Below are 111,578 nucleotides of genomic sequence, written 5' to 3'. Positions count from 1 at the left end.
GTGCGGTGCACGTCTTCGACTGCTTCGCCTGCGCCATCCACCGCATGGCGCCCATCTGCGAGCACTGTCGGGTGCAGGTGATCGGGCAGGGCGTCGAGGTGGACGGCCACTGGTACTGCGGCGGGCACTGCGCCCGCGCGGAGGGGAGGACGGGCATCGTGGACAAAGTGTGACGGGCCACCCGGACCCGCGGGGCCGACCCCACCGTGACGCACCCCATGACCCCGGTTGTACCGTCATGGGGTGTACCGCTTCCTGTTGACCCGGCAGTGGGTGATCCTGGCCCTCCTCGCCCTGGTCCTGATCCCGACCATGGTCGAGCTGGGCTTCTGGCAATTGCACCGCCACCAGCACAAGGTCGCGCAGAACGCGCTGATCTCGCGGAACCTGGACGCCGCCCCGGTCCCGGTGGACCGCCTGACCTCCCCCGGCCACACGGTGCCGCGCGAGGACTACTGGCGCACGGTCACCGCGACCGGCACCTTCGACACCGCCCACGAGGTGGTGGTGCGCCGGCGCACCTCGGACGACGACCGGATCGGCGTCCACGTGCTGACCCCGCTGAGGCTGACCGGCGGCGGGACGGTCCTGGTCAACCGGGGCTGGGTCCCGGCCGCGGCCTCGCAGAGCGCCTTCCCCGACGTCCCGGCCGCCCCGGCGGGCCGCGTCACGGTCACCGGGCGGCTGAAGGCCGACGAGACGAGCGGCAGCAGCGGCATCAAGGACCTCAAGGGGCTGCCGGACCGCCAGGTCATGCTGATCAACAGCGCCCAGCAGTCCGCCCTCCTGGGCCGCCCGGTGTTCGGCGGGTACATCGAGCAGACCGCCCCGGTGCCGTCCGACGGCTCCCCCGAACAGATCGCCGCCCCCGACGACGGCTCGATCGGTCCCCACATGGCGTACGCGGTCCAGTGGTGGCTGTTCGCCGCCGCGGTGCCGGTCGGCTACGTGGTCCTGGCCCGGCGCGAGAAGCGCGACCGGGCGGAGGCCGCCGCGAAGGAGGCCGCGGGCGCGGCCGGGGAGCCGGTCGGCGCACCCGCGTAGTCGTATCGAGGCTGCTTAACATCCCTCCCGTTCGGGAACACGCCCCTGGTGACTCCACGTATCGAGGACTACGCCCTCATCGGCGATCTCCAGACTGCCGCGCTGGTCGGCAGGAACGGTTCTGTCGACTGGCTCTGCCTGCCCCGCTTCGACTCGGGCGCCTGTTTCGCGGCCCTGCTCGGCGACGAGGACAACGGCCACTGGCGCATCGCACCGGAGGGCGCCGGCAGCACCGAGAACTGCACCCGGCGCGGCTACGCGGGCGATTCGCTGGTGCTGGAGACCTTCTGGGAGACCCGTACCGGCACGGTCAAGGTCACCGACTTCATGCCGCAGCGCGACAAGTCGCCCGACCTGATGCGGATCGTGGAGGGGGTCAGCGGCACCGTCGACATGAGCTCGGTGCTGCGGCTGCGGTTCGACTTCGGCTCGGTGGTGCCGTGGATGCGCCGCTCGGACGGGCACCGGGTGGCGGTGGCCGGCCCGGACTCGGTGTGGCTGCGCAGCGATCCGCCGGTGAAGACCTGGGGCCAGCAGTTCAGCACCTGCTCCTCCTTCACCGTCACCGAGGGCGAGAAGGTGGCCTTCGTGCTCACCTGGCACCCCTCGCACTCGCACCGCCCCAAACTGATCGACCCCTACAAGGCGCTCAAGCACACCCTGCACGACTGGGCGAAGTGGTCGGCGGCCTGCACCTACACCGGCAAGCACCGGGAAGCGGTGCTGCGCTCCCTGATCACCCTGAAGGCGCTCACCTACGGGCCGACCGGCGGCATCGTGGCGGCCCCCACCACCTCGCTGCCCGAGGAACTCGGCGGCGTACGGAACTGGGACTACCGCTTCTGCTGGCTGCGGGACGCGACCCTGACCCTCGGCGCCCTGCTGTCGGCCGGCTATCTGGAGGAGGCCGGGGCCTGGCGGGACTGGCTGCTGCGGGCCGTCGCGGGCGACCCCGCCGACCTCCAGATCATGTACGGCCTGGCGGGCGAACGGCGGCTGCCGGAGATGGAGCTGCCGTGGCTCGCGGGGTACGAGGGCTCCCGGCCGGTCCGCATCGGCAACGCGGCGGTGCGCCAGCGCCAGCTCGACGTGTACGGCGAGGTGATCGACGCGCTCCGGCTGGCCCGCGACGCCGGGCTGGACGACAAGCCGCACGCGTGGAACCTCCAGCTCAGCCTGCTCGGCTTCCTGGAGTCGAGCTGGCGCGAACCGGACGAGGGGATCTGGGAGATCCGCGGCCCGCGCCGCCACTTCGTGCACTCCAAGGTGATGGCCTGGGTGGCCGCCGACCGCGCGGTGCGCTCCCTGGAGGACGACCCGTCGCTGCCCGGCGACCCGGACCGCTGGCGCGCGATGCGGGACGCGGTGCACGCGGAGGTCTGCGACAAGGGGTACGACCCGGTCCGCAACACCTTCACCCAGTCCTACGGGTCGAAGGAGCTGGACGCCTCGACGCTGCTCATCGTCCGCACCGGCTTCCTGCCGCCGGACGATCCCCGCGTGATCGGCACCGTCGACGCGGTCCGCGACGAACTGGGCCAGGGTCCGCTGGTACGCCGGTACAGCACCGAGGGCCGGTCGGTGGACGGACTGCCGGGCGACGAGGGCGCGTTCGTGGTCTGTTCGTTCTGGCTGGCGGACGCGCTGCTGCGCACCGGCCGGGCCGAGGACGCCGAGGAGCTGTTCGCCCGGCTGCTGGAGCTGCGCAACGACGTGGGGCTGCTCGCGGAGGAGTACGACATGGCGCTGGGGCGCCAGCTCGGCAACTACCCGCAGGCGTTCAGCCACATCGGCCTGGTGAACACCGCGGTCGCCCTGTCGGGCGGGGACGCGGCAGGATAGGGCCATGGATCTTGGACTGAAGGACCGCGTCTACATCGTCACCGGGGCCAGCCGCGGGCTGGGCAACGCCACCGCGCGGGCGCTGGCGGACGACGGCGCGAAGGTGATCATCACCGGGCGGGACGAGAAGCGCGTGACCGCCGCCGCCGCCGAGCTGGGGCCGGACACGGTCGGGCTGGTGGCCGACAACGCCGACCCCGCCTCGGCCCGGTCGCTGGTGGACGCCGCCAAGGAGCGTTTCGGCCGGCTCGACGGCATCCTCATCAGCGTGGGCGGCCCGGCGCCCGGCCTCGTCGCGGACAACACCGACGAGCAGTGGCAGACCGCCTTCGAGTCGGTCTTCCTCGGCGCGGTCCGGCTCGCCCGGACGGCCGCCGGGACGCTCGGCGAGGGCGGCGTCATCGGTTTCGTGCTCTCCGGCTCCGTGCACGAGCCCATCGCCGGACTGACCATCTCCAACGGCCTGCGCCCCGGACTCGCGGGCTTCGCCAAGTCGCTCGCGGACGAACTCGGCCCGCGCGGCATCCGGGTCGTCGGGGTGCTGCCCGCCCGCATCGACACCGACCGGGTCCGCGAGCTGGACGCGCTCTCCGGCGACGCCGCGGCGGCCCGGGCGGCGAACGAGGCGCGCATCCCGCTGCGCCGCTACGGGACCCCGGAGGAGTTCGGCCGGACCGCCGCCTTCCTGCTCTCCCCCGCCGCCTCGTACCTGACCGGGATCATGGTGCCGGTCGACGGCGGCAGTCGGCACGGTTTCTGAGGAGTCTGAGCCTCCGGGCACGCACGAGGGGTCCGCGCCGTCACCGGCGCGGGCCCCTCGGACCGTGGTGCGGCGGTCAGCTGACCCGTTCCGCGCGGTGCTTGACGGCTTTCAGCCGGACCTCGGCGGGCAGCGCGTCGAGCCCCGCGGAGTTCCTCGCGTGCGCCAGCGCCTCGTCGGCGAAGCCGCGCAGGGCGGACCCCGGGGCGGCGTGCGGCTCCAGCATCATCCGGGCCCGGACCCGCGGCGCCTCCCGGCGGCCGGTCAGCACCGCCTGGGCCCGGTCCACGCCGTCGATCCGGCCGGCCTCCTCGGTGAGCGCGTCCTCGACGGCCCGGCCGCGCAGCACGGCGCCCTCGCCGTCGCCGCTGTCGACCAGCACCTCGGAGAGGCGCCTGCGGCGCAGCTGCGTGAACAGCCACCACAGGGCCACGACCACGAGGACCGCCAGGGCGGCGATGACCACCGGCCACCACCAGCCCTCGTCGCGCCACCGGTTGCGGTCGGCGTCGCTGAGCAGCACGTCCCGGGGGCCGTACCACGGCCACCAGGAGGGCACCGCGGCGCCGAATCCGGCGGCCAGCACCGCGCCCCCGACCACGGCCAGCACCAGCCCGACGAGGCCGAGCAGCAAGCGGTTGACTGTCCTGAGCACCTGGTTCACCCCTTCGCCGTCGATCGGCGGACGTGCACCGAGAGGCCCGGCGGTTTCGCCAGGCCCAGTTCCTCGATGCCCGTGCCGACCGACGCGTCCAGATCGGACCGTACGTCGTCGAGTTCGCGGAAGTGCGAGACCGCCCGCACCGCCACCTTGCGGCGCTTGAGGCGGACCCGGACCGACTGCACGCCGGGCACCTCGACGGCCCGGTCGCGCAGCGCGAGCGCCGCGGCGTCGCGGTCGAGACCGGCCCGGACGTCACGGTGCTGACGGCGCATCGGCAGCAGGTCGCGCAGTCCGGGGGTGAGGGCGAGCAGAAGCAGCCAGAGGCCGATGAGCACGGCCAGTGAGGCGCCCGCCAGCATCCAGACGTCGTCCAGCCGCCGCTCGGCGAGGTCGTCGGCGACCGAGCGGCGCCAGGACATGGCCCGGTGGCCGGCCCGCACGGCCGCGATGTCGTAGAGCAGCAGGCCGCAGGCGCCCAGGCCGACGAGGGCGAGCAGGGCGGCGGGGATACGGCGGGTGGACCAGAAGCGGCCCGCCCGGCCGCCGGGCCGGGCGGGCTGCTCCGTGTCACCGGCGGTGTCACCGGGCGCGGCCTCCGGGCCGTCGGAAGATCCGGCGGCCGGATCGGCCGACGGGGCGCCGGCGTCGTCGTGTGCAACCGCCGGGAGCCGCCGGGTGGAGCCGTGGACGCCGTCCGCTCCGGCGGCGGGTCCGGCGTGCGGTCCGGTGTTCTCTCCGTGCGCGGGCTCGGTCATCTGGTCCTTCCCTGTCCGGCGGAGCCCGGCGCGGCGGGGTGCAGCTTCTCGACCCGCACCGCGACCTCGGGCACGTCCATGCCCGCCCATGCTCGTACCCGGTCGGCGACGCGGCTGCGCACCGCGCCGCAACTCCGCCCGATGTCGCAGGGGTAGCCGAGTTCCAGGGTGACCCGCACGCGGGCCGCGTCCCGGTGCACGGTGACGGTCGCGCTCGGGGGCGCGGCGTTCCGCGCGGGTTCCTCGACCGCCTCCCGCGCCGCCTGGGCGGCGATCTTGGCCACCACCCGGTCGGCGATCCGTGTCTCGCCGCGTTCCGCCGCGGCGACCCGGCCGGTCACGGCGTTCACCGCCGCCGGAAGCCGCGCTCGTCGCGACTCCGGAAGAAGTCGCCGGGCTCCAGGTCACCGTCGAGGAAGCGCCCGACGACGAAGCCGACCGCACCCAGGGCGGCGACCAGGAGGAAAGCTCCGAAGCCGCCGAAGTACCCGGCGAATCCGAGCGCCATGCCGGCCACCAGGCCGACCACAGCCATGCTCATGCTGACTCCTCAACTGCCGTGCGGCGCGGGATCACTGGACGCGGGACTGCGAGCCGTCCTCGTCGTCGTCCTCTTCGTCGGGCAGGTGGACGTCGCTGACGGCGATGTTGACCTCGACCACTTCGAGTCCGGTCATCCGTTCGACGGCGGCCACCACGTTCTCGCGCACGTCGCGGGCGACGTCGGTGATGGACACCCCGTACTCGACGACGATCTCCAGGTCGAGGGCTGCCTGCGACTCGCCGACCTCCGCCTTGACGCCGCGGGTGACGGACTTGCCGCCGCCGGGGACCCGGTCGCGCACCGCGCCGAACGTGCGGGACATGCCGCTGCCCATGGCGTGCACGCCGGAGACGTCGCGGGCCGCCATGCCGGAGATCTTCTCGACGACGCCGTCGGCGATGGTGGTACGGCCCCGGGAAGCGGGGTCTCCCCCGCCCGCGCGCTTGCCCAGACCGCCGCCCTGAGAGCCTTCGGTGCGCTGCGTGGTCTCACTCATGACCGCTCTTCCCTCCGTGGGACAGGTGTGTACTTCTTGCCCACATTAGGTGCGCTTGTCCCGTTTCGCGCCACGGGTACGGCAGGGTAGCGGTCATGACGACGGCTGACAGCCCGCAGAGGGCCGACGGATGGGCCGCGGCGGTACGCGAGCGGCTGGGACTCGGCCGGTTGCTCCCTCTGGGGGCGCCGGCGGACGGCACATGGATCGCGGAGGGGGCCGCGGCCTCGGTGCTGCGCGACGCCGCGCACACGCCCGGCACCGTACTGGGGACGCTGCGGATCGGAGCGGCGGAACCCGAGGAGGGGCACGGGGCGGCCCGGACGCCCACCGGACCGGTGCCACCGGCCCCGCCGAGCGCGGTGCCGGCCGGGCCGCTGCGGATCGAGGCGGGCTTCTCGGCGAGCGCCGAACGCCCGCTGCCGGCGGCCGCGGCACTGCTGCGCCGGTCGCTGCTGGACGCGGCGGCGCGGCGGCTGGGCCTGGAGGTGTCCGAGGTCGACCTGCGGGTCACGGACCTGCTGGACTCCCCGCCCTCGTCGCGCGCGAGCGCCCCGGCCCCCGCGGTGCGGGCGGCGAGGGCCACCGGCCCGGTGGGGGCCGCCGCCGAGGCGGTCCCCGGCGTGGCCCACCTGACCGGGGTGCTGGGCCGGCCGGTGCACGAGGCGGCGGACCACGTGCGGGTCGAGGTCGCCACCGAGGGCGGCCACCGGGCGCTCGACGTGGCCCGCGCGGTCCGTTCCGCGGTGAGCGGGACGGTGGACGACCGGACTCCGGTCTCCGTCCTGGTCACGGCCGTGGTGGAGGCCGGCGGCGGGGAGCCCGCGCGGGAAGCGCCGGCCCCCCGCCCCTGAGCCGGTCAGTCGGTGAGACCGGCCAGGTCGCGCAGACGGCGGCCCTGGGCGGCGCGTTCGGCGGTGCGCTGCTCCTCGTATCCGCGGGAGACGGCGCCGGCCAGCAGGGCCTTGGTCTCGACGACGGCGTCGCGGGGCGCGGCGAGCAGCGCGGCGGCCAGGTCGAGGGCGGCGGCGTCGAGCTGGTCGGCCGGGACCACGAGGTTGGCGAGGCCGGTGCGCTCGGCCTCGGGCGCGTGGACGAAGCGGCCGGTGGCGCAGATTTCGAGCGCGCGCGCGTACCCCAGGAGGTGGACCAGAGGATGGGTGCCCGTGAGGTCGGGGACGAGACCGAGACTGGTCTCGCGCATGGCGAACTGCACGTCCTCGGCGACGATCCGCAGGTCGCAGGCGAGGGCGAGCTGGAAGCCGGCGCCGATGGCGTGGCCCTGGACCGCCGCGACCGACACGATGTCGTTGCGGCGCCACCAGGTGAACGCCTCCTGGTACGCGGCGATGGTCGCGTCGAGTTCGGCCTCGGGGCCGCGCGCCATGTCGAGGAACGACGGCTCGCCGTCGAAGCCCTCGGGCGCGAACGCCTGGCGGTCGAGGCCCGCGGAGAAGGACTTGCCCTCACCGCGGAGCACCACGACCCGCACGTCGCCCGGCACGACCCGTCCGGCCTCCGTCAACGCCCGCCACAGAGCGGGAGACTGAGCGTTGCGCTTGGCCGGATTGGTCAGGGTCACCGTGGCGACGGCGTCCTCGACGGTGAGTCGTACGCCGTCCTTGTCAAGCAGCGGTGCGAGCGAGGTCATGGAACGCCTCCGAAGTGGGGTGCTGTCAGCACGTCTCGATGGATCTCGAGCTAAGTGACTGAACAGTAACCACCTGGACGGCCGAACGGCCGACCGGGTGGCCACCTCTCATCGGCGGCGCGTGCCCCGCTCATGTCGAACAGGTGCCGCGCGCGACCGTCAGGCCGACGCGGCCTTCTTGCCCCGCGTGGCCCCGCCACGACCCCGGAGGGTCACGCCGGACTCGCTGAGCATCCGGTGGACGAATCCGTAGGAGCGGCCCGTTTCCTCGGCCAGCGCCCGGATGCTCGCACCGGAGTCGTACTTCTTCTTCAGGTCTGCCGCGAGCTTGTCGCGCGCGACGCCGGTAACCCGGCTGCCCTTCTTCAGAGTCTCGGCCACCCGTGCCTCCTCAAGGAAGTGCGCTCTGGTTTCTCATGATCACCCCTCCCAGCCGTCCTGGCCACCCATTCGGCAAGGTACGTACAACCGGATTCCCCGCCGGGGAAGGGCGTTCCGAGAGCGGAAGGAAGCACTCCGACTTTTCTCCGAAGATGCCGACGGTGGGCTCGGCGGGGAAGCGCCAGGTCAGGGGTGGTGCGACCGGGATGGCCGGAAATGAGTGCACCCGGCAGAGATCTGCCGGGTGCCGCGCCGGAGTACGAGACGTCCTCACGCAGATGGGGGATCTCCCCTAGGCCGAATGATCCATCAGGGGTGGATCACTCCGCAGGAGACCGGTGCCGGAGCGACCGCGCGCCGCCCCGGGGGCGGGTCAGGCCAGGGCGACGAGGTCGCGGTAGTCGGCGCCCCAGAGGTCCTCGACGCCGTCCGGGAGCAGGATGATCCGCTCCGGCTGGAGCGCCTCGACCGCGCCCTCGTCGTGGGTGACGAGGACGACGGCGCCCTTGTACGTGCGCAGCGCGCCGAGGATCTCCTCGCGGCTCGCGGGGTCGAGGTTGTTGGTGGGCTCGTCGAGCAGCAGGACGTTGGCGGAGGAGACGACCAGGGTGGCGAGCGCCAGCCGGGTCTTCTCACCGCCGGAGAGCACCCCGGCGGGCTTGTCGACGTCGTCGCCGGAGAAAAGGAACGAGCCCAGCGTCTTGCGGACCTCGACCAGGTCCAGGTCCGGGGCGGCGGAGCGCATGTTCTCCAGCACGGTCCGCTCGGGGTCCAGGGTCTCGTGCTCCTGCGCGTAGTAGCCGAGCTTCAGGCCGTGGCCCTCGATGACCTCGCCGGTGTCCGGCTTCTCGGTGCCGCCGAGCAGCCGCAGCAGCGTGGTCTTACCGGCGCCGTTGAGGCCGAGAATGACGACGCGGGAGCCCTTGTCGATGGCCAGGTCGACGTCGGTGAAGATCTCCAGGGAGCCGTAGGACTTGGAGAGCCCTTCGGCCATCAGCGGGGTCTTGCCGCACGGGGCGGGCTCGGGGAAGCGCAGCTTGGCGACCTTGTCGGAGACGCGCACGGCCTCCAGGCCGGAGAGCAGCCGGTCGGCGCGCTTGGCCATGTTCTGCGCGGCGACGGTCTTGGTGGCCTTGGCCCGCATCTTGTCGGCCTGCGAGTTGAGGGCGGCGGCCTTCTTCTCGGCGTTCTGGCGCTCGCGCTTGCGGCGCTTCTCGTCGGCCTCGCGCTGCTGCTGGTAGAGCTTCCAGCCCATGTTGTAGACGTCGATCTGCGAGCGGTTGGCGTCCAGGTAGAAGACCTTGTTGACCACGGTCTCCACGAGGTCGACGTCGTGGGAGATCACGATGAAGCCGCCGCGGTAGCTCTTGAGGTAGTCGCGCAGCCAGACGATCGAGTCCGCGTCGAGGTGGTTGGTGGGCTCGTCCAGGAGCAGGGTGTCGGCGTCCGAGAAGAGGATGCGGGCGAGCTCGACACGGCGGCGCTGACCGCCGGAGAGGGTGTGCAGCGGCTGGCCGAGCACCCGGTCGGGGAGGTTCAGCGCGGCGGCGATGGTGGCGGCCTCGGCCTCGGCGGCGTATCCGCCCTTGGTGAGGAACTCCGTCTCCAGGCGCTCGTACTTCTTCATCGCCTTGTCGCGGGTGGCGCCCTTGCCGTTCGCCATCCGCTCCTCGTTCTCGTGCATCTTGCGCAGGATCTCGTCGAGACCGCGGGCGGAGAGGATGCGGTCCCGGGCCAGGACGTCCAGGTCGCCGGTGCGCGGGTCCTGCGGGAGGTAGCCGACCTCGCCGGAGGAGGTGATGGTGCCCGCGGCGGGGGTGCCCTCGCCCGCGAGGCACTTGGTGAGGGTGGTCTTGCCGGCGCCGTTGCGGCCGACCAGGCCGATGCGGTCGCCCTTGGCGATGCGGAACGAGGCGGACTCGATGAGGATGCGGGCGCCGGCACGCAGTTCGATGCCGGTTGCGGTGATCACGCGAAAACTCCAGGGCGGTAGGACGGCGGAGGGACGAGGGGCGGAGGGGTCTCTCGACGCCGCTAATGCACAAGGAGGAAAGCCATACGGCCCATTCTACTGGCGGCGCGCACCGGGTGGTCCGCGTGCCTCCGGGTACACGGCGTTCGATACTCGGCGGAGGGCGGTGCCACCGTCCCCGGATCGGAAGGTGGTCCCCATGCAGTTCGACGACGACGCCGGGCTGGACACGTCCGACGTGCAGGACGTGCGTGGCAGCCGGATCCCGGGCGGACGGGCGACGGTGGGCGGCGGCGTCGCCGGGATCATCGCCCTGCTCCTGGGCCTGTTCTTCGGGGTGGGCCCCGATCAGCTCGGGCTCTCCTCGGACGGCTCCGGCCCCTCGGCGGCCGCGTCCTCGGCCGCCGAGGTCCAACAGGAGTGCCGGACCGGCGCGGACGCGAACACCAAGGACGACTGCCGGACGGTGGCGGTGGTCAACAGCGTCCAGGACTTCTGGGACCAGGAGTTCAACCGCCGCGCCGGCGCCTATGCCGAGGCCCCCACCGTGCTCTTCAGCGACCGGATCGGCACCGCGTGCGGATCGGCCACCTCCGCGGTAGGGCCGTTCTACTGTCCGGGCGACCGGAAGGTCTATCTGGACCTGGGCTTCTTCGACGAACTGCGCACCACCTACGGAGCGACCGGCGGCCCGTTCGCGGAGGCGTACGTGGTGGCGCACGAGTACGGACACCACGTGCAGAACCAGATGGGCACCCTCAGCAAGTCGCAGGACGGGCGGCAGGGCGCCGACAGCAACGCGGTCAAGGTCGAGCTCCAGGCCGACTGCTACGCGGGGGTCTGGGCGAACCACGCGACGACCACGCCGGACGACGAGACGGGCCGGCCGCTGATCACCGAGCTGACGCAGGCGGACATCGACGACGGGCTGAACGCCGCGGCGGCGGTGGGCGACGACCGCATCCAGGAGGAGTTCCAGGGCCGGGTGACGCCGGAGTCCTGGACCCACGGCTCGGCGGCGCAGCGCCAGCAGTGGTTCTCCACCGGCTACCGCACCGGCGACATGGCCAGGTGCAACACCTTCGCCTGACCGGCCCCTCCCGGCCCGTAACGCCGCCCCGACCGCCCTCCGAGGGCGGTCGGGGCGGCGTTGTCGCTGGGGGGTGCCAGACTGAGACACGGATCACAGTGGCCCGTGAGGTGCGGGCCCCGACGGCCCGCCCCGCACGAGTGCCGCGGGGCGGCACGAGAGGGTGAGCGCGATGACGGAGACGGCGGGCGGGGTGCCCACGGTCTTTCCGACGGTCCTCTACGACGACGCGCAGGCGGCGATCAGGACCCTGACGGAAGGGCTCGGCTTCACCGAGGAGGCGGTCTACCGGGGCGAGGACGGCACCGTGCTGCACGCGGAGCTGTCCCGGGGCAACGGCAGGGTGATGCTCGGCTCGCGCGGGCGCGCGGGCGTCTTCGCCGAGGCGATGGCGGGCTCCGGCCCGGCCGGGGTGTACGTCGTGGTGGACGAGGTGGACGAGCACCACGCGCGGGCGGTGGCCCACGGCGTGGAGATCCTGATGCCGCCCACCGACCAGGACTACGGCTCGCGCGACTACATGGCGCGGGACGCCGAGGGCAACGTCTGGAGCTTCGGGACGTACGCCCCGGGGTCGGGGGGCTGAGCCGGGCGGCGGGGGCCGCCCGGCGGCTTCGGTGCGGGACAGCCCTTTCAGGCGGACGGGTCGCCGGTGTGGACCTGGAAGGCGGCGCGGCGCATGGCCTTGGCGAGCGCCGGGTCCGGGTGGGCCGCGGCGAGCGCCACCAGGACCTGGACGGTCCGGGGATGTCCGACGGCGCGCACCTCGTCCAGCAGCGCCGGCACCGTGCCCTGCACCGCCGAGTCCAGGTGCCGCACCAGGAGTCCGGTCTCGCCGTGGTCCGCGACCGCGGCGGCGGTGTCCACCCAGAGCCAGGTGGCCTCGGCGCGGCTGAGGATCTCCTGTGCGTCGTCGGGGTCCATGCCGTCGTACTCGGCGAGCCAGAGCAGGGCGTACGGGCGCAGCGAGGGGTGCTGGAGCTGGGCGCGGACCTCGGGCTCGGCGGGGGCGCCGACCACGCGGAGCGCCTCGAAGGCCAGCCCGCGCAGCAGGGCGTCCTCGCCGCGGGCGACGGTGAGCAGTTCGGTGACGGCGCTGCCGACGGTGCGGGCGGCGATCCAGGCGCGGTATTCGTCACGGGCCGGTCCCGGCGTGAGGCGGGCGCAGCCCAGGAGCATGTCGGCGGCGGACTGCTCGATGTTGCCCGCGGGGCTCTGGGCGGCGACGCAGATCTGTTCCAGCTTGACCCAGACCGCCCAGTTGCCGAGCGGGGTGAGCGTGGCGTGGCCGGGCTCCAGGGTGAGCGCGCCGACGGCGGCGAGGCCTTCCAGGGCCCAGTCGAGCAGCAGCGCGTTCAGGTCCTCGGGCCGTCCGGGGGCGGCCGCGTCGTCGGGGCGGCCCGCGCCGGGCCGTTCCCCGTCGGCGTACGGCACCTCGCAGCGCTCCTCGTGGAGTTCGGCGACGCGCTGGGCGAGCAGGTCCAGCAGGACGGGCACGGCGACCGGTCCGGCCGAGAGCTGGAGCAGGGACAGGACCTGCGGCACGGCCTCGATCGCCTCGGCGACGGCGGTGGGCTCGACGCCCTCGGGGGCGACGTGCACCAGCGACCAGGCGTCGAAGAGGGCGACCCAGCCGCGCAGCACCGCGGAGTCGTCGCGGTCCCAGGCGCGGAGCCGCCAGCCGGGGCGCACGGTGTCGCCGTGCAGCTCCACGAGGCCGGCGAGCCTGGCCCGGTCCCAGCCGGCCAGGATCTGCCCCGGCGGCAGGGCGAGCGTCTCGGAGGCCCGCTCCAGCACCTGTGCGGCGAGGGCGGCCGAGCCCGGCTGGGTGCCGTCGGCGGCCCAGCGGGCGATCCGCACGGCGTCGGCGAGCACCGTCCTGGCCTGGCGGGCCAGTTCCGTCCGTGGCGGAGTGCCCTCGGGCGGGCGCGGGGCCGGCCGGGTGCGGCGGGCGGTCACAGCCTTGCGCGCGGTGGCGAGGGGGCGTGGGCGGACAAGTCGCAGCCTGGAGTCGCGCGGGGTACGGGACGTCACGGGGAGCAGTCTTGCCCCTGACGGGCCGAAAGCCCAAACGGAAGCCGCCGAGGGCCCTTTCGGAGCCTCGGCGGCGACGTCATCAACCGGGCGGATACCGCCCAAGCCCGCGCATCGGGGGCGGCGGAGGCGACCTCGGGTCCCGTCTCGATGCGCACAAGCGGAAGCCGGGCGCGGTGATCACCCGGCGCTGTCACAGGAGGGGCGTGAGGAAGCGGCGCAGGGTCTCCTCGTAGGCGGCCGGGTCCGCGTTGTACATGGCGCCGTGCGGGGCGTCGGGGACCTCGTGCAGGGTGACCAGGTCGGGGCGGCGCACCGCGAGCTCGCGGGACGGGCCCCACGGGGCGAGGGTGTCGCCGGGCCCGTGGTGGATCAGGGTCGGCACGTGCAGCGACATCGGCAGCGAGGTGTCCAGCAGGGGGGCGCCCCGGAGCCCGGTCTGGCCCTGTGCGGCGCGCACGGCGAGCGGGAGCACGGCGCCGGGGACGCCTCGGGCGGCGGCGAGCGCGCGGAGGGTGACCTTCCAGTCCATCACCGGCGAGTCCAGCACCAGGCCCCGGACGCGGTCGCGGAGCGCGGAGTTGACGCAGGCGTGCAGGGCCATCGCGCCACCGGTGGACCAGCCGAACACGATCACGTTCTCGGCGCCGTGACGCACGGCGTAGCGGAGGGCCGCGTCGAGGTCGCGCCACTCGGAGGCGCCGAGGTGGCCGAGCCCTTCGGGCGGGCGCGGGGCGCCGGCGTCGCCCCGGTAGGCGAGGTCGAGGACGGGGAGTTGCTGCGCGTGCAGGAACTCCATCACGTTCAGCGGGTGCGCGCGGGTGGTGCCGAGGCCGTGCACGGCGATCACCCAGGTGTCGCGCGCGGCGGGCACGTACCAGGCGGGGAGGGCGCCGAGTTCTCCGGGGATCTCGACCTCGATGTGGTGCAGGCCGAGGGCGGTGCCCGGGTCGCCGCGGTGCAGTTCCGGGGTCAGCCGGACCTTGTCGCCGGGCTCCAGGGCGCCGACGGTGACGCGCTCCAGCCGGCGGACGACGGTGTCGGGGGACGACGCCTGCTCGATCACCGGTCCGACGACGGCGTGCACGTCCGGGCCGTCGAGGCCCCAGGTGCCGGGCCGGAGCGCGGAGAAGGAGCGGGTCAGGGTCACCTCCCCGGCCGCGGTCGCGTGGACGGTGAGTCTGCGGTCGGCCGGCAGGGGGCGGCCCGCCGGGACCGTGAGGGCGGTGTCGCCGGCGTACCGGCCGGCGGCGACCGCCGCCGCGCCGACGCCGATGATCGTGGATACGGCCGCTGCCGTCGCTGTAGCCAGGCGCACCGCTCCAGTGTCCTGGGGGTACGTGCCCGATGCCAGTGGGCGGGGCCGTACGGGGCGGCGCGCGGTCATAGGTCAGGGGCGCTGTCCGTACCCCTTCAGGGCGTCGGTGACGTCGGCGAGCTCGTCCGGGGTGAGCAGGGTGGGGGTGCGGCCGGGGACGGACGCGGCGGCGAGCCAGACGCGGCAGAGCCATTCCAGCTGGGCGGTGCGCTCGTACGCCTCGTCCAGGCCCGCGCCGTAGGTGACGGTGCCGTGGTTGCGGAGCAGGCAGCCGGTGCGGTCGCGGAGGGCTTCGAGCATGTGCGCGGCCAGTTCCGGGGTGCCGTAGCGGGCGTAGGCGGCGGTGCGGACCGGGCCGCCGAGGAGCGCGGTGGCGTAGTGGACGGCCGGGACCTCGGAGACGAGCGTGGAGACCGCGGTGGCGTGCACGGCGTGGGTGTGGACGACGGCGGCGGCGTCGGTGGTGCGGTAGACGGCCAGGTGGAGGGGGACCTCGCTGGTCGGGGCGAGGGAGCCGAGGACCTGGCGGCCGTCGAGGTCCACGCCGACGGCGTCGTCGGGGCCGAGCCGGTCGTAGGGCACCCCGCTCGGGGTGACCAGGACGGTGTCGCCGATCCGGGCGGAGACGTTGCCCGAGGTGCCGACGACGAGCCCTTCGGCGGCCGTCCTGCGGGCGGTGGCGACGAGGTCGCGCCAGGCCCGTCCGATGGCCGCCGGGTCCTCGGGGTGCCGCCCTTCGTCGCTCATGGGGCGATCGTAGGGGCGGTCGGGGGCCGTGACGGGAAGCGGAACCTGGTCCGCCGCTGTGAATGTCTTGGCAGCCGAGGCGCGCCGAACGTGACTGGAATCTCTTCCGAGGGCCCGGGACGCTCCGGACGATCACCCCGTATGTGCGCCAAAGGGCGGTAAAGGCAGTCCCCCCAACGCCTCGGCCTCGAACGGCCGTACGGGGCACACACAAGCGGAAGCGACTTGCCCTGATTGACGGCACCGCAACGCCCTGCCGAGTTCATCTTCCGTTCACTCAGGTTGCCTACGTTCCACGTGCCAATGACGTCGAACGATTGCCTGGGTAAATGGAACACATCACGCTGCTGCTCGCGATCGTGATCGTGACGGCTCTAGTGTTCGATTTCACGAACGGATTCCACGACACCGCCAACGCGATGGCGACCACCATCTCGACCGGCGCCCTGAAGCCAAAGACGGCGGTGGCCATGTCCGCCGTCCTCAACCTGATCGGCGCGTTCCTGTCGGTGGAGGTCGCCAAGACGATCTCCGGCGGGATCGTCAACGAGGACGGCCTCAAAACCGAGGTGATCTTCGCGGCGCTCGTCGGCGCCATCCTGTGGAACCTGCTGACCTGGCTGGTCGGCCTCCCGTCCAGTTCCTCCCACGCCCTGTTCGGCGGACTCATCGGCGCCGCGGTCATGTCCGCGGGCTGGTCCTCCATCAACGGCGGCACCGTCGTCACCAAGGTCCTGCTGCCCGCGCTCGCCGCCCCGATCGTGGCCGGCCTCGCGGCGTACCTCGCCACCCGGCTGACGTACCGGATCAACCGGAACGTCACCGACGAGAACCAGCTGAAGTCGACCGCCAAGGGCTACCGCGCCGGACAGATCGCCTCCGCCGGACTCGTCTCGCTGGCCCACGGCACCAACGACGCGCAGAAGACGATGGGCATCATCACGCTGGCCCTGGTCACCGGCGGCGTCCTCGCCCCCGGCTCCAACCCGCCGCTCTGGGTCATCTGCTCGGCGGGCGTCGCCATCGCCCTCGGCACCTACCTCGGCGGCTGGCGCATCATCAAGACCATGGGCACCGGCCTGACCGACCTCCGCCCGGCGCAGGGCTTCGCCGCCCAGACCAGCGCGGCGACGGTCATCCTGGCCTCCTCGCACCTCGGCTTCTCCCTCTCCACCACCCAGTCGTGCTCCGGCGCGGTCATGGGCGCGGGCCTCGGGCGGGCCGGCGGCGTGGTCCGCTGGTCCACCGCCACCCGGATGTTCGTGGCCTGGGGTCTGACCCTCCCGGCGGCCGGGCTGGTCGGCGCGGGCGCCGAGTTCCTCACCAAGCAGGGCCCCTGGGGCGTCTCCGTCACCGCCGTCCTGCTGGTCGCGGGCTCCGCCGCCATCTGGCTGCTGTCGCGCCGCAAGCCGGTCGACCACCACAGCATCGACGTCAACGACGGTTCGGCCGAGCCCGCGGGCGTCGTCACCACCGCCATGGCCGCCGTGACCCCGCCGCCCACCGGCTCCGCGGCCACCGGCCTCACCACGGCCGACCTCCAGACCACCATTCCCGCCCCCGCCACCACGACCGCCGACCCGGCGCGTCCGGCCACGGTCTAAGGACACCCGCATGCACATCGACTGGGCGGCACTCGCCTCCGTGTTCGGCGTCAGCCTCGTGGTCACCGTCGCGATGGTCGGCCTCTTCACCCTCGGCATCGTGGGCCTGTCCAAGGGGTCGGCGACCTCCGCCGGCGGCTCCTCGGCGCTCACCAGGACAGGGGCGTACGCCTGCTTCGCGCTGTGCGCGGCCGCGGTCGCGTACGGCATCTACCTGATCGTCGCCTGACGCCCCTGACCCGCACGATCTCCGGGCCGGACACCTGAGGTGTCCGGCCCGCAGCCGTCCCGTGTGGGGCTGCGCACACTGCGGGCCCGCAGGTCAACGGCAAGTTGACTGGCGTTCGCGGAGCGTGGTGGACTGCCGGAGCCATTCACGGCGACAGCAGAGGAAGCCGGTGCGAATCCGGCGCGGTCCCGCCACTGTCACCGGGCAGCCGCTTCCCCCTCCGTCCCCCCACGGTCCGCGTCCGCGCGGCCCACGGGAACGGGCCGGGGCGCGGCGGTCCCGGAAGCCAGGAGACTCTCGTCGCCGTCTCGTCGAACCAGGGCGCGGACCCTGAGTGAGGACATACGCCATGCCTGGCCGCCGTGCGCCCGATCCCCTGTCACCCGTTGCCGGAACGATCCGCACGCCGGCCGGCTGAGCCGTGCGTGCCGACCGCATCTTCGCGTACGGCGCCACCGCCGGTCTGATCGGCGACCTGCTCCTCGGCGATCCCCGCCGGGGCCACCCGGTCGCCGGGTTCGGCCGGGCCGCCGCCGCCGTGGAGCGCCGCCTGTGGCGCGACGACCGGGGTCGGGGCGCCCTGCACACCCTCGTCTGCGCGGGCGGTGCCGTGGCCGCCGCCGCGCTCGCCTCCCGCGCCGTGCGGAACCGTCCGCTCGCCTCCACCGCCCTGACGGCCGCCGTCACCTGGTCGGTCGTCGGCGGTACGTCGCTGGGACGCGAGGCCCGCACGATCGGTGCGGCGCTGGCCGCCGGGGACCTCACGGCCGCCCGGGAGCGGCTGCCGCACTTGTGCGGCCGCGACCCGCAGGCGCTGGACGGCCCCGAAATCGCGCGCGCGGTGGTCGAGTCCGTCGCCGAGAACACCTCGGACGCCGTGGTCGGCGCCCTGGTGTGGGGCGCGCTCGGCGGGGTGCCCGGACTGGTCGGCTTCCGCGCCGTCAACACCCTCGACGCCATGGTCGGCCACCGGTCCCCGCGCCATCTGCACTACGGCTGGGCCTCGGCGCGGCTGGACGACGTCGCGGGGTGGCCGGGCGCCCGGCTCACCGCGGCCCTCGCGGTCGCGGCCGGCGGGCGGCCCGGCGCGGCGGTGCGCGCCTGGCGCGCCGACGCGGGCAGGCACCCGAGCCCCAACGCCGGTCCGGTGGAGGCCGCTTTCGCCGGCGCGCTCGGCGTACGGCTCGGCGGGACCCTCGCGTACGGCGGGCGGGTCGAGCACCGGCCGGTGCTGAACGGCGCGGAGGGCCGCGCCGTGGCCCACGGAGACATCGAACGTGCGGTGCGGCTGTCGCGCCGGGTGAGTGTGCTGGCCCTCGGCGTGTGCGCGGCGGGCCGGCTGATCGCGGGAGCGAGGCGGACATCATGACGGTCGGCGGTACGCGGACACGGGGCGGCGGGCTGCTGGTCGCCGGGACCACCTCGGACGCGGGCAAGAGCGTCGTCACCGCGGGCATCTGCCGGTGGCTGGTGCGCCAGGGGGTGAAGGTCGCCCCGTTCAAGGCGCAGAACATGTCGCTGAACTCGTTCGTGACGCGCGGGGGCGCGGAGATCGGGCGGGCCCAGGCGATGCAGGCGCAGGCGGCCCGGGTGGAGCCGACGGCGCAGATGAACCCGGTCCTGCTGAAGCCGGGCGGCGACCGCTCCAGCCAGGTCGTGCTGATGGGCCGGCCGGTCGGCGAGATGAGCGCCCGCGGCTACCACGGCGGCCGGCAGGAGGCGCTGTTCGGAACGGTCGTGGAGTGCCTGGACGCACTGCGCTCCGCCTACGACGCGGTGATCTGCGAGGGCGCGGGCAGCCCGGCGGAGATCAACCTGCGGCGCACCGACATCGTGAACATGGGGGTCGCGCGGGCCGCGCGCTTCCCGGTGCTGGTCGTCGGCGACATCGATCGGGGCGGGGTGTTCGCCTCGTTCTTCGGCACGACGGCGCTGCTGTCGGCCGAGGACCAGGAACTGGTGGCCGGCTACCTGGTGAACAAGTTCCGCGGCGACGTGTCGCTGCTGCGGCCGGGGCTCGACATGCTGCACGGGCTGACGGGCCGCCGGACGTACGGGGTGCTGCCGTTCGCGCACGGGCTCGGCATCGACGAGGAGGACGGCCTGCGGGTCTCGCTGCGCGGGACGGTCCGCGAGTCGGTGGTGGCGCCGCCGCACGGCGAGGACGTGCTGCGGGTCGCGGTCTGCGCGGTCCCGCTGATGTCGAACTTCACCGACGTGGACGCGCTGGCCGCCGAACCGGGCGTGATCGTGCGGTTCGTGGACCGGCCCGAGGAACTGGCCGACGCGGACCTGGTGGTCGTGCCGGGCACCCGCGGCACCGTCAAGGCGCTGGCCTGGCTGCGCGAGCGGGGCCTGGCCGACGCGCTGGTGCGGCGGGCGGCACAGGGGCGGCCGGTGCTCGGCGTCTGCGGCGGCTTCCAGGTGCTGGGCGAACGCATCGAGGACGAGGTCGAGTCGCGGGCGGGCGTGGTGGACGGCCTCGGGCTGCTGCCGGTGCGCATCCGCTTCGACCGGGAGAAGACGCTGGCGCGGCCGGTCGGCGAGGCGCTGGGCGAGACCGTCGAGGGGTACGAGATCCACCACGGCGTCGCGGACGTACGGGGCGGCGAACCGTTCCTGGACGGGTGCCGGGTCGGTGCGGTGTGGGGGACGCACTGGCACGGGTCGCTGGAGAGCGACGGGTTCCGGCGGGCGTTCCTGGAGCGGGTGGCGCGGGCGTCGGGGCGGCGGTTCACGCCCGCGCCCGACACGAGTTTCGCGGCGCTGCGGGAGGAGCAGTTGGACCGGCTCGGCGATCTGATCGAGGAGCACGCGGACACGGATGCGCTGTGGCGGCTGATCGAGGAGGGGGCGCCGGGGGGACTGCCGTTCGTTCCGCCGGGGGCGCCGGCGGGTGCGGGTGCTCCGGGTGCGGGTGGCCGGGGCTCCGCCCCGGGCCCCGGTCCTCAAGCGCCGGACGGGCTGGATTTTCGGGCCGACGCGGGAGCGGGGGCCGGCATCGCGGGGTCGCGCGGGCCGGAATTTCGGGCCGGCGCGGAATCGGGCGGGGTAGTGGTGAGCGTGGACAACGAGGAGGCACTGTGAGTACGCCGTATCCCTTCACCGCGATCGTCGGGCAGGACGATCTGCGGCTCGGACTTCTGCTGAACGCCGTCAGTCCCGCGGTCGGCGGTGTGCTCGTGCGGGGTGAGAAGGGGACCGCGAAGTCCACCGCCGTGCGGGCGCTCGCGGCGTTGATGCCGGAGGTGGCGGTGGTGCCCGGCTGCCGGTTCTCGTGCGATCCGGCGGCGCCCGATCCGGCGTGCCCGGACGGGCCGCACGAGGGCGCGACGGGGGTCGGACGGCCCGCGCGTACCGTCGAACTGCCGGTCGGGGCCTCGGAGGACCGGCTGGTCGGGGCGCTGGACATCGAGCGGGCGCTCGCCGAGGGCGTGAAGGCGTTCGAGCCCGGTCTGCTGGCCGACGCGCACCGCGGCATCCTCTACGTGGACGAGGTCAACCTGCTCCACGACCACCTGGTGGACCTGCTGCTGGACGCCGCGGCGATGGGCGCCTCGTACGTGGAGCGCGAGGGCGTCTCCGTGCGGCACGCGGCGCGGTTCCTGCTGGTCGGCACGATGAACCCCGAAGAGGGCGAGCTGCGGCCGCAGTTGCTGGACCGGTTCGGGCTGACGGTCGAGGTGGCCGCGTCCCGCGACACCGACCTGCGGGTCGAGGTGGTGCGGCGGCGGCTGGCGTACGACGACGATCCGGAGGCGTTCGCGGCGGCCTGGGCCGACGAGGAGAACGCGCTGCGCCTGCGCATCGCCGAGGCCCGCGCGCTGCTCCCCCGCGTCGTGCTCGGCGACGGCGTGCTGCGGCAGATCGCCGCGACCTGCGCCGCGTTCGAGGTCGACGGGATGCGCGCCGACATCGTGATGGCGCGTACCGCGACCGCGCTGGCCGCCTGGGCCGGGCGGGACGAGGTCACCGCGGACGACGTGCGGCAGGCGGCCCTGCTGGCGCTCCCGCACCGGCGTCGGCGCAATCCGTTCGACGCGCCGGGGCTCGACGAGGACAAGCTGGACGACACGCTGCGGGAGTCGGCGCCGGACGAGCGGCCTCCGGGCGACGGCTCCGAGGAGCCCGACCCGGACAGCCCCGACGGCGGCCCCGACGGCGGCCCCGGGGGCGGGGGCGGCGGGGTGCCGCCGCAGGGCGGCGCCGGCGACGACGGGCAGGCCGCGCCTTCCGACCGCGCGGAGGGCACGGACGAGGGGGCCGGGCCGGAGAGCGGCGCGGACGCGCCCGGTTCCGGCGGGCGGGGCGGCGGCGAGCAGCAGCCGGTGGCCGCCGCGGAACCGTTCCGGACCAGGATGCTCAGCGTGCCGGGGCTCGGCGAGGGCGCGGCGGGCCGGCGTTCCCGGGCCCGTACGGAGCACGGACGGACGACCGGCGCGCGGCTGCCGCAGGGGGCGCTGACCCGTCTGCACCTGGCCGCGACCGTGCAGGCGGCCGCCCCGCACCAGCGGGCGCGCGGCCGGTCCGGGCCGGGGCTGGTGGTGCGCCGGGACGATCTGCGGCAGGCCACCCGTGAGGGACGCGAGGGGAACCTGGTGCTCTTCGTGGTGGACGCCTCCGGGTCGATGGCGGCGCGGCAGCGGATGGGCGCGGTGAAGGGCGCCGTGCTGTCGCTGCTGCTCGACGCGTACCAGCGGCGGGACAAGGTCGGCCTGGTGACGTTCCGCGGCCGGGACGCCGAGGTGGCGCTGCCGCCGACGTCCTCGGTGGACGCCGCCGCGGCCCGGCTCGGGACGCTGCCGACCGGCGGGCGCACCCCGCTGGCCGCCGGGCTGCTCAAGGCGCACGACGTGCTGCGGGTGGAGCGGCTGCGGGACCCCTCGCGCCGGCCGCTGCTGGTCGTGGTGACCGACGGCCGGGCCACCGGCGGGCCGGACCCGGTGGCGCTGGCCGGCAAGGCGGCCCGGTTGCACGGTGCGCAGGGCACCGCGTCGGTCGTCGTGGACTGCGAGTCGGGGATCGTACGCCTCGGGCTCGCCGCACAGCTCGCCCGCGATCTGGGAGGGACCGCCGTCACGCTCGACGAGCTGCGGGCCGACTCGATCGCCGGGCTCGTCAAGGACGTCACCGCAGCCGGGAGGGCCGCTTAATGCCACAGGGACAGCCGACATCGGTGCCGGACGACGGGCTGACCACCCGTCAGCGGCGCAACCGCCCGCTGCTGTTCGTCCACACGGGCATCGGCAAGGGCAAGTCGACGGCCGCCTTCGGTCTGGCGCTGCGCGCCTGGAACCAGGGCTGGCCGATCGGGGTGTTCCAGTTCGTGAAGTCCGCCAAGTGGAAGGTCGGCGAGGAGAACGCGCTGAAGGTCCTCGGGGCCAGCGGTGAGGGCGGCACCGTCGCCTGGCACAAGATGGGCGAGGGCTGGTCGTGGGTCCAGCGGGGCCTGCACGGCGACAACTCCGACAACGAGGCGAAGGCGCGCGAGGGCTGGGAGCAGGTCAAGCGCGACCTCGCGGCCGAGACGTACAAGCTCTACGTCCTCGACGAGTTCGCCTACCCGATGCACTGGGGCTGGATCGACACCGACGAGGTGGTCGAGGTGATGCGCGGCCGTCCCGGCACGCAGCACGTGGTGATCACCGGCCGCAACGCCCCGGACAAGCTGATCGGGGCCGCCGACCTGGTGACCGACATGTCCAAGGTCAAGCATCCGATGGACGCGGGCCAGAAGGGCCAGAGAGGCATCGAGTGGTGAGCGTTCCCCGACTGGTCATCGCCGCTCCGGCGTCCGGCAGCGGCAAGACCACCGTGGCCACCGGCCTGATGGCGGCCTTCGCGGAGCGGGGCCTCGCCGTCTCGCCGCACAAGGTGGGCCCGGACTACATCGATCCGGGCTACCACGCGCTGGCGACCGGCCGTCCGGGCCGCAACCTCGACGCCTACATGTGCGGGACGGACCTGATCGAGCCGCTGTTCGCGCACGGCTCCGAGGGCTGCGACCTGGCGGTCGTCGAGGGCGTCATGGGGCTGTTCGACGGGGCCTCCGGTCAGGGCGAGCTGGCGTCGACGGCGCAGGTGGCGACCTTGCTGCGGGCACCGGTGGTACTGGTGGTGGACGCGTCCTCGCAGTCGCGCTCGGTCGCCGCCCTCGTGCACGGCTTCGCCTCCTGGGACCCCGGGGTGCGGATCGGCGGGGTCATCCTGAACAAGGTGGCCTCCGACCGGCACGAGGCGCTGCTGCGCGACGCCCTGGAGGGTTCCGGGCTGCCGGTGCTCGGGGTGCTGCGGCGGGCGGCGCAGGTGGAGACGCCGTCCCGCCACCTCGGCCTGGTGCCGGCCGCCGAGCGCCACACGGACGCCGTCGAGGCGGTGCGGGCGATGGGCGAACGGGTGCGGGCGGGCTGCGACCTGGACGCGCTGATGGCGCTCGCCCGCACCGCTCCCCCGTCGGCCGCCGGGCCCTGGCGCCCGCCGGCCCCGGAGCCGGCCGCGGCCCGTCCGGTGGTGGCGGTGGCCGGCGGTCCCGCCTTCACCTTCGCCTACGCCGAACACGCCGAACTGCTGACGGCGGCCGGTGCCGACGTGGTGGTGTTCGACCCGCTGCACGACGAGAAGCTGCCGGACGGCACCGCCGGCCTGGTGGTCGGCGGCGGCTTCCCGGAGGTGTACGCCCCGGAGCTGTCGGCCAACGAGCCGCTGCGGGCGGCCGTGACCGCGCTGGCGGAGCGGGGCGCTCCGGTGGCCGCGGAGTGCGCCGGGCTGCTGTATCTCGCGCGGGAGCTGGACGGGCTGCCGATGTGCGGGGTGCTGGACGCCGAGGCGCGGATGACGAAGCGGCTGACCCTCGGTTACCGGGAGGCGGTGGCGGTGTCCGACAGTCCGCTGGCGGTGACCGGGACGCGGGTGCGGGGCCACGAGTTCCACCGGACGGTGCTGGAGCCCGGTGCGGGCGCGGTGCCGGCCTGGGGGATGCATCTGCCGGAGCGGCGGGTCGAGGGCTTCGTGGAGTGGGGCGTCCACGCGAGCTATCTGCACACCCACTGGGCGGCCTCGCCCGGCATGGCGCGGCGGTTCGTCGAGCGGTGCGGGGCGCGGTGAGGCACGGGCACCCGGTGGCGGCCGGGGGGCGGAACAGCTACTCGGCGATGCCGACGACCAGCCAGATGAAACCCACTCCGCCGACGGTGCACAGCAGCGTGGAACGGGCCGGGTGGTCGTGGTGCGCCTCGGGCAGGATCTCGGCCGCGGCCAGGTAGAGCAACGCCCCTCCGAAGAAGCCGAGATAGCAGCCGAGCAGTTCCTCCGGAAGGGTGAACACGAGCGTGCTCGCCGCGCCCACGATCGGGGCGAGCGCGTCGGCGAAGAGCATGCCGAGCGCCTTGCGGCGGTCGTTCCCGTAGAGGCTGGTGAGGGTGTACGTGTTGAATCCGTCGGCGAAGTCGTGGGTGACGACGGCCAGCGCGACGGTGAGCCCCATGCCGGTGCCGACCTGGAACGCGGCGCCGAGGGCCACCCCGTCCATCAGGCTGTGCACGACCATGGCGGCGGCCGCCGTCAGCCCGACCTGCGGTACGCGCTCCCCGGCAGCGCCGTGCGCCGCCTGGCGCACCGCCAGCAGCCGCTCCACCAGGTGGGCCGCCAGGAAGCCGCCGACGAAGAGCAGCAGGGCGGCGGGCACCCCGAAGACGGGGGCGCCGGCCGCCTCGACGGCCTCCGGCAGCAGGTCGAGCCCGACCACGCCGAGCATCAGCCCGCCGGCCAGCCCCAGCACCAGGTGGCGGCGGTCGGTGACGCGCCGGGCGACCCAGCCGCCCACCAGGGTCATCAGGAACGCGCCGAGCGCGACGAACACCGCCATGCGCCCTTGCTAGCCGATGAGGGCACCCGCCCGCATCTCGGTCCCCCTGCCGCCCGCGGGGCCCGTACCACCCCCGTAGGAGAGGAACACCGACATGACCACGCCCGCCGCATCCGGAACCGGGACGTCCGGCGGGAGGGCCGGGGGATCGCCCGGCGGTCTCGTGGTGGGGGTCGGATCGCGCCGGGGGGTGGCGTGCGAGGAAGTGCTCGGTCTGATCGGGCAGGCGCTGGAGGCGGCCGGACTGCGGGCGGCGGACGTGGTGGAACTGGCCACGGTGGACGCGAAGACGACCGAACCGGGCATCGTGGCGGCGGCGGCCCGGCTGGGGGTGCCGCTGCGCGGCCGGACCGTGGCCGCGCTGGCGGGCGTACGGGTGCCGGGCCCTTCGGGGCAGGTGGCGGAGGTGACCGGAACGCCGTCGGTGGCGGAGGCGGCGGCCCTGTACGCGGCCGACGAGCTGCTGGTGCCGAAGATCCGTTCGGCGCGGGCCACCTGCGCGGTGGCCCGGCGGCGGCCGGGGCGTACGGCGGATGCGGCGGATACCGGGGTTGCCGCACCGACGACTGTTTTCAGCCACCCAACGGCAAGCGATCCGGCCGCACCCGTGACGGACGGGGCCGCACCGTCCACCATGGCTGCCATGACTCCCCCCACGCAGTACGCCGAGAGCGCCGGTCCCGATCTGCGTCACCACGGTGACGCCGAGGTGCGCGGCGGTGGCCTGACGGACCTCGCGGTCAACGTCCGCACCGGCACGCCCCCGCACTGGCTGCGGGAGCGCATCGCCTGCTCACTGGGCTCGCTGGCCGCCTATCCGGACGGCGGACCGGCCCGTGCGGCGGTGGCCGCCCGGCACGGGCTGCCGGTGGAGCGGGTGCTGCTGACGGCGGGCGCGGCGGAGGCGTTCGTGCTGATCGCACGGGCGATACCGGCGAGACGGCCGGTGGTGGTGCACCCGCAGTTCACCGAGCCCGAGGCGGCGCTGCGGGCGGCGGGGCACACGGTGGACCGGGTGGTGCTGCGCGCGGAGGACGGCTTCCGGCTGGTTCCGGCCATGGTGCCGGAGGAGGCCGACCTCGTGGTGATCGGCAATCCGACCAATCCGACCTCGGTGCTCCACCCGGCCGCCGTGCTGGAGAAGCTGGCGCGGCCCGGCCGGACGCTGGTGGTGGACGAGGCGTTCATGGACGCGGTGCCCGGCGAGCGGGAGGCGCTGTGCGGGCGCACCGACCTTCCGGGGCTGGTGGTGCTGCGGAGCCTGACCAAGACCTGGGGGCTGGCGGGGCTGCGGATCGGCTACGTGCTGGCCGGACCGGAGACCGTGGCGCTGCTGGCGGAGGCACAGCCGCTGTGGCCGGTGTCGACCCCGGCGCTGGCCGCGGCCGAGGCGTGCGTGGAGCCGTTCGCGCTCGCCGAGGCGGCCTGCGCGGCGGAACGCATCGCGGTGGACCGGGCCCATCTGCTGGCCGGGGTCGCCGAGTTCGACGAGATCGAGGTGGCGGGTCCCGCCGAGGGCCCGTTCGTGCTGATCCGGCTGGAACGCGCCGCGGAGGTCCGGGGCACCCTGCGCGCGCTCGGCTTCGCCGCCCGGCGCGGCGACACCTTCCCCGGCCTCGGACCGCAGTGGCTGCGCCTGGCGGTCCGCGACCGCGTCACGACGAACCGTTTCCTCCAGGCGCTGGACCTGGCGTTGCAGGCGCACCCGGCATAGGGCGGGGCGTGCGTCCGGCTTCCCTCGCTATCCGGTCGCCCGTGCGCCGGTGCCGTCGTCCCGACCGGGCCGGAACAGCCGGTGCCGGGCGACGAGTTCGATGGTGAGGGCGACGGCGACGGCCTGCACCGCCAGCAGGGCGATCAGCACGAAGAGCTGCACCGCGCCCGCCATCAGCGGGCTCGCGCCGCCCAGCAGCATGCCGACGAAGGCACCGGGAAGCGTGACGAGGCCGACCGTACGGGTCTGGTCGAGGCCGGGCAGCAGTGCGTCGGAGGCGGGGGCGCGGGCGATCTCCGTACGGGCGTCCCGGTCGGAGAAACCGAGGGCCATCGCCGCCTCCACCTCGCCGCGCCGCTGCTCCAGTTCGTCGAGGGCGCGGCGGCCTGCCTGCACGGTGACGGTGAGTGCCCCGCCGATCAGAATGCCGGTGACGGGGATCAGCGCGACCCCCTTCACCGGCACCAGTCCGGTGAGCAGCAGCGCCCCGACGACCGGCGCCACCCCCGCCGCGAGGGGCACGGCCGCCAGCCACCAGGTGCCGTTGGCGGTGATCCTGCGCCCCGTGGTGCGCACCGCCACCGCGAACATGACGGCCAGGAAGGCCAGCGTGCCGAGCACGTCCGTGACGGCCCACTTGATGATCAGGGAGACCGCCGCCAGTTGGGCCGCCGCGCGTACCCCGGCGACCAGGATCTCGCGCGGGCGGTTCGCCCCGTCGGCCGGGGACAGGTGACAGCGGTACGCCACCCCCGCCGCCACCAGGAGCAGCACGGCCAGCAGGATGCCGAGCGTCAGGTTGACGGGGAGGAGGGGTGCCGCGCTCAGGGTCACCGGCCCAGCCTACGAGCCGCCCGGTGCGGGCCGGCCCGTGCGGGGACGCCATCCGACAAGACTCGCCCGGTTCCCGACCGGCTTGACGCATGCCTATATCGGAATATGATGCTCCCATGACATGAGCAGCGACGACGTACGACGTCTTCAACGCGATCGCCGAGCCGCAGCGCCGGGACATCCTGGCGCTGCTGCGGGCGGGCGAGCGGCCGGTGACCGACCTGGCCCAGGAGCTGGGGATGAGTCAGCCGGGGGCGTCCGAGCACCTGCGGGTGCTCCGGGAGGTGGGGCTGGTGCGGGTCCGCGGAGCGGGCAAGCAGCGCCTCTACGGCTTGGACGCCGGCGGGCTGCGGCCGGTTTACGAGTGGGCCGGCGGATTCGAGCGGTTCTGGAACCAGAGTTTCGACCGGCTGGACACCTACGTGCAGGACCTCAAGCAGACACCACAGGAGGAATGACCGATGGCAGGGGCAAGGCAAGAAGCGCGGGCGGAGCCGGCGACGGCCGACCGGGAGATCGTGATCTCCCGGATCATCGACGCCCCGCGGGAGCTGGTGTTCGAGGCGTTCACCGAGGTCCGGCACCTGTCGCGGTGGTGGGGGCCGGAGGGGTTCACCACCACCACGCAGTCGTTCGAGTTCCGCGTCGGCGCGGAGTGGGACTTCGTGATGCACGGACCGGACGGGACCGACTACAGCGAGTGGATCACCTGGACCGAGATCGTCGCGCCGGAGCGGATCGAGTTTCTCCATGGTGAGTCCCGCGGCGACCCGAACGCCTTCGAGTCGGTCCTGACGTTCGAGCCCGACGGCGCGGCGACCCGGATCGAGATGCGCACGGTGTTCCCCACCGGGGAACTGCGCGACGAGGCGGTCGAGAAGTACCACGCGATCGAGGGCGGCCGGCAGACCCTGAGCAACCTGGCCGCCTACGTCACCGACCTCGCGCGGAAGGGAGCGGAGGGCTGATGGCCGGGAAGGTGTTCTTCAGCGTGTCGATGTCGCTGGACGGGTTCATCGCGCCCGAGTCCTCCGAGGACTTGATGGGGCAGCAGTGGATGGAACTGCAGCAGTGGATCTTCCCGCTGCGGTTCTTCCGGGAGAACCTGAAGCTCGGCGAGGGCGGCAAGGAAGGGCGCGACAACGACATCGCGCGGGAAACGTTCGAGCGCACCGGCGCGAGCGTCATGGGCAAGCGCATGTTCGACGCCGGCGAGCAGATGTGGCCGGAGGAGGCGCCCTTCCACACGCCGGTGTTCGTCGTGACGCACGAGAAGCGTGACCCCTGGGAGCGGCCCGGCGGCACCACGTTCCACTTCGTCGACGACGGCATCGAGACCGCGCTCGACCAGGCCCGCGAGGCCGCCGGCGACCGTGACGTCCGCATCGCGGGTGGCGGCGCGACGATCCTGGAGTACGTGAACGCGGGCCTGGTCGACGAGTTCTCGATCGCGCTGTCACCGGTGCTGTTCGGCGCCGGCATCCGCCTGTTCGACGGCGTGGACGCGTCCAGGGTCGCTCTGGAGCCGGTCCGTTCCGAGCCGTCGTCGCGCGTGACGCACCTGACCTACGCCGTGCGCCCACGGTAGCCGCGCCACCACCCCACCCCGGCGAGTCGAGCACCCACGGCGCACCCGCTTGAATCGGCGGGCCACCACGGCCAACTGCGCATAGCCTCGTAACTTGCGGGTCTCAGCGGCAGTTGACTTTGGTGACGGCTCGGCGATCCGGCGGGATACCGGTGGGTGGGGATGTGGGTGGGCCGGGATGTCAGTGGGCCGCTTGCCCGGCCTCGTACCCGCCGGCCGGCTGACGGGTGATGATGTTCAGCCGGTTCACCGTGTTCATGAAGGAGACCAGCATCACCAGGACGGTGAGCTGCCCCTCGTCGTAGTGCTGGGCGGCGCGTGCCCAGACCTCGTCGTCGACGCCCTCGCCCGCGTCCGCGACCCGGGTGCCCTGCTCGGCCAGTTCCAGCGCGGCGCGTTCGGCCCCGGTGAAGACGGTGGCCTCCCGCCACGCGGCCACCAGGTTCAGCCGCACCGCCGTCTCGCCCGCGGCGGCCGCCTCCTTGGTGTGCATGTCGATGCAGGCGGCACAGCCGTTGATCTGGCTGACCCGCAACGCCACCAGCTCCTGCGTGGCGGCCGGCAGGGCCGATGCCTTGAGGATCTGGCCGATCGCCATGAAGTGCTTGAACGCCTTGCTCGCGTTCGGATCGGCGAAGTAGTCGAGTCGCGCGTCCATGGTGTGCTCCCTCGGGTGCTCGTGGGTGAGTGCACCTCTGGGACGAGACGGGCCGCCGGGTTGTGACACGGGGACGGGGGACGCCGCCCCACCCACCGGCGCCGGGCGTGGGAGTGCCCCGGACCGGTTCTCCCCGGTCCGGGGCACTCCCTCCGGTCCGGAGGCCCGCGCTCGGGGCCTCCGGGCGGGTCAGCCCTGGTTGCCGCCGCTGCGGCGGCGGGCCAGCACGGTCGCGCCCGCGCCGACGGCCAGCAGCAGGGCCGCGCCGCCCGCGAGGTACGGGGTGCTGGACGAGGAACCGGTCTCGGCGAGGTTGCCGGTGGAGCCGGACGACGAGTCGGCGCCGGTCCGGGTCTTCACGTCCGTGTCCGTGCCGCCGTCGCCGGAGCCGCCGGTGGAGTCCTTGCCGCCGGTACCGCTGGTACCCGAGCCGTCGCCGTCGCCGGAGCCGCCGGCGTCCGAGCCGCCGGTGCCGGTCGTGCTGCCGCTGCTCGCGCCGTCGCTGCTGCCCGCGCCGCCCGTGGAGGCGCCGCCGTTGTCGGTCCCGCCGTCGCCCGCACCGCCGTCGCTGGTGCCACCGTCGTCCGAGCCGCCGTTGTCCGAGCCGCCGTTGTCCGAGCCGCCGTTGTCCGAGCCGCCTTCGCTCGAACCGCCGTTGTGGCCACCACCGTTGCCGGAACCGCCGTTGTGGCCGCCGCTGTTGCCGCCGCCGTGGCGGCCTGGCGTGGTGCAGGTGGCTCCGGCGAGGGTGACCTCCCCCTCGACGTTCGCCACGTTCAACCTGAGCGGGTTGACGGAGACGCGGAGTTGGAGGGCCGCCGCGGCGGCGGTCCGGGAGGTGGTGGAAGTCTTCGACAGGTCCAGGGTCACCTTGCCGACACCGGGCACGTCCACCTCCGTCGTGCCGCCCGAAGTGAGCGTGATCCGCTTGCCCAGCACGGAGACGTGGCCGAGCACGTCGGACTCCGCGACGGGCTTCCTGCCGACCTCGCACACCGCTTTGGACGTGACCTTCTCGACCTCGACGAGCGACAGCCGCGGCAGACCGGGCACGTGCACCCGCGCCTTCACCAGGTTGCTCCGCCCCTCCGCCTTCTTCCTGGTCACCGTCGCCTCGGAGGTCGCCACGTCGGCCCGCAGCACGCTGACCGGCCTCCCCCCGTCGGCGCCCTCCACCCGCACGCTCAGCGCGGTCTGCTCCGCGCTGCGCGGCGCCGTCACCTCGTTGAGCGTGACCTCCAGGGGCATGTCCACCGCCTTGTCGAGGAGCGAGACGTCGAGTCCGGTGCGGAGCACGACCGCACTCGCCCTGCCCTCGTCCGAGGAGGTCGCGGTGGCCGCCTGCGCGGGAACGCCGGCGAGCAGCGCGACGGGAGCGGCGACGGCCGTCAGGGCAGCGAGACGGAAGGTGTTGCTGTTCAAGATGGTGGAACCCCCACAGGAGACATGGAGCCAACGGCGCCGTCCCATGGGGGACATCGCGTGCGCCGGTGGCCTCGACTCCGTGAATCTTTACGCACTCCGAGTGAACTGACTTATACCTGGAGTGAGTTCACCCCAAAGAGGGGTTTTAGCCTACGTATTCGAATCTTTCGGCACGTCCGTTCCCCCACGCCACCCGTTTCGCACGTTTGAGGCGGTGCGGGGGCCGGAGCGCTGCGAATCGGTGCCGGGTGGACGGAGAACAACGAGGGCGGCCCGCCCAAGACACTGGCTGTCAACCGCACGACTCGGGAGGGATCGCCCGCCCGCCACCACCCAGCCGGTCACGTGCCGATCACGCGCCCGTTCAGCACCACGTGCCGGGGCGCCGCCAGGACGCGTACGTCGGCGCGCGGGTCCTCGTCGTAGACGACCAGGTCCGCGGGGGCGCCCTCGTCCAGGCCGGAACGGCCGAGCCAGCGGCGGGCCTGCCAGGTCGTCGCGGCGAGCGCGTCCAGGGGCGGGATGCCGGCCTTGACCAGCTCGGCCACCTCCCCCGCGACCAGGCCGTGGGGGAGCGACCCGCCCGCGTCGGTGCCGACGTACACCGGGATGCCGGCGTCGTACGCCGCGCGCACGGTGTCGTAGCGGCGTGCGTGCAGCCGGCGCATGTGGGCGGACCAGCGGGGGAACTTCGCCTCGCCGCCGGCCGCCATCTCCGGGAAGGTCGCGATGTTGACCAGCGTCGGCACGATGGCGACGCCGCGCTCCGCGAAGAGCGGAATGGTCTCCTCGGTGAGTCCGGTGGCGTGCTCGACGCAGTCGATGCCCGCCTCCACCAGGTCGCGCAGCGACTCCTCGGCGAAGCAGTGGGCCGTGACGCGGGCGCCCAGCCGGTGGGCCTGCGCGATGGCCGCCTCGACCTCGCCGCGCGGCCAGCAGGCCGCCAGGTCCCCCGCCTCCCGGTCGATCCAGTCGCCGACCAGCTTCACCCAGCCGTCGCCGCGACGGGCCTCCCGCGCCACGTACGCGACGAGGTCCCCGGGCTCGATCTCGTGGGCGTAGTTGCGGATGTAACGCCGGGTCCTGGCGATGTGCCGACCCGCCCTGATGATCTTGGGCAGTTCTTCGCGGTCGTCGATCCAGCGGGTGTCGGAGGGCGAGCCGGCGTCCCGGATGAGCAGGGTGCCGGCCTCCCGGTCGGTGAGCGCCTGCTTCTCGGCGGTCGCGGCGTCCACCGGTCCGTGCCGGTCGAGGCCCACGTGGCAGTGGGCGTCCACCAGCCCCGGCAGGACCCAGCCGCGCACCGTCTGCGCCCGGTCGGCGCCCGGCGGCCGGTCGTACACGATCCGGCCGTCCACCGACCAGATCTCGTCCAGGACCTCGTCCGGGCCGACGAGCACCCGTCCCGTCACCCGCAGCACCCTCGGCTCTCCGTGCTCACTCATGCCCGGCACTGTACGAGGGGCGTCCGGAGCGCGCGGACGGGCCCGGCCCGCGGGCGCGGGACGCTCCTGCACCGGGTCCCTCGCCCCGGCCCTGTACCCGACCCCGCACCGGGCCCTGCGCGGGGTCCGCCGGAGGGGCAGCCCGTACCCTCGACGGTGCACCGTTCCGTGCACGGAAGCACCGGCCGACCCGAAGAGAGCACCACCGTGACGCACCCCTTCCTGGACCTCACCCCGCTCACCGCCGCGCATTTCGCGGCCATCGAGGGGCGGGTGGCACGTCTTCTCGCCACCGAGCAGGACGTCGTCATCATGCAGGGCGAGGCCCTGCTGCCGCTGGAGGGCTGCATCCGGGGCGCCGCCGGTCCCGGCACCGTCGCCCTCAACGTCATCACCGGCCCGTACGGGCAGACCTTCGGCGACTGGCTGCGGGACTGCGGGGCCCAGGTGCACGACCTGGCGGTGCCGTACCACTCGGCGGTCACGGCGGAGCAGGTGGCACGGGCGCTCGCCGAGCACCCGGAGATCGACTTCGTGTCGCTGGTGCACGCCGAGGCGGCGACCGGCAACACCAACCCGGTGGCCGGGATCGGCGAGGTGGTCCGGGCGCACGGGGCGCTGTTCATGCTGGACGCGGTGGCCTCGGTGGGCGCCGAGCCGCTGCTGCCGGACGCCTGGGGCGTCGACCTGTGCGTGATCGGCGCGCAGAAGGCGATGGGCGGGCCGGCGGGCGTCTCGGCCGTCTCCGTGTCGGACCGGGCCTGGGAGCGCATCGCGGCCAACCCGCACGCGCCGCGCCACTCCTATCTGTCCCTGCTCGACTGGAAGCAGCGGTGGATCGACGGCGGCCGCAAGGCACTGCTGCACGCTCCCGCGCAGTTGGAGATGCTGGCGCTGGAGGCGTGCGTGGAGCGCATCGAGGCGGAAGGGCTGGAACCGCTGATGGCGCGGCACGCCGCCGCCGCGGCGGCGACCCGTGCGGGCGCGGTGGCGCTCGGCGCGGAGCTGACGCCGTACGTGCACGAGGCGCGGGACGCGGCTCCGGTCGCCACGACGCTGCGCGCGCCCGCCGGGGTGGACGCCGCCGAGCTGGTCGCGCGGGCGCTCGCGGCGGACCCGACGCTGCCGCTGATCGCGGGCGGCGGGGCGCTGTCCAAGGAGATGATCCGGGTCAACCACTACGGCGTCGACGCCACGCGGGGCGCGGTGCTCTCCTCGCTCGCGGCGCTGGGTTCGGCGCTGGCGGCGACGGGCCGGACGGTCGATCCGGAGGCTGCCCGCGCGGCCGTCCTGGAAACCTGGCCGAGCTGATCGAAGAGCCCGGACGGCGTTGCCGGACAGCCCGAACAGGGTTATCGAAAACGCCCGTCCGGAGAAATGCAAAGAATGCGGGAAGCTGCTTTATCGAAAGCAGCTTCCCGCACTTCTTATGCCCGGACCCCACAGCCTTAAACAAACAAGTGCGAAGCTGTCCGTTCTGCGCGGTTCGAGTATTTGGCGAACATCATCCGGGCAGGTTACAGCCATGTGACCGACTCCACACGTCCGTCGTTATGCCAGATAAATCCAGGACATAAGCCAACAGATCTCCACCTTGCCCGCAGGGCCCGCGCCCGCGTGATAACACGCGGCCCCGCACGACCCAACCCCTTCCCCCCATGCAATTCAGAAATTTGCTGGGTAAATTCATCCGCATGACCGCCGCACCCGCAGAATGTGCCCGAGCCCGAAATGAATTGCTGACGATCGAAGCCCCGCGAGTGGAGGACGGAGCCGCGATCTGGCGTATCGCCCGCAACTCGAAGGTCCTGGACCTGAACTCCTCGTACAGCTACCTGCTGTGGTGCCGGGACTTCGCCGCGACCTCCGTGGTGGCCCGCGACGAGCACGGCGAGCCGATCGCCTTCGTCACCGGCTACGTACGTCCCGAGCGCCCGCAGACCCTGGTGGTCTGGCAGGTGGCGGTCGACGACGCCCACCGGGGCGAAGGGCTCGCGGCCCGGCTGCTGGACGCGCTCACCGAGCGGGTCGCGGCCGGTCAGGGTCTCCGTTCGGTGGAGACGACGATCACCCCGGACAACACCGCGTCCAACCGGCTGTTCACCTCCTACGCCCAGCGGCACGACGTGGCCGTGGAGCGCGAGGTGCTCTTCGACGGGGACCTGTTCCCCGAGGACGCGCACCTGCCCGAGGTCCTGTACCGCATCGGCCCGTTCGGCGCCTGAGGCGCGGCGGCCGCCGCGCGGGCAGTGCCGCCCGCGCCACTCCCCCGGCTTGCCGGGGCCGGTCCCGCGGCGACCGGTACCCCGCGCGCGTACGCGTCCGTCGCGCACGCATCCCGTACACCGCAGAATCCCCCGCACGCAGCCACGCACCGGACGACGGCCGTATCTCCTCGTCCGTGCGGACCCCACTGGAAGCAGGAGAACCGCTGTGACCATCACCCCGCCCGCCCTGTCCGTCTTCGAGACCCTGGAGTCCGAGGTCCGGAGCTACTGCCGGGGCTGGCCCGCCGTGTTCGACCGCGCGCAGGGCGCCCGGCTGACCGACGAGGACGGCCACACCTACCTCGACTTCTTCGCCGGCGCCGGCTCGCTCAACTACGGGCACAACAACCCCGTGCTGAAACGGGCGCTGCTCGACTACATCGAGCGCGACGGGATCACCCACGGCCTCGACATGGCGACGACCGCCAAGCGCGCCTTCCTGGAGACGTTCCAGAACGTGATCCTGCGCCCGCGCGACCTGCCGTACAAGGTGATGTTCCCGGGCCCGACCGGCACCAACGCGGTCGAGTCCGCGTTGAAGCTGGCCCGCAAGGTGAAGGGCCGTGAGTCCGTGGTCTCCTTCACCAACGCCTTCCACGGCATGTCGCTGGGCTCGCTCGCCGTCACCGGCAACGCGTTCAAGCGCGCCGGGGCCGGCATCCCGCTGGTGCACGGCACGCCGATGCCGTTCGACAACTACTTCGACGGGCAGGTCCCGGACTTCCTCTGGTTCGAGCGGCTGCTGGAGGACCAGGGCTCCGGGCTGAACAAGCCCGCCGCCGTGATCGTGGAGACCGTACAGGGCGAGGGCGGCATCAACGTGGCCCGCGCGGAGTGGCTGCGCGCGCTGCAGGAGCTCTGCCACCGCCAGGACATGCTGCTGATCGTCGACGACATCCAGATGGGCTGCGGCCGCACCGGCGGCTTCTTCTCCTTCGAGGAGGCCGGCATCGTGCCGGACATCGTCACCCTGTCGAAGTCCATCAGCGGCTACGGACTGCCCATGTCGCTCTGCCTGTTCAAGCCGGAGCTGGACATCTGGGAGCCGGGTGAGCACAACGGCACCTTCCGCGGCAACAACCCGGCGTTCGTCACGGCAGCCGCCGCGCTCGACGCCTTCTGGGCCGACGGCCACATGGAGAAGCAGACCCGGGCCCGCGGCGAGCAGGTGGAGCAGACCCTGCTGGCGATCTGCGGCGAGGAGGCGACCGCGCAGTTCCGCGGCCGCGGCCTGGTCTGGGGCATGGAGTTCACCGACCCGGCGCGCGCCTCGGCGGTCTGCGCCCGCGCGTTCGAGCTGGGCCTGCTGCTGGAGACCTCCGGGCCGCAGAGCGAGGTCGTCAAGCTGCTGCCCCCGCTGACCATCACCCCCGAAGAACTGGACGAGGGCCTGCGCACGCTGGCCCGCGCCGTCCGCGAGACCGCCTGACCCACCGCCCGGCGGACGAACCGGAATCCGGTCGTCCGCCGGGGGTCTGCCCCGGCCGCGCCGGGGCAGGCGGGACACACACCGTACAGAGAGAGGCTGCACCCCACCGTGATCGTCCGATCCTTCAGCGACATCGAGAACACCGACCGGCACGTGAAGGCCGCCACGGGTACGTGGGAGAGCAAGCGCATCGTGCTGGCCAAGGAGAAGGTCGGCTTCTCGCTCCACGAGACCATCCTCTACGCGGGCACCGAGACGTCGATGTGGTACGCGAACCACATCGAAGCGGTCCTGTGCACCAAGGGCGAGGCCGAACTCACCAACGACGACACCGGCGAGAAGCACTGGATCACGCCGGGAACCATGTACCTGCTCGACGGCCACGAGCACCACACGCTCCGGCCGAAGAGCGACTTCCACTGCGTCTGCGTCTTCAACCCTCCGGTCACCGGACGGGAGGACCACGACGAGAACGGCGTCTACCCGCTGCTGACCGAGGAGGACTGAACCCCCATGACCACCTACGCACGCACCGATCTGTACCCGTCGCGCGGCGCCGCCGAGACGATTACTCCCCGCCAGGACCCGGTCGTCTGGTCCGCGCCGGGCGCACCGGGACCGATCGCGGCCGACGACCTGCGGGCGTTCGAACACGACGGTTTCCTCACCGTCGACCAGCTCATCTCCCCCGACGAGGTGGCCGGTTACCACCGGGAGCTGGAGCGGCTGATCGCCGATCCGGCGGTCCGGGCCGACGAGCGGTCCATCGTCGAGAAGCAGTCCCAGAAGGTGCGCTCGGTCTTCGAGGTCCACAAGATCAGCGAGGTCTTCGCCCGCCTGGTCTCCGACGAGCGCGTGGTGGGCCGGGCCCGCCAGATCCTCGGTTCGGACGTCTACGTCCACCAGTCGCGGATCAACGTGAAGCCGGGGTTCGGCGCGTCCGGGTTCTACTGGCACTCGGACTTCGAGACCTGGCACGCCGAGGACGGGCTGCCGAACATGCGCACCGTCTCCGTCTCGATCGCGCTGACCGAGAACTACGACACCAACGGCGGTCTGATGATCATGCCGGGATCGCACATGTCGTTCCTCGGCTGCTCCGGCGAGACGCCCAAGGACAACTACAAGAAGTCGTTGCAGATGCAGGACGCGGGCACTCCGTCCGACGAGGCGCTGACGAAGATGGCGGACGCGCACGGCATCAAGCTGTTCACCGGGCGCGCCGGTTCGGCCACCTGGTTCGACTGCAACGCCATGCACGGCTCGGGCGACAACATCACCCCGTACCCGCGCAGCAACGTCTTCATCGTCTTCAACAGCGTGGAGAACACCGCCGAGGAGCCGTTCGCGGCCCCGGTGCGCCGGCCCGAGTTCATCGGGGCGCGCGACTTCACGCCGGTGAGGTAGCACGGACACCACGCGCCGGAGCCCGGCGTCCCCGGCTCACACCCGGACGACGGTGCGTGGAACGGCGGCGGGGCGGAACGCATGACGCGTTCCGCCCCGCCGCCGTCGCGCGTGCCGACTCGCGGCCTCAGCGCATGCGCACGGCCGGTGCGGGCGGGTCCGTGCAGGTGTCCGCAGGTGGTTCGCCGGTGCTCGCGGGTGTTCGCCGGTACCTGCCGGGTTCACCGGATCTCGTGGTCGGGGTGCTCACCGTCGTAGACCCGCCGGGCGTGCGCGATGGCGTCCCGGTGGTCCAACGACCAGTCGGCGAGCGCCTTGACGAGATGGGTGAGGCTCGCACCGGTCCCGGTGAGCCGGTAGTCGACCTGGGCGGGCACGGTCGGGTACACGGTCCGGAGCACCAGGCCGTCCCGTTCCAGCCGGCGCACCGTGAGGGTCAGCATGCGCTGCGAGATCCCCTCGACAGCGCGCTGGAGCTCGCGGAAGCGCCGTGGCCCGTTGGCGAGTTCCACGATCACCAGGACGGACCACTTGTCCCCCACCCGGTCGAGGACGTCACGGATACCGCAGTCGGGATGGTCCGCCCGCCCGCACGGTTCGAGCGCGGCGGTCCCGGCGGCCGCGTCGCTTCCGGCGGACCCTGCGGGCCCGGCCGTCCCGCCCGCCGCGTCGGTCCTGTCGGTTCCGGCGGTCACACCGGTGTGCGTCACTGACACGAAAGTGCCTCCTTGTAGACCCGTCACGGCCGGTTCAGGCTCTCACCGTAGTTACTGAACAGAACCACGGCAGGAGACGGAAACACATGATCATGGTGACCGGCGCCAACGGACAACTGGCCTCCCTCACGCTCCGGGCGTTGGCCGAGCGCGATGCGCCCGCCCTGGGCGGCAGCCGTACGCCCGCCGAGGGCCGGCGCCACCTCGACTTCGACCACCCCGCGAGCCTGGACCTCACGGGCGTCTCGACCCTGGTTCTCGTCTCCGCGGGATACGCGGAGGACGACCGGGTCCTCGCACGTCACCGCGCCGTTCTGGATGCCGCGGCTCGCGACGGCGTCTCCCACGTCGTCTACACCAGCCTGACCGGCGCGGGCGATCATCTCGGGTTCGCGCTCGCGCACCGGGCCACGGAGCGGATGGTCCGGACCGGCGGTCTCGGATGGACGATTCTGCGCAACGGGTTGTACGCCGAACTGTTCGGCGCGCTGCTGACCTGGACGCCGGACGGCCTGGAGTCACCGTTCGGGGACGGCACCCTCTCCGCGGTGGCGCGAGCGGACCTGGCCGCAGCCGCGGCCGTGGTCGCCCTCGACCCGGCGCCCCACGCCGGCAAGACCTACGACCTGGTGGGCGAGCCGATCACCGCCGCGGGCGTCGCCGGACGTCTCGGCGTCACGCACCGGACGATCGGACTCGGCGAGTACCGGGCGCGGTTGCTCGCCGACGACGGCTTGCTGCCGTTCCAGCCGTCGATGCTCGCCTCGATCGCCACGAGTGTCCGGCACGGCTTCCTCGACGGCACCGGCCCCGACCTGGTCGGGCTGCTCGGCCGACCGCTCACCGATCCACTCGCCGTCGCGGCGGACACCGCCTCCGCGACGCGCCCCGGCACGAGCTGACGCGAACGGCTCCGCCGAACCGGTCGGAGAAGGAACAGAGTTGGCCCCGTACGCGCGGACGGCGTGGCGCGAGGGAGGAGACGGGGAGTGGTGACCCGCCCGATCACCGCCGTCCCACGGCGGGGGTGATCGGGCGGGCCTCGGCGTCAGCCGGACCGGCCCGCGTGCGCGAAGGGTGCGCCGTCCACCAGCAGTGGCAGCCCGAAGCCCCGGTCGCTCGCGTCCACGGCCTGGCGGATGCGCCCTTCCTGGTGCAGGGGACACAGCGAGTGGAGCTGGTCCACGGGCACCCGGCGGAGGCCGGACACGTCGTCCGTCGCGGCCTCGGGAATCCGTACGCGGGCGGCGTCCGTGGCGCAGACGACACCGCCGTCGCGGACGACGTGCAGCCCACAGGGTTCGCGGCTCCCGAAGTCGGCACGCACATGGTCCAGCACGAAGTAACGGCGAAGAACGCACCGGAGGCCGGTCTGCTCCCGCAGTTCGCGCGTCGCTGCCTCCGGGACCGACTCGTCGCCGCACGCGCTGCCGCCGGGCAACCGCCACGCCCCGTGCGCCGGCTTCACCATGAGCACGGCGCCGCCCGGATCACGGACCAGGACCAGCGCCCCGACCCGGCGCGGGAGCGGAACGACGAAGTCAACGTGCGCCATGGCCGCCCCCCGGATGCGCCTCGGCCTGGTGACGACGGCGCAGCACGCGCTGGTCCGTGGCGCGGCTGTGGTCGCCGTCCAGTTCGGCACGACGCTCGGCCCGGTCGAACGCACGGCACTCCGGGCACGCGACGGGCATACGGCTACACGTCCCGCTCACAGCCGTGCCCCCCGGCTGCGCGCGTTGTCCCGCGCCACTCCGGCGCGCATACGTTCCTCGGGGGTGGCAGGTCGCACTATGGCCGGCTCGGCCTCCCACTCGCGTCCCCCGCCGAGGGGGCGCAGGGACCAGTAGGGGCCGGAGACGCCCCGGAACTCTCCGATGCGCCCCTGCACGCCGGCGTCCACCACAACAGCTCCCAGCCGTGGGAGGGATGGCGTGACCATGCGTGGTCACCTCTCTGTAGTCATTCCGCTACGAAGGGGGCACAGCGTGACCTACAGTCGCCTCTGTCCTCAACGTGCTCGTAGTGAAGAGCACATTGGTAAACCGCAAGGAACTGAACCCGGAGGCGGGGCCGGCTGCAGCTTTCGGCGCCCGTCTGCGCACGTCGCGGGAAGCACGGGGCTGGACGCAGAACGAACTCGGCACGCAGATCGGCTACTCGGGCAGACACATCTCCGCCGTGGAAACTGGTCTCAAGCCTCCAACGCGTCGCTTTTCGCGGAGCCTGGACACCACCCTGGGCCTCATCGACACGCCGGATTCGTTCGAACGCGCCTGGGGCGAGCTGCGCAACGGCAGCCTGCTGGAGGGCTTTCCCGAGTACGTGGGGCACGAGGCGCGGGCGGCGGAGATCCGTCTGTTCGAAGTCGGAGTGATCCCCGGACTACTCCAAATCCCGGAATATGCGGCGGCGCTGGGAAACGGCCACGTGAAGCGTGGGACCATCACCCCGGAGCAGGCGGCGGAGCGGGTCGAGTTCCTGACCACGCGGCAGGCCGCGCTGGTGCGCCGCGTCCCGCCGGTCATGATCGTCGTGCTGGACGAAAGCTGCATCCGGCGGCCGGTCGGAGGGCCTGACGTCATGGACCGGCAGTTAACCCACCTGGTCGAGTTCGCCCAGCTGCCGCACACCGTGTTGCAGGTGACCCCCTACACCCTGGGGGAACTCCGCCCCTTCAATCGAGTGGTCAACCTGCTCACTCTGTCCGATCGTTCGGTGCTTTCATACGTCGAGTCCGAGACCAGTGGACAACTGGACAGAGAGCTCACCTCCGTACTGCCGCTGATCAGGGCCTACCATCAACTGCAAACCGTGGCCCTCTCCCAGGAGGCATCCGTGGCCATGATCAACGAGGTACGAAAGGGCACCCCGTGACGACCGATTCCCCCTCTTCCCTCTGGATCAAGTCCTCCTACAGCGACAACGGCGGTACCTGCGTGGAGTGGGCGCCCGCCCTGGCCGCCGACAGCGGCGTGGTCCCCGTCCGCGACTCCAAGAACCCCGGCGGCCCCGTGCTCGCCTTCCCCGCCACCGCGTTCGCGTCCTTCGTCGCGGGCGTCAAGTCCGGAGAGTTCACCGTGTGACCGTGGCGCGCGCCCGCCGCACCACGCTAAGGGCCCCGCTGCACTTCCCGAGGGAATGTGCAGCGGGGCCCGCTCTGTCGTGCGGCCGGAGTGGGTCGGGACGGGGCGGCGGGGCGGGCGGCGGCACACCCTGACCCCGCGTCGAGCGGTGGGGTTTCCGGCCCTCCACCCCACGCCCTACTCTCAGTTGCAGCGAGCAGCTCCGTCCCGGTGGACTTCTGTGACCGTGATTCATCAGGTACGAAAGGGCACCCCATGACGACCGATCCCCCCTCCCCCCTCTGGATCAAGTCCTCCTACAGCGACAACGGCGGTTCCTGCGTGGAGTGGGCACCCGCTGTGGCCGCCGACAGCGGCGTGGTCCCCGTCCGCGACTCCAAGAACCCCGGCGGCCCCGTGCTCGCCTTCCCCGCCACCGCGTTCGCGTCCTTCGTCGCGGGCGTCAAGTCCGGAGAGTTCACCGTGTGACCGTGGCGCGCGCCCGCCGCACCACGCCATGGGCCCCGTTGTTTCCCGGTGGAGATGCGGCAGGGCTCATGGGGCCCCGCGACGGCAAACCGCTGGACCCGGGGTCCGCCGACCGGTCAGGGTGGGGCCATGACCTCCCTCGTACGACACATCACCGTCGACTGCGCCGACGCCTACCAACTCGCCCGCTTCTGGGCCGAGGTGCTCGGCTCGTCGCTGGCGGACGACGACTTCCCCGGCGATCCCGAGGCGTCGGTGACCACCGACGGGGCGGCCCTGCTGTTCGTCACCGTGCCCGAGTCCAAGCGCACCAAGAACCGCATCCACCTCGACATCAGCCCCGGCGACCGGACCCGCGACGAGGAGGTCGAGCGGCTGCTCGCCCTCGGCGCGACCCTCGTCGCCGACCACCGCAAGCCCGACGGACGCGGTTGGGCGACCCTCGCGGATCTTGAGGGCAACGAGTTCTGCGTGGAGCTTTCGGCGGCGGAGCGCGCCGTCCTGACCGGAGCGCGCCCGCCGGTCACCGCCGACGACGTGGACCTGGCGGTCCACCTCGCGGTGGACGCGTTCGGACAGGCCCCGGCGGACGGCTGGCGGCGGCCGGCCGGAACGCTGGAGTGGACCTGCTGGGAGACCGCCGAACACCTCGGCGACGACCTCTTCGCCTACGCGGTCCAACTCGCCCCGCGCAGGCCCCCGCTGGGCGGCGAAGTCCCCTACCGCTGGGCGCCCGACCGGGAGGGCGGACCGTGGAACGCCGTCTCCGCCGACCCGGAGGCCGGCCCGGCCGGTCTGCTCCAGACGCTGGAGGCGAGCGGGGCCCTGCTGTCGGCGATGGTGCGCACGGTCTCCCCCAAGGTGCGCGCCTACCACTCGTACGGCGTGTCCGATCCCGAGGGCTTCGCCGCCATGGGCATCGTGGAGACGCTGGTGCACGCCCACGACATCGCGCAGGGGCTGGGCGTCGACTGGACACCGCCCGCCGCTCTCTGCGACCGGGTGCTGGCCCGGCTGTTCCCGGACGCCCCCGCCGACGCCGACCGCTGGACCGTCCTCCTCTGGTCCACCGGCCGGGCCGACCTGCCGGGCCGCGACCGGGTGACCTCGTGGAAGTGGCACGGCGCGCCGCTCGGCGAGGGGGAACGGGCGGGGTCGTAGCGGGCGTTCGCGCTCCACCCGCGCCCGGCCCGGGGAGAGGGCGGCTACGCGCCGGCCGCCACCACTCCGTACGCCAGCGCGACCACCGCGACGATGCCCACGACGACGAGTCGTCCCACACCCTCCATGTCCTGGATCTCTCCGGCCACGTCCGCTCCCCCGGAGCGCAGTTGGACGAGCACGGCGTCCAGATCGCGGACGCGGAAGGTGAGCATGGTCTGCTGGGTCCAGGACCCTAAGTGGTCGGTCCCGGACTCGAAGGCCGCGAACACCGTCGGGCCGGCCTCCTGCCGCCACAGGCCGTGCTCGTCGGTGTCCAGGCCCAGACGGTCGCGGTACCGGGCGGCCAGGCCCGCCGGGTCCGCCGCCCGCGTGAAGGTGTCCACCGGTGCCATGCACACGTTCCATGCCGCCGTCCTGCCAGTGCCTCGCCGGACGGGCCAGGCACACGGCCGTTCCGGTTGCCCGGCCCTCACCCGCCGAGGACGTCCAGCACCCGGTCCACGTCGGCCTGCGTGTTGTAGAGGTGGAAGGCGAGGCGGAGGTTGCCGGCGCGGGCGGACACCACGATTGCGGCCCGTTCCAGCTCCCGCGCCCGGTCTCCCAGCCCCGGCACCGCGACGATTGCCGACTCCCCGGGCACCGTCTCGTGTCCGAGGCCGGCCAGGCCCTCCCGCAGCTGGGCCGCGAGGCCGGTGGCGTGGGCGTGGAGGGCGTCGGTACCCGCCTCCTCGATCAGCGCCAGGGAGCGTTCGGCCCCGTGGTAGGCGAGGAAGGCGGGCGCCTCGTCGTAGGCGCGGGCGGACGCCGAGAGGGGTGTGACAGGGCCGTAGGTGCCGCCGTCGCGGTCGGCGCCCGCGACCCAGCCGGGGAAGATCGCGGGCAGCGTCGGCTGCGCCTCCCCTGCGACGGTGAGGAACGACGTACCGCGCGGGCAGACCAGGAACTTGAACCCGCCGGTGACGGTGTAGTCGTACGCGCCCGCGTCGAACGGCAGCCAGCCCGCCGCCTGGGTCGCGTCGACCAGGGTGCGGGCGCCGTGCGTCGCGGCGGCCTCCCGGACGCCTGCGGCGTCGGCGACCCGGCCGTCGGCGGACTGCACGACGGAGAAGGCGACCAGCGCGGTGCCGGGGCGGACGGCGTCGGCCAGGTCCGCCAGCGGGACGTACCGCGTCCGCAGGTCGGCGCGGTGCGCGAAGGGGGTGACGAGGGAGCTGAAATCGCCCTCGGGCAGCAGGACTTCGGAGCCGGGCTCCAGCGAGGCCGCGATCAGCCCGACGTGCAGGGCCACCGATCCGCCGGTGGCGACCCGGTCCGCTCCGACGCCGACGATCCGGCCGAAGGCCGCCCGCACCACGTCCACCGTCTCGTAGCTGCCCGCGCCCGTCCGGGTGCCGTCGAAGTTCTCGTCGACGAGGTCCTTCACCGCCTCGACGGTCCGGCGGGGCAGCAGCCCGCAGCTCGCCGTGTTGAGGTAGGTGGTCTTCGGCCCGAATTCGGCGGCCGCCAGCTTGCTGAGCGTGGAGATCTCCATGGTCCCAGCGTGTGCCGTGTCCGGCAGGGGGTCAACACGCGATCGGCCGGTGCGCCCCGTGGGACCCGTGGCCCGGGACCCGTGGCCCCCGACGCGGTGTCACATCTTGCCGCTCCGCCTGCGCAGTCCGCGCACCGCCATGGTGACGAGGGTGGCGACTCCGATGAGGAGGATCACCACCGTGCCGATCGGGTCGTTGTTGTCGAATGCCGCCGCGAAGGTACTCATCGCAATTCTCCTCGGGGGCCCGGGGGTTCGAGGGGGTGGCCACGGGGGGTGGCCGTTCGTCGGGCCTACGGTGCGTGTGCCCGCCCTGCGCCGGATGACGCGTGCCCCGACGGCTTCGGGTGCACGGCCGTCAGAAGCCCTCCGGCCGTGCCTGGTCCAGGAGTTGCTGGAGGCGCAGACCGCGCGCGGCGTCGATTCCGGTGCCGGTCCCGGTCCGGACGGCCCCGGCGAACTCGCGGCGGAGCACCGGCCAGCACTCCTCGTGGTCGATGCCGGCGGTGTCGTAGACCAACTCGTCGCCCGCGCCGAAGAGTTCGACGCGGGTCCGGGCCGCGGGGAGCTTGACGCTCCCGGACAGGGACGCCTGGCTGACCGCGCCGTTCTCGTGCTCGCAGGTCAGCTCGATCCAGCGCCGGGGGTCGCCGGTGCCGCGCACCGAGACGATCGGGGCGACGGCGCTGTCCAGCAGGTCCAGCAGGTGCGGGCCGAGGTCGAGCAGCGCGCCGTGCTCCAGCCGCCAGGAGGTGGCGAACTCGCCGCCGAGGAAGGCGCCGTGGAGGTAGCAGGAGCGGGCACCGGTGAACTCGCGGCCGGCCGCCTCCGCGAGGAAGGCGCGGGTCGCCGGGTGGTAGCGCTTGGTGAGGACGAGTTGGGAGACCACTCCGTGTTCGGCGACGGCGTCGGCGACGGTCCGGGCGGCGTCCAGGTCCGCGCCGAGGGGCTTCTCCAGCAGCAGGGCCTTGCCCGCCTTCGCCGCGCGGACGGCGAGCGGGGCCTGCACGGCCGGCGGTACGGCGAAGGCGACGGCTTCGCAGCCGTCGAGGAGTTCCTCGAAGGAGCTTGCCGTCCGGGCTCCGTAGGCGCCGGCGACCTCGGCGGCGGCCTCGGGGCGGCGGGCCCAGACGCCGGTCAGTGTGGTCTCGGGCCCGGCCGCCAGCATCCGGGCGTGCATGGTGCGGGCCCACGGTCCCGCTCCGACCAGGCCGACGCGGACCGGCGGGTGCGGCCGGTCGCCGGAGGGGATGGCGGCAGTGGCCGGGGGGTGGGACATGGTGCTCTCCATCGGGTGTGCGGGGTGCGGGGTCAGCCGGCCGCGGAGCGGGCGAGCGCGGCGAGGCGGGCGTCGGCCCGGTCGGGGTCGTAGAGGCGCTCGACGACCATGACGGCGGCCCCGGCGAGGGCGGCGCGGTCGCCGAGGGCGGAGGTGACCACCTGGAGGTTGGCGGTGGTGCGGGGCATGGCCCGCTGGTAGAGGAGTTCGCGTACGCCGGTGAGGAACGGGGTGCCGGCCAGGTCGCCGCCGAGCATCAGCACGCCCGGATTGAGCAGGGTCACCACGGTGACGAGCACCTCGCCGACGCGCTGCCCGGCCGCGCGGGCGAGCCGTACGGCGTCCGGCTGGCCGGCCGCGAGGTGGCGGCGCACGTCGGAGCCGGAGGCGGTGGGGACGCCGGCGGCGGTGAGCTGTTCGGCGATGGCACGGCCGCTGGCGACGGCGGCGAGGCAGCCGTAGGACCCGCACATGCACAGGGCGTCGGACCGGTCGTGCAGGCGGATGTGGCCGATGTCGCCGGACCCGCCGTCGATGCCCCGGTACATCTCGCCGCCGACGACCACACCGGCGCCGATGCCGGTGGACGCCTTCACGAGGACGAAGGCGCCGCAGTCGGCGTGGTGGGCGCGCTGTTCGGCGAGGGCCATCAGGTTGGCGTCGTTGTCGACGTAGACGGGCAGCGGGTCCGGTCCGGTCGGGCCGACGTGTTCGGCGAAGGCGGCGCGCAGCCGCTCGCGTACGGGGAAGCGGTCCCAGCCGGGCATGATCGGCGGCTGCACGACCTGGGCGCTCGCCCAGTCGACGGGGCCCGGCACGGAGAGGCCGACGCCGCAGATCCGGTCCGGGGTGGTGCCCGCCTCGGCGAGCAGCGGTCCGAACCAGCGGGCGAGCCGGTCGAGGACGGCGTCGGGGCCGTCCGCGATGACGAGTTCGCCGGTGTGCTCGGCGAGCACCTCGCCCGCCAGGTCGAGGACGGCGGCGCGGCCGTGCCGGGTCTCCAGGTCGGCGGCCAGGACGACGGCGTGGGTGGGGTCGAACTCCAGCCGGGCGGACGGGCGTCCGCCGGTGGAGGTGCCCGCCGCACCGCGCAGCCAGCCGGCCCCGAAGAGCTGGTCGAGGCGGTGGCCGACGGTCGAACGGGAGAGGCCGGTGGCCTGCTGGAGCTCGCCGCGCGTGGTGGCCTCGCCGCTGCGGATGAGGCGCAGCAGATGTCCCGCGCTCGCCTGGTTTCCTGCCATCGTCCCGTCCTCGTCCCGTCCGTCCGCGCCCCCCATGGGCCCGGCCGCCGCTGATCCGGTGTCAGCCCTTGTCCGCGCCGCTGGTCAGTCCCTCGGTGAGGAGCCGTTCGGAGGCGAAGAACAGGAGTACCACGGGGATGGTGAGAACCACCGAACCGGCCATCAGAACGGTCTTGGAGACCTCGATGCCGTTGGCGAGCTGCTGGAGGCCGAGCGAGACGGTCCACTTGTCGGGGTCGGCGGCCAGGAACAGCAGCGCGAACAGGAACTCGTTCCAGGCGATCATGAAGACGTACAGTCCGGTCGCCATCAGGGTGGGCAGGGCGAGCGGCAGGATCACCTTGCGCACGGTCTGCAGCCGGGTGGCGCCGTCGATGGCGGCGGCCTCCTCGATGGAGAAGGGGATGGTGACGAAGTAGTTCTTCATCATGTAGATGGAGACCGGCACCGTCTGCGCGATGTAGACGATGGCGAGGCCGACGAGGCTGCCGGAGAGTCCCATCTTCGCGAACATCACGAAGAGCGGGACGGCGAGCAGGGTCGCCGGGAAGAGGTAGACGGCGAGGAACAGCGCGCTGACGTGCCGGCCGCCGAAGAACTTCAGCCGGCTGACCGCGTACGCGCCGGGAACGGCGGCGGCCAGGGTGAGCAGGACGGTGGCGAGGGCCACCAGCGCCGAGTTGGCGAGCATCCCGAGGAAGCCCTGGCCGCCGTCGGCGGTGGACTTCAGGACGCTGCGGTAGGTGTCGAGGGTGAAGTCCTTCGCGGAGACCCAGAGGTTGCCAGGGTCCACCAGCAGCGAGTCGATGGGCTTCACCGACAGCATCAGCATGTAGTAGAAGGGCACGATCGTGATCACGGCGAGGAAGAGGATCACGAGTCGGCGGACGACTCCGAAGAACCGTTCCTCGAACTGGGCGCGGCTCATACGCGCCTTCGGCCGGGCGGGGGCGCCGGCGGGGGTGGCGCCGGGGGCGGGCGGCCGTGTCACGGACGGGGCGTGGGTCATGCCGACTCCTCCTGGACCTTCTTGCCGAAGAACGTGAAGTAGAGGCCCAGCAGGACCATGAGGACGACGGCGAGGATCAGTGCCTGGGCGGAGGCCGCGCCGACGTCGAAGCGGGAGGTGAGGAAGTCGTAGACGCGGACCGCGACGACGTCGGTGCCCGAACCGCCGCCGGTCAGCAGGTAGATGTCGTCGAACTTGTTGAACGTCATGATGAAGCGCAGCACCGACAGCAGGGCGATGACGGGCATCATCTGCGGCATCAGGATGTGGCGGAAGCGCTGGGAGATGGTGGCCCCGTCGACCTCTGCGGCCTCCTCCAGGCTGGCCGGGACCGCCTGGAGGCGGGCGAGCATGAAGAGGAAGGCGAACGGGAAGTAGCGCCAGGACTCGAAGGCGATGACGGTGAGCAGCGCCAGCGGGATGTCGAAGTGGGCGCCGAGCAGGCTGACTTCGTAGGAGCGGGTGGAGAGGAACGCGATCGGGTCGTCCCAGCCGAGGAACCTGCTGCCCCACTCGTTGACGATGCCGTACTGGGGGCTGAGCGCCACCTCCCAGACGAAGGAGACCGCGACGACCGGGGCGACGTACGGCAGCAGCATCGAGGCGCGCAGGATGCCGCGCCCCTTGAACGGCTTGCGCAGCGCGAGGGCGGCGATCAGGCCGAGGACGATGGAGCCCGCGGTGGCGCCGACGGTGTAGAGCAGCGTGGTGCCGAGGCTGCTCCAGAAGCCGGGCGAGCCGAAGACCTGCCGGAAGTTGTCCAGGGTCCAGTTGCCGAGAAGGCCGTTCTCCTGGATGTCGACGAGCTTGGCGTTCTGGAAGGCGAGCAGGACGGTCCACAGGATCGGCAGGATCACCACGACCAGGACGACCAAGAAGGTCGGGGTCACGAAGGCGAGGCCCGCGCGGTTCTCCCGGCTGCTGCTGGTCCGCGGCCTGCTGCGGCGCTCCGTCGCGCCGCTGGGGTTCGTACTCATGGGTCGGTTCCTCGGGGGGGTGTGCGGCCGTTCGGCTACTGGAGGGACTTCTGGAGGGCGGCCACTTCGTCGTCGGCTTCCTTCGCGGCCTCGTCGGGCGAGAGCTGGCCGCTGGTCATCGAGCCGATGGCCTTGGCGACGGGCAGTTCGCCGTTGGTGGCGCCGACGAGGGTGCCCTGGCCCTGGGTGAGGCCCCACCGCTTCATGTCACCGACGCCGGTGACGAGCTGGTCGAGGAGTCCGACCGGGTACGCCGTGCGCATCGACTCGCGCTTGTCGACGCCCATGACGCTGGAGCGCCAGGCCTGCTGGAAGGCGTCGGGGTCGGCGGGGGTGCCGGTGCGGACCGGGATCTTGCCCTCGGGGGCCATGCCGAACCAGTCCTCGTACCCCTTGCCCATCATGTACTCGATGAACTTCGCGGAGGCCCCGGTCTCGGCGGTCTTGGTGACCGCCCAGGAGGTGATCTCGCCGAACTGGGCGGGTTCCTTGCCGTCGGGGCCCTGGAGGGAGGTGACGATGCCGGTGTTGTCGGCCAGGAAGTCCGGGTCGCCCTTGCACTCCTCGCAGCTCGGCAGCGCGTCGGAACGCAGGCCGGCCAGCTCGTCGAGGAGGAAGGAGGACCAGACCATCATGGAGGACTTGCCGGAGAAGTAGGTGGCGCGGGTGGAGTCCACCGTCTGGGTGCCGGGGGCGCCGTGCTCGCGGGCCAGTTCGTCGTAGGCGGCGAAGGCGGTGCGGCAGGCGGCGGAGTCGAGGGCGGGCTCGCCGGCGTCGTCGACCAGTTCGCAGCCGTTGGCGAGGGCGAGGTCCTCGAAGCTCTGCTGGGTGAAGACGTCCGAGGGGTCGGTGGCGAGCGAGATGCCGTCCACCCCGCCCTTGTCGAGGGTCCTGGCGGCCTTCAGGGCGGCCGCGTAGCTGTCCGGGGCGTCGAGTCCGGCCTTGGCGAAGAGGTCCTTGCGGTAGACGAGGAGCTGGAGCCAGGCGTCGGAGGGGACGGCGAGGGTGGTGCCGCCGTCCTTGGTCAGCGACAGCGCGTTGGCGTTGAAGGTGCCCGCGTCCAGGTCGTCGACGATCCGGCCGGCGGTCTTCGTGTCGAGGAGCCCGCTGCCGTACATCTGCCAGACCTGGCCCATGGGGACGGCGCCGATCACGTCGGGCAGGTCGCCCGCGGCGGCGGCCGACATGATCAGCTGCGGGAGCTGGGCCTCGTCCACGCCGACGAGGTCGACCTGGACCCCGGTCTCCTTCTCGAACCGTGCGACGACCTTCTTGGTCGCCGCCATCCGCGGCGCCAGGTTCTCCTGCGACCAGACCGTGATCCGGTTGTCCGCCTTCTGCTCGCCGCCCGAGCCGCCGGAGCAGCCCGCGAGCAGTCCGGCTCCCAGGGTCGCGGCGAGCCCGAACAGGGTCGCCCTCGACCGTCGGGTCTTCATCACCATGCTGTGTCCTCACGCCACTTACGCACTTTCATGACGCATCTCAGCATCACTTTTGCTTATTGACAAGACATAACTCTGAGATATCTTCGACCTAAGTCAGCAGCAGTCACCCTCCCAGCACCATCGGAGACCCCGTGGAACGCGTCGTCCAGTTCACCGGCCCTCGTCAGGTCGAAGTCGCCGAGCACGAGAGCGCCGCCCTGCCGGCGGGCCATCTCCGGGTCCGCACCCGCTACTCGGGCATCTCCGCGGGCACCGAACTCACGGCCTACCGCGGCACCAACCCGTACCTGACGCGCACCTGGGACGCCGAGGCCCGGATCTTCCGCGACGGCGCGGCGGGCATCGCATACCCGGTGGCCGGCTGGGGGTATTCCGAGGTCGGCGAAGTGACCGAGGTCTCACCTGAATTGGTAAACCTTCCCGGAATGCCCGAAAAGGGCGATTTGGTGTGGGGGATCTGGGGTCACCGCAGCGAGGGAATCGTTCCGGCCGAACGCATGGTGGGGCACACCCTCCCGGCCGGACTCGAACCGCTGGCGGGCGCCTTCGCCCGGGTCGGCGCGATCGCGTACAACGCGGTGCTGGCCGCCGACATCCACCTCGGCGAGGAGGTCGCCGTCTTCGGCCAGGGCGTCATCGGCCTGCTCACCACCCGCCTGGCGCAGCTCAACGGCGCCCGCGTCACCGCCGTCGACGCCCTCGACGGCCGCCTGGAGACCGCCCGCTCCTACGGTGCGCGCTCCACCCTGAACGCCCGCACCGACGACGTCGCCGAGCGCGTCCGGGAGGCCACCGGCGGCCTCGGCGCCGACATCGCCATCGAGATCAGCGGCGTGTACCCCGCCCTGCACGAGGCCGTCCGCTCGGTCACCGTCGGCGGCCGGGTGGTGGCCTCCGGCTTCTACCAGGGCGACGGGGCGGGCCTGCGCCTCGGCGACGAGTTCCACCACAACCGGGTCCAGCTCATCTGCTCCCAGATAGGCGGAGTGCCCCCGCAGCTCGCCGGGCGGTGGACCGTCGAGCGGCTCCAGCAGACCTTCCTCTCGCTGGTCGCGGAGGGCCTGGTCGACGTGGAGTCGCTGGTCAGCCACGTGGTGCCGGTGGCCGACGCCGCCGACGCCTACGTCCTGCTGGACGAGCGCCCGGCCGACGCCCTCCAGGTCGTCCTGGAGTTCTGAGAGTTCCCGGCGGGCACCGCGGGGAGTCCCCGGCGGGCACCGCGGGCGCGGTCCGCAGCCAGGACCGCGCCCGGCCCCGCCGCCCCGGTCACGTCCGGCCGCCGCTCCCCACGCACCGCCGCCCCCACGCACCACCGCTCCACACGCCCGCCGCCCCCACCACGCACCGTCCCTCCTCCGCGCGCTGCCCGGCAGCCGCCGAAAGGCCCCTCCATGCTGAAGACCGCCTGCCAGGAACAGCTCCTCCCCGGTGACACCCTCCAGGAGAAATGGGCGTTCGCCCAGGACGCCGGCTTCGACGCCGTCGAGCTGCGCTCGCGGGGCGACTTCCACTTCCGCGACCGCCTGCCCGAACTGAAGCGGGCGCTCGCCGACGGCGTCGTCATGCCCACCGTCTGCGTCGACATGCCGCACTTCTTCGCGGCCTTCGACGAAAGCCTGCGCAAGGACGCGCTGGAGCAGATGAAGTCGCAGCTCAGCGTGGCGGCGGAGATCGGCGCGCTGGGTGTGCAGACCCCGGCCTCCTACGGCATGTTCTCCCGCCGGCTGCCCCCGTTCGAGCCGCCGCGCACCGAGGAGCAGGACCGCGAGGTGCTGCTGCGGGGCCTGACCGAACTCGGCGAGCACGCCCGCAAGGAGGGCGTGACCCTCTACCTGGAGCCGCTGAACCGGTACGAGGACCACATGGTCAACCGCCTGGACCAGGCCGTCGACCTGCTGCGCACGGTCGGCCTGGACTCGGTCCGGATCGGCATCGACAGCTACCACATGAACATCGAGGAGGCCGACCCGTCGGCCGCCATCCTCGCGGCGGCCCCGTACATCGGCCACGCGCAGGTCAGCGACTCCAACCGGTTCCAGCCGGGGGCGGGCCACCTGGACTGGCCTGCGTGGCTCGGCGCGCTGCACACCATCGGCTTCGACGGCTACCTCGCCGCCGAGTGCCGGCTGACCGGCGATCCGGTCGAGGCCGTCCGCTCGATCCCGGCGTTCCTGCGGAGGTCGGGCGCGTGACCCCGCTCCTCGTCGAGACCCCCGCGCCCGCCGCCGCCGGGGACCTGACGCTCCGGCGCGGCGCGGCGCGGGTCCTGCTCACCAACTGGACGGGCGGCTCCACCGTCCCGTCGCGCGGGCTGTACCCGCACCAGTGGAGCTGGGACTCCGCCTTCATCGCGATCGGCCTGCGCCACCTGTCGGTGCGCCGCGCCCAGCGCGAGCTGGAGACACTGCTGCACGCCCAGTGGGCGGACGGCCGGGTGCCGCACATCGTCTTCAACCGGGCGGTGCCGCACGACGCGTACTTCCCGAGCCCCGACTTCTGGCGCTCCTCCGGCGCCGGAGCGGCGGCCGGGTCCCCGGCGGGCACCGAGACCTCCGGGATCGTGCAGCCCCCGGTGCACGCCCTGGCCGCCTGGCTGGTGCACCTCTCCGACCCGGAGGCCTCCCGCCGCCGCGGCTTCCTGCCCCGGGTGTACGGGCGCCTCGCCGCGTGGCACGACTACCTGACGGGCCCCCGCGACCTGGGCGGCGGCGGGCTCGCCGCGATGATCCACCCGTGGGAGCCGGGCATGGACAACAGCCCGTGCTGGGACGCGCCGCTCCGGCGCGTGGAACCGGCCGCCGCCGGTTCGTACCGCCGCGCCGACCTCGACCACGGGCAGCCCTCCGAACGCCCCACCGACCTGGACTACGGCCGGTACGTGCGGCTGGCCTCCGACTACCGGGACGGCGGCTACGCCGACCGGGGCGTCCACCACGCCTTCGCCGTCGAGGACCCCTGCGTCAACGCGCTGCTGATCGTGTCGGAGCACGCGCTGGCCCGCATCGCCGCCGAGACGGGCGCCGACCCGGCCCCGCACGAGGAGCGGGCCGCGCGCCTCACCGACGCCCTGGTGCGGCGGCTCTGGTCGCCGGAGCACGGCATGTTCCTCTGCCGCGACCTGGTGGGCGGCGAGCTGATCCCCGAGCGCAGTGTCGCCGGGCTGATCCCGCTGATCGTCCCCGGCCTGCCGGCGGAGATCGTGGACGCCCTGCTCGCCACGGCCGAGGGCCCCTCCTTCCGGCTGGGCGAGGCGTCGATGGTCCCGTCGTACGACGTCGAGGGCCCGGTCTTCGACCCGTCCCGCTACTGGCGCGGCCCCGCCTGGTTCAACACCAACTGGCTGCTGGAGCGGGGGCTGCGGCAGTACGGACGTTCCGCCGCGGCCGACCTGCTGCGCGCGGCGATGCTGACGGCGGCGGTCGGCAGCGACTTCGCCGAGTACGTGGACCCGTTCACCGCGCAGGCGCGCGGCACCCGTGACTTCGGCTGGACGGCGGCGCTGACGCTGGACCTGCTGGTCGCGGCGCAGAGCGAGCGGACTGGGCAGAGCGAGCGGGCTGGGCTGGGCGAGCGGGCGGACGAGGACACCTCCGCGGTCCGGGCGGCTCGGGACGACGGCACGGTGCCGGACGGGACGGCCGGGGCCGACGAGCGGGCGGCGGACATCCGGATCGGGGTGCACGCGTGAGCGACACCTCCTCGGGACCGACCCTGGTCCGGTCCGGCACCTTCGCCGTGCTCGGCGCGGACGGCGGGATCACCGGCCGCCGGGGCGCGTCCCCGGACGGCCTGTTCCGCCGGGACGCCCGCCACCTGAGCAACTGGGCTCTGAGCGTGGACGGTTCGGCGCCCGGCGTGCTGGTACCTGCCACCGGCGAGCTGGTCGCGCAGAGCGTGCTGACCCCGCCGGGCACCCGCGACGAGCCGCCCGCCTACACGGTCTTCCGCGAACAGGCCCTGGGTGACGGCTGCCTGACCGAACGGATCCGGCTGGTCACCAACCGCGACACGCCGGTCTTGGCCGTGGTCACCCTCACCGTGGACGCGGACTTCGCCGACCAGTTCGAACTCCGTTCGGACCGCCGGAGTTACGACAAGGACGACGCCCGTCGCACCGCTACGGCCACACCCGACGGGGTCGCCTTCCGGTACGAGCGCGGCGACTGGCTGTCGCGGACGACGGTGGCCGCGACCCCTGCCCCTGCCGAGGTGGTCATCGTCGAAGGGCGCGACACCGCACGGCAGTTGGTGTGGCGGCTGGACGTACCCGCCCAGGGGACGGCCGAACTCCTGCTGACGGTGTCCGCCCAGCCGCACGGCGCTCCGAGGGCCGTCGCGCCGGCCGGTCCGGCCGAAGCGGCGGCCGAACTCGCGGCGGACACCGACGCGTTCACGGGAGCGCCGACGTCACCCACCGGCGCGCTGCCGCTGCCGGCCGACGCCCCGGACGGGCTCGCCGCCGCCTGCGCGCGCGGGCTCCGCGACCTGGCGGCGCTGCGGGTACCGGCACCCGGCCCGGACGGTGAGGAGCTGCGGGTACCGGCGGCCGGCGTGCCGTGGTTCCTGACCCTGTTCGGCCGGGACGCCCTGCTCACCTCGCACTTCGCGCTCCCCTACCGCCCCGAGCTGGCGGCGGCGACCCTCGGCGCGCTCGCCGCGACCCGGGGCACCGGGTACGACGCGTTCCGCGGCGAGCAGCCGGGCCGCATCGTGCACGAGATCCGCCACGGCGAACTGGCCCGCTTCCGCCAGGTCCCGTACGGCCGTTACTACGGCTCGGTGGACGCGACCCCGCTCTTCCTGGTCCTGCTGGACGGCTACACCCTGGCCACCGGCGACACCGCGCCGGCCGCGCGTCTGGAGGCGCCGGCGCGGGCGGCGGTGGAGTGGATGTTCCGGGACGGCGGCCTGTCCGACCGCGGCTACCTGGTCTACACCCCGGACCCGGGCGGTCTGGTCAACCAGAACTGGAAGGACTCCGAGGGCGCGATCTGCTTCCTCGACGGCACCCAGGCCGAGGGCCCGATCGCGGTCGCCGAGGCCCAGGGGTACGCGTACGACGCCCTGGTCCGCACCGCGCGGCTGGCCCGCGCGGTGTGGGGCGACGGCCGCTGGGCCGACGAGCTGGACACGGCGGCGGCCGACCTGCGGGAGAGGTTCCTGCGGGACTTCTGGATGACCGGTCCCGACTTCCCGGCGCTGGCGCTGGACGGGAAGGGGCGGCAGGTCGACTCGCTCGCCTCCGACGCGGGCCACCTGCTCTGGTCGGGCATCCTCGACGAGGACCGCGCCCGCCGGGTCGGCCGGCGTCTGCTGGAGCCCGACTTCTTCTCGGGCTGGGCGATCCGCACCCTGGCCGCGGGGCAGCCGGGCTACCACCCGCTCTCCTACCACCGGGGCACCTGCTGGCCGCACGACAACGCGGTGGTCGTGCTCGGCCTGGCGCGGGCGGGCCTCGCCGACGAGGTCCGGACGGTCGCGCGCGGCCTGCTGGACGCGGCCGGCCACCACGGCGACCGGCTGCCCGAGGTGATGGCCGGCTACGGCCGCGCCGACCATCCGCGCCCGGTCCCCTACCCGCACTCCTGCTCCCCGCAGGCCTGGGCGGCGGCGACCCCGCTGGCGATCCTCACCGCGCTCCGGGAGACGGGGGCGGGGACGGGGACGGGGGCCGTGGCGCCGACGGGAGCGGGGGCGATCCCGGCCCCGGACCACGGCGGGGCGGGCGCGTAGCGCCCCGGCACCGGGAACGAGCGGAGGGGGCGGGTGGCTTCGGCCACCCGCCCCCTCCGTGTGTCTCCGGCGTTCTCCTTGGTCCTGTCACGGTCCGGTCACCGGCCGCACCGGGCCCGGACCGGGTGCCTCAGACGGTGGCGGCACCGGGGACGGCGGCCGAACCGGGCTGCGGGACCTCGCAGGCGCCGTCCGCGTCGCAGGCAGCCGCGTCGCCGCCGACGGGCGTGAGGCCGGCCGGCCGGTGGTCCTTCCACGCCTGTTCCAGCGCCTGGGCGAAGGTCTCGGAGGGCTGGCCTCCGGAGATGCCGTAGCGGCGGTCGAGGACGAAGAAGGGCACGGCGTTGGCACCCAGCTCGGCCGCCTCCCGCTCGTCGGCCCGCACGTCGTCCGCGTACGCCTTCGGGTCGGCGAGCACCGCACGCGCCTCGTCGCCGTCGAGCCCGGCCTCGACCGCCAGCTCGACCAGCACCGCGTCGTCGTAGACGGACCGCTCCTCGGCGAAGTTGGCCCTGTAGGCGAGGGTCAGCAGTTCGTCCTGGAGGCCGCGCGCCTTCGCCAGGTGCAGCAACCGGTGGATGTCGAAGGTGGAGCCGTGGTCGCGCCCCTCGCTGCGGTAACCGAGGCCCTCCGCCCGCGCGTTGGCGGCGACGTTGCCCTCCATCGCCACGACTTCCTCGTGGCTGCGGCCGTACTTCTGCGCGAGCATGTCGACCACCAGCGCGGTGTCCCCCTTGGCCCGCCCGGGGTCCAGCTCGAAGGACCGGTGCACGACCTCGACCTGCTCCCGGTGCGGGAACTCGGCGAGAGCCTTCTCGAAGCGCGCCTTACCGATGTAGCACCAGGGACAGGCTATGTCCGACCAAATCTCGACGCGCATGCAGTCTTCTCCCAGCTCTCACGAACCCTCGTGACGTCCCGCGCGGAGATCCCGCGCCAGAGGGACAACACGGACGGGCACGCGGCCATTCCCGCAGGCGGGAGCCGCCCGCGGGGTGGGCGAGGGCCCCGGCCCGGCATCCTTGCCTCGTCGTGCGCCGACCGTCCCGCGACGGGGAAGGCGTCTCCGCGGCCGGAAACGGCCGGTGACGAACCGGGCGGGGGCCCGCACACTGGGGGCGTGCGGTACGAGGAGCGAGTGAAGGTCACGGCCGCGAGGGTTCTGGTCCCGCTGGCCGGCCTCGTCCTTGCGCCCGTGCTGCTGGTCGCGGGCCTGCCGATCCGCCGCCGGTACCTCCGCCACGTCTACCGGGACGGCGCCCCGCCGCTCCTGGAGAAGGAGCGGGGCCTGGTCAGCGTTCACTGGTTCGTGGCCAACAACGCGCTCATCCACGTGCTCTGCCTGCCGTCGGAGTACGTCGCCGGTCTCGTCACGCACCGCGACGGGCGGGCACGGAGGCGGGGCGACGGCCGGTCGGCCGGGTAACCGGCCCAGGGGGTCACTCCGGTACCGGTCGAAGGAGCGGAGTCGGGGTGGCCGCCGAGGCGGGTGAGCGCATCGGGCCGGTCCGTCAGATGAAGGAGAAGCGTGCCGCCGCCTCGGCGGGGGTGACCCCCTGGCGGCGGCCGGGGACGTCGTGAACGGCGTGTGCGCCCTCCGAGCGCAGCCGGTCGGCCCCGGCGTACCGGGCCATGTCGGCGGCGGAGGCGTGGATGTCGGCGATGGTGACGTCGGTACGGCTGCGCCCCGCGTGCTGCTCCAGGAGCGTGGCCAGGTCCGGAGTGAAGCGCAGCATGGTCACGGGCGCGTCGAGGCGCCCGGCGAGGGCGATGAGCCGGGTGCGCGCCTGCGGGGTCACGTTCGTGGACTCGGCCAACGCCGTCCGTCCGGCACCGAGCCGGGCGGCGACCCTGCGGTCGCGTTCCCCGAAGACCACGGCGTCCGCGGCGTCGGTCCCGGCTTCGGCGGACGAGGTGCCGAAGAGTTCCGCGCGGATCTCGTCGCTGGACGCCACGGCGTCCTCGTCGATCTGCCGGCGCGCGACCAGGGCCCGGACGAAGCTGCTCTTGCCCGAGGCCGGTGGGCCGACGAGGACCACGAGTCCCCCCGCCACCCGGATCGGCCCGGAGCCGGGCCGCGGGTACGGCTCCGGACACGGTCGCCCCGCCGGCCGACGGCCGGTGGGCCCGGCCACGCACGCAGGCCGGTCCCACCGTCGGACGGCATCCGCCTCGACCGTCTCCGGCGGGCCTTCGCGGGCGGTCCGGCTCTCCATCAGCAGCTGACTCCCCCGTGGGCCGACCAGGCGGAAGCCGGCCTTCTGCCACGCCCTGACGGCCCGGTGGTTGGCCGCTTCGGGATCGACCGTCACACGGCTCCATCCCACGGTGGTGTGAAGGTGCCGGACGAGGGCGCGGGCAGCGTCCGGGCCGAGCCCCCGGCCCTGTGCGCGGGGCAGGAGCACCATGTCGATGCCGCCCTCGTCGGGGCCGGCGGTGACGTACTGGGCGTACCCCACGGGCTCGACGCCCGAGAGGACCAGCAACGACACCACCTCGGGACGCCGCCTCCCGATGTACTTGGCGGCCACTTCCTCGCGGGTGAGCGGCCGACCGCCCCACCCACGGACGAACTCGGGGTCGGCGAACCACCGGGCGAGCAGCGGCAGATGCTCCTCCCTGGCCGGAACGAGCCGGGTCGACCCGCCCGCGATGCCGCCCTCCGGCACGTCTTGCACGGCACACCACCTCTTTCGTACGCACGCGTCCCGCCCATCGTGGCAGCCGCGTGCGAGGGCCGTCCGGCGGGCGGGACGGAGAGCGGGAAAAACCGTGTTGCCCCGGTCGCGGACGGCGGTGGATGCTGACGGGCCGGAGGTGTTCCCCGTGGTGACGAGTGTGACGTTGCGACTGACCGTGCGCGACCTGGTGCACGCGGATCTGCCGTCGTGCGGCTGGGCAGGTTCCGCACTCCATCTCAGTAACATGGCCCGGCAGTTGGAGCGCAGGCGGCACGGCGAGGTCGACTATCTGGCCGTCTGCGCCCCCGTCGGCATCCCGATCGCCAAGGGCGGTGTCGACTACCGGGCCGAGGAGGGCGCGGGCACGTTGTGGCAGTTCGCCGTGCACCCCGCGCTTCAGTCCTGCGGCATCGGCACCGTCCTCGTCGAGGCTGCGGAACGGCGCATCGGGGACCGGGGGCTGCGCCGGGCGGAGCTGGGCGTGGAGGACGGCAACCCACGTGCCCGCGCCCTCTACGAGAGGCTGGGCTATCGGGCCTACGACCGCCGGCCGGACGCGTGGGACGAACAAGGCCCGGACGGAACGGTGCGCCGGTACGAGACGATGTGCACCCTGATGCGCAAGGACCTGCCGTGAGACGTCGCTCCCGCATTCCGGCCGGCCCGACGGCCCGTCGGCCGGTTCCGCCGAACGAGCCATCGGTCGGGGCGCCGCACGGATCGGGAAGAAGCCGCTGACGGGCGCGGAGGCCGCGGGGGTGCCTGCTTCGGCCGACATCGCCGGGAACGCCCGGTGCCCGACCCGCCGGCTGCGCACGCACGAGGGTCCGGTCATCGTCGTCCGCCCCCTCGCGCACGTCGGCACGGGGCGCCCGACCGGCCCGCACCGCGCCCACCGCCTGCCCGCCTGTTCGATGATTTCCGGACGGTCCACCCGAGCGCGCGGGACCACAGGATGCCCCCAACCAGGTTGCCGGCGGCGTAAGTTACACCTGGATCACGAATCCCGTGTCCCGTTCCGGGGAATTCGGCGGCCGGACAAACATGCGGCATACATTCACGCCCATGGTTGACCCTTTCGACTCCGCCGCCCGCTCCGGATTCCTTTCCGGAAAACCCGCCGAAACCCCCGCCGCTTCCTCCCCGGCGTCACCCGCCCCCGCCCCGCCCTCCCGCCGCAACGTGCTGCGGGCCGCGGCCGTGGTGGGCGGGGCGATGGCCGTTCCGGCCGGGGTGCTGCCCGCCGGGGCCCCGGTGGCCGCCGCGGCTGCGGGCACGCTGTCGCTCACGCCGCCCCCGGTGCTGCCGGCCGGCCTGACGGCGTACCGCACCCCGTACGTCAACTGGGCCGGCGAGATCACCCACACCGGGCTCTGGGCCTGCGCCCCCCGCTCCGGGCAGGACATCGCGGATCTCGCCAACTGGGCGCACGCCAACGGCTGGCGGCTGCGGGCGCGCGGGAAGTCGCACAACTGGTCGCCGCTCACCATCACCGGGCCCACCGAGTCGGACCGGCGGGTGCTTCTGATGGACACCACCACCCATCTGACGCACATGGAGTTGACGACGCCGCCCGCCGGGGCGCCGGGGGCGGTGCGGGCGCAGACCGGGGTGACCCTGGAGACGCTGATGGCCTTCCTCGCCGATCACGGGCTGGGCGTCACCAACACCCCGGCGCCCGGCGAGCTGACGCTCGGCGGCACGCTGGCGATCGACGCGCACGGCACCAGCGTGCCCGCCGTCGGGGAGGCGGCGCGGCCCGGCCACACGTACGGGACGCTGAGCAATCTGGTGCTGGCGCTCACGGCCGTGGTGTGGGATGCCGCGCGTGCGCAGTACGTGGTGCGGACCTTCCACCGGGGCTCCGACGAGGAGTGCGAGGCACTGGCCACGCATCTCGGGCGCGGGCTGATCGTGGAGGCGGTGCTCCAGGCCGGTGAGGAGGTGCCGCTGCGCTGCGAGAGCCGGGTCGACCTCACCACGGACGAGTTGTTCGCCGCGCCGGGCAGCGCGCTCGCGTCGCGCGGGAACACCTTCGCGGACTTCCTGGACCGCTCGGGGCGGGTGGAGGCGATCTGGTTCGCGTTCACCGACAAGCCGTGGCTGAAGGTGTGGAGCCTCAGCCCGGAGCGGCCGCCGACCGCGCGGACCGTGAGCCACCCGTACAACTACCCGTTCAGCGACTCGATCCCGACGCCCGTCGCGCGCCTGGCGGGGCAACTGGTGGGGCAGGCGGCCTGGTACCTGGCCCCGGCGTTCGGCGCGGCGCAGTACACCGCTGCCGCCGCCGGGCTGCTCACCACCTTCTCCAGCGACCTGTGGGGGCCCTCGCACGACCTGACGTTCTACCTGCGTCCCACCACCCTGCGCGAGACCGCCAACGGGTACGCGATCCTCACCAGGCGGGCCGATGTGCAGCGGGTGGTCTCCGAGTTCGCCGCCCACTACGACGCCTCGCTGAAGGCGCACGCGGCGGTCGGTGAGTTCCCCGTCAACGGGCAGGTGGAGATCCGGGTGAGCGGCCTCGACCGACCCGAGGACTCGGCCGTCCCCGGCGCCCGTCCGCCGCTGCTGTCCGTCGTGCGGCCGCACCCCGACCACCCGGAGTACGACTGCGCGGTCTGGGTGGACGTGCTGACGCAGCCGTCCACCCCCGGCGCGCACGCCTTCTACCGGGAGCTGGAGCGGTTCCTGATGCGGACCTTCGACGGCGGCCACGCCCTGGCCCGCGTCGAGTGGTCGAAGGGCTGGGGGTACACCGACTCCGCGGCCTGGTCCGACGAGGAGGTCATCGGGATCAAGGTGCCTGGCTCGTACGGGGCCGGGCAGTGGGCGGAGGCCGTCGGACTGCTGGACCGGCTCGATCCGCACGGTGTGTTCGGCAACGCCTTCACCGACCGGCTGGTCCGCGCCTGACCGGCCGCGCCCCGGCTTGCACCTACGTGGACGCAGGAACGGCGGGCCGCACCGGAGTCCCGGTGCGGCCCGCCGTCCGTGAAGCCCGGATGCGTCCCCGTGCCCCCCGTGCAGGGCCGGTTCAGTCGCCCGAACGGAGGTCCTTGACGCCCTCCGCGCGGAACTCGATCCGGTCGAAGGACGCCTCGCAGCCCTCGCCGGTCGGCGACTGGACGAGGAAGCCGACCGCGGCCGAGGCCGCCGCCGCCTCGTCGCCGAGCGCGAAGACCCGGACGAAGGTCCAGGTGACGCCGTCGGACGAGGCGTGGAAGGCGAAGGCGGAGCCGTTGCGGCTGAGCCGCAGCCAGAACGTGTCGCCGTCCACGACGAAGGAGTTGACGTCGTCGGAGTGCCCGCGGGTGACGACCGTGCAGATCGTCGGCTCGGCCGGCGAGAGTTCCAGGCAGAGCTTCGCCCACTCCCGCTCGCCGACGTGCAGATAGAGCACGCCGGCGTCGAAGGCTCCGGCGAAACCGACCCGTACCCGGCCGATCAGCTGGAAGTCCCCGGCGGGCGGGATGCCGAGCAGCCGGGGAGCGTCGCTCGCCGGCTCCAGGCCGTCGCCGCCCGGCGGCACGAAGCGGTCCTGCCGGGGTCCGGCCCGGCCGGTCAGCGTCCCGTCCGCGTACGCCCACTCCCCCTCGGGCCCGAACGGGTCAAGAGCGAAGGGGAGTTCGGGCAGTTCCAGGCTCATGCGCGGCGTCCGTCGACGCGGCGGGGCAGGCCCAGCGGGTTGGACTCGCGCAGCTCGGGCGGGAGCAGCGCCTCGGGCGTCGACTGGTAGCTGACCGGCCGCAGCCAGCGCTCGATCGCCGTCGCGCCGACCGACGTCGAAGGGGAGGTGGTGGCCGGGTACGGGCCGCCGTGGGTCTGGGCGGGCGCGACCGCGACACCGGTGGGCCAGGCGTTGACCAGGACGCGCCCGGCCAGTGGGGTGAGCTCGGCCAGCAGGTCGGCGGCGTCGTCGTCGGCGCTCTCGGTGGCGATGTGGAGCGTCGCCGTGAGGTTGCCGGGGAGGCGGCCGAGTACGGCGGCGACCTCGTCCTGCGAGTCGTAGCGGGCGACGACGGTGACCGGGCCGAAGCACTCCTCCAGGAGCGCGTCGTGCGGCCCCTCGGCGGTGAGCCGGGCGGCGGGCACGGTCACGTAACCGGCGGAGACGGTGTGCTCGCCGCCGGCGCCCGGGGTCACCGGGGACTCGACGTCCGGCAGTCCGGCGCGCTCGGCCACGCCGGACACGAACGCGTCCCGCATCCGGTGGTCGAGCATGACGCCGGAGCCCGCGTCGCTGACGGTGGCGGTGAGCGACTTCAGCAGGCCGTCGCCGGTCTCGCCCGCCGGGACGAGGACGAAGCCGGGCTTGGTGCAGAACTGGCCGACGCCCATGGTCATCGAGACGCCGAGCCCGGCGCCGATCTCCGCGCCGCGCTCGGCCGCCGCGGCCCCGGTCACGACGACCGGGTTGAGCGAGCCGAGTTCGCCGTGGAAGGGGATGGGGTTCGGGCGGGCGGCGGCGGCGTCGAACAGCGCGCGCCCGCCGCGGACCGACCCGGTGAAGCCGGCCGCGCTCACCAGCGGGTGGCGCACCAGTTCGACGCCGGCTTCGAAGCCGTGCACCAACTGCACCACGTCGGCGGGCAGTCCGCTCTCCTGCGCGGCCCGGCGCAGCACCGACGCGCACAGCTCCGAGGTGGCCGGGTGGTCGGGGTGCGACTTGACGACGACGGGGCAACCGGCGGCCAGGGCGCTGGCGGTGTCGCCGCCGGGCACCGAGAAGGCGAGCGGGAAGTTGCTGGCCGCGTAGACGGCGACGACGCCGAGCGGAATCTTGTAGCGGCGCAGGTCGGGCCACGGCGGGGTGCGGGAGCCGTCCTCGTGGTCGATGTGGACGTCGAGGAAGGCGCCCTCGTCGACCACCTCGGCGAAGGCCCGCAACTGGGCTGCGGTGCGCGCGAGTTCGCCGGTGAGCCGGGCCGGGCCGAGCGCGGTCTCCGCGTCGGCGGCCTCGATGACGTGCTCCCCGGCCTCCGCCAGCCGGTCGGCGGCGGTGCGCAGGAACGCGGCGCGCACGGTGCGGTCGGCGAGCGACGCGCGGACCGCGTGGGCGGCCCGTACGACCCGGTCGACCTCTTCCGCGGTGGCCTCCGAGGCGACCTGCTCACGCCGGTTCCCGGTGCGGGGGTCCACACTCCAGACTGGTGTTGCTGACACCGTTGTTCCTTCCCGGTCCGCGTGCCACGCTCACGGACTCGTTCGCTATTCTGAACAAAGTTCCTGATCGTGAATGTACGGGGACTCTATTTCCGCGCGTCGCGCGTTGGCAAGAAGTCGCAGGATGGCGAAGGCCGAGAGGGGCACGACGATGGCGGTGGCCGAGTCCGGCGGGGCGCAGGTCAAGTCCGCGGTGCGGACCGTGGAATTGCTCGAGTACTTCGCGGGCCGGCCCGGCATGCACGCGCTGGCCTCGGTCCAGGAGGCGGTGGGGTACCCGAAGTCCAGTCTCTACATGCTGCTGCGCACCCTGGTGGAGCTCGGCTGGGTCGAGACGGACGCGACCGGCACCCGGTACGGCATCGGGGTGCGGGCCCTGCTGGTCGGCACCTCGTACATCGACGGTGACGAGGTGGTGGCCGCGGCCCGGCCGACGCTGGACCGGCTCGCCGACGACACCACCGAGACCATCCACCTGGCCCGGCTCGACGGGACCAACGTCGTCTACCTCGCCACCCGCCAGTCGCAGCACTACCTGCGCCCCTTCACCCGCGTCGGCCGCCGGCTGCCCGCCCACTCGACCTCGCTCGGCAAGGCGCTGCTCGCCACCCACACCGACGACCAGGTCCGCGCGCTGCTGCCGGCCACGCTGCCGGCGCTGACCGAGCACACCCTCACCGACCGCGAGCAGCTCATCGCGGAGCTGGCCGTCGTCCGTGAGCAGGGGTACGCGGTCGACCGGGAGGAGAACACCCTCGGGCTGCGCTGCTTCGGAGTCGCCGTGCCCTACCGCACCCCGGCCCGCGACGCGATCAGCTGCTCGGTGCCGGTGGCCCGGCTCACGCCCGCGCACGAGCAGGCGGTGAAGGACGCCCTCTTCGACGCCCGCGACCGGCTCACCCTCGCCACCCGGCGGCTCTGACCGGCGGGGGCCGGGACGCCGGAGGGCCGGTGCGTCGCCGCGTCGGTTGATCGGTGCGGACAGTGTGCCGCTCCGGGCCGTCCCGGTTCCGGACCCGCCGGACACGGGGCTCCCCGGAAAGGCGGACCTCCGCGACGGGTAGCCGGACTGTTCCCTAGGCGACAGGGTCTTCAGGTTTTCGGCGTGTTACGCCTTACTTGTCTCAGACCCATGTCGAAGCGCTTGCCGGAGGGACGCCGGTTGCGCTCCCGGCGCCGCCCGTCGACGGCGCGCGTCCGGGAACGTACACGGTCCAGCCCAGGCGTAACAGGGATCCCGAGTGCAGAGAAGAGGTACCCGTGGGCACATGCGTCGACGATGCCGCTGCCGCCGAGTTCCACCAGTTCTTCGAGGCTCATTACGCGGAACTCGCGCGCCTCGCCGCACTGCTGACCGGCGAGGCGGACGCGGCCGACGATCTGGCGGCCGACGCGCTGATGGCGCTGTGGCACCGCTGGGACCGGGTGCGGGCGGCCGACCATCCGGTCGCCTACGCCCGGGGGGTGGTGGCCAACCTGGCGCGCTCCCGCATCCGCAGCGCGGTGCGCGAGCGCCGCAGGGTCGCCCTGTTCTGGGGGCCGCGCGACGGCGAAGGCGGCCACGCGGTGGACGATCCGGACGTGTCGGCGGTCGTCGACGTCCAAGGGGCCCTGCGCAGACTGCCGTTCCGCAAGCGCGCCTGCGTGGTGCTGCGACACGCGTTCGACCTGTCCGAACGCGACACCTCTCTCGTCCTGGGCATCTCGGTGGGTACGGTCAAGAGCCAGACCTCCCGGGGCATCGCCGAGTTACAGCGGATACTCGGTCCGGACGGGGACGCGGCGCCCGCCCGGGTGGTCGCGGCGGTGGCGCAGCGCGGCGGAGGACATCTGTGAGGGAAGAGGAGTTGCGGCAGAGGCTGCGGAGCACGGCCGAGGCGCACCGGCCGGACCGTGAGCGGATGCTGGCGCGGGTCGAGCGCGGGATGGCCGAGGGGCCGCCCGCCAAACGGCCGGTGCGTCCACCGCGGACGCCCGTGCCGTGGCTGCGGGTCGCCGGGGCGACGGTCGCGGTGTGCGCGGTACTGGTCCTGGGGGCGTACGCCGTCACCACGGCGGCCCACCGGGAGCCGCCCGAGGGGTCGGTGGCGGCGCCGCCCGCTCCCCGCAGCGTTCCCACCGCGCCGCCCACCACCGAACAGGGAGCGCCCGCAGGGGTGTTGAGCGCGTCGGGAAGGGTGGACGACGGCTCCAACGCCTACTGGGCGCAGAGCGACCTGGTGGTGGAGGCGGCCGGGCCGCTGTCCACGCTGACGGTGGAGCTGCGGATCGCGGAGACCGGCGGGGTGAACAGCACCGGGGCGTGGACCTCGCAGCCGAACGACGCCTTCGTCGCCTCGGAGTCCCGGGAGGACGGCTTCCTGGTCTTCCGGTGGACGCTGAAGCCCGGACGGACCGTGCCCGCGGGCACCCACACCTTCGCCGGGCAGTACAACCACGCGGAGGGCGCACGCGACTCCGGCGCGGACACGTTCACGGTACGGGGCCGGCCCGCGGGGACCGGCGCGGACGGTGGAGGCGGCACGGGCGGTGCGGCCGGTGCGAACGGCGAGCAGAAGGCCGCCGGAGGCTTCACGCCCGAGTGAGCCGGGCCCGCGCGGCGGGCCACCCCGGCCGTCCGGGGAGGGGCCGTCCCCGCTTCGGACCCCCGGAAAAAAGATCGCGGACCCGGCAACCCATCCCCGGGCGGTGGCGACCAAGGAGCGCACACACTCCCCACCCCCGACGGACGGGACATCCGCAATGAGGGAACGAGCCGCACAGCACACGCTCCGCCGGCGCCGCGGGCGCCGCTCCACCGCCACGGCGCTGACGGCGGCCCTGGTGATGACCGGCGCCGCCGTGGCCACCACCCTGACGGCGCAGCCCGCCGGGGCCGCCGCCACCGTCGCCTCCTGGCCGAGCGCCTCGGGCAGCCAGGCCGTCTCGTCGACCATCGCGGTCTCCGGGACGTACGACGGCAGCCTGAAGCGCTACTACGGCAGCGGCGATCTCGGTGACGGCGGCCAGGACGAGGGCCAGGACCCGATCTTCAAGCTGAAGGACGGGGCGACGCTGAAGAACGTCATCATCGGCACCCCGGGCGCCGACGGCATCCACTGTTCGGGCAGTTGCACGCTCCAGAACGTCTGGTGGGAGGACGTCGGCGAGGACGCCGCGTCCTTCAAGGGCACCTCGTCCAGCGCCACCTACAAGGTGACCGGCGGCGGTGCGAAGAAGGCCTCGGACAAGGTCTTCCAGTTCAACGGGGCGGGCACCCTGACCATCACCGGGGACTTCCAGGTGTCGGACTTCGGGAAGCTCGTCCGGTCCTGCGGCAACTGCTCCACGCAGTACAAGCGGACGATCGTGGTGAACGGCGTGGACGTGACCGCGCCGGGCACGTCCCTGGTCGGCATCAACACCAACTACGGGGACACGGCGACGCTCAGGTCGGTCCGCATCCACGGCGACAGCAGCAAGAAGATCAAGCCGTGCGTCCGCTACACCGGCAACGACGACGGCGACGAGCCGACGGAGACCGGCAGCGGCCCCGACGGCACGTACTGCAAGTACGCCGCGTCGGACATCACCTACAACTGACCGGCCTCTCCGGGCTCCCCCAGCCGGACGAGCCGGGTCCGCGGTCGAGGGGTTCCGGCCCCGTGAGCCGCGGCACACGAACCCGGGCGGCCGCCCGGCCCCCCGCGCATCCGTCCTGACACGGGCGCGCGGGCACCGGGCCGGGCAGCCGCCCGGCCTGGACGACCGGAGGTCCGGCGGGACCTCCGGTCCGGCGGCCGGGGGTCCGGCGGGACCCCCGGCCGTCGCTGTCCCGTGCGCGGGGCGCATCGGCGTACGCATGCACACGGGCGTGCGCCGGTGCGCCCCGCGCACCGGCGCACCTGTGCCGTCTTGTACACCCTCTGGCAGACCCGCACGCCCTCCGGGCTCGGGGCTGCGGCTCCGGGCTCAGGACTACGTGCTCCGGGCTCAGGGCTGCGTTCTGCGCACTACCGGCTGCCGTCCGCGCACACGCCACGGCCGACGGATCCCGCCGGACCCGTCGGCCGTGGTGGGGCCCCCGCCGGGGCCCGTCGGGGGTCAGCAGTGGTTGCCGGCCCCCGCGCCGTTGCGCACCAGGGCGGGGACCGCCTGCGGGCGGTCGACCCTGGTGCGGAGGGTGGGCGTCCAGCCGGCGCCCGAAGCGAGCTGCTCGGCGGGAACGCCCGCGTTGTGGACGGCGATCAGGTCGGTCTTGCGGCCGTTGACGTAGTTGTCGGCGGCGGTGAGCGGGGCTTCCTTCCACTTCTTGAGGATGGTCGCCGCGTCGAAGCCCTTCGGCACGGTGAACGCGTTGTGCTCCGCGACGAGCCGGGACTCGATGCCGATGCCGTAGGTGTAGCCGTAGGCGCTGCCCGGCGTGACGACGAAGTGGTTGTTGTACGAGTCGACCTGCCCGAAGCGGACGCGGGGGGCGCGCTCCTTCACGTCCTGGAACAGGTTGTGGTGCAGGGTGACGCGCAGCTTGCCCCGGTCGTCCGCCCCGGCGCTGTCGCTGTTGCCGATGAGCATCGTCTTGTCGTGGTTCTTCAGGACGTTCCACGAGACGGTGACGAGGTCGGCGCCGCGCACGATGTCGAAGAGCCCGTCGTGCTGCTGGTAGATCTCGCCGAAGTACCTGGGCTGGGCGGAGTCGGGGCGGTCGCCGTCGCTGAAGGTGTTGTGGTCGACCCAGACGTGGGTCGAGCCGTAGACGACCAGGTTGTCGTACTCGGAGTTCCAGGCGCCGGTGGCTCCGTCGGTCGGGTCCCACTGCGGGAAGCAGTCGTAGGTGTCCTCGAAGGAGAGGTTGCGGACGATGACGTTGGAGACGCCCCTGATCTGGAGGCTGGCGCCGATGACGGTCGCGTCGTCGCCGACCCCGATGAGGGTGGTGTTGGAGGGGACCTTGACGTTGACCGCCTTGCTCTGGGCGACGGCGGACGCGGCGCGGGCGTCCTCCAGCGGGCCGGAGGGCACCTCCTCGGTGCCCCAGGTCGCCGGGTCGTAGGCCTCCAGGTACTTCTCCAGCGTGTAGCCGCCGGTCTCGTACGCCGAGCAGTCCAGCGGCCTGCCCTCGGCGTCGGCGTTGCCGTGGACGGTGCCGACCACCCGGACGATCTTGGGGGCGTCGCCGGCGTCCTCGAACGCGGCGATCAGCTCGGCGCGGTTGGTGACCGTGTAGACGTGGTCGGGGGTGGCGGCGGAGCCGCCCGTGGTGGAGCCGTCGGCGGAGGCCCAGCCGTCGCCGGCCGGCAGCACGGCGCGGTCGGCGGACTTGTGCGAGGGCTTCGGGTGGTGGGCGGCCTGGGCGGGCACCGTGACGGCGAGCGCCAGCGAGGCGCAGCCCAGCACCACGGCGGCGGCGCGGACGTGGTTCGTGCGTGCGGGCATGACGGTTCCTTGACTCAGTTACGGATGGGAGACGTGCGGGTGCGCGTCCCGGCGCGGCGGGCCGTCGGGCGGCGGGCCGGGTCCGGGGGCGCGGGCCGGACCGGTGTCAGACCGGGTCGGGCCAGCTGATGAGCGACGGGGGCACCGGGGCGTCGAGCCGGCGCAGGTCGCGGGGTTCCAGGAGGCGCGCGCCGCGCAGGGCGCGGGCGGTGACGCGGGCCACCTCGACGGCGCCCAGCGGCTGGAAGTGGGTGTTGTCCTGCTTGCCCGCGGGGTAGTTGGGGGACTCCCCCGGTTCCACCCAGTTGAACCAGTCCTGCGTGACGGTCGGGCCGAGCCGCTGCCACAGGGCGAGGGTGAGGGCCTGGGCGTCGATCAGCGGGACGCGTTCCTCGGCGGCCAGCGCGCGCATCGCCGCCGGGTACTCACCGTGGGTGGGCTTGGCGGTGCCGTCCTCGGCGAACCGGCGCCGCTCGACCGGGGTGATCAGGACCGGCCGGGCCCGGCGGGCGCGGGCGCCGTCCAGGTACTGGCGGAGGTACTGCGGGAAGGTGGTGTGCGGGTCGGTGCCGCGCGCCGGGTCCTCGGTCTTCTCGTCGTTGTGGCCGAACTGGACGAGGACCAGGTCTCCGGGGCGGACCCCGGCGAGGAGGGCGTCGAGCCGGCCCTCGTCGATGAAGCTCTTCGAACTGCGGCCGTTCATCGCATGGTTGGCGACCCGGACGTCCGGCCGGAGGAAGAACGGGAGGGCCATGCCCCAGCCCGTCTCGGGGGCCGCGTCGGAGTACTTCTGGGCGGCGGTGGAGTCGCCGGCGATGTGCAGCGTCAGCGGGCGGGGGCGGTTGCCGCCTCCGTGTGCCAGGGCCGGCGCGGTGGCGGCGGCGAGGATCGGCGGCAGCGCCGCGAGCGCGGTCACCACCCGTCTGCGGTGGAGCGTCATGGGTGACTGCCCTTCTCGGAAGGGGTGCTTGCGGGCGCGGCCCTCCGTGAAGGGCCGCGCGTGCGTGGCGTGCGCGCGGGGCGCACGCGGGGTGAGGGGCCGGCGGAGGGGTCTTCTCCGGCCGCCGCCGGCTCCCCGTTCACCGGGGTGGAGCGGTGGGGTGCGGGGACGGCTCAGCCGTTGCCCAGCTCCTTCCACTCCTTCTGCGCGGCGTTCAGCTCCTCGGCGATCTTGTCGAGGAACTGCTTCGCCGTGACCTTGCCGAGCAGCAGCTTCTGGAACTCCGGCTCGTTGTCGGCCTTGCTGATGTTGTTCCAGTCGGGCAGGTAGTACGGCAGGTTGACGATCTTGGTGGAGCCGTCGGTGAGCGAGGTGGCCGCGGCCGACGTGGACGCGGACTCGGTGATCCACGGGTCCTTGGCGGCCTCGGTGTTGGCGGGGATGGCGCCGGCCGACTCGTTCCACTTGCTGTTGGACTCGTGCGAGGCGGCGAACTCGATGAACTTCCAGGCCGCCGTCTTGTTCTTGCTGGTGCGGAAGAGGCCGAGGCCGTCGACCGGGTTGGAGACCTGGACGCGGGTGCCGCCGTCACCGATCGGGTTGGGTATGCCGGCGAACTTGTCCTCACCGAGGGCCTTCAGGTGGTCCTGGTAGGAACCGAGGTTGTGGCTGAGCATCCCGATGGTGCCGGTGTCCCACTGGGCGACCATCTTGGTGAAGTCGTTGTTGACGTCGGCGGACGGCGTGTTCTTCTTGAACAGCGCCGCGTACTTCGTCAGCGCGTCGACGTTCTTCGGGTCGTTGAGGGTGGTCTTGTCGCCGTTCCAGAACTCGGTGATCCCGGACTGGCCGTAGGTGGCGTCCAGGGCCTGGGCGATGGAGCCGGCGCCGCCGCGGATGGTGTAGCCGAACTTGTTGTTCTTGGCGTCGGTGAGCTTGTCCGCCGCCTCGTAGAACTGCTTCCAGGTGGTGGGCGCCTCCAGGCCGGCCGCCTTGAACAGGTCGGTCCGGTACCAGAGGGTGCCGTTGTTCGCGGAGGTCGGGACGGTGTACAGGTCGTCGCCGCGGCCGGCCGCGTCCTTGACGCTCGCGACCATGCCCTCGACGAGCTTGCCCTTGAGCGACGAGCCCTCGATCCGCTCGGTGAGCGGGTCGAGCGCCTCCTGGGAGACGATGTTGGCGAGGTAGGCGGTGCCGACGCCGCCGACGTCCGGCAGGCCGCCGCCGGCGATGGCGGTGTCGTACTTCGACTGCACGTCCGCGATCGGGATCGGGACGTACTTCACCTTGATGTCGGGGTTCGCCTTCTCGAAGTCGGCGATGATCTCGGTCCACACCTCGGTGCGCGGACCGCCGTTGTTGTCCCAGAAGGTGATCTCGCCCTTGCCGCTGCCCTCGTCGCCGGACCCGCTGCCGTCGTCACCGCACGCGGTGGCCGTCAGCGCCAGTACCGCCGCCAGCGAGACCGCTGCCGTGGCGCGCCCCCGGTTGCTCTTCGAGATGTTCATGGTCGGCTCTTCTCTCATCGGTGTCGGAAGGTTGGTGGCGTGCGTGGGGGGCGTTCAGTGCCGTGCGCGGTGCGGTGCCCAGGCGTCGTCGCCGGCGAGGTAGTCGCCCACCTCGTGCTGCGCGGCGTCGGCCGGGGACATCTGGGGCCGGTCGGCGGTGACCGCCGAGCCGGGGCCGGTGTTGCGGTACTCGGTGAACCGGGCGTCCCGCCAGGAGAAGCCGCTCATGTCGGTCCACGGGCTCGCCTTGACGGCGGCGGGCAGCGAGGTCTGCCGGATCAGGACCTGGCCGACGGCGTCGGGGTTGCCGCTCGGGTGCCAGGGCCGGCCGAGGTGGAAGGTCCCGGCGGGGGCGTCGCTGATCACCCGGGAGCGGGTGATGAGGATGCCGTACGGGTTGTCCTTCCAGGTCGAGGCGGCGGTGATGTAGCCGTTGTTGGCGGCGTCGCCACGGCTCAGCGCCTTGATCACGGAGCGCTCGATCACCGTGGTGGCGCGGCCGTAGATGAAGTCGACGTCGCCCTCGATGTACGAGTCCTCGATGTACACCCGGGCCTTGGTGGTGAGGGCGGGGGTGTCGGTCATCAGGGTGTCCTGGTTGCCGAGGAAGGCGGTGTCGGTGAACGTCACCCGGTCGCCGGTGGTCTTCACGGCGAGGGCCTGTTCCCCGCTGATCTCCACCGCGGCTTCGTCGAAGTCGTTGGCGAAGGTGAGGTGGCGGGCGGTGAAGTCGTGTCCCTCGACCAGCACGGTCGCGCTGCCGGAGGATCCGACCGTGGTGCCGTCCGGCTTGAGTTCGCCGTTGGGGGTGTTGAACACGATGACGGTGTCGTCGCGGTGGCGGCCGGTCCCCTCGAAGGAGACGTACGGCTTGTTCTTGCCGATCCGGACGTGTTCGCGGTAGGTGCCGGGCGCGATCCGGACGACGACCCGCCGGTCGTTGCCCTCCGGCACGGCGTCCACGGCCGCCTGCACGGTCGGGTAGTCGCGGGGGACGTTCAGGACGGTGGCGCGGCCGTGCCCGTGCGGGGCTCCGGCGGCCCCGGCCGGCGCCTGGGCCGCCACGGCGTCGGGGACAGCCGGTATCAGGAAGGCGGCGGCGAGCGCGAGGACCGGGGCCATGGTTCTCGCCCGGGTGCGCGTGGTGCGGAGGTGCGTCATTGCAGTTCTCCTACGAGCGGTGCGTACGGGTCCGTGCTGGGTGCGGTGCGTGAGCGGTGCGGTGGGTCAGCGGTGCGGCGGTCAGGCGGGTCGGGCAGCTCGGGCGGGTCGTTCGGGCGGGGCGGCGGTGCGGAACGCGGTGAAGGTGGCGGTGCCCGCCGGGCCCGTCCCCTCGGGGGCGGTGGCGAACAGGCCGAGCAGCGCGCCGACCCACCGCCACGGGGTGGCGGCGAAGACCTGGCCCGAGGGCCGGAAGCCGTCGCCGGTGTCGGCGAGGAAGCGGCACCGGGCGCCGGCGGACACCTCGACGCGCAGCCGGGCCCGCCGTCCGGGGGCCGGCCGGTCGTGCGCGGCGTCGCGCTCGCGGGGCGCGCCCGTCTCCGCGTACCGGTGCACCAGGCGGGCGGTCCCGTCGGCGGCGTTCTCCAGGCCGATCCAGGAGAACGCGTCGCCGAGCACCGCCAGTCCGGCTTTGGCGCCCGGCTCCCCGCCGTCCAGCGTCAGTTCCGTCTCCACGGTGAACGTCTCGGCGGGCAGCCGCTGGACCAGGACGTGCGGCAGGGTCCGCAGGTCGTCGGCGTGCGCCGTGCGCACACAGGCCAGCCGCAGGCCGTCCCCGGCGTGCGCGACGGTCAGGCCGGGGCGCGGGTTGGCGGTCCACTGCCACTGGCGGCCGAACCGTCCGCCCGGGAAGTCGTCCGAGGAGGCCGGTGCGCCGGGGACTCCGTCGGGCGGCGCGGGCGTGCGCGGCTTGCGGTGCACGGCGACGGGGACGCCGTCGTCCCCGATCACCGGCCAGCCGTCGGCGTCCCAGCGCATCGGCTGGAGGTGGACCACCCGGCCGTAGGGCCCGCGGGCCTGGAAGTGCAGGAACCAGTCCTCGCCCTGGGGCGTGGAGACCCAGCCGCCCTGGTGGGGGCCGTTGACGTCGGTGTCGCCCTGGGCGAGCACCACGCGTTCGTCGTACGGTCCGAAGAAGTCGCGGGAGCGGAAGGCGCCCTGCCAGCCGGTCTCCACCCCGCCGGCCGGGGCGAAGATCCAGAAGTGGCCGTCCCGGCGGTAGAGCTTGGGGCCTTCGAGGGTGAACCAGCCGGGGATCGTGTCGGCGTCGACGAGCGTCTTGCCCTCGTCGAGCAGTTCGCGCCCGTCGGGGCTCATCCGGTGGCCGGTGAGGCGGTTCTTGATCCCGGAGCGGGACTTCGCCCAGGCGTGCACCAGGTACGCCTCGCCGGTCTCCTCGTCCCAGAGCGGACAGGCGTCGATCAGGCCCTTGCCCGCCTTGACCAGGTGCGGGGCGGTCCACGGTCCGCGCACGTCGGGGGCGTTGACCTGCTGGATGCCGTGGTCGGGGTCGCCCCAGAAGATCCAGAACCGTCCGTCGTGGTGGCGCAGGGACGGCGCCCACACCCCGCAGTCGTGCCGGGGCACCGCGAAGTCCGCGGCGGGCTCCAGGCGTTCGAGCGCGTGGCCGACGAGCGTCCAGTTCACCAGGTCGCGCGAGTGCAGCAGCGGCAGGCCGGGGGCGCGGCCGAAGCTGGAGGCGGTGAGGTAGTAGTCGTCGCCGACGCGGACGACGTCGGGGTCGGACCAGTCGGCGTTCAGCACCGGGTTGCGGTAGGTGCCGTCGCCGAGGTCGGCGGTCCAGGGCGGGTTCACGCCGTCACCACCTTGCGCACCAGCGCGGCGGCGGCGTCCCGGTCGAGCCGGCCGTCGGCGACGACGGTCACGACCCGGCGCACCACGGTGGCGCCCGGTGCGACCGGCAGGCGGTGCTCGGCGGCGAGCGACGAGCCGACGCCGGGGTACTCGGCGGTGCGGACGAACCACGGGTCGCGCCGGGTCTCCTCGGTCGCGCCGGCGAACACCAGCGTCCAGTCACGGCCGGCCAGCGCCAGCCAGTCGGCGGGTCTGCCGTGCACCGCCTCCTCGCCCTCCCGCGTGCCGCTGAAGACGTCGGGAGCGGTGTCCTCCTTCGGGGCGCGCCAGAAGAAGCCGCCGTATCCGGCGCCGGGGCGGCCGTTGGTGGCGGGGCTGCCGATGGACAGGGGGGCGGTGCCCCGGTTGGTGAGGGAGAAGGAGAAGTCGAGCGCCCAGGCGGTGTCCGACACCCCGATGACCGCCACCGTCCGGTGCTCACGCAGCAGTTCGACGCCGTCGGCCTCCCAGCTCAGCTCCTCCACGAAGCCGTCCGGGTCGCGGAGCTTCCAGCCGAGGTGGCGCTGGACGCCGTGGTTGTCCAGTTCGGTGGGGCCCTGCCCGCGGACGAAGGTCCGGCCGCCCCAGAAGTTGTGCCCGGCGACGTCCGGCACCGCGACGGAGGCGCCGAGGTGGTGGATGTGGTCGGCGGGCCGTTCCTCGGTGACGGGCACCCCGGCGAGGGTGGTGACCGGGTGCAGGTAGGGGCGCGCCGCCGGGTCGTCGGGGGCGAAGCTGTAGCGGCCGACGGGCCGTCCCGCACAGCTCAGGGTGGCGGTGGTCATGACGCGCTCACCTCGCGGGACCGCGCCCAGGGGACGCCGAGTTCGGAGTAGAGGGCGAGGGTGTCGGCGCCGGCGGCGACGGCGGCGTCGATGCCGTGCACCACGCGCCGCACGCCGGTGGTGCCGGTGGCGGGCTCGGTGTGCCAGGCGTCGGCGGGCAGCGCGGTGGGCTCGGGCCCGGTGCGCACCGCCTCCAGCACCCGCATGAACGCGGCGGTCCGGTGCGGCGGCACGAGGAGCGGGGTGCCGTCGGCCAGGTGCGCGGCCAGGTTCTCCAGCAGGTCGGTGCGGCCGTGCACGCTCTCCTCGGGGCCGTGTCCGGCCCGCTGGAGCAGGACCCGGTCCTGCTTGTACCAGAAGGTGATCCGGCCCCGGTCGCCGTGCACGACGACGTACGGCTCGGCGGCCGTCTCGGCGCAGAGGGTGACCGAGGCGGTGACGGGCAGGCCGTCGGAGGTGGTGATCCGGACGCAGCTGGTGTCGTCGGCCTCGATGTCGTGGGCGCGGAAGAGTTCCGTCTCGACCGACGCGACATCCTGTTCGGTGCCCCGGTCGGCGAGTTCCAGGGCGGTGGCGACGGCGTGCGCGAGCGGGTTGGTGAGCACCCCGTCCACGACGTCCGTGCCGTCGATGCGGCGTCGGCCGGCCCAGGGGGCGCGCCCGTAGTACGCCTCGTCGCGGACCCACGCGCCGGCGGCGCCGTAGCCGCGCACCGTGCCGATCGCGCCGTCCGCGACGAGGGCGCGGACGGCGGTCACGGCGTGCGAGCCGAACGACTGGAAGCCGATCTGGCAGGCGGTGCCGGCCGCCGCGACCGCCTCGCGGATGCGGCCGAAGTCGGCCCAGGAGGCAGCGGGCGGCTTCTCCAGCAGGAGGTGGACGCCCCGCCCGGCGGCGGTCAGCGCCAGGTCCGTGTGGGTCTGGATCGGTGTGCAGACGACGGCCGCGCGGGCACCGGTGGTGTCGAGGAGTTCCCCGAAGTCGGCCGACTGCAGGGGCGGTTCGGCGGCGAACGCGCCGAGCTCCTCGTCGTCGAGCGGGCGCAGCTCGCAGATCCCGGCGAGTCTGACGACTCCGAGGTCCTGGAGGCGGCGGATGTTGGCGAGGTGCCAGCGGCCGTGGCCGCGGGCGCCGGCCAGCACGATCGGAAGAGGCGTGGTGGTGGTCATCCGGCCCTCCCTGCGGCCCGGCGGGCCTGTCGTCGTGGTGCGGTCATGAGGATCAGCCCTTCACGGCGCCGGCGCTGAAGCCGGTGATGAGCCACTTCTGGATGAAGGCGAAGACGACCACCACGGGGACGGCGGCGATGACACCGCCGGCGGCGAGCGCGCCCAGGTCGACGCTGTCGGCGCCGATGAGGGTGTTGAGCCCGACCGGGATCGTCTGCTTGTCCTGCTCGCTGAGGAACATCAGGGCGAACAGGAAGTGGTTCCAGCTGTGCACGAAGGCGAAGGAGCCGACGGCGATGAGTCCGGGCCGCAGCAGCGGCAGGACGACGGCGCAGAAGGCGCGGAAGCGGGAGCACCCGTCCACCCAGGCGGCCTCTTCGAGGGTCACCGGGACGTTCTTGATGAAGCCGCTGATCAGGATGATCGACAGCGGGAGCTGGAAGACCGTCTCGGCGATGACCACGCTCCCGAGGGAGTTGATCATCTGGAGGTTCTTGAAGATCTCGAAGAGCGGCACCAGCATCAACGCGCCCGGAATGAACTGGGAGCAGAGCAGCGCCAGCATGAAGGCGCCCTTGATCTTGAAGTCGAACCGGGCGAGCGCGTATCCGCCGGCCAGCGCCACCAGGGTGGTGGCGACCAGGGTGGCGATGCCGACGATCATGCTGTTCTGGAAGAACGTGGCGAAGCTGCGCTCGGTCCAGACTTTGGTGAAGTGCTCCCCCGTCATCGGCCAGGGCACCAGCGAGGTGGAGCCGGTGGGACGGACCGCGAAGAGGAGCATCCAGTAGAACGGGATGAGGGTGAACAGGAGGTAGATGCCGAGCGGCAGGTAGATCTGCCAGCGGGGCACGTCGTCGAAGGCGCGCTCGCGCCCGCGGCGCTTGGGGGCGGCCGGTGGCGGCGTGGCGCCCCGGGCGGGTACGGCGGTGTCGGTGCCGTGCTTCTCGGCCAGTGCGGCGGTCACGTGCGGTCGCCTCCGAATTTGCTCAGGCGCAGATAGACGATCGAGCAGAACAGCAGGATCACGAAGGCGACGGTGGTGAGCGCGGACGCGTAACCGAAGTCGTGTCCCTCGATGCCGGTGTTGGCGACGTACAGGGGCAGGGTGGTGGTCTCGCCCGCCGGTCCGCCGCCGGTGAGGGTGTACAGCAGGTCGACGTTGTTGAACTCCCAGACCGCGCGCAGCAGCGTGGAGAGGATGATCGCGTCGCGCAGGTGCGGCAGGGTGATGTGGAAGAACTGGCGCATCCGTCCCGCGCCGTCCACCGAGGCCGCCTCGTACAGCTCCTTGGAGACGGACTGGAGGTCGGCGAGGATGAGGATGGCGAAGAAGGGGACGCCGCGCCAGAGTTCGGTGACGGTGGCGGCCCAGAAGACGGTGCCGGTGTCGGAGAGGACCGAGGTGCCGTACTCCCCGATTCCGGCGTCCGCGAGGTAACGGCTGAAGCCGGTCGAGGAGTTGTAGAGCAGGATCCAGATGGTGCTGGTGAGGACGCCGGAGACGGCCCACGGGGAGAACACCATGGCGCGGGAGATGCCGCGGCCGATGAAGCTCTGGTTGACGATCAGGGCGAGCGCCAGGCCGAGCACGAGCTGGAGGGAGACCTGCGTGACCACCCACTGGGCGCTGAAGCCGAGGGTCGGCCAGAACTGCTCGTCCTCGGTGAAGATGCGGGTGAAGTTGTCGAAGCCGGCGAAGCCGTTCCGCCAGGGCTTGGTGACGTTGTAGTTCTGCAGGCTGTAGTAGAAGACGCTGATCACCGGATAGGCGATGAAGCCCAGCATCAGCAGCCCGGCCGGGGCGATCAGCAGGTACGGCAGTGTGCGGGGGGTCGCCGAACGGCGCTTCTTGGGCACCTTCGGCGTTGTGGCCACGGCTGTTGCTTGGGCCATGACACCTCTCCGTTCTCTCGTGTTGCCCGGCTTCGCTCGGGACTTGCCTGGCACGGTGCGGGTGGTGCGGGGTGTAGCAAGCGCTTTCCACGCATCGATCGGTGAACCGGTCGACGGGGGCGCCGAATGCCGGGGTCCGGCTCAGCCGGCGTACGCGTCGGGCACGTCCCCCTGCCGCGACAGGAAGGTGAAGTCGCAGCCGGTGTCGGCCTGGGTGATCTGGTCCTGGTACAGCGCCCCGTAGCCGCGTCCGTAGCGCGGCGGCGGCGCGGTCCACGCGGCCCGGCGCGCGTCCAGCTCCTCTTCGTCCACCTCGAGGCGCAGGGTCCGGCCCGGCACGTCCAGGGTGATGAGGTCGCCGGTGCGGACCAGGGCGAGCGGCCCGCCGACGAACGACTCGGGCGCGACGTGCAGCACGCACGCCCCGTAACTCGTGCCGCTCATCCGGGCGTCGGAGATCCGCACCATGTCGCGCACACCCTGCTTCAGCAGGTAGTCCGGGATCGGCAGCATGCCGTACTCGGGCATCCCCGGGCCGCCCTGGGGGCCCGCGTTGCGCAGCACCAGCACGTGGTCGGGGGTGAGGGCGAGCGCCGGGTCGTTGATGGTGCGCTGCATCTCCCGGTAGTCGTCGAAGACGACCGCGGGTCCGGTGTGGGTCAGCAGGTGCGGCTCGGCGGCGATGTGCTTGATCACCGCGCCGTCCGGGCAGAGGTTGCCGCGCAGCACCGCGACGCCGCCCTCGGCCGCCAGCGGGTTCTCGCGCTCGCGGATCACCTCGGCGTTGTGCACCTGCGCCCCGTCGAGCTGCTCGCGCATCGAGGAGTGCGCGACCGTCGGCCGGTCGAGGTGGAGCACGTCGGTGAGCCGGGACAGGAAGCCGGGCAGCCCGCCCGCGAAGTGGAAGTCCTCCATGAGGTACTTCCCGCCGGGGCGGAGGTTGGCGAGGACCGGGACCGTGCGGGCGATCCGGTCGAAGTCGTCCAGGGTGAGCTTGACGCCGGAGCGGCCCGCCATGGCGATGAGGTGGATCACGGCGTTGGTGGAGCCGCCGAGCGCCAGCACGGTGGCGACCGCGTCCTCGTACGCCTCCGCGGTCAGGATCTTCGACAGTGTGAGCTGCTGCCACACCAGTTCGACGATGCGGAGCCCGGACCGGGCCGCCATCCGCTCGTGGCCGGAGTCGACCGCGGGGATGGAGGAGGCGCCCGGCACGGTGACGCCGAGCACCTCGGCGGCGGCGGTGAGGGTGGAGGCGGTTCCCATCGTCATGCAGTGGCCCGGGGAGCGGGCGAGCCCGTTCTCCAGTTCGCCCATCTCGCAGTCGCCGATGAGTCCGGCCCGCTTGTCGTCCCAGTACTTCCACATGTCGGTGCCGGAGCCGAGGACCTCGTTGCGCCAGTGGCCCGGCAGCATCGGCCCGGCCGGCACGAACACGGTCGGCAGGTCGACGCTGGCGGCGCCCATCAGCAGCGCGGGCGTCGACTTGTCGCAGCCGCCGAGCAGCACCACGCCGTCCACCGGGTAGGAGCGCAGCAGCTCCTCGGTCTCCATCGCCAGCATGTTGCGGTAGAGCATCGGGGTCGGCTTCTGGAACGTCTCCGACAGGGTGGAGACGGGGAATTCGAGCGGGAAGCCGCCGGCCTGCCACACCCCGCGTTTGACCGCCTGCGCGCGGTCCCGCAGGTGGACGTGGCAGGGGTTGATGTCGGACCAGGTGTTCAGCACGGCCACGACCGGCTTGCCGAGGTGCTCCTCGGGCAGGTAACCGAGCTGCCGGGTACGGGCCTTGTGGCTGAAGGAGCGGATCCCGTCGGTGCCGAACCACTGGTGGCTGCGCAGTCCCTCGGGGGCGATGCGGCTCATATCGACCACCCGGCGATCTCGGCGGCCACTTCGGCGCGCTGAGCCTCGGGCAGCACCCGGCTGGGGGCGCGCACCTCGCGGCGGCACAGCCCGAGGGCGGCGAGCGCCTCCTTGACCACGGTGACGTTGTCGGCGGACTGGCGGGCCGCGCGCAGCTCCTCGAAGCGGCGGATGGACTCCCAGACCTTCATCGCGGCGGCGTAGTCGCCGGCCCGCAGCGCCTCCAGCATGGAGAGCGAGACGCCGGGGGCGACGTTGACCAGGCCGGAGGTGAAGCCGGTGGCGCCGGTGGCGAAATAGGAGGGGGCGTAGAGCTCGGCGAGTCCGGCGATCCAGACGAAGCGCTCCAGGCCGGCGTCGCGGGCGAACGCCCCGAACCGGGCCGCGTCCGGCACCGCGTACTTCACGCCGATGACGTTGGGGCAGCGGTCGGCCAGGTCGGCCAGCCGCTCGCCGGCGAGCAGCGGGTTGCGGACGTAGGGCACGACGCCCAGCTCGGGCACGGCCTCGGCGACGGCCCGGTGGTAGTCGACCCAGCCTTCCTGCGAGACGTACGGGTGGACGGGCTGGTGCACCATCACCATCGCGGCGCCCGCGTCCCGGGCGTGCTCGGCGGCGGCGACGGCGGTCGGCACGTCGTGGCCGACGCCCACCAGGACGGTGGCCCGGTCGCCCACCTCGTCGACGGTCAGCTCGGTGACCGCTCTGCGCTCGTCGGGGGTGAGGGCGTAGAACTCGCCGGTGTTGCCGTTCGGCGTGACGACGCGGATGCCGCCGTCCAGCATCCGGCGCAGCAGGGCGCGGTGGGTGGCGGTGTCGATCGTGCCGTCCTCGGAGAACGGGGTCACGGGGATCGCCACGACGTCTGCGAGGGCCGCCTTGAGCGCGGTGAGGTCCATACGGACTGGCCTTTCGTCGGTGAGCCGGTGGTTCACGCCGCCCCGCCCCCGTCCACGTCGTCGGGGAAGGCGCGGCGCACGAACGACGCGATGTGGTCGTGCAGCGCCGCCACCGCGGCGGTGGCGTCGTCGCCGAGGGCGAGGCGCAGGATCTCCCGGTGCTCGGCGGCCTCCCGCTCCCACGAGGGGTTGGCCGTCCAGGCGACGGTCGAGACGAGAGCGGCCTGGTCACGGACCTCGTCGAGCATGCGGCCCAGCAGCGGGTTGCCGCAGGGCAGGTAGAGCGCCCGGTGGAAGTCCCGGTTGGCGAGCGACCGGTCGGCCTTGTCGGCCGCCGAGTCGGCGCGCTCCAGGGCCTCCTGGGCCGCCTCCAGCGAGGCCCCGCGAGCGATGGTGCGGCGCAGCGCCTCCGGCTCCAGCAGCAGTCGCACGTCGTACACCTCCCGCGCCATCTCCGCGTCCACCAGCCGCACGGTGGCGCCCTTGTACTGGCTCATCACCACGAGCCCGGTGCCCGCCAGCGTCTTCAGGGCCTCCCGCACGGGAGTCTTCGACACCCCGAAGCGGGCGGCGAGTTCGGTCTCCACGAGCGCCTGCCCCGGGGTCAGCCGGCCGGTGAGGATCGCGTGCTTGACCGCTTCCAGCACGAACTGCGTGCGGGACGGGATCGGGGTGGGCGCAAAGGTCATGGGTGCCGGGCTCTCGCATCTCGCGTATCGCGTCTCATATATGACGTACGAAGTACGACGCGATGAAGCTAGAGCGGGCCGGATGTTTCGTCAACGCTTCCAACAAAAGAATTTCGGTCGAGTACGCCGAAGTAAAAGGTGCGGGGTGCAACGGAGTTGGCCCGTCCGCCGGGTCGGACGGGCGCCGGCCGGACGGCCCGTCCACCGCCCCGACCTGCGGCGGGAGGCATCCGGACGGACCTGTTTCCGGGCAGGCCGAAGCGGCCGTACGGCCCCGGTCCGGCCCGTACGGCCCCCGGCGGAACGCCGGGCCGGACGGGCGCACGGGTGCGCGCGTCCGGCCCGGCCCCGCTCATCGCGCGAGGCGGGAGAGCGCCCTGGCGACGGCCTCCAGGTCCGGCCCGGAGGCCAGACCCGCGTGGTAGAGCCGCAGTTGGTCCGCGCCGAGCGAGGCGGCGTGGCGCGCGTCGCTCTCCAGCGTGCCGGGGCTGCCGCCCATGCCGGTGACCACGCCGAAGTTGGCGGCACGCACCCCGGCCAGGCCGGCGAACGGGGTGAGCACCGCCTCGCGCGCCGCGTCGCCGCCGGTGCAGGGCAGCACCACGCCGTCCGCGACCGAGAGGATGTGCGCGGCGTCGACCCCGACGTTGGCACCGGTGCGGTGGGGGGCCGGGTCGGCGTGCAGCAGCACCTGGAAGCGGTCGTCGGGCGCGGCGGCGCGCACCGCGCCCACCGCGGCCTCCTGGAGGGCGCGGGCGACCCCGGTGCGGTACCGCAGGGTGGTCGCGGCGAGTTCGGCGCCGAGCAGCCGCTCGACGCCGGACCAGCCGCCGCCGGTGTCGCCGGCTCCGGCCCAGACGGGCTCCAGGGCCCGCCGCACGGCGTCCCGCAGCTCCTCGGGGTCGAGACCGGCCGAGCCGTACCCGTCGGTGCAGGACGGGCAGAAGCAGAGCGACATCAGGTACTGCGCCGCGTCGCCGAGGGCGACGCCGGAGACCTTGTCGTGGGCGTGCAGGTGCGCGAAGCCGTACCAGCCGCAGGACTCCAGCTCCGTGCCGCGCGCCCCGGGGCGGGCCGCCGCCTCCGCCGCGAGCGCCACCAGATGGTCCCGCACGGCGGGCTGGGCGATGCAGGGAGCCCAGCCGTACCGGTCGCCGTAGGCGTTGACGACCGAGGCCTCCGGATGCTCCTGCCCCATCCGGGAGTTGTGCGCGAGCACCACCCAACTGTGCACTTCGAGACCGGCGTCGGTCAGCGCCTCGGCCGCGACGGCGAACGGGTCGTCCCCCGCGGTCCAGGTCTGCCGGTGGGGGGTGAGTCCGAGGCCGGCCCAGTGCTTCTCGTCCGGCGGGTAGTACACCGCCGCGTGGGGCGCGGTGACGATCCGGGTCGCCGGGTGGCGCGGGGTGAGCGCGCGGGTGGAGTGGTAGGCGGAGGCGAGGGTCACCTGGCGGACGCCGAGCGCGGCGATCCGGGCGGGCGCGTCCGGGTCGCCGACGACGTCCCACGGGTAGAGGAAGGCGGAGGTCTTCATGCCGTCTCCCCCGCGCCCCGGGCGGACGCGCCGGGACCGTCCGTGGCGGCGACCGCCTTGCGGGCCTGCGGGTCCAGTTCCGCCAGCACCGCCCGGCCGTCCGCGACGATCTCGATCAGCCGCTCGACGTGTTCCGGGGCCGGTTCGCTGAGCGGGCTGCGTACCTCGCCGACGTCCAGTCCGCCGAGCCGCACCCCCGCCTTGACCAGGGAGACGGCGTAGCCGCGGCCACGGTTGCGGAGCTCGACCAGGGGCCGGTAGAAGCGGTCGAGGAGAGCGTCGACCACGCCGGTGTCGCCGGATTCGAGCGCCCGGTAGAAGGCGAGGGCGATGTCCGGGGCGAAGGCGAAGACGGCGGACGAGTAGAGGGTGATGCCGAGGCCGCGGTAGGCGGGCCCGGTCAGCTCCGCGGTGGGCAGGCCGTTGAAGTAGAGGAAGTCCCGCCCCGGCAGCGTGGTGCGCACGGCGCTGACGATCCGCTGCATCAGGTCGAGGTCGCCGAGTCCGTCCTTGAGCCCGATGACGCCGGGGGTGCGGGCCAGCTCGACGACGGTCTCCGGGGTGAAGACGACGTTGTCGCGCTGGTAGACGACGGTGTCCAGGCCGGTGGCGGCGGCGAGCGTCCGGTAGTGGCGCAGCAGCCCGGCCTGGTCGGCGACGACCAGGTACGGAGGCATGGCCAGCAGGCCGTCGGCCCCCGCCTCCTCGGCGAGGATCGCGTACTGGACGGCGATCGCGGTGCCGTATCCGGCGCCGGCGACCACCGGCACCTGCCCGGCGGTCTCCTCGACGGCGGCGGCCACCACCAGGCGGAACTCCTCGGGGGTGAGCGCGTGGAACTCGCCCGTGCCGCAGCAGGCGAAGACCGCTGCGGCCCCGGCGTCGACACCGGCCCGCACGTGCGCGCGGAACGCGTCGAGGTCCACGGCGCCGTCGGCCCCGTAGGCGGTGACGGGGAAGAAGAGCGGTCCGGCGGCGGAGGCCAGCCGGGCGGCGAGGGGGGCTGAGGTCACGGGCGCTCCCTGAGCGGATGCAGACGCGGATACGGACGCGGTACGACAGGTACAGGCTGCGGTACTGGCGGACGCGCCCACGACGTCCGGACCGGGTCGACGGACCCTCGGGCCGGCCGCGCGGACCGGGCGGGACCGGGGCCCAGCGAGCGGTCCTGCGAGGTTGCGTACGCCATTGTGATCGATGTCCACATGTGTGAACGGCGCCACGCTAGGGCAGCCCCGTGCACCGGTCAAGACGGAGGGAAGGCGCGCCGAACGACGAACGAAAGTGGTCCGCGAGAGCGTCCTCGACGGGCCCCGCCCCTTGACGCGACGCGCCGCACTTCTTACCTTGTCCACGCATGTGAATGCCGTCCATGGAGTTGACGCACCGGCTCAACTCAGCGTGCGCCGCACCGAGGAGACCTCCCTATGCCAGCCCCTCGCACCGTCCTGCTCACCGGCGCCGCAGGCGGCCTCGGCACCCTGATGCGGGAACTGCTGCCCGCTCACGGTTACGAGCTCCGCCTCCTCGACCTCGTCCCGGTCGAGGGCGAACCGGACGCGATCACCGCGGACCTGGCGGACAAGGAGGCGCTGCGCGAGGCCGTGCGGGGCGTCGACGCGATCATCCACCTCGCGGGCATCTCGCTGGAAGCCTCCTTCGACAAGATCCTGCGCGCCAACATCGAGGGCACCTACAACCTCTACGAGGCCGCCCGCGAGGAGGGCGTGCGCCGGATCGTGTTCGCCTCCTCGAACCACGCCGTCGGCTACACCCCGACGCCCCGGCCGGGCGACCCGCTGCTGCCGGTGGAGACCCCCCGCCGCCCGGACACCTTCTACGGCCTCTCCAAGTCCTTCGGCGAGGACCTCGCCCAGCTCTACTGGGACCGGCACGGCCTGGAGACCGTCTCGGTGCGCATCGGCTCCTGCTTCCCCGAGCCCACCTCGGTGCGGATGCTCTCCGTGTGGATGAGCCCCGCCGACGGCGCCCGCCTCTTCCACGCCGCCCTCACCGCCCCCGACGTCGGCCACCGCGTCGTCTACGGCTCCTCCGCCAACACCCGCCTGTGGTGGGACCTGACGAGCGCCAGGTCGCTCGGGTACGAGCCCGAGGACGACTCGGAGCCGTACGCGGAGAAGCTCGTCGCGGAGCAGGGCCCGCTCGACCCGGACGCCAACCCGGACCAGGCGCACCTCGGCGGCCACTTCGTCACCGACCCGCCGATCTGGCCGTACTGAGCATCCGGTCGCGCCGGACGTCGGCCGTGCCGGACATCGGCCGTACCGGGCGTCCGGCCGTACCGGGCCGGGGCCCGCCGGGCCGCACGGCGTCCGGACCGGTGCGGCCCCCGCCGGGACACGGGACGGACTGGGCCGGCCGGGCGGTGCGCGCGAAGGTAAGGGAACGGCAAAGCCGGGTCGTTCGTTACCCCCTGCATGACCGCAATGACACCCGGCTCGAACATCCCCCTCTCCGCCGCCCGCGTGGCGGTGGACGTCGCCGCACCGGTGCGGCTCGACGTCTCGGGCCTGCTGCTCACCGCCGACGGCAAGGTGCGCTCCGACGACGACTTCATCTTCTACAACCAGCCTGCGGGCCCCGGAGTGACCTACCGCTCCGGCGGCGGCACGCAGCCGGACGCGATCCTCGTGGACACCGCGGCCGTGCCGCCGGGCATCGAGAAGATCGTCGTCACCGCCAGCCCCGACGCCGCCGGGCAGACCTTCCAGGGCGTCGAGCCCACCGCGACCGTGCGCGACGCGGACAGCGGCGCCCCGCTCGCCACCTTCACCCCGCCCCGGCTGGGCACGGAGACGGCCCTCGTGGTCATCGAGGTCTACCGGCGCAACGGCGTCTGGAAGGCCCGCGCCGTGGGCCAGGGGTACGCCGACGGCCTCGCGGGCATCGCCACCGACTTCGGCGTGACGGTCGAGGAGCCGGCCGCCCCCGCCGCCCCGGTCGCCGCCCCGCAGGCCGCTCCGGTCGCCCCGCCGGTCCCGCAGGCCGCTCCGCCGGTGGACCCGCGGGTCTCCGCCCCCGTGCCCCCGGCCCCGCCCGCTCCGCCCGCTCCGCCCGCCGCGCCGGCCCCCGCGTCGAACGGCCGGATCAACCTCGACAAGGGCCGGGTCAGCCTCCAGAAGAACCAGACGGTGTCGCTGGTCAAGAACGGCAAGCCGCTGCTCTCGAAGGTGAAGATGGGGCTCGGCTGGGAGCCCGCCTTCCGGGGCAAGGACATCGACCTGGACGCGTCCGTGATCGCGTACGGCCCGGACCGCAACCACCTGGACAGCTGTTACTTCGGCAAGCTCGCCATCCTGGGCGGGGCGATCAAGCACTCCGGGGACAACCTCACGGGTGAGGGCGCCGGCGACGACGAGGTGATCGTCGTCGACCTCGGGCGCATCCCCGCCGAGGCCACCGGCCTGATGTTCACGGTGAACTCGTTCACCGGCCAGAAGTTCACCGACGTCGCCAAGGCGTACTGCCGCCTCATCGACGCGGCCACCGGCGAGGAGCTGGTGCGCTTCGACCTGAGCGGCGCCGAGCCGCAGACGGGCGTGATGATGGCGAAGCTGATCAAGCAGTTCTCCGGCGAGTGGGAGATGACCGCCGTCGGCGAGTTCGTGAAGTCCCGCACCGTGCGCGGCATGGTCAAGCCCGCCGCCAAGATGCTCTGACCCCGAGGCGGTCGGCGCCGTCCGACGGGGCGTCCGGCGGGGGCGTCCAGCGGGGGCGTCCAGCGGGGGCGTCCGGCGGTCAAACGGCTTCCGGGGCACCTGATGTCTCAGGTGCCCCGGTTCCGGTCTCTCCGCGCGGACGCCGCACGCGCCGTCCGTGCTCTCAGAGCTTGGTCAGCTTGGAGTACGGGCTCAGGATCCTCCCCTGCCGCCCAGCGAAGTCGATCAGAACTGCGTCGTTGTCGCCCTCGACGGCAAGGATGCGTCCGAGGCCGAACTGGTCGTGCGACACCCGGTCGCCCACGTCGAATACCTCGACCGGTGGGGCCGCCTGGGCCGGGCGGTTGAAGGGACTGGAAGGCAGGTGACGCCGGGATCCGGCTGACTGTTTCATTACCTTGAGTATGCGCCTCATAAGCGGCGGACGCCATGCCCGCCCCCTCCGGGGGGACCAGTAGTACCGGATTCGTAATGCGGCGCGGCCCGTCCGACCTGGCTCGCCGAGCGCCTTCCAGCAGGGACGACGGCCCGCGCGGGGCCCCGGAAAGCCCCCCGAAGGGGTGGTGGCGCCACCACGCCCTCGCCGGGCGTGGCAGCGGTCACCGGCGCCGGGACGCCGGTGACGCACGTGGCGGCTCAGTCCTGGTCGTCGCGCCCGCCGGTGCGCTTGTCGGACTGGCGCTTCCACGGGCCCGTGATGGCGAGCATGATGCCCGGCGTCTGGATGTTGGCGAACAGCGTCTTGCCGTCGGGCGAGAAGGTCACCCCGGTGAACTCGCTGTACTCCGGCTCCTGCGCCGTCCCGCCGTTCAGCTCGTTGCGGGCGATCGGGTAGGTGACGCCGCTGTCGGTCGCCCCGAACAGGTGCTGGATGCCGTCGCCGTCCTCGGCGATGACCAGACCTCCGTAGGGGGAGACGGTGATGTTGTCCGGCCCGTCGAACGCGCCGTCCACCGACGGGTCGGCGTTGACGCCGAGCAGCACCTTCAGGGTGAGGGTGCGGCGCTTGGGGTCGTAGAACCAGACCTGGCCGTCGTGCTGGACCGGGCTCTCCGAGCGGGCGAAGGAGGAGACGAGGTACGCGCCGCCGTCGCCCCACCACATGCCTTCGAGCTTGCGGGCCCGGGTGACCTGGCCGTCGGCGAACTGCTTGCGCACCGAGACCGTCTTGGCGTCGCGGTCCGGCACGTCGACCCAGTCGACGCCGTAGACGGTGCCGATCTTCGTCGCGCGCGACAGGTCGTCGACGAACGCGCCGTTCTTGTCGAAGCACTTGGTGGCCTGGAGCACGCCCGCGTCGTCGGCGAGGGTGCGCAGCTTGCCGCGCCCGTGCGTGAACCCCTTCGGCGGCACCCAGCGGTACAGCAGCCCGTTGGGGGTGGAGGCGTCCTCCGTCAGGTAGGCGTGGCCGCGCTGCGGGTCGATCACGACGGCCTCGTGGGCGTACCGGCCGAACGCCTTGACCGGGCGCGGGTCGCGGTTGGCCCGGCGGTCGTACGGATCGACCTCGAAGACGTAGCCGTGGTCCTTGAGCAGCCCGTTCTTGCCGGCCTTGTCCTCGGTCTCCTCGCAGGTCAGCCAGGTGCCCCAGGGGGTGGAGCCGCCGGTGCAGTTGGTGGAGGTGCCGGCGATGCCGACCCACTCGGCGGTGCTGCCGTCGCGGCGGGTCTCCACCACGGTGCAGCCGCCGGCCGCGACGGCGTCGTAGACCAGGCCCTCGGCCAGCGGTACGGGGTGCGCCCAGCTCGTACGCACCCCGCTCAGCTCGTGGTTGTTGACGAGCAGGGTGACGCCCCGGGGACCCTCGAAGGCGGCGGTGCCGTCGTGGTTGGACGGGGTGGTCTCGCCCGACTCCAGCGTGGTGACCCCGCTGTGGGTGAGGATGCGGTACGAGAACCCGGCGGGCAGGGCGAGGATGCCCTTCGGGTCGGAGATCAGCGGACCGTAGCCCGGTTCCCCGTGGCCATGACCGCCGCCGTGCCCTCCGTGGCCGCCGCCGTGCTTCGCGTCCTCGGCCGCGAGCGCGCCGGGCGCGGTGGCGAGGGTGCCGACCGCCCCGGTCAGGGCGATGCCCGCCCCGGCGAGGGCCGACCGCTTGCTGAACTCTCTACGGGTGACTGTCATCGCGTCTCCTGTGTGCCGACCGGATGAGGTGGGGTGGGGTGCGCGCTCACGTTCCCGGCCCCGGGCCAACGCCGGATGAACGACGGGCGACTTCCGGCGGCACCCTTCCTGTGAAGCCACGGTCGGCCCGGAGACGGCGGGCGTCCGGGCGTGCGCCGATCGGCCGGGCGCCGGGAACGTACGGCGCGCGGCGATGATTTCACCGGCCGCCGCCGGTCTTACCCGTGCCGCGTCCGAACCCGGACCGCGCGTCACCCGAAGAGACGGGAACACCAGCGCCATGACCGACACCGTGAAGGGCCCCGCGAGCTACTTCCCCGCCATCGAGAAGAAGTACGGCCGCCCCGTGGCCGAATGGAAGGAGCTCGTCCGCTCGTCCCCGCTCACCCGCCACATGGAGCTGGTGTCCTGGCTCAAGACCGAACACGGACTCGGCCACGGCCACGCCAACGCGCTGGTGGCCCACACCCTGGCGGAGGACGCCCGGCGGTGAGGCGGGAGGGCTGGGCCCGCCCGGCCGGCGGGCCGGCCGTCAGCCGCCCGCCGGTTCCGGCCGGTTCCGGAGGAACACCGCGGCGATGAGCACCCCCAGCAGCACCAGCGCCGTGTTCACCGCGATGGCGACGGTGACGCCGTGCAGCACCGCGCCCGCCGTGACGATCCCCGCGGAGGCCGCGGTGGCGACGGCCGACATCACGGGGGTGCCCAGGGTGATGCCGATCTGCTGGGACATGGTGGCCAGGCCGGTGGCGAGACCCTGCTCGCCGTCGGGGAGGCCGGAGGTCGCGGTGACCATGAACCCGACGATGACCAGCATGTTGCCCACGCCCCCGAAGAAGGTGGCGGGCAGCAGCAGTGCCATGGAAGAACTCTCCGGGCCGAGCAGCAGCAGGGCCGCGGTGGCCACCGCCTGGAGCAGACCGCCGGCGACCAGGGTGGTACGCGTGGACGTACGGGCGATGACCCGGGCGGCGAGCAGCCCTCCGGCCACGGTGCCGAGGCCCAGCACGCCGAAGGAGACACCGGCGGTGAGCGCGGAGAAGCCGAGGGTCTTCTGCAGATAGAGGGTCAGCAGATAGACCAGTGAGGTCTCCGTGACGAAGGCGAGCAGGCCGAGGACGTTGCCCCAGGCCACACCCGGCCGGGCGAGCACACGCGGCGGCACGAGGGGTTCGGCGACCCGGCGTTCCACGGACCGGAACACGGCGAGCAGTGCGGCGCCGACGACCAGGGCGAGGATCGTGCCCGGATACGTCCAGCCGTGCTCGCCGGCGAGGGTGAAGCCGTAGATCACGCCGAGCAGACCGAGGGTGACGGTCACGGCGCCGGGGACGTCGAGCGCGGGACGCCGGGCGGGCCGGGACTCCTTGACGACGGCGGGGGCGACCAGCAGCACCGCGAGCGCCACCGGCACGTTGACGAGGAAGGCCCAACGCCAGGAGAACAGGTCGGTGAGAACGCCGCCGAGCACCGCTCCGGCGGTGAACCCGGCCGACATCAGGGCCCCGTTGAGGCCGAGGGCCTTCTGCCGCAGGGGTCCTTCGGGGAACGCGGTGACGAGCAGGGAGAGGCCGGCCGGAGTGACGGCGGCGGTGGCGAGGCCCTGGGCGACGCGGGCGGCGATCAGCACCTCCGGGGAGGTCGCGAGACCGCCGGCGAGCGAAGCGACGGCGAGCAGCCCGAGGCCGCCGAGGAAGACCCGGCGGCGGCCGACCAGGTCCGCGACCCGCCCGAAGAGCAGGGTGAACCCTGCGGCGGAGAGGGCGAAGGCGGTGGCGATCCACTGGAGGTCGGCCAGCGCGAACCCGAGCCCTTCGCCGATGGCGGGGAGGGCCACGTTCAGGATGGAGAAGTCGACGGCCAGCATGAACTGGGCGACCAGCAGCACGGCGAGGACCACCCGGTGACGACCGGTGAGGCGGGCGGTGGAGGGTGCGGCGGCAGGGGCGGGGACGGGGGTGGAAGCTGGTGCGGTGATGGCGGCGGGTGCGGTGACGGTGGTCTCCGCACCGTCCGCGGCGGCTTGGGCAGGGGACATGGGACGTGTTCCTTTCGCCACCGCCGTCGTGGCGGACGGCGGAACCAAGGGGCAGGCAGGACGGACCGCGGGGCGGACGCACCCCCGCAGGGAACGACGGCGACCCGACAAACGGGGCTCCCGTTCCGTTAAGATGGACGGTAGCACCGAACGGCCCCGTAATGGAACTGGAGAACCGTTTATGACCTCAGGCGAGGGCACCACGCCGTCGGCGGACGACGGGAACGCGGTGGCGGGGGCTCCCGTGCCGGGCAGCGTGCGCCCCGGCGGACGCACCGCACGGGTGCGCGAGGCGGTACTGCGAGCAGCGGGCGACGCCCTGGTGGAGGAGGGGTTCGACCGGCTCGACCTCGCCGAGATCGCCCGCCGCGCCGGCGTCGGCAAGACCACCGTCTACCGTCGCTGGGGCACTCCGGCGCTGCTGGCCGCCGACCTGCTGGAGGACATGGCGGAGCAGTCGCTGCCGAGTGCGCACACCGGGAGCCTGGCGGACGACCTGCGGGCGAATGCCCGACTGGTCGTGAAAACGCTGAACGATCCGCGCCAGGGCCGCCTCTTCCGCGCGCTCATCGCGGCCTCGCTCTGCGACGAGCAGGCGAAGGAGGCCCTGCACCGCTTCTACGCCGTACGGATCGACGAATGGGCCGGCTGTGTCGCGGAGGCCGAACAGCGCGGCGAGGTCCCGGCCGGCACGGACGCCCGTGCCGTGATCGCCGCCGTGTCCGCCCCGCTGTACTACGCCCTGCTCCACACGGGCGAGCCCTTGGACGACGCGCTGGCCGACCGCGCCGCGAGGTCCGCCTGCGCGGCGGCACGGGCGGGGGCGCTCAGCCGCTGAGCGCCCCCGCCCGTGCCGCCGGCGAAACCGGAGTAGGGGCAACGGGTTACCGGCTCACGGGCTCGTCAGGCCTCTCGTGCGTGTCGGCGGGCGGCGAGCCTCAGGAGTGGTGGCGCGGGAAGGCGACGGGTGACGGGTTCGGGGACGGGACGCGCTCGATGGATCTGCGGCGCCTGTGGAGAAGGGCGAGACCCAAGATCGTGACGAGTCCACCGAGAACCGCGAGGGGCCGAGGCTGCTCGCCGAGCCAGAGGTAGGAGACGGCGAGTGTGACCGCGGGGACGAGGTAGAGCGCGGCGGTGGCGGCGGTGACGCTGAGCCGGGCAACGGCGTAGCCCCAGATGACGAACCCGGCGGCCGAGGGCAGAAGGCCGAGGAAGGCGACCGCCGCGGACGCACCGGCAGGGGCGTCGAGCACGGCCCGGACGGTACTGGGGGCGAGGGGGACGAGAAGAGCGGTTCCGGCCCACATCGCGTAGGTGGCGACTTCGAGCCCGGTGTAACGCCGCAGCAAGGACTTGATCGTCAGGTGGTAGACGGCCTGGCCGCACGCGGCCGCGAGGACGGCCCATGCCGCCGCCGTGTATCCACTCTCCTTGCCGGACACGGCGATGAGGGCCGCGCCGGAGAGCGCGACGAGTGATCCGCCGGTCTTGGCCGGGGTGAGCCGTTCACCCAGGAAGCAGGCCGCGAGCACGGTGCTCATCGCGGGGACGGCGGCCACGATCAGGCTGGCGGTGCCCGCGGGCACGTGAACCTCTCCCCAGTTCAGCAGCAACTGGTAGGCACTCATCCCGGTACCGCCCGCGACGGCGATGCGCCAGAGGTCGGCGCGCGCGGGGCGGCGCACTCCCAGCGACGGGGCGACGGCCGCGAGGGCGAGGGAGGCGACGGCGAGGCGGAGGAAGGACAGCTGGGCCGGTCCGTAGCCCTCCAGTGCCACCCGGATCGCAGGGAAGGCGATGGCCCACAGCAGCACCGTGGCGGCGAGGGCGAGCAGGGTCTTGTTGAGCTTCACCCTGTCGACTCTGCCGGGTAGCATTCATTAGGTCTAGTTACCTTTTTCTCGCTGATTACATAGGGAAACTTTCTTGTTGGACGTCCGCCGACTCCGTGTGCTGGCCGAGTTCGCCTCGCACGGCACGGTCGCCGCCGCAGCCCGGTCCCTGCATCTCACCGGCCCGGCCGTGTCCCAGCAACTGGCTGTGCTCGAAAAGGAAGCGGGGGTGCAACTCCTGGAGAAGCGGGGCCGCACCCTTCACCTCACCGGCGCGGGGCAGCGCCTCGTGGATCACGCACATGTCCTCCTCGGTAACCTCGCCGCCGCCGAGTCGGATCTCACGGCACTGCGGCAGGGCGAGCGCGGCACGGTCCGCATCGCGGCTTTCGCCTCCGCCGCCCGCACGATCCTCCCCGGCCTCTGGCCCGAGCCCGGCACGGCACCCGGCCCGGAGGAGCCCACCGTGTTCCTGGCCGAACACGAGCCCCCGGCCGCGGAGGCCGCCCTCGGCCGCCGCGAGGTCGACATCGCGGTCACCCACTCGTACAGCCTGCTTCCCCGCCCGGTCCCCGCGGGCTGCGAGCACACGGCCCTCTTCGACGAACCCGTGCACCTCGTCCTGCACCCCGCCGACGCCGCCGAACACCGCCTCGCTCCCGGTGCGCAGGCGGACCTACGCCGGTTCGCCGACGCTCCGTGGCTGCTTCCCGGCCCCGAGACCGCCTGCCACGAAATGACCCAACGCGCCTGCGGCGCCGCCGGCTTCGTCCCGCGAGCCGTGGCGGTGGCGGGCGACTTCGCCGTTCTCACCGCCCTGGTCGCCCGCCGCGCGGGAGTCGCCCTCATCCCCCGCATGGCGTTGCCGACCCCCGGCCCCGACCTCAGCATCCACACGCTGCGCGTGCCGGTCCACCGAAGCGTCCATGCCCTCACCCGCTCGGGAACCGGTCGGCAACCCGGCATCCGGCACGTCCTCGACCGCCTCACCACAGCCCCCGACGGCTGAAGGCACCGGGCGCACCCGGCCCGGCCCGGCGCGCCCCCGCCCCCACGCGTCCGGCCGACCACCCACGTGGCGGCTGTCGGCCCGTGCGGTGCCCCGCCCACTCGGGTGTCTAGTGCCCCGCCCGCGAGCGGGCCTTGAAAGCCGCCTTGCGGGCTTCCTTCGCGGACTTCTTGTCGCTGTGCAGCCGGCCCATGGCCTCCAGCACCTCGGCGGTCGCGGGGTGGTCGACGCGCCACACCTCGTCGAAGAAGCCGCTGTGCCCGCCCGAGAGGCCCTCGATCAGCTCCTGGATCTCCTCCAGTTCGCCGTCCGCGTGCAGGTGGGCCGCGATCGTGTCCACCGCCAGCCAGAAGATCATGGACTCCGGGGGTGCGGGCACCTCGCCCGCACCGTGCTCCGCGAGCCACACCCGGGCCAGCCCGCCGAGCTCCGGGTCGTCGAGCACCGCCCGCAGAGCGGGCTCCGCCTCCGGGCCGACCAGGGCGAGAGCCTGCTGGCAGTGGAGGCGGCGCAGCGGCGCCTCCTCGTCCGCCCCCTTGCCCGCCGCCAGCAGGTCGGACGCGGCGGACACCGCCCCGCCGGAACCGCGCTTCTCGACCCAGAGCGCGATCTCGGTGCGGGCCGCGCCTTCCGGGTAGGAGGCGATGCCGTCGAGCAGGGCGGCGGCGTCCTTGTCCGCGAGGTCGCCGGTCAGCGGGGCGTCCAGTCCGGCGTCGAGCATCCGGGTCCGGATGCCGTAGAGGCCGAGGGGGGTCAGCCGGACCATGCCGTAACGGCTGACGTCCTCGTCGTCCGCGACGGCCGGCGGCTCCTCGCCCTCTTCCACCATCAGCGTCTCGTCGACCGGCTGGTACTCGACGATCCCGATCGGCTCCAGGACACGGAACTGGTCGTCCAGACGCATCATCGCCTCGGAGACCTGCTCCAGGACGTCGTCGGTCGGCTCACCCATGTCGTCGGGCACGATCATCGAGGCGGCGAGCGCCGGCAGCGGCACCGGACCGTCACCGGGGCCGCCCTCGGAGAGGGTCAGCAGGTAGAGGTTGCCGAGCACTCCGTCGAGGAATTCCGCTTCGGCCTCCGGGTCCCAGTCCAGCGCCCCGAAGTCCACCGAGCCGTCCTCCCCGACGAGGTCGGCGAAGTCGTCGAAGACGGGCGCGGTGGCGTCGGCGAACACGGCCTCCAGACCGTCCAGCCAGATCGCGAGCACGTCCTGCGGCGAACCGGAGGTCAGCAGCGCGAGGTTCTCGCCCACGGTGGCGGTCCCGGTCGCGTCGGGCAGGGTGCCGTCCTCCTCCTCGGGCTCCTCCGGGTCGGTGACGTCCACGAGTCCGGTGTCGACGGCCAGCCGCCACGCCTCGCTCGCGAGGGCGGCGCCGTCGTCGTCCGGGGGGAGACCCAGGTGCGCGGCGGCCTCGGGAAGCTGCGCCTCGGCGAGCTCGCCACCGGCTCCGACACGGGTGTCGGGACCCGCCCAGCGGGCGAGCTGGACGGCACGGGTGAGCAGCGGGGAGGCCAGTGCGTCCCTGGCCAGTTCGGCCTCTGCGGGGAGCCGCACCGGCGGCAGGGTGGGACGCTCTGCGGACATCGGGGGTTCTCCTCGGTGCGGGTCGGGCGCATCAGGTGCGTGCGCGCTTCAGGCCGCCCAAGCCTAAACGTTCCGGGGGCGTCGCCCGTCGGGCCCCGTCCCGGAACGAGCCGGACGGCTGACGGGTGCCCGTCCCGGTTGACGAAGCCCCGCCCCGAGCGGCCGTTCCGCCGTTCCCCGCAACGCGGTTGAGTCCGGCACCGCCCGGAACCGGCCGCCCCCACTCCGGCGATGCGACCCGCCACCACGGCCCGTCACCACAGATCCGTCCTCGCACCAGCCACTCGGCCCGCCGGCGGCGATCCGCCCTCACTCCGGCAGTTCGACCCGCCACGCCGTCATGTTCAGCTCGTCCATCAGCCGCACGTCGTGCTCGTGCAGCGGGAAGACGCGCGCCCCCGCGTCCGGCGCGGCGGCGATCTCCACCGCGTCGGCCTCGATGAGATCGCCGCCCTCCACCGTGGAGACCCAGGCGAGGATCGAGCGCACCGTCCCGCCCGGCGCCAGCTCCCTCGGTTGCGGGCCCCGGTCCTGGCCGAACATCGATCCCCCCGGGTTGACCTTCACGGGGAGCCGCTCCCCGCCCTCCCCGAGGGCCTGGACCGACGGATAGCCCCGGACGGCGTACGGCTGCGTACCGCAGTTGGTGAGCGTGAGCACCACGGCCCGGGCGAACATGACCGCCTGCACCTCCCCCATGTCCACCCGCGCCCCGGATTCCGGGCAGTCCGCCGCCCGGGCGGAAGGGGTGGGGGCGCCCTGCGGGGGCGCCGAGGTGGTCGCGGCCCCGCCGGGTGTGTCCGCGGTGCCGGGTGTGTCCGGGACGCCGGTGGCGAAGCCGTCCCCGTCGTCGGACCGGTCACCCGGGGCGGAGTCCCGCGCGCGCACCGCCGGCGACGGCGGCTCCCCCTCCCCGGCGGGCACCAGGAACCCCGAGCATCCCGTCAGCACCAGCACCGCCGCCCCGCCCGCCAGCACCGCCCCCGCCGCCCCTCGCGCCCTGTACCGCCGGCCCGTCCCCGCCAACTGCCGCACCCCGTACGGCCGCCCGCTCCCGTACCGCCGCAACGCCCGTACCCGCAGCACACCTCCCCCTCCCGTCCGCGCGGTCGGTCGCGCGGATGATCCACGAGACGGTTCCGCGCCGCTCAACGGTTCCCGTCGCCGCGTCGACAGGACGGAGCGGGGCCGCCGCCCGGCACCCCGGGGAACCGGCGCGGGAAGCCGAACGGGCCCTCGGCGCGGGACCGGTCCGGGAACCGCGGCAGCCCGCCGGGCGCGGGGCGGCCGGCGGGCTGCGGAGGGCGTACGAGGAACTGCTCGCCGCCCGGAGTGATCACGTCCGCCCCATGGGGGCGGCGGGCTCGCTCAGTTGTGCGCGTGCAGGATGTCGTTCAGGCCGCCCCAGACCGAGTTGTTCGGGCGGGCCTCGACGGTGCCGGTGACCGAGTTCCGGCGGAAGAGGATGTTCGAGGCGCCGGAGAGCTCACGGGCCTTGACGACCTGGCCGTCCGGCAGCGTGACGCGGGTGCCGGCGGTGACGTACAGACCGGCCTCCACCACGCACTCGTCGCCGAGCGCGATGCCGACACCGGCCTCCGCGCCGACCAGGCAGCGCTCCCCGATGACGATGCGCTCCTTGCCGCCGCCCGACAGGGTGCCCATGGTGGACGCGCCGCCGCCGATGTCGGAGCCGTCGCCGACGACCACACCGGCCGAGATGCGGCCCTCGACCATCGACGTGCCGAGGGTGCCGGCGTTGAAGTTGACGAAGCCCTCGTGCATGACGGTGGTGCCCGCCGCGAGGTGGGCGCCGAGGCGGACGCGGTCGGCGTCGGCGATGCGCACGCCCTTGGGGGCGACGTAGTCCGTCATCCGCGGGAACTTGTCGACCGAGGTCACCTGGAGGTGCAGGCCCTCCGCACGGGCGTTCAGCCGGACGCGCTCCAGGTCGTCCACGGCGACGGGGCCGAGGGACGTCCAGGCGACGTTGGCGAGCAGGCCGAAGAGACCGTCGAGGTTCTGGCCGTGCGGCTGGACGAGGCGGTGCGAGAGCAGGTGCAGCCGCAGGTAGGCGTCGTGCGCGTCGAGCGGCTTGTCGTCCAGGGAGGAGACGACCGTGGAGACGGCGACGACCTCCACGCCGCGGCGGGCGTCCACGCCCACGGCCTTGGCCGCCCCCTCGCCGAGCAGGTTCACGGCCTCCTCCGGGCTGAGCCGCACGGTCCCGGCCGGGCCGGGCTCGGCGGACAGCTCGGGAGCGGGGAACCACGTGTCGAGGACGGTGCCGTCACCGGCGATGGTGGCGAGGCCGGCGGCGACGGCGCCGGTGGTGCGGGCAGAACCCTGGGAAGTCGTGTCGGTCATGACCAAAACCTAACCGTCCCGGCCCCTCTGCGGCGAACCCGTCCGGCCGCCGGACGGGCGGTGCGCCCGGACCTCCCGACCGGACGTCCCGGCGAAGGCACGATCGGACGCCGGGACGCCGGGGGCCGGCCCCTGGCATATCCGCGACGACACGGTCGGTCCGGGACGCTACGGTGTCCCGACCGGCCGCAGGCCGGTGATCGACGACGTTCGACAACTTCATGGAGAAGCAGTGGCGCAAGGCGCGGGGTGGGGCGACGGCGCGTACGGGGGCGCGGCTCACGACGGTCCACGGAGCGGCGGGTCCGATCCCGGTGGCTGGGGCGGAGCCGGCGGACGGGGTGGAGCCGGCGAGGGACCGGGTGCGTGGGGCGGGCCCGGCGGGTGGGGCGGCTGGGGACCGCCTCCGCCGCCGAAACCGGGGGTGATACCCCTGGTCCCGCTCAAGCTGTCGGACATATTCAACGGGGCGTTCTCGACCCTCGGCCGGTACTGGAAGCCGTTGCTCGGCTTCGGCGCGGCCGTCTTCGGGACGGTGACGGTCGTCGTCGGGGCCGCGGTGGCCGCGGTGGCCCTCTCGCTCTGGAGCCAGGCGGACGACTTCTCGTTCTCCGAGTCGGACGGCTTCGACGGGGACGCGGCGAACTTCGCCGTCACCGGCGTGCTGGGCGCCATCGGCGCCGGGATCGTGGTGATCGCGGCCGTCCTGATCGCCACCGCTCTGATGCACGCGGCGGTCGCCGCGTCGCTGCAGGAAGCGGTGCTCGGCCGCCCGGTCACCTTCGGGATGCTCGGACGCCGGGCGTTCTCCCGTCTGGGCTCGTTGCTGGGTACGGTCCTGCTGACGACACTGATCGTGCTGGTGCCGCTCGGCCTGCTGGCCGCGGGTGCGATCGTCCTGATCCTCGCCTACGTCGCCGACGACGGGCCGGCCAATCCGGGCGTGGTGGTGCTGTTCTCCTTGCTCGCCTTCCTCCTCCTCGCCCCGGCGGCCACGTACCTCTTCGTGCGGTTCTCGCTGGCGTCGACGATCGTCGTCTTCGAGAACGCGGGCCCGGCCACCGCCCTGCGCCGCTCCGCCAAGCTGGTGCGCGGCAGTGGGTGGCGGATCTTCGGCATCTACCTGCTGGGTGCCCTGCTCGCCTCGACGGTCTCCTACGCGATCCAGATGCCGTTCTCCCTCCTGGGCTCGTTCTCCACTCTGTTCACCGTGGGTCCGGAGAACAGCGACGTCGGGCCGGGAGGCATGATCGTCGGGCTGGGCGGCCTGCTTCTCTTCTCGCTCCTCGGCCAGATCGTCGCGCAGTTCTTCTCCACCACGTTCCCGCCGCTGATACTGGGTCTGCTCTACGTGGACCGGCGCATCAGGACGGAGAACCTGGCGGCCGCCATGGCCGAGGCCACCGGCATGTCCCTGGCCCCGCCGCCCTACCCGTACCCGGACCCGGCCGCCCCGTACGGGCCCTCCGCGGGCGCCCCTGCCCCGGACCCGGCGACGGACGCGCCGTACGGGGAACCGTCGGCAGCCGCTCCGTACGCGAACCCGTCGGTGGGCGCACCGCCGGCCGATGCGGCCCACGCCGACGGTCCGCAGGACGCTCCCCCCGCCGGCACCTCCGGCACCTCCGGCGCCCCCGGCGCCCCCGGCAGCCCCGGCAGCCCCGGCAGCCCCGACACCACTAACGCCCCCGAGGCCCCCGGCGACCGGGGAGCCGGGGCGCCCTGACCGGGCACCGGCACGGGAGGACACGCGTGCGGAAGCGTGTTCCGGACACGCCTGCGGGTGGTGCCCGAGGCAGGAGAGGGGACGGAAGGGGCAGGAAGGGACGGGGGACGGCCGGGAAGGGCCGCGCAGGCCGGTCGGACCCCGGCTGACGCGTGGCGGGAGTGCCCGCCGGTGCTCCTGCGACGGACGCGGCGGGTGCGGCGGGCGTCGGAACGGCTGGCGGACACCACCACAGTGAGCCGGTTCTTCTGGGACCGTGGGCGCGCCGGGTTCCCCACACGCGGGACACCGCCGGATCACGGGCCTTCCGCCCGTGACACGTGGTGCTCGCACCCTGGCGGGACGGTGCGGCGGCCCCGAACTCCACGAGGGCCTCCGCACCCCCGGCACACCTCGCGCAGACAGCATCGACCTCACCCGCAGGAGGTACCCGTGCACGTCCGCACCGCAGCCCCGCCGAACAGATCCGTCCGCGCCGTTCTCCTCGTCCTCGGCATGCTGGCCGCGCTCCTGGCGGCAGCTCTCCCCTCCGCCGGCCAGGCCCGGGCCGCCGTGCCCGACCGCTGGGGCTTCGCCTACCTGGACAACGCGACACCGCCGTCCGGATACGTGCCTGATCCCTCCCGCCAGTGGGGCAGTTGGACCTCTCCCCCCAGCAACCCCGTCAAGGTGGACCAGATCGGCCTCGGTGCGTACGTGGTGCACTTTCCCTTGATCGGCGGCGCCGGGGGCATCGCCCACGCCACCGCGGTGAACAGCGCCGCCCACTGGTGCCAGGTGGTCGACTGGAAAGCCGTGGGGTCCGGTGAGGACGTCTACGTGAGCTGCTACCTCCCCAGCGGCACCCCCGACAACTCCACCTTCACCGTTCTGTACACCAGCAGCAGCGGCGCACCCTCCACGCCCTCCGGCTCGTACGGCTATCTGTACTCGGACGTCAGCGGCACGGTCCTGACCCAGTACAACTCCACCGGGGCGGTCAACGCGGTGAGCAAGGGGGGAACGGGCATCTGGAAGGCATGGCTCCCCGGCCTCGGGCTGTCCAGCCACGCGGGGAATCTGCAGGTCACCGCAGTCGACCCGAAGCAGGGCGCACGGTGCAAGGTGTCGGACTGGGCACCGGGCACGGCGGGGCAGACCGTGCTGGTCGCCTGCTACGACGCCTCCAACGCCCCGTACGACACGAAGTGGACCCTGAGCTACTCCCACCTGCGCGCGGTCCACGGGCCCGCGTTCCCGCCGAGGTCGTTCGGGTACCTCTGGTACAACGGCTCGCTGCCCACCCTGACCAACTACAACTCCGGCGGAGCCACCAACACCCTCGCCGGTTCGGGGGCGCCCTTCACCGTCACCATGCCGTCGATAGCCGTCCCCTCGGACACTGCCCAGACCACCGCCTACGGCAGCGGCCCCGAGTACTGCGGCCTGTACGCGCCCTGGGCCAGGACCAGCGGCGCGGTCCGGCTCTACGTCAACTGCTTCGGTCCCGGCGGAGCACCGGTGAAGGTCCCGTTCTTCACGGCGTACACCTCGGCACTCTGAACGGTGACGCGGACCGACGGCAGTGCCGTCTGACGCGTCCTTCCCGGACTGCGCTGCCCCGGCCTGACCAGGTGGCGCGCGACAGGGACCGCAGCCGCGCCGCTCGGGAAGCATCTTCCCGGGCGGCGCGTGCACTGCTCCGGCCTGCCGAGGACTCGCCTCAACCGGTCAGTGACCTCTTCGGGGTCAGCACGCAGAATTCGTTGCCCTCGGGGTCCGCGAGGACGGCCCAACTGGCGTCCGGGCCCTGGCCCACGTCGATGCGGCGGGCGCCGAGACCGATGATCCGCTCGACCTCCACCTCCAGGTCGTCCGGGGCGAGATCGATGTGCAACCGGTTCTTGACGGTCTTCGCCTCGGGGACGTCCACGAAGCACATCCCGGGCAGGGTGTCCGCGTCGGCTCCGATGGTGACCTCGTCGTCGTCCTCGTACACGACCTTCCAGTCGAGGACGCGGCACCAGAAGGAGGCGAGGGCGGACTTGTCGTGGGCGTCCACGACCAGGGTGTAAAAGTTGACGGCCATGCCGATCAGGCTGCCCCGCACGAGGCCGTTGCGTGCATTGATCTCGTCCGGGTCCGTCCGGCGGGCCAGTCGCCCACGGGTGGTGCGGGTGGGGCCGCCGGGGCGGTGCGGGGGTCGGCTGCCCGGCCCGTACAGGGCCGGCGCAGGGGCCGGGGCCGGGCAGCCGGAGGGGGCGTGCGTCAGCGCGTCGAGGGGTTGACGGTGAGGGTGGCCGTGTTGTTCGTCAGGTCGGGGTCGAAGGTGCGGACGGCGGGTTCGTAGGCGTCGTTGTAGACGGAGACGCGGGCGGTGGCGTCCGGGATGACCTCGTCGATGTGGAGGGTGAAGGGGAAGGTGCGGGTGGCGGCCTTGCCGGATTCGGTGAGGTAGATGGGGGTGTTGCAGCGGTAGCGGGTCTCGGACTGGGACCAGCAGGAGTCGGGGGCGGAGGCGACCGAGGTGCCGGCGGGGATGTCGATGTCGACGGTCGCGGCGGGTTCGCCCGCGCCCAGGGAGGCGACCCAGGCGGGGCCCGCGTTGTGGACGGTGACGGTGGCGGGGACGGTGTCGCCGGCCGCGCCGGAGACGGTGGAGGCGGTCAGCCGGTAGTCGGCCTGGTTGACGGTCTTCACCGTGAAGCTGCGGTACGGCTGGAGCTCGTCGGAGGGGGCGGCGGCCGGGGTGAGGTTCAGCTCCGGGCCGGCGCCCGGGGTGAAGGCGCGGCCGGCGCGGGCCTCGGCGAGCGCCTGCTCGGAGTAGGGCTGCGCCGCATAGTCGACGCGGTCGAAGAGGGCCATGTCCTTGGTGCGGAACTTCAGCGGGAGGGAATGGTACGAGCCCGGGGTCGTCCGCTCGTCCAGAACGCAGAGGAACGTACGGCCGGTGACGGCGTTCGTGGACTCGCAGTTGGAGGGGACGGACATGCCGAGGCGGATGCCGCGGGAGGTGAAGACGGTGAGCAGGGTGCGGTCGGCGGTGCGGTTGCCCTGGTTGCCGAGGACGACGGAGGAGTCGAAGGGCTGGTCGGGCGCCATGCCGGTGCGGTACTCGGCCTGGGTGAGGCCGAGCGCGGGGCCGTCGTTGACGGCGACGTAGGTCTCGCCCGGGTAGGCGTTCATGCCGCCGGCCCGGGCGGTGTAGCGGACGTAGCCGTCGTTGCCGTCGGTGGCGCCCGGCTTGGTGGTCAGGCCGATCCGCGCGGCGGGGGCGTTGGCGCCGCCGGGGAGTTCGGGGGTGGTGCAGACGGCGGTGGTCTCGTTCTCCGGGCGGCAGTTCGCGGGCCAGGTGACCTCGGCGAACGAGGCGACTTGGGAGACGTCGACGGTGAGCGTGCCGGCCGGGACGGTGGTCGCCGTGTTGTCGTGGCTGATCTGCACGGTCAGCGACTGCGACGGTGCGGGGGAGCCGTCCTCGGACGGGCCCGCGAGGGTGATCTCGTACGGGTCGGACCAGAGCCACAGCGCGTCGGAGGCGGCTGCGGCGGGGGCCGCGGCCGGGCCGGTGACGGCTGCGAGCGCGCCGAGTGCGGCGGCGGAGGCGATGAGCGTCTTCTTCACGGGGATCAAGACAACGGAGATCATCGGATGGTTGTACGGGGGAAACCCCCCGACCGCCCCCCGGCCTCAGCTGACGAACCCGGACGAGATCGCTTGACGCGACACGGAGTCCGGCCGGTACGCGATCCCGGCCGGTACGGAAGCCCGTCGGCCGGACGACGCGCACGCCCGGCGGGCCCGAGCACGCTGCCGACGTGCGCGGAGGACGTGCGCAAAGGACGTACGCGGGCAGGCGCGCGGACCCGTCCGGCCCCGAGGAGGGACGGACGGGCCCGGTGGATGCGGTGTGCGCGGCGGGGTGGTTCGGGATCAGCCGCGGGCGAGGTGGACCGCGACCGTCTCGGCGGCGGACACGGACTCGTCGTAGTCCGGGTCGATCGCCGTGGCGCGGGCCTCGACTTCCACGTCACCGCGCTGGAAGGGCACGTCACCCGTCGGGGCCGCCGTGGCGGACCACGCGACCGGCGCACCCGGCACGCAGTTCACCACGGTGGCGTACGAGCCGCGGATGAGCTTCTGCTTCTTCACCTGGGTGACGTCGCCCGAGACGTCGACCCGCACCGGCTTGCTGCAACTGACCGAACCGTGCAGCGTCGCCTTGCCGTTCAGCGTGCCGGCCGTACCCTGCAACGCCACCGCGAGGCCGAGGACGAGGGCAGCGGGCGGTTCCGGGTTGTCGATGTGCACCTCGCCGCGGGCGGCTTCGACACCCCCTTCGCAGTGCTGCTCGAAGGTCGCGTCGAGCGTCTCGACGTAACCCGCCGGGCCGAACTCCACCGCCTCGATGGTGAAGCTGCCGGTCAGCGTGTTGCACCCGCGGCCGTTCCCGTCCAGCGACAACCCGGGCTCGGACGGCCCGTTGAACGGGTGGCGGGTCGCACCCGCGTACGTCCCCGGAGCCAGAGCGCTGCCGGACGGCGCGGCGAGGTTCAGGTACCACCAGTCGCCGTTGGCGCCGTCGACGGACAGCGACACCACGCTGTTGTCCGCGTTCGCGTAGACGTCCACACGGTCCTGAGAGGCCGTGGCATAGGCGTAGGACTGGCCGAGGCTGATGTAGTCGCCCTCGTCGCCGCTGAAGGCGAAGGTTCCCTCGGTCGCCGGCGCGGCATGCGCCTCCATGGCCGGCAGCAGTCCGGTCGAGCCGGTGGCCAGGGCCGCGGCGAGCGCGACGACGGTGACGGCACGGGACAGCCCGCCTCTGAGCACGCGGAATTCCATGTGGTTCCCCCTCCTGATGGTGAAGGCCCGACGAGCGGTCGACCCGAGGGCGGAGCGAGTCTCGCAAATTCCACCAAGGTCAACAACAGGGTTTCCGGCAGAGCGAGTTGACTTTCGGTCCGACGCACCGATCCGCAGGGAGGACCCACCCGAATGGGACGCCGTTTCCAATGACCCGGTCGCTTGTTGAGCTGTGCATGGCGGATCTGGTTGAGCGGCTGGTGCCAGATGAGTTGTGGGTGCTGTTCCGGCGGCTTGTGCCGCCCAGGGAGGTGAAGCGTCCGCAGGGCGGGGGCCGCGTCGGGCTGGCGACCGTGAGGTTCTGGGCGCAGTCTTTTTCGTGGCCACCTCGGGCTGTACGTGGAGGCAACTCCCGCCGGTGTTCGGCCCGGTCTGGCAGACGGTCTACCGGCGGTTCGCCAAGTGGAGCGCGGACCGGGTCTGGGCCCGTCTCCACCGCGTGGTCTTGGACGAACTCGGGGCGCGGGGTGAGCTGGACTGCTCGCGGTGCGCGATCGACTCCGTCAGCGTCCGGGCGGCAAAAGGGGGTTTCTGACGGGACCGAATCCGACCGACCGAGGCAAGTTGGGATCGAAAATTCATCTGGTCACCGACCGGACCGGACTGCCGCTCTCGCTGGGCATCTCCGGTGCCCACATGCACGACAGCCAGGGACTGAGCCTTTTCTACCAGCAGCTTTCTTCATGTCCACGGCCCGGGTTGCCCAACCAACCGCTCGTCAGGTTGGAAACGGCTCATTGACGCCAAAGCGGCCTGCGGACGGTCAAGGCGCTTACCGGACGGCGTCGGGTGCCTCGACCAAGGCCCGCTCCTCTTCGGTGACGCGGCCGAAGCAGTCGTCCTCCGTGACCATCAAGGTGGAGCGTTTCCAGGTCGGCGTACTTGCGCGCCTCGCGTGGAGAGTCCATTCCTGCTTTTCAAAGGTGGCCAGGAGGAAGGCGCCGTCTGACAACGGCGTCTCCACGGGCGGTTCGGAAGCTCTCCAGCCCTGTGCTTCAAGGCCGGAGAGGACGGTGTCGAAACGTCGGTCCTGCTCGTCCGAATGACTCTTGGACGAAGAGCCACCCGTGTGCTCGGATTCCCAGGTGACCACGCAGGGCGACAGTCGTGCGACGAGATCGGAGAGCTTCCGCCGCCCCGCCGCGGACCCGTGGTCATTCTGCGCGCTGTACTCGGGGTACCCCACCTCTACCTTGCCGTCGGCGACTTGGGCAGTTGCAAGGGCTGCGACAAGGTCGTGTCGCACCGCATCCTGTCCGAAGGGAGTCATGGAGGTGGCCGGTGTTGAGGTGGGCGGCGCAACATCGCTTCCACATCCGCCGGCAAGGACTGCCCCTGCGGCGAGGGCCGCTATACGTCCGGTCCTGTTCGCGGTAATGCGCATGCTCTCTTCCCTCGACGGCGGCCTTCTGTGCCGACGCGCCTGCTCTTGCCGGCTGAACGGTTGGCTCCGGATCTTCGCATGGCTCTTCGAAACCTGTGAACTCGCCATGAACGCTGCGTCCAAGCACGTCAGAGGTCGGGTGCATCAGCATGGCGCACAGAGGGTTCGGTGTTTCAGCCGTTGCGGCGCGTCCGGTTACTGACGCCCATCAATGAGGCCCGTCCCGGGCCGCACTCACGATTCCGTGACCGGGTGAGTCCCTCGCACCTCGGTCTTCCCCGGCGTTCTATACCCACTTGATGGGTCGGACTCTTACGACTACTGCACGTGATCGGCCCATGACGGACTGGTCGCCAGACAGCGTGAAGGTGACCTCTGTAGTCCTCGTCCGGCGAGATACCCGCAGGGCAATGGCTTGACCGACGTCGAGAGAGGCGCGCGGGAGCGGGTCCGGCACCAGGCCCTGGCGTGCTTCGAGGCCGGCGGAAAGAACCGGGGGACCGCTGCCATGCCGCGGGTCTCGGAACGGTCGGTAAAACCATTGGCGACGCCAGTGGCGCGCGGGCGGCTACGCCGGGGCGGCTTCCAAGGGATCACCTGGCCGACCCCGACTGTCTGACGCGCAGATGCCCAGATTGGACGGGAGTCGGAGCGCGGTCCGCCGGCACACGGGCGGGCCGACCAGCGGTGGACGCCGTCCCGCGTGAAGAGCGTGGTCGACAGGCTGTTCCACCTCTCGTACACCGTGGAGGGCATGTGGCTACCGCTGCGGCACTACGGCTGGTCCTGGCAGCAGCCGACCCGGCGTTCCATGGAGCGTGACGACCACGCGGTGGAGCCATGAGAGCGAGAGGTGTGGACGCGGGTAAGCGCTGATGTCCCCGGGTTGCTCAGGTGGGTCTGATTGTCGGGCCGGTCCCGGCGAGGCAGCCGTTTGTGGCCAGACCGTCGGCCGCCGCCGATTACCGGGTGCGCTCCGTGCGGTCGTCGTACTCTTCGCGGGCGGTGATGACTTCTTCGATGTGCAGCACGGACCACTCCGTGAGCGCCTTCAGCGGTTCCCGCAGCGTCTGGCCGAGCGCGGTCAGCTCATACTCCACGTGCGGCGGCACCTCTGGGTAGACGGTCCGGCTGACCAGCCCGTCGCGTTCGAGGGTGCGCAGCGTCTGGGTGAGCATCTTCTCGCTCACGCCCGCCAGAGCCTGCCGGAGCCGGCCGAACCGGGAGGTCCCGTTCCTGCCGAGTTCGCCCAGCACGAGGACCGCCCACTTGCTGCCGATCTGGTCGAGCAGGTCCCGTGACGGGCAGCCGCGCTCGTACGGATCGAATGACGGTATGGGCCCGGTCACGTTCTCGACAGCAGCCATGCGGCTCACCTCCATGCTTTCGGTCAGGTAAGTACCGTACCGAGAGGTGGCTACTTCCCGACAGAGAGTGTCCAGCTCATTCTGTGTTCCACCCGCTGCGGACGGACTGCAGCAAGCGTGCGAGGCACGCGTGGAACGAAAGGAATGACCACCATGTCGATCGTCGTCACCGGAGCCACCGGCCATCTGGGCAGGCTCACCATCGAGGCACTGCTGCGGCACGGGATCCCGACCGCGGACATCATCGCGACCGGCCGGGACATGGCCAGAATCAAGGACCTGGCCGACCGCGGCATCACGGTACGCCGCGCCGACTTCTCGGACACCGACGGCCTGGCCGGGGCGTTCGCGGGGGCAGACAGGCTGCTGCTGATCTCGGCCTCGGTCCCCGTGGGCGAGCGGGTCGCCAACCACCGCCGCGTGATCGACGCGGCGGCGTCCGCAGGGGTGTCGCTGGTGGCGTACACGAGCACGACGCACGCGGACACGGCCACCACCGTCATCGGCTCCACGCACGGCGAGACCGAGGAGTACCTGCGGGTCCGCGGAATCCCCAGCGTGATGTTGCGCAACGGCTGGTACCTGGAGAACTACACCAGCCAACTGCCGCAGATCCTGCACCATGGCGCCGTCGTCGGCGCCGCAGGCAACGGGCGGATCAGCGCCGCGTCCCGCGCCGACTACGCCGAGGCCGCGGCAGCCGTCCTCACCACTGAGGGACACGTCGGCGCCGTGTACGAGCTCGGCGGCGACGAGTCCTTCACCCTCACCGAACTCGCCGCCGCGATCTCCGCCGCCGCCGGAAAGCGTGTCACCTACGCCGACCTCCCGGTGACCGACTTCGCCCAGGTACTTGCCGCCGCGGGCCTACCCGCCGAGCTGGCGGAGGTCCTCGCTGACGCTGACCGCGGCATGAACCGCGGCGAGATGTACACCGACTCCGGCGATTTGCGCCGCCTGATCGGCCGCCCGCCCGTCACCCTGGCCGAGGCACTCACGGTCGCCCTGCATCAGTGAGGTCGAACTCGTGAGGTGGTCGGGTTGCTCAGACGGCTCTGCTTGTCCGGCCGGCCTCGGCGAGGCAGCCGTCCATGAGTTCGCTGCGGTACGGGATGTGCCGTAGGCCGCGCCGGACGAGGTGTTCGGGGGTGCCGAGGTGGGGCCGGTAGATGCGCGATCCGGCGCCCTCGGACCGGCCGCGCACAAGACCGCGCCCCGCCACGCTCCCGTTTCCGGAGCACGACGGGGCCACGGCGGCGAGCCGACTCGACCGTACGGTCAGACGGCGAACTCCCCGGCCTTGACACCCGCCACGAACGACGCGAAGGCAGCCGACGCGAACCCGAGCGACGGCCCCTCGGGGTTCTTGGAGTCCCGTACGGGGACGAGGTCGTGAGTGCCGATCAGGTTGGCCGCGACCTCGACGCAGTTGCCACCGTTGTCGCTGTAGGAGGACTTGAAGTACTCGGGGCGTGCAGTCACAGGAATTCCCTTTCCAAGCTTCGGACCATGGCTACCGAGGCTGCTTGCGACAACGCCTCTGCCTGTAGTTGATGGTATGTGGTGAGCAGCGGGAGGATCGACGTGATCTCCCTGTCCAGGTGGCCCTGCGTCTGAGACTCCGCGTACGCGACCATGGAGCGATCGGGCAGCGTCAGCAGATTGACCGGAAGGTTGAAGGCCCTCCGCTCACCGAGGTCGAAGGGAGCGGTTTGGAGCACCGTGGTCGGTTTCTTGGCGAACTCGACCAGCCGGGCCATCTGCCGAGCCATGACTCCGGGCCCACCCACGGGCCTACGGATACAGCTCTCGTCCATCACCACGAGCATGAGGGGCGGCTGCGCCCGCTCAAGAGCTGACTGCCTTTCCGCCAGAAACGCAACCCGCTCATCCGCCTGCTCCGGCGTGATGGCCCCACGTTCCACCGCACTCTCCGCCAACACGCGGGCGTACTCGGGCGTTTGGAGGAGACCGGGGATGATCCCGATCTCGAACAGTCGAATCTCGACGGCCCGAGCCTCGTAACCGACGTACTCCGGGAAACCCTCCAGAAGCACACCGTTCCGCAGCTCGCGCCACAGCCGTTCGAACATGTCGCCGGCGCCGAATACTCGGTCAGCACTGCGCGAAAAGCGCACAGTTGGAAGCTTGCGACCAGTTTCCACTGCGGAGACATGCGTTCCCGAGTAGCCCAGCTTCTCGGCCAGTTCCTCCTGCTTCCAGCCCCGCTCTTCGCGCAAGCTGCGGATACGTGCACCGAAGGCCGCGGCCGGCGACGCATCCGGGTTGAGGTCCTTCTTGTTCACGAGGTCGCCCCTGATTCTTCGCTCGGCCCCGACAGGTTGAACGGCTCCCGACTCTAGGACACCGTGAACTCGCCCGGTAGCGAAATGACTACAGAGTGGAGCGAACGTGGGACGGATGAGCGTTCCGTCGGCCGGAACCGTCGTGGTGGACACCGGACGGGACGGCGGCGGGGTACGGATCGGGGAGTTCCGGGGGCTCTCGGGCCCCAACTGGTCCCTGCGCCCGGTGGGCGGGGGCCGCGAGTGGGAGGCGGAGCCGGAGCGGGTGCGGCCGGCCACCTCCGAGGAACGGATGCGCGCGGGGGTCGCGCGGGACAACGCCAGGAGCAGGGGGTCATTGCTGTGAACGCGCCGACGCCGGAGAACACCCCGCGACATGATCCGCAGCACGATGCGGACGGCGCCCCGGACGGGCCCGCCTCCCCGCCCCCCGAGGACCAGGTCCGCCCCGACTCACCGGGGCCGGACGCCCGTACCCCGCGCCCTCCCCTGCCCCGCCGCCAGGCACGTTTCGACCCCGGCCCCGGTCCGGCCGGGTGCGCCGTCTGCCTGGACTACGACCTGGCCGAGGAGGAGGCGGAGTCGGCCGGGGACCTGAGCCGGGCGACCGACTGGCGGGTGCTCCGCACCCGCCACCGCGCCGCCGACCACTGACGGGCCGGAGGCACTCGGATCGAGTCACCCCCGACCACCTCCGGCTCAGCCCGGGGCTCATCCCAGGCTCACCCCCCGAGGGTGAACCACACCGACCGCGACTTCTTCCACTCCGCGTGGTCGAGGTCCTTGGCCTCCTGGCCGTCGCCGTACAGGTCGGCCGCGCCGGAGTCCGTGATGACCTGGACGCGGGCGCCGGAGGCCGTCAGGTCCGGGACGTCCACGATGGCCTCCCAGCCGCCCGGGTCGGTCGTCGGCAGGTCCAGGCGCTTGACCGGCGCGTGTCCGGCGACGCCGTCCCAGCTGTAGAGGGCGTACGGGTCGGAGTTGTCGTCGGCCGCCCAGGAACCGGCCAGGATCAGGTACTGGCCGGCCGCGTTCTTGCGCAGGTCCCGGATGGTGAGGCCGCCGAGGTCCAGCTCGATCGGGGTGCCGAAGGCGGCCTTGGTGCCGCTGCCGAGCACCTTGTCGAAGTTGGTCACCGGCACGATCAGCGCCTTCGCGCCCGCCTTCGGCGGAGCCAGCGGCGCGCGGAAGCCGACGTAGGCGGTGGTGGTCGAACCGGGGGCGAACTCCAGGCCCTCGACGTTGAACCCGTCGATCTGCTTGGGCGCCTCGCCGTCCTCCGTACCGGCCGCGAAGCCGTACGCGTCGTCGTTGGCCTCGTCCCAGGCGACCAGGTCGTCCCGGAGCTTCTTGTACGAACGGCCCACCGTCAGCGAGGTCGAGGCGCCGGAGCCGGACACGGTGGTGGTGAAGACGGTGTTGCGGTCGGCCTTGTACTCGCCGTCCTTGTTGTTGCCGAGCGAGCCGGTCCAGTAGATCGTGTTGCCGACGCGG

At 73.0% G+C, this 111,578-nt stretch carries 106 protein-coding genes, 6 pseudogenes and 1 riboswitch (2 of these 113 only partly in view); of the genes and pseudogenes, 51 read left to right on the top strand and 61 right to left on the bottom strand.

The annotated features are described in order from the left end of the window. The 4 genes from Q0994_RS19720 to Q0994_RS19705 all read left to right on the top strand — a co-directional run. On the top strand, positions 1-173 hold the 3' portion of the coding sequence (locus tag Q0994_RS19720) for a hypothetical protein (RefSeq protein WP_299536670.1). Its footprint begins 61 nt before the window's first position; only the last 173 of its 234 coding nucleotides appear in the window; its start codon lies beyond the left edge, outside the window; its stop codon occupies positions 171-173. Between the two features lie 70 nt (positions 174-243). After that, entirely contained in the window at positions 244-1,044 is an 801-nt protein-coding gene (locus Q0994_RS19715) for an SURF1 family protein (protein WP_299536668.1), read from the top strand. Positions 1,045-1,092: 48 nt separating this feature from the next. Then, complete coding sequence (locus Q0994_RS19710) at positions 1,093-2,886, top strand: glycoside hydrolase family 15 protein (RefSeq protein WP_299536665.1); 1,794 nt, start codon at positions 1,093-1,095, stop codon at positions 2,884-2,886. Positions 2,887-2,890: 4 nt separating this feature from the next. Continuing rightward, the gene (locus Q0994_RS19705) at positions 2,891-3,646 is read left to right on the top strand and encodes an SDR family oxidoreductase (protein ID WP_299536663.1); all 756 of its coding nucleotides are present in this window, start codon (positions 2,891-2,893) and stop codon (positions 3,644-3,646) included. A gap of 76 nt (positions 3,647-3,722) precedes the next feature. On the opposite strand, the gene amaP is transcribed toward Q0994_RS19705, so the two are convergent. Genes amaP through Q0994_RS19680 form a run of 5 tightly spaced genes read right to left on the bottom strand, consistent with a single transcriptional unit; the run spans position 3,723 to position 6,105 of the window. Next, complete coding sequence (gene amaP / locus Q0994_RS19700) at positions 3,723-4,310, bottom strand: alkaline shock response membrane anchor protein AmaP (RefSeq protein WP_299536661.1); 588 nt, start codon at positions 4,308-4,310, stop codon at positions 3,723-3,725. Continuing rightward, on the bottom strand, positions 4,307-5,065 hold the full coding sequence (locus Q0994_RS19695; RefSeq protein WP_299536658.1) for a DUF6286 domain-containing protein: 759 nt from the start codon (positions 5,063-5,065) through the stop codon (positions 4,307-4,309). Before Q0994_RS19695 ends, amaP begins: the two co-directional genes overlap by 4 nt. Then, a complete protein-coding gene (locus Q0994_RS19690; protein WP_299536656.1) occupies positions 5,062-5,415 on the bottom strand; it encodes a hypothetical protein in 354 nt (117 codons plus the stop codon). The genes Q0994_RS19695 and Q0994_RS19690 overlap by 4 nt, the downstream gene beginning before the upstream one ends. Further along, on the bottom strand, positions 5,412-5,606 hold the full coding sequence (locus Q0994_RS19685; RefSeq protein ID WP_299536654.1) for a hypothetical protein: 195 nt from the start codon (positions 5,604-5,606) through the stop codon (positions 5,412-5,414). Before Q0994_RS19685 ends, Q0994_RS19690 begins: the two co-directional genes overlap by 4 nt. A gap of 31 nt (positions 5,607-5,637) precedes the next feature. Continuing rightward, positions 5,638-6,105, bottom strand: coding sequence for an Asp23/Gls24 family envelope stress response protein (locus Q0994_RS19680; protein WP_299536652.1), 468 nt, complete (start codon positions 6,103-6,105; stop codon positions 5,638-5,640). 95 nt (positions 6,106-6,200) lie between these two features. Here Q0994_RS19680 and Q0994_RS19675 point away from each other — a divergent pair, with 95 nt between their 5' ends. Next, on the top strand, positions 6,201-6,959 hold the full coding sequence (locus Q0994_RS19675) for a hypothetical protein (protein WP_299536649.1): 759 nt from the start codon (positions 6,201-6,203) through the stop codon (positions 6,957-6,959). A 5-nt stretch (positions 6,960-6,964) separates the two neighbouring features. Here Q0994_RS19675 and Q0994_RS19670 read toward each other — a convergent pair whose 3' ends face one another. The 3 genes from Q0994_RS19670 to Q0994_RS19660 all read right to left on the bottom strand — a co-directional run bounded on the left by Q0994_RS19670 (position 6,965) and on the right by Q0994_RS19660 (position 10,109). Beyond that, positions 6,965-7,756 carry an enoyl-CoA hydratase/isomerase family protein gene (locus tag Q0994_RS19670; RefSeq protein ID WP_299536646.1) on the bottom strand — a complete coding sequence of 264 codons (792 nt, stop codon included), beginning with the start codon at positions 7,754-7,756 and terminating at the stop codon, positions 6,965-6,967. A gap of 159 nt (positions 7,757-7,915) precedes the next feature. Beyond that, positions 7,916-8,137 carry a helix-turn-helix domain-containing protein gene (locus tag Q0994_RS19665; RefSeq protein ID WP_266702971.1) on the bottom strand — a complete coding sequence of 74 codons (222 nt, stop codon included), beginning with the start codon at positions 8,135-8,137 and terminating at the stop codon, positions 7,916-7,918. Between the two features lie 373 nt (positions 8,138-8,510). Further along, the gene (locus tag Q0994_RS19660) at positions 8,511-10,109 is read right to left on the bottom strand and encodes an ABC-F family ATP-binding cassette domain-containing protein (RefSeq protein WP_299536637.1); all 1,599 of its coding nucleotides are present in this window, start codon (positions 10,107-10,109) and stop codon (positions 8,511-8,513) included. Positions 10,110-10,308: 199 nt separating this feature from the next. Here Q0994_RS19660 and Q0994_RS19655 point away from each other — a divergent pair, with 199 nt between their 5' ends. Beyond that, positions 10,309-11,199 carry a neutral zinc metallopeptidase gene (locus tag Q0994_RS19655; protein ID WP_299536635.1) on the top strand — a complete coding sequence of 297 codons (891 nt, stop codon included), beginning with the start codon at positions 10,309-10,311 and terminating at the stop codon, positions 11,197-11,199. 172 nt (positions 11,200-11,371) lie between these two features. Beyond that, on the top strand, positions 11,372-11,785 hold the full coding sequence (locus Q0994_RS19650; RefSeq protein ID WP_299536633.1) for a VOC family protein: 414 nt from the start codon (positions 11,372-11,374) through the stop codon (positions 11,783-11,785). A 47-nt stretch (positions 11,786-11,832) separates the two neighbouring features. Here Q0994_RS19650 and Q0994_RS19645 read toward each other — a convergent pair whose 3' ends face one another. The 3 genes from Q0994_RS19645 to Q0994_RS19635 form a co-directional block, all read right to left on the bottom strand. Then, the gene (locus Q0994_RS19645; protein ID WP_299536794.1) at positions 11,833-13,158 is read right to left on the bottom strand and encodes a hypothetical protein; all 1,326 of its coding nucleotides are present in this window, start codon (positions 13,156-13,158) and stop codon (positions 11,833-11,835) included. 268 nt (positions 13,159-13,426) lie between these two features. Beyond that, complete coding sequence (locus Q0994_RS19640; protein WP_299536631.1) at positions 13,427-14,551, bottom strand: alpha/beta hydrolase; 1,125 nt, start codon at positions 14,549-14,551, stop codon at positions 13,427-13,429. A 72-nt stretch (positions 14,552-14,623) separates the two neighbouring features. Beyond that, a complete protein-coding gene (locus tag Q0994_RS19635; protein WP_299536629.1) occupies positions 14,624-15,298 on the bottom strand; it encodes a class II aldolase/adducin family protein in 675 nt (224 codons plus the stop codon). A 329-nt stretch (positions 15,299-15,627) separates the two neighbouring features. On the opposite strand from Q0994_RS19635, the gene Q0994_RS19630 reads away from it, so the two are divergent. The 7 genes from Q0994_RS19630 (at position 15,628) to Q0994_RS19600 (ending at position 24,235) form a co-directional block, all read left to right on the top strand. Beyond that, entirely contained in the window at positions 15,628-16,902 is a 1,275-nt protein-coding gene (locus tag Q0994_RS19630; protein WP_299536627.1) for an inorganic phosphate transporter, read from the top strand. A 10-nt stretch (positions 16,903-16,912) separates the two neighbouring features. Further along, entirely contained in the window at positions 16,913-17,131 is a 219-nt protein-coding gene (locus Q0994_RS19625) for a hypothetical protein (protein ID WP_299536625.1), read from the top strand. A 158-nt stretch (positions 17,132-17,289) separates the two neighbouring features. Then, positions 17,290-17,428, top strand: a riboswitch (cobalamin riboswitch). Between the two features lie 124 nt (positions 17,429-17,552). Further along, positions 17,553-18,500: a cobalamin biosynthesis protein gene (locus Q0994_RS19620; RefSeq protein ID WP_299536622.1), complete on the top strand. Its 948-nt coding sequence runs from the start codon at positions 17,553-17,555 to the stop codon at positions 18,498-18,500. Further along, on the top strand, positions 18,497-20,218 hold the full coding sequence (locus Q0994_RS19615; RefSeq protein ID WP_299536621.1) for a cobyric acid synthase: 1,722 nt from the start codon (positions 18,497-18,499) through the stop codon (positions 20,216-20,218). The genes Q0994_RS19620 and Q0994_RS19615 overlap by 4 nt, the downstream gene beginning before the upstream one ends. Then, positions 20,215-22,284 (top strand): putative cobaltochelatase, encoded by a 2,070-nt coding sequence (locus Q0994_RS19610; RefSeq protein WP_299536619.1) that lies wholly within the window; start codon positions 20,215-20,217, stop codon positions 22,282-22,284. The genes Q0994_RS19615 and Q0994_RS19610 overlap by 4 nt, the downstream gene beginning before the upstream one ends. Continuing rightward, positions 22,284-22,892: a cob(I)yrinic acid a,c-diamide adenosyltransferase gene (gene cobO, locus Q0994_RS19605; protein WP_299536617.1), complete on the top strand. Its 609-nt coding sequence runs from the start codon at positions 22,284-22,286 to the stop codon at positions 22,890-22,892. The genes Q0994_RS19610 and cobO overlap by 1 nt, the downstream gene beginning before the upstream one ends. Beyond that, positions 22,886-24,235 (top strand): cobyrinate a,c-diamide synthase, encoded by a 1,350-nt coding sequence (locus Q0994_RS19600; protein WP_299536615.1) that lies wholly within the window; start codon positions 22,886-22,888, stop codon positions 24,233-24,235. Before cobO ends, Q0994_RS19600 begins: the two co-directional genes overlap by 7 nt. A 37-nt stretch (positions 24,236-24,272) precedes the next feature. On the opposite strand, the gene Q0994_RS19595 is transcribed toward Q0994_RS19600, so the two are convergent. Continuing rightward, positions 24,273-24,995: a ZIP family metal transporter gene (locus tag Q0994_RS19595; protein WP_299536613.1), complete on the bottom strand. Its 723-nt coding sequence runs from the start codon at positions 24,993-24,995 to the stop codon at positions 24,273-24,275. A 94-nt stretch (positions 24,996-25,089) separates the two neighbouring features. On the opposite strand from Q0994_RS19595, the gene cobC reads away from it, so the two are divergent. Further along, entirely contained in the window at positions 25,090-26,709 is a 1,620-nt protein-coding gene (cobC, locus tag Q0994_RS19590; RefSeq protein ID WP_299536610.1) for an Rv2231c family pyridoxal phosphate-dependent protein CobC, read from the top strand. 27 nt (positions 26,710-26,736) lie between these two features. Here cobC and Q0994_RS19585 read toward each other — a convergent pair whose 3' ends face one another. Further along, a complete protein-coding gene (locus Q0994_RS19585; RefSeq protein WP_299536608.1) occupies positions 26,737-27,543 on the bottom strand; it encodes an ABC transporter permease in 807 nt (268 codons plus the stop codon). Between the two features lie 152 nt (positions 27,544-27,695). Here Q0994_RS19585 and Q0994_RS19580 point away from each other — a divergent pair. The 3 genes and pseudogenes from Q0994_RS19580 to Q0994_RS19570 form a co-directional block, all read left to right on the top strand. Continuing rightward, positions 27,696-28,001, top strand: a pseudogene (locus tag Q0994_RS19580) (metalloregulator ArsR/SmtB family transcription factor); the annotation flags it as partial. 3 nt (positions 28,002-28,004) lie between these two features. Further along, entirely contained in the window at positions 28,005-28,511 is a 507-nt protein-coding gene (locus Q0994_RS19575; protein ID WP_299536606.1) for an SRPBCC family protein, read from the top strand. Continuing rightward, the gene (locus Q0994_RS19570) at positions 28,511-29,131 is read left to right on the top strand and encodes a dihydrofolate reductase family protein (protein WP_299536603.1); all 621 of its coding nucleotides are present in this window, start codon (positions 28,511-28,513) and stop codon (positions 29,129-29,131) included. Before Q0994_RS19575 ends, Q0994_RS19570 begins: the two co-directional genes overlap by 1 nt. Before the next feature lie 181 nt (positions 29,132-29,312). On the opposite strand, the gene Q0994_RS19565 is transcribed toward Q0994_RS19570, so the two are convergent. From Q0994_RS19565 to Q0994_RS19555, 3 genes are all read right to left on the bottom strand, one after another. Beyond that, a complete protein-coding gene (locus Q0994_RS19565) occupies positions 29,313-29,789 on the bottom strand; it encodes a carboxymuconolactone decarboxylase family protein (protein ID WP_299536601.1) in 477 nt (158 codons plus the stop codon). Positions 29,790-29,978: 189 nt separating this feature from the next. After that, positions 29,979-31,211 carry an SCO1860 family LAETG-anchored protein gene (locus Q0994_RS19560; protein WP_299536599.1) on the bottom strand — a complete coding sequence of 411 codons (1,233 nt, stop codon included), beginning with the start codon at positions 31,209-31,211 and terminating at the stop codon, positions 29,979-29,981. Between the two features lie 344 nt (positions 31,212-31,555). After that, positions 31,556-32,659 (bottom strand): amidohydrolase family protein, encoded by a 1,104-nt coding sequence (locus Q0994_RS19555; RefSeq protein ID WP_299536597.1) that lies wholly within the window; start codon positions 32,657-32,659, stop codon positions 31,556-31,558. Between the two features lie 207 nt (positions 32,660-32,866). Here Q0994_RS19555 and Q0994_RS19550 point away from each other — a divergent pair, with 207 nt between their 5' ends. From Q0994_RS19550 to thpD, 5 genes are all read left to right on the top strand, one after another. Then, on the top strand, positions 32,867-33,970 hold the full coding sequence (locus Q0994_RS19550; RefSeq protein WP_299536594.1) for an alanine--glyoxylate aminotransferase family protein: 1,104 nt from the start codon (positions 32,867-32,869) through the stop codon (positions 33,968-33,970). Positions 33,971-34,353: 383 nt separating this feature from the next. After that, the gene (gene ectA, locus Q0994_RS19545; protein WP_299536590.1) at positions 34,354-34,884 is read left to right on the top strand and encodes a diaminobutyrate acetyltransferase; all 531 of its coding nucleotides are present in this window, start codon (positions 34,354-34,356) and stop codon (positions 34,882-34,884) included. A 208-nt stretch (positions 34,885-35,092) separates the two neighbouring features. Beyond that, positions 35,093-36,355, top strand: a complete 1,263-nt coding sequence (ectB, locus tag Q0994_RS19540) for a diaminobutyrate--2-oxoglutarate transaminase (RefSeq protein WP_299536587.1) — start codon at positions 35,093-35,095, stop codon at positions 36,353-36,355. A gap of 108 nt (positions 36,356-36,463) precedes the next feature. After that, the gene (locus Q0994_RS19535; protein WP_299536585.1) at positions 36,464-36,862 is read left to right on the top strand and encodes an ectoine synthase; all 399 of its coding nucleotides are present in this window, start codon (positions 36,464-36,466) and stop codon (positions 36,860-36,862) included. 6 nt (positions 36,863-36,868) lie between these two features. After that, positions 36,869-37,762, top strand: a complete 894-nt coding sequence (thpD, locus tag Q0994_RS19530) for an ectoine hydroxylase (RefSeq protein ID WP_299536583.1) — start codon at positions 36,869-36,871, stop codon at positions 37,760-37,762. A 221-nt stretch (positions 37,763-37,983) separates the two neighbouring features. Here thpD and Q0994_RS19525 read toward each other — a convergent pair whose 3' ends face one another. Then, positions 37,984-38,478: a helix-turn-helix domain-containing protein gene (locus Q0994_RS19525; RefSeq protein ID WP_363325557.1), complete on the bottom strand. Its 495-nt coding sequence runs from the start codon at positions 38,476-38,478 to the stop codon at positions 37,984-37,986. A gap of 86 nt (positions 38,479-38,564) precedes the next feature. Here Q0994_RS19525 and Q0994_RS19520 point away from each other — a divergent pair, with 86 nt between their 5' ends. Then, positions 38,565-39,380: an NAD(P)H-binding protein gene (locus tag Q0994_RS19520; RefSeq protein WP_299536581.1), complete on the top strand. Its 816-nt coding sequence runs from the start codon at positions 38,565-38,567 to the stop codon at positions 39,378-39,380. 146 nt (positions 39,381-39,526) lie between these two features. Here the strand turns inward: Q0994_RS19520 and Q0994_RS19515 are convergent, their stop codons facing one another. After that, positions 39,527-40,033 (bottom strand): NUDIX domain-containing protein, encoded by a 507-nt coding sequence (locus Q0994_RS19515; protein WP_299536579.1) that lies wholly within the window; start codon positions 40,031-40,033, stop codon positions 39,527-39,529. Positions 40,034-40,189: 156 nt separating this feature from the next. Beyond that, on the bottom strand, positions 40,190-40,420 hold the full coding sequence (locus tag Q0994_RS19510) for a hypothetical protein (RefSeq protein ID WP_299536577.1): 231 nt from the start codon (positions 40,418-40,420) through the stop codon (positions 40,190-40,192). Between the two features lie 95 nt (positions 40,421-40,515). Here Q0994_RS19510 and Q0994_RS19505 point away from each other — a divergent pair, with 95 nt between their 5' ends. The 4 genes from Q0994_RS19505 to Q0994_RS19490 all read left to right on the top strand — a co-directional run bounded on the left by Q0994_RS19505 (position 40,516) and on the right by Q0994_RS19490 (position 43,193). Continuing rightward, positions 40,516-41,355, top strand: a complete 840-nt coding sequence (locus tag Q0994_RS19505) for a helix-turn-helix transcriptional regulator (RefSeq protein WP_299536788.1) — start codon at positions 40,516-40,518, stop codon at positions 41,353-41,355. Further along, entirely contained in the window at positions 41,352-41,564 is a 213-nt protein-coding gene (locus Q0994_RS19500) for a DUF397 domain-containing protein (RefSeq protein ID WP_299536574.1), read from the top strand. The genes Q0994_RS19505 and Q0994_RS19500 overlap by 4 nt, the downstream gene beginning before the upstream one ends. Positions 41,565-41,819: 255 nt before the next feature. Next, entirely contained in the window at positions 41,820-42,032 is a 213-nt protein-coding gene (locus Q0994_RS19495) for a DUF397 domain-containing protein (RefSeq protein WP_299536572.1), read from the top strand. A gap of 129 nt (positions 42,033-42,161) precedes the next feature. Continuing rightward, complete coding sequence (locus Q0994_RS19490; protein ID WP_299536570.1) at positions 42,162-43,193, top strand: VOC family protein; 1,032 nt, start codon at positions 42,162-42,164, stop codon at positions 43,191-43,193. A gap of 44 nt (positions 43,194-43,237) precedes the next feature. Here the strand turns inward: Q0994_RS19490 and Q0994_RS19485 are convergent. The 8 genes and pseudogenes from Q0994_RS19485 to Q0994_RS19450 form a co-directional block, all read right to left on the bottom strand. Further along, positions 43,238-43,601, bottom strand: a pseudogene (locus tag Q0994_RS19485) (VOC family protein). 64 nt (positions 43,602-43,665) lie between these two features. Beyond that, positions 43,666-44,727 (bottom strand): aminotransferase class V-fold PLP-dependent enzyme, encoded by a 1,062-nt coding sequence (locus Q0994_RS19480; RefSeq protein WP_299536565.1) that lies wholly within the window; start codon positions 44,725-44,727, stop codon positions 43,666-43,668. A gap of 99 nt (positions 44,728-44,826) precedes the next feature. Further along, positions 44,827-44,955: a hypothetical protein gene (locus Q0994_RS19475; RefSeq protein WP_299536562.1), complete on the bottom strand. Its 129-nt coding sequence runs from the start codon at positions 44,953-44,955 to the stop codon at positions 44,827-44,829. A gap of 130 nt (positions 44,956-45,085) precedes the next feature. Beyond that, on the bottom strand, positions 45,086-46,006 hold the full coding sequence (locus Q0994_RS19470) for a Gfo/Idh/MocA family protein (protein WP_299536560.1): 921 nt from the start codon (positions 46,004-46,006) through the stop codon (positions 45,086-45,088). A 32-nt stretch (positions 46,007-46,038) separates the two neighbouring features. Further along, positions 46,039-47,247, bottom strand: coding sequence for an ROK family transcriptional regulator (locus Q0994_RS19465; protein ID WP_299536558.1), 1,209 nt, complete (start codon positions 47,245-47,247; stop codon positions 46,039-46,041). A gap of 61 nt (positions 47,248-47,308) precedes the next feature. Continuing rightward, a complete protein-coding gene (locus tag Q0994_RS19460) occupies positions 47,309-48,175 on the bottom strand; it encodes a carbohydrate ABC transporter permease (RefSeq protein WP_299536785.1) in 867 nt (288 codons plus the stop codon). Between the two features lie 77 nt (positions 48,176-48,252). Beyond that, complete coding sequence (locus Q0994_RS19455; protein WP_299536556.1) at positions 48,253-49,233, bottom strand: carbohydrate ABC transporter permease; 981 nt, start codon at positions 49,231-49,233, stop codon at positions 48,253-48,255. Between the two features lie 35 nt (positions 49,234-49,268). Beyond that, positions 49,269-50,675: an ABC transporter substrate-binding protein gene (locus tag Q0994_RS19450; protein WP_299536554.1), complete on the bottom strand. Its 1,407-nt coding sequence runs from the start codon at positions 50,673-50,675 to the stop codon at positions 49,269-49,271. 134 nt (positions 50,676-50,809) lie between these two features. On the opposite strand from Q0994_RS19450, the gene Q0994_RS19445 reads away from it, so the two are divergent. The 4 genes from Q0994_RS19445 to Q0994_RS19430 all read left to right on the top strand — a co-directional run bounded on the left by Q0994_RS19445 (position 50,810) and on the right by Q0994_RS19430 (position 56,411). After that, positions 50,810-51,856 carry a zinc-binding alcohol dehydrogenase gene (locus tag Q0994_RS19445; RefSeq protein WP_299536551.1) on the top strand — a complete coding sequence of 349 codons (1,047 nt, stop codon included), beginning with the start codon at positions 50,810-50,812 and terminating at the stop codon, positions 51,854-51,856. A gap of 213 nt (positions 51,857-52,069) precedes the next feature. Next, on the top strand, positions 52,070-52,870 hold the full coding sequence (locus Q0994_RS19440; RefSeq protein WP_299536548.1) for a sugar phosphate isomerase/epimerase family protein: 801 nt from the start codon (positions 52,070-52,072) through the stop codon (positions 52,868-52,870). Continuing rightward, positions 52,867-54,366, top strand: a complete 1,500-nt coding sequence (locus Q0994_RS19435) for an MGH1-like glycoside hydrolase domain-containing protein (protein ID WP_299536545.1) — start codon at positions 52,867-52,869, stop codon at positions 54,364-54,366. Before Q0994_RS19440 ends, Q0994_RS19435 begins: the two co-directional genes overlap by 4 nt. Next, positions 54,363-56,411: a glycogen debranching N-terminal domain-containing protein gene (locus Q0994_RS19430; protein WP_299536543.1), complete on the top strand. Its 2,049-nt coding sequence runs from the start codon at positions 54,363-54,365 to the stop codon at positions 56,409-56,411. Before Q0994_RS19435 ends, Q0994_RS19430 begins: the two co-directional genes overlap by 4 nt. A gap of 130 nt (positions 56,412-56,541) precedes the next feature. Here the strand turns inward: Q0994_RS19430 and Q0994_RS19425 are convergent, their stop codons facing one another. Continuing rightward, entirely contained in the window at positions 56,542-57,291 is a 750-nt protein-coding gene (locus Q0994_RS19425) for a DsbA family oxidoreductase (protein ID WP_299536541.1), read from the bottom strand. 240 nt (positions 57,292-57,531) lie between these two features. On the opposite strand from Q0994_RS19425, the gene Q0994_RS19420 reads away from it, so the two are divergent. Beyond that, complete coding sequence (locus tag Q0994_RS19420) at positions 57,532-57,837, top strand: hypothetical protein (protein WP_299536538.1); 306 nt, start codon at positions 57,532-57,534, stop codon at positions 57,835-57,837. Between the two features lie 85 nt (positions 57,838-57,922). On the opposite strand, the pseudogene Q0994_RS19415 reads toward Q0994_RS19420, so the two are convergent. Further along, a pseudogene (locus Q0994_RS19415) lies at positions 57,923-58,441 on the bottom strand (ATP-binding protein); the annotation flags it as partial. 180 nt (positions 58,442-58,621) lie between these two features. Further along, a pseudogene (locus Q0994_RS19410) lies at positions 58,622-59,089 on the bottom strand (GNAT family N-acetyltransferase); the annotation flags it as partial. A 151-nt stretch (positions 59,090-59,240) separates the two neighbouring features. On the opposite strand from Q0994_RS19410, the gene Q0994_RS19405 reads away from it, so the two are divergent. Together Q0994_RS19405 and Q0994_RS19400 are read left to right on the top strand one after the other, a co-directional pair. Further along, positions 59,241-59,729: an N-acetyltransferase gene (locus Q0994_RS19405; protein WP_299536780.1), complete on the top strand. Its 489-nt coding sequence runs from the start codon at positions 59,241-59,243 to the stop codon at positions 59,727-59,729. Between the two features lie 428 nt (positions 59,730-60,157). Beyond that, positions 60,158-62,008: a cholesterol oxidase substrate-binding domain-containing protein gene (locus Q0994_RS19400; RefSeq protein WP_299536536.1), complete on the top strand. Its 1,851-nt coding sequence runs from the start codon at positions 60,158-60,160 to the stop codon at positions 62,006-62,008. A gap of 121 nt (positions 62,009-62,129) precedes the next feature. Here the strand turns inward: Q0994_RS19400 and Q0994_RS19395 are convergent, their stop codons facing one another. Both Q0994_RS19395 and Q0994_RS19390 read right to left on the bottom strand, forming a co-directional pair. Then, the gene (locus Q0994_RS19395) at positions 62,130-62,741 is read right to left on the bottom strand and encodes a DUF1349 domain-containing protein (protein ID WP_299536534.1); all 612 of its coding nucleotides are present in this window, start codon (positions 62,739-62,741) and stop codon (positions 62,130-62,132) included. After that, the gene (locus tag Q0994_RS19390) at positions 62,738-64,258 is read right to left on the bottom strand and encodes an aldehyde dehydrogenase (NADP(+)) (RefSeq protein WP_299536531.1); all 1,521 of its coding nucleotides are present in this window, start codon (positions 64,256-64,258) and stop codon (positions 62,738-62,740) included. Before Q0994_RS19390 ends, Q0994_RS19395 begins: the two co-directional genes overlap by 4 nt. Positions 64,259-64,409: 151 nt before the next feature. On the opposite strand from Q0994_RS19390, the gene Q0994_RS19385 reads away from it, so the two are divergent. The 4 genes from Q0994_RS19385 (at position 64,410) to Q0994_RS19370 (ending at position 67,840) form a co-directional block, all read left to right on the top strand. Next, positions 64,410-65,180 carry an IclR family transcriptional regulator gene (locus Q0994_RS19385; RefSeq protein WP_299536777.1) on the top strand — a complete coding sequence of 257 codons (771 nt, stop codon included), beginning with the start codon at positions 64,410-64,412 and terminating at the stop codon, positions 65,178-65,180. A gap of 338 nt (positions 65,181-65,518) precedes the next feature. Next, positions 65,519-66,094, top strand: a complete 576-nt coding sequence (locus Q0994_RS19380; RefSeq protein ID WP_299536529.1) for a SigE family RNA polymerase sigma factor — start codon at positions 65,519-65,521, stop codon at positions 66,092-66,094. Positions 66,095-66,105: 11 nt separating this feature from the next. Further along, positions 66,106-66,843, top strand: a complete 738-nt coding sequence (locus Q0994_RS19375; protein ID WP_299536527.1) for a hypothetical protein — start codon at positions 66,106-66,108, stop codon at positions 66,841-66,843. Positions 66,844-67,000: 157 nt separating this feature from the next. Further along, the gene (locus tag Q0994_RS19370; protein WP_299536525.1) at positions 67,001-67,840 is read left to right on the top strand and encodes a pectate lyase; all 840 of its coding nucleotides are present in this window, start codon (positions 67,001-67,003) and stop codon (positions 67,838-67,840) included. Positions 67,841-68,341: 501 nt separating this feature from the next. On the opposite strand, the gene Q0994_RS19365 is transcribed toward Q0994_RS19370, so the two are convergent. The 14 genes and pseudogenes from Q0994_RS19365 to Q0994_RS19300 all read right to left on the bottom strand — a co-directional run bounded on the left by Q0994_RS19365 (position 68,342) and on the right by Q0994_RS19300 (position 84,828). Further along, positions 68,342-69,673, bottom strand: a complete 1,332-nt coding sequence (locus tag Q0994_RS19365) for a polysaccharide lyase family 1 protein (protein ID WP_299536523.1) — start codon at positions 69,671-69,673, stop codon at positions 68,342-68,344. 106 nt (positions 69,674-69,779) lie between these two features. Next, positions 69,780-70,613 carry a rhamnogalacturonan acetylesterase gene (locus Q0994_RS19360; protein ID WP_299536521.1) on the bottom strand — a complete coding sequence of 278 codons (834 nt, stop codon included), beginning with the start codon at positions 70,611-70,613 and terminating at the stop codon, positions 69,780-69,782. Positions 70,614-70,786: 173 nt separating this feature from the next. Then, complete coding sequence (locus Q0994_RS19355) at positions 70,787-72,121, bottom strand: sugar ABC transporter substrate-binding protein (RefSeq protein ID WP_299536519.1); 1,335 nt, start codon at positions 72,119-72,121, stop codon at positions 70,787-70,789. Positions 72,122-72,175: 54 nt separating this feature from the next. Continuing rightward, positions 72,176-73,129: pseudogene (locus Q0994_RS19350) on the bottom strand (pectinesterase family protein); the annotation flags it as partial. 234 nt (positions 73,130-73,363) lie between these two features. Next, on the bottom strand, positions 73,364-74,938 hold the full coding sequence (locus Q0994_RS19345; RefSeq protein WP_299536517.1) for a glycoside hydrolase 43 family protein: 1,575 nt from the start codon (positions 74,936-74,938) through the stop codon (positions 73,364-73,366). After that, positions 74,935-75,762, bottom strand: coding sequence for a PmoA family protein (locus tag Q0994_RS19340; RefSeq protein WP_299536515.1), 828 nt, complete (start codon positions 75,760-75,762; stop codon positions 74,935-74,937). Before Q0994_RS19340 ends, Q0994_RS19345 begins: the two co-directional genes overlap by 4 nt. After that, positions 75,759-76,931: a Gfo/Idh/MocA family protein gene (locus Q0994_RS19335; protein WP_299536513.1), complete on the bottom strand. Its 1,173-nt coding sequence runs from the start codon at positions 76,929-76,931 to the stop codon at positions 75,759-75,761. The genes Q0994_RS19340 and Q0994_RS19335 overlap by 4 nt, the downstream gene beginning before the upstream one ends. Positions 76,932-76,983: 52 nt before the next feature. Next, complete coding sequence (locus Q0994_RS19330; protein ID WP_299536511.1) at positions 76,984-77,898, bottom strand: carbohydrate ABC transporter permease; 915 nt, start codon at positions 77,896-77,898, stop codon at positions 76,984-76,986. Next, the gene (locus tag Q0994_RS19325; protein ID WP_299536509.1) at positions 77,895-78,827 is read right to left on the bottom strand and encodes a carbohydrate ABC transporter permease; all 933 of its coding nucleotides are present in this window, start codon (positions 78,825-78,827) and stop codon (positions 77,895-77,897) included. The genes Q0994_RS19330 and Q0994_RS19325 overlap by 4 nt, the downstream gene beginning before the upstream one ends. A gap of 141 nt (positions 78,828-78,968) precedes the next feature. After that, positions 78,969-80,693, bottom strand: coding sequence for an L-arabinonate dehydratase (araD, locus tag Q0994_RS19320; protein WP_299536507.1), 1,725 nt, complete (start codon positions 80,691-80,693; stop codon positions 78,969-78,971). Beyond that, complete coding sequence (locus Q0994_RS19315) at positions 80,690-81,592, bottom strand: dihydrodipicolinate synthase family protein (protein WP_299536505.1); 903 nt, start codon at positions 81,590-81,592, stop codon at positions 80,690-80,692. Before Q0994_RS19315 ends, araD begins: the two co-directional genes overlap by 4 nt. Positions 81,593-81,624: 32 nt before the next feature. After that, positions 81,625-82,281, bottom strand: coding sequence for a GntR family transcriptional regulator (locus tag Q0994_RS19310; RefSeq protein ID WP_299536503.1), 657 nt, complete (start codon positions 82,279-82,281; stop codon positions 81,625-81,627). 352 nt (positions 82,282-82,633) lie between these two features. Beyond that, positions 82,634-83,815 carry a hypothetical protein gene (locus tag Q0994_RS19305; RefSeq protein WP_299536501.1) on the bottom strand — a complete coding sequence of 394 codons (1,182 nt, stop codon included), beginning with the start codon at positions 83,813-83,815 and terminating at the stop codon, positions 82,634-82,636. Next, positions 83,812-84,828, bottom strand: a complete 1,017-nt coding sequence (locus tag Q0994_RS19300) for a 5-dehydro-4-deoxyglucarate dehydratase (protein WP_299536499.1) — start codon at positions 84,826-84,828, stop codon at positions 83,812-83,814. Before Q0994_RS19300 ends, Q0994_RS19305 begins: the two co-directional genes overlap by 4 nt. A gap of 414 nt (positions 84,829-85,242) precedes the next feature. On the opposite strand from Q0994_RS19300, the gene Q0994_RS19295 reads away from it, so the two are divergent. Continuing rightward, positions 85,243-86,055, top strand: a complete 813-nt coding sequence (locus Q0994_RS19295) for an NAD(P)-dependent oxidoreductase (RefSeq protein WP_299536497.1) — start codon at positions 85,243-85,245, stop codon at positions 86,053-86,055. Positions 86,056-86,253: 198 nt separating this feature from the next. Next, on the top strand, positions 86,254-87,495 hold the full coding sequence (locus Q0994_RS19290) for a TerD family protein (protein WP_299536495.1): 1,242 nt from the start codon (positions 86,254-86,256) through the stop codon (positions 87,493-87,495). A 163-nt stretch (positions 87,496-87,658) separates the two neighbouring features. Here the strand turns inward: Q0994_RS19290 and Q0994_RS19285 are convergent, their stop codons facing one another. Next, the gene (locus tag Q0994_RS19285) at positions 87,659-87,889 is read right to left on the bottom strand and encodes a hypothetical protein (protein WP_299536493.1); all 231 of its coding nucleotides are present in this window, start codon (positions 87,887-87,889) and stop codon (positions 87,659-87,661) included. Positions 87,890-88,131: 242 nt separating this feature from the next. Then, positions 88,132-89,619, bottom strand: a complete 1,488-nt coding sequence (locus Q0994_RS19280) for an alkaline phosphatase PhoX (protein ID WP_299536491.1) — start codon at positions 89,617-89,619, stop codon at positions 88,132-88,134. Between the two features lie 280 nt (positions 89,620-89,899). Between Q0994_RS19280 and Q0994_RS19275 the strand changes: the two genes are divergently transcribed. After that, entirely contained in the window at positions 89,900-90,112 is a 213-nt protein-coding gene (locus tag Q0994_RS19275) for a DUF4287 domain-containing protein (RefSeq protein ID WP_299536489.1), read from the top strand. A 39-nt stretch (positions 90,113-90,151) separates the two neighbouring features. On the opposite strand, the gene Q0994_RS19270 is transcribed toward Q0994_RS19275, so the two are convergent. After that, complete coding sequence (locus Q0994_RS19270) at positions 90,152-91,657, bottom strand: MFS transporter (protein WP_299536487.1); 1,506 nt, start codon at positions 91,655-91,657, stop codon at positions 90,152-90,154. A gap of 181 nt (positions 91,658-91,838) precedes the next feature. On the opposite strand from Q0994_RS19270, the gene Q0994_RS19265 reads away from it, so the two are divergent. After that, on the top strand, positions 91,839-92,495 hold the full coding sequence (locus tag Q0994_RS19265) for a TetR/AcrR family transcriptional regulator (protein ID WP_299536485.1): 657 nt from the start codon (positions 91,839-91,841) through the stop codon (positions 92,493-92,495). Positions 92,496-92,595: 100 nt separating this feature from the next. Here Q0994_RS19265 and Q0994_RS19260 read toward each other — a convergent pair whose 3' ends face one another. Next, positions 92,596-93,513 carry a DMT family transporter gene (locus Q0994_RS19260; protein ID WP_299536482.1) on the bottom strand — a complete coding sequence of 306 codons (918 nt, stop codon included), beginning with the start codon at positions 93,511-93,513 and terminating at the stop codon, positions 92,596-92,598. Between the two features lie 76 nt (positions 93,514-93,589). Between Q0994_RS19260 and Q0994_RS19255 the strand changes: the two genes are divergently transcribed. After that, positions 93,590-94,501, top strand: a complete 912-nt coding sequence (locus Q0994_RS19255; protein WP_299536479.1) for a LysR family transcriptional regulator — start codon at positions 93,590-93,592, stop codon at positions 94,499-94,501. A 109-nt stretch (positions 94,502-94,610) separates the two neighbouring features. Here Q0994_RS19255 and Q0994_RS19250 read toward each other — a convergent pair whose 3' ends face one another. The 3 genes from Q0994_RS19250 to dapD form a co-directional block, all read right to left on the bottom strand. Continuing rightward, positions 94,611-96,089: a hypothetical protein gene (locus tag Q0994_RS19250; RefSeq protein ID WP_299536476.1), complete on the bottom strand. Its 1,479-nt coding sequence runs from the start codon at positions 96,087-96,089 to the stop codon at positions 94,611-94,613. Between the two features lie 309 nt (positions 96,090-96,398). Further along, positions 96,399-97,067 carry a DUF4232 domain-containing protein gene (locus Q0994_RS19245; protein WP_299536774.1) on the bottom strand — a complete coding sequence of 223 codons (669 nt, stop codon included), beginning with the start codon at positions 97,065-97,067 and terminating at the stop codon, positions 96,399-96,401. Positions 97,068-97,457: 390 nt separating this feature from the next. Next, positions 97,458-98,456: a 2,3,4,5-tetrahydropyridine-2,6-dicarboxylate N-succinyltransferase gene (gene dapD, locus Q0994_RS19240; RefSeq protein WP_299536474.1), complete on the bottom strand. Its 999-nt coding sequence runs from the start codon at positions 98,454-98,456 to the stop codon at positions 97,458-97,460. A gap of 424 nt (positions 98,457-98,880) precedes the next feature. Here dapD and Q0994_RS19235 point away from each other — a divergent pair, with 424 nt between their 5' ends. After that, entirely contained in the window at positions 98,881-100,182 is a 1,302-nt protein-coding gene (locus Q0994_RS19235) for a hypothetical protein (RefSeq protein WP_299536472.1), read from the top strand. 432 nt (positions 100,183-100,614) lie between these two features. Continuing rightward, positions 100,615-101,724 carry a hypothetical protein gene (locus tag Q0994_RS19230; RefSeq protein WP_299536470.1) on the top strand — a complete coding sequence of 370 codons (1,110 nt, stop codon included), beginning with the start codon at positions 100,615-100,617 and terminating at the stop codon, positions 101,722-101,724. Between the two features lie 160 nt (positions 101,725-101,884). Here Q0994_RS19230 and Q0994_RS19225 read toward each other — a convergent pair whose 3' ends face one another. The 3 genes from Q0994_RS19225 to Q0994_RS19215 all read right to left on the bottom strand — a co-directional run bounded on the left by Q0994_RS19225 (position 101,885) and on the right by Q0994_RS19215 (position 105,006). Continuing rightward, positions 101,885-102,250, bottom strand: coding sequence for a VOC family protein (locus Q0994_RS19225; RefSeq protein WP_299536468.1), 366 nt, complete (start codon positions 102,248-102,250; stop codon positions 101,885-101,887). A 179-nt stretch (positions 102,251-102,429) separates the two neighbouring features. Continuing rightward, positions 102,430-103,809, bottom strand: coding sequence for a hypothetical protein (locus tag Q0994_RS19220; RefSeq protein ID WP_299536466.1), 1,380 nt, complete (start codon positions 103,807-103,809; stop codon positions 102,430-102,432). Positions 103,810-104,094: 285 nt separating this feature from the next. Continuing rightward, complete coding sequence (locus Q0994_RS19215) at positions 104,095-105,006, bottom strand: hypothetical protein (protein ID WP_299536464.1); 912 nt, start codon at positions 105,004-105,006, stop codon at positions 104,095-104,097. A 197-nt stretch (positions 105,007-105,203) separates the two neighbouring features. On the opposite strand from Q0994_RS19215, the pseudogene Q0994_RS19210 reads away from it, so the two are divergent. Beyond that, positions 105,204-105,684, top strand: a pseudogene (locus Q0994_RS19210) (IS5 family transposase); the annotation flags it as partial. Between the two features lie 115 nt (positions 105,685-105,799). On the opposite strand, the gene Q0994_RS19205 reads toward Q0994_RS19210, so the two are convergent. Further along, positions 105,800-106,411, bottom strand: coding sequence for a hypothetical protein (locus Q0994_RS19205; protein WP_299536462.1), 612 nt, complete (start codon positions 106,409-106,411; stop codon positions 105,800-105,802). A 634-nt stretch (positions 106,412-107,045) separates the two neighbouring features. Between Q0994_RS19205 and Q0994_RS19200 the strand changes: the two genes are divergently transcribed. Continuing rightward, positions 107,046-107,255 (top strand): winged helix-turn-helix domain-containing protein, encoded by a 210-nt coding sequence (locus Q0994_RS19200; protein ID WP_299536772.1) that lies wholly within the window; start codon positions 107,046-107,048, stop codon positions 107,253-107,255. Between the two features lie 118 nt (positions 107,256-107,373). Here the strand turns inward: Q0994_RS19200 and Q0994_RS19195 are convergent, their stop codons facing one another. Next, on the bottom strand, positions 107,374-107,778 hold the full coding sequence (locus Q0994_RS19195; protein ID WP_299536460.1) for a helix-turn-helix domain-containing protein: 405 nt from the start codon (positions 107,776-107,778) through the stop codon (positions 107,374-107,376). 144 nt (positions 107,779-107,922) lie between these two features. Between Q0994_RS19195 and Q0994_RS19190 the strand changes: the two genes are divergently transcribed. Continuing rightward, entirely contained in the window at positions 107,923-108,795 is an 873-nt protein-coding gene (locus Q0994_RS19190) for an SDR family oxidoreductase (RefSeq protein ID WP_299536457.1), read from the top strand. Between the two features lie 261 nt (positions 108,796-109,056). On the opposite strand, the gene Q0994_RS19185 is transcribed toward Q0994_RS19190, so the two are convergent. Both Q0994_RS19185 and Q0994_RS19180 read right to left on the bottom strand, forming a co-directional pair. After that, the gene (locus Q0994_RS19185) at positions 109,057-109,260 is read right to left on the bottom strand and encodes a DUF397 domain-containing protein (protein ID WP_299536454.1); all 204 of its coding nucleotides are present in this window, start codon (positions 109,258-109,260) and stop codon (positions 109,057-109,059) included. Then, positions 109,257-110,084, bottom strand: a complete 828-nt coding sequence (locus tag Q0994_RS19180) for a helix-turn-helix transcriptional regulator (RefSeq protein ID WP_299536451.1) — start codon at positions 110,082-110,084, stop codon at positions 109,257-109,259. Before Q0994_RS19180 ends, Q0994_RS19185 begins: the two co-directional genes overlap by 4 nt. A gap of 115 nt (positions 110,085-110,199) precedes the next feature. Here Q0994_RS19180 and Q0994_RS19175 point away from each other — a divergent pair, with 115 nt between their 5' ends. Together Q0994_RS19175 and Q0994_RS19170 are read left to right on the top strand one after the other, a co-directional pair. Beyond that, positions 110,200-110,430 carry a hypothetical protein gene (locus Q0994_RS19175; RefSeq protein WP_299536449.1) on the top strand — a complete coding sequence of 77 codons (231 nt, stop codon included), beginning with the start codon at positions 110,200-110,202 and terminating at the stop codon, positions 110,428-110,430. Next, positions 110,427-110,738: a hypothetical protein gene (locus tag Q0994_RS19170; protein WP_299536447.1), complete on the top strand. Its 312-nt coding sequence runs from the start codon at positions 110,427-110,429 to the stop codon at positions 110,736-110,738. Before Q0994_RS19175 ends, Q0994_RS19170 begins: the two co-directional genes overlap by 4 nt. A 68-nt stretch (positions 110,739-110,806) precedes the next feature. Here the strand turns inward: Q0994_RS19170 and Q0994_RS19165 are convergent, their stop codons facing one another. Further along, positions 110,807-111,578 carry the 3' portion of a hypothetical protein gene (locus Q0994_RS19165; RefSeq protein ID WP_299536445.1) on the bottom strand. 635 nt of this gene lie beyond the right edge of the window, so only the last 772 of its 1,407 coding nucleotides appear in the window; its start codon lies off the right edge, out of view; its stop codon occupies positions 110,807-110,809.

The organism is uncultured Streptomyces sp. (assembly GCF_947488945.1).
Lineage (GTDB): Bacteria > Actinomycetota > Actinomycetes > Streptomycetales > Streptomycetaceae > Streptomyces.
Note: the sequence above shows the minus strand (reverse complement) of the source record. Positions and strands in the feature narration are given on the sequence as shown.

Coding starts and splice junctions, on each gene's coding strand:
- Q0994_RS19225 (WP_299536468.1), bottom strand. CDS start 102,250: ATGGCCGTCAACTTTTACACCCTGGTCGTGGACGCCCACGACAAGTCC.
- Q0994_RS19650 (WP_299536633.1), top strand. CDS start 11,372: ATGACGGAGACGGCGGGCGGGGTGCCCACGGTCTTTCCGACGGTCCTC.
- Q0994_RS19365 (WP_299536523.1), bottom strand. CDS start 69,673: ATGCCCGCACGCACGAACCACGTCCGCGCCGCCGCCGTGGTGCTGGGC.
- Q0994_RS19460 (WP_299536785.1), bottom strand. CDS start 48,175: ATGAGCCGCGCCCAGTTCGAGGAACGGTTCTTCGGAGTCGTCCGCCGA.
- Q0994_RS19450 (WP_299536554.1), bottom strand. CDS start 50,675: ATGGTGATGAAGACCCGACGGTCGAGGGCGACCCTGTTCGGGCTCGCC.
- Q0994_RS19370 (WP_299536525.1), top strand. CDS start 67,001: ATGAGGGAACGAGCCGCACAGCACACGCTCCGCCGGCGCCGCGGGCGC.
- Q0994_RS19670 (WP_299536646.1), bottom strand. CDS start 7,756: ATGACCTCGCTCGCACCGCTGCTTGACAAGGACGGCGTACGACTCACC.
- Q0994_RS19455 (WP_299536556.1), bottom strand. CDS start 49,233: ATGAGTACGAACCCCAGCGGCGCGACGGAGCGCCGCAGCAGGCCGCGG.
- Q0994_RS19635 (WP_299536629.1), bottom strand. CDS start 15,298: ATGAGCGACGAAGGGCGGCACCCCGAGGACCCGGCGGCCATCGGACGG.
- Q0994_RS19190 (WP_299536457.1), top strand. CDS start 107,923: ATGACCACCATGTCGATCGTCGTCACCGGAGCCACCGGCCATCTGGGC.
- Q0994_RS19425 (WP_299536541.1), bottom strand. CDS start 57,291: ATGCGCGTCGAGATTTGGTCGGACATAGCCTGTCCCTGGTGCTACATC.
- Q0994_RS19265 (WP_299536485.1), top strand. CDS start 91,839: ATGACCTCAGGCGAGGGCACCACGCCGTCGGCGGACGACGGGAACGCG.
- Q0994_RS19325 (WP_299536509.1), bottom strand. CDS start 78,827: ATGGCCCAAGCAACAGCCGTGGCCACAACGCCGAAGGTGCCCAAGAAG.
- Q0994_RS19295 (WP_299536497.1), top strand. CDS start 85,243: ATGCCAGCCCCTCGCACCGTCCTGCTCACCGGCGCCGCAGGCGGCCTC.
- Q0994_RS19385 (WP_299536777.1), top strand. CDS start 64,410: ATGGCGGTGGCCGAGTCCGGCGGGGCGCAGGTCAAGTCCGCGGTGCGG.
- Q0994_RS19440 (WP_299536548.1), top strand. CDS start 52,070: ATGCTGAAGACCGCCTGCCAGGAACAGCTCCTCCCCGGTGACACCCTC.
- cobO (WP_299536617.1), top strand. CDS start 22,284: ATGCCACAGGGACAGCCGACATCGGTGCCGGACGACGGGCTGACCACC.
- Q0994_RS19625 (WP_299536625.1), top strand. CDS start 16,913: ATGCACATCGACTGGGCGGCACTCGCCTCCGTGTTCGGCGTCAGCCTC.
- Q0994_RS19515 (WP_299536579.1), bottom strand. CDS start 40,033: ATGGCGCACGTTGACTTCGTCGTTCCGCTCCCGCGCCGGGTCGGGGCG.
- Q0994_RS19695 (WP_299536658.1), bottom strand. CDS start 5,065: ATGACCGAGCCCGCGCACGGAGAGAACACCGGACCGCACGCCGGACCC.
- araD (WP_299536507.1), bottom strand. CDS start 80,693: ATGAGCCGCATCGCCCCCGAGGGACTGCGCAGCCACCAGTGGTTCGGC.
- Q0994_RS19250 (WP_299536476.1), bottom strand. CDS start 96,089: ATGTCCGCAGAGCGTCCCACCCTGCCGCCGGTGCGGCTCCCCGCAGAG.
- Q0994_RS19520 (WP_299536581.1), top strand. CDS start 38,565: ATGATCATGGTGACCGGCGCCAACGGACAACTGGCCTCCCTCACGCTC.
- Q0994_RS19495 (WP_299536572.1), top strand. CDS start 41,820: ATGACGACCGATCCCCCCTCCCCCCTCTGGATCAAGTCCTCCTACAGC.
- Q0994_RS19565 (WP_299536601.1), bottom strand. CDS start 29,789: ATGGACGCGCGACTCGACTACTTCGCCGATCCGAACGCGAGCAAGGCG.
- Q0994_RS19335 (WP_299536513.1), bottom strand. CDS start 76,931: ATGACCACCACCACGCCTCTTCCGATCGTGCTGGCCGGCGCCCGCGGC.
- Q0994_RS19275 (WP_299536489.1), top strand. CDS start 89,900: ATGACCGACACCGTGAAGGGCCCCGCGAGCTACTTCCCCGCCATCGAG.
- Q0994_RS19555 (WP_299536597.1), bottom strand. CDS start 32,659: ATGAGTGAGCACGGAGAGCCGAGGGTGCTGCGGGTGACGGGACGGGTG.
- Q0994_RS19205 (WP_299536462.1), bottom strand. CDS start 106,411: ATGCGCATTACCGCGAACAGGACCGGACGTATAGCGGCCCTCGCCGCA.
- ectA (WP_299536590.1), top strand. CDS start 34,354: ATGACCGCCGCACCCGCAGAATGTGCCCGAGCCCGAAATGAATTGCTG.
- Q0994_RS19220 (WP_299536466.1), bottom strand. CDS start 103,809: ATGATCTCCGTTGTCTTGATCCCCGTGAAGAAGACGCTCATCGCCTCC.
- Q0994_RS19395 (WP_299536534.1), bottom strand. CDS start 62,741: ATGAGCCTGGAACTGCCCGAACTCCCCTTCGCTCTTGACCCGTTCGGG.
- Q0994_RS19340 (WP_299536515.1), bottom strand. CDS start 75,762: ATGACCACCGCCACCCTGAGCTGTGCGGGACGGCCCGTCGGCCGCTAC.
- Q0994_RS19315 (WP_299536505.1), bottom strand. CDS start 81,592: ATGGACCTCACCGCGCTCAAGGCGGCCCTCGCAGACGTCGTGGCGATC.
- Q0994_RS19470 (WP_299536560.1), bottom strand. CDS start 46,006: ATGTCCCACCCCCCGGCCACTGCCGCCATCCCCTCCGGCGACCGGCCG.
- Q0994_RS19285 (WP_299536493.1), bottom strand. CDS start 87,889: ATGAAACAGTCAGCCGGATCCCGGCGTCACCTGCCTTCCAGTCCCTTC.
- Q0994_RS19310 (WP_299536503.1), bottom strand. CDS start 82,281: ATGACCTTTGCGCCCACCCCGATCCCGTCCCGCACGCAGTTCGTGCTG.
- Q0994_RS19655 (WP_299536635.1), top strand. CDS start 10,309: ATGCAGTTCGACGACGACGCCGGGCTGGACACGTCCGACGTGCAGGAC.
- cobC (WP_299536610.1), top strand. CDS start 25,090: ATGACCACGCCCGCCGCATCCGGAACCGGGACGTCCGGCGGGAGGGCC.
- Q0994_RS19215 (WP_299536464.1), bottom strand. CDS start 105,006: ATGGAATTCCGCGTGCTCAGAGGCGGGCTGTCCCGTGCCGTCACCGTC.
- Q0994_RS19400 (WP_299536536.1), top strand. CDS start 60,158: ATGGTTGACCCTTTCGACTCCGCCGCCCGCTCCGGATTCCTTTCCGGA.
- Q0994_RS19305 (WP_299536501.1), bottom strand. CDS start 83,815: ATGAAGACCTCCGCCTTCCTCTACCCGTGGGACGTCGTCGGCGACCCG.
- Q0994_RS19630 (WP_299536627.1), top strand. CDS start 15,628: ATGGAACACATCACGCTGCTGCTCGCGATCGTGATCGTGACGGCTCTA.
- Q0994_RS19280 (WP_299536491.1), bottom strand. CDS start 89,619: ATGACAGTCACCCGTAGAGAGTTCAGCAAGCGGTCGGCCCTCGCCGGG.
- Q0994_RS19615 (WP_299536621.1), top strand. CDS start 18,497: ATGACGGTCGGCGGTACGCGGACACGGGGCGGCGGGCTGCTGGTCGCC.
- Q0994_RS19195 (WP_299536460.1), bottom strand. CDS start 107,778: ATGGCTGCTGTCGAGAACGTGACCGGGCCCATACCGTCATTCGATCCG.
- Q0994_RS19705 (WP_299536663.1), top strand. CDS start 2,891: ATGGATCTTGGACTGAAGGACCGCGTCTACATCGTCACCGGGGCCAGC.
- Q0994_RS19355 (WP_299536519.1), bottom strand. CDS start 72,121: ATGAACATCTCGAAGAGCAACCGGGGGCGCGCCACGGCAGCGGTCTCG.
- dapD (WP_299536474.1), bottom strand. CDS start 98,456: ATGACCGACACGACTTCCCAGGGTTCTGCCCGCACCACCGGCGCCGTC.
- Q0994_RS19685 (WP_299536654.1), bottom strand. CDS start 5,606: ATGAGCATGGCTGTGGTCGGCCTGGTGGCCGGCATGGCGCTCGGATTC.
- Q0994_RS19575 (WP_299536606.1), top strand. CDS start 28,005: ATGGCAGGGGCAAGGCAAGAAGCGCGGGCGGAGCCGGCGACGGCCGAC.
- Q0994_RS19270 (WP_299536487.1), bottom strand. CDS start 91,657: ATGTCCCCTGCCCAAGCCGCCGCGGACGGTGCGGAGACCACCGTCACC.
- Q0994_RS19595 (WP_299536613.1), bottom strand. CDS start 24,995: ATGGCGGTGTTCGTCGCGCTCGGCGCGTTCCTGATGACCCTGGTGGGC.
- Q0994_RS19475 (WP_299536562.1), bottom strand. CDS start 44,955: ATGAGTACCTTCGCGGCGGCATTCGACAACAACGACCCGATCGGCACG.
- Q0994_RS19290 (WP_299536495.1), top strand. CDS start 86,254: ATGACCGCAATGACACCCGGCTCGAACATCCCCCTCTCCGCCGCCCGC.
- thpD (WP_299536583.1), top strand. CDS start 36,869: ATGACCACCTACGCACGCACCGATCTGTACCCGTCGCGCGGCGCCGCC.
- Q0994_RS19675 (WP_299536649.1), top strand. CDS start 6,201: ATGACGACGGCTGACAGCCCGCAGAGGGCCGACGGATGGGCCGCGGCG.
- Q0994_RS19175 (WP_299536449.1), top strand. CDS start 110,200: ATGAGCGTTCCGTCGGCCGGAACCGTCGTGGTGGACACCGGACGGGAC.
- Q0994_RS19510 (WP_299536577.1), bottom strand. CDS start 40,420: ATGGTCACGCCATCCCTCCCACGGCTGGGAGCTGTTGTGGTGGACGCC.
- Q0994_RS19465 (WP_299536558.1), bottom strand. CDS start 47,247: ATGGCAGGAAACCAGGCGAGCGCGGGACATCTGCTGCGCCTCATCCGC.
- Q0994_RS19480 (WP_299536565.1), bottom strand. CDS start 44,727: ATGGAGATCTCCACGCTCAGCAAGCTGGCGGCCGCCGAATTCGGGCCG.
- Q0994_RS19360 (WP_299536521.1), bottom strand. CDS start 70,613: ATGACGCTCCACCGCAGACGGGTGGTGACCGCGCTCGCGGCGCTGCCG.
- Q0994_RS19680 (WP_299536652.1), bottom strand. CDS start 6,105: ATGAGTGAGACCACGCAGCGCACCGAAGGCTCTCAGGGCGGCGGTCTG.
- Q0994_RS19490 (WP_299536570.1), top strand. CDS start 42,162: ATGACCTCCCTCGTACGACACATCACCGTCGACTGCGCCGACGCCTAC.
- Q0994_RS19570 (WP_299536603.1), top strand. CDS start 28,511: ATGGCCGGGAAGGTGTTCTTCAGCGTGTCGATGTCGCTGGACGGGTTC.